This window comes from Proteiniphilum propionicum (genome assembly GCF_022267555.1).
GTDB classification, from domain to species: Bacteria; Bacteroidota; Bacteroidia; order Bacteroidales; family Dysgonomonadaceae; genus Proteiniphilum; species Proteiniphilum propionicum.
The window spans coordinates 1,727,501-1,842,843 of sequence record NZ_CP073586.1; the positions used below are offsets into that span (position 1 = coordinate 1,727,501).

The window sequence follows — 115,343 nt, forward strand, 5'->3', positions numbered from 1 at the left end:
GTACCCAGAATCAATGCTTTTCTGTGAACATCTGCCTTCAATATAGGGTTAAGAGAGTTTTTAAATCCGGTATAGTCGGTATTGTAACCTGTAAGCTTGTAGTAATACATGTCTCCGGGCTTTCTCTCAATCCTGATCACGTTGACGGCACCAATTCTTTCTGCTTCGGGGGAGATATCGTGCAAAAATGGAATCACTTTTTCTTTGTAGGGAATTGTAACATTCAGACCCTTCAGATGCTGATTAAAAAGTATAACTCGACGAATATCCAAGATATCCTCCAGTTCGAAATTCAGGTATTCAGCATCAATATTCTCCCGCATGAACTTCTCAGTGAAGAATTTTGCCGAGAAAGAGTGTTTAAGCGGAAAACCAATCAGTCCGTAAGTATCCATTATTTCAAATTATAAAACCGGTTTCTCTGCAATGTATAATGTTGTAATACCAAGCGTATATCGTCTTAAGCGTATGTTTGTAAACCCGTTTTTCTTCAGGATAAGCATCATTTCTCTTCCCTGTGGAAAAGCTGCAATAGACTCGGGAAGATATTCATATGCCCTCTGTTCGGTTGCGAGGATACCTGACAAAACAGGCATTACATATTTGGTATAAGCAGAATAGAGCTGTTTCATCGGTGTTTTGCCGGGTGTTGTAAGTTCAATAAATAGAAATACCCCTCCCGGCTTCAAAACACGAAGCACCTCTTTGAAACTTTTGTCTATATCTTCGAAGTTACGTACCCCAAATGCTATGGTGGAAGCATCGAAGCTGTTATCAGGAAAGTTCATCTCTGCGCAATCCTGTTTTTCGAAAGTTATGATATCGTCAAGTCCTCCTGCTTTCACTTTGCGGCGGCCAATCGACATCATCCCTTCTGAGATATCAACAGCCATGATCTTTTCAGGTTTCAGGATCTTCTGTGCCAGAATAGCGAAATCACCGGTGCCAGTAGCAATGTCCAGTATCTGATGGTGAGGGTATTTTTTCAACACCTTAAGGGCATCACTGCGCCAGTAATTATCAATACCCAGTGATAGTGCACCATTAAGCTTATCATATCCCGGAGCAATTTCATTGAACATGTGAATAATCTGCTCTTTCTTTGGCTTATCGGGATGGTAAGGATTTACCCTTTCTACTTTATAACTCATTTTTCAGGTTTAGTGACTTTTTTACTTTTAGTTGTCAGTGGGTTAAATATTCAGTAATATTATTCTCAATGCGTTTTTCCAGAGCTTTCGCATCTGCTTTCACAAATTTCTTTCCCACAATTTTTTCGTACAATTCAATATATCTTTCCGAAACGCTGTTGCAATATTCATCTGTCATTTCGGGAATTTTTTGTCCGGGTTGCCCCTGAAATCCGTTATCCATAAGCCATTTGCGTACAAACTCTTTCGATAGCTGCCTTTGCTCTTCTCCCTTATCGAAACGCTCTTTATACCCTTCGCTGTAGAAATAGCGTGACGAGTCGGGTGTGTGAATCTCATCTATCAAGTATATTTTACCATCTTTTTTGCCAAACTCGTATTTGGTGTCCACCAGAATAAGCCCCTTTTCAGCAGCCATTTCAGTCCCTCTTTTGAACAGTGCATACGTGTATTCTTCCAGCTGTTCGTAATCTTCCCTGCTTACCAGCCCCTGGGCTAGAATCTCCTCTTTCGAGATGTTTTCATCATGCCCTTCATCTGCTTTAGTGGTAGGAGTGATAACAGGTGATTCAAACTTCTGATTTTCCCGCAATCCATCAGGTAACGAAAGCCCGCAAATGGAACGTACCCCTTTCTTGTATTCGCGCCATGCACTTCCCGTGATGTAGCCGCGGATAACCATTTCTACCTTAAACGGTTCACAACGTATTCCTGCTGTAACCATCGGATCGGGAGAGGCAGTTTTCCAGTTGGGTACAATATCGGAAGTGGCATCGAGAAAGTCGGCTGCTATCTGGTTTAGTACCTGCCCCTTATATGGGATTCCCTTTGGTAATACCACATCGAATGCTGAAATGCGGTCGGTGGTAATCATTACCAGCGTGTCGCTTCCAATGCTGTATACGTCGCGTACTTTTCCATAATAAACACCTGATTGTCCCGGGAAATTATAATTTGTTTTTGTTAACGTATTCATCTTCTCTTTATGATTTTATTTGTTTGTAGTTTATCTTGTATCCTCCGCATTTATGTTGCTGGTATTATGACTTTTGTCTGCTCTTGAGCGTACTAACGCATCTTCTTTCTCATACGCCTCAACTATTCTCTGTACAATCTTATGACGCACAATATCTTTTTTATTGAATTCAACCGTGGCGATGCCTTTGATACCATACAGCACCTTCATTGCGTGAATTAGTCCCGACTGTTGCGAACTTGGCAGGTCTATTTGTGTGATGTCACCTGTTACAATCATTTTCGCGTTTAACCCAAGGCGGGTAAGGAACATTTTTATCTGTGGCTTCGTGGTGTTCTGTGCTTCATCAAGTATAATAACCGCATCGTTGAGGGTACGCCCGCGCATAAAAGCCAGAGGTGCTATCTGAATTATTTTATTTTCGAGATACTCTTTCAGTTTTAAGGGGGGGATCATATCCTCAAGGGCATCATACAGTGGTTGAAGGTAAGGATCAATTTTCTCCTTCATGTCTCCCGGAAGAAACCCCAGTTTTTCGCCTGCTTCTACTGCCGGGCGGCTGAGTATGATCTTGCGTACCTGCTTTGTTTTCAATGCGCGTACAGCCAGGGCAATAGCCGTATAGGTCTTCCCCGATCCGGCAGGGCCAATTGCGAACACCATGTCGTTAAAGTCGAATACTTCAACCAGTTTTTTCTGGTTGAAGGTACGAGCTAATATAGGCTTTCCGTTAAGCCCGTGAATAATGAGGTTGTCCACATTCACCACCGAGGGCGCTTTACCCTTCACTATGTCAAGAATGTCTTCCTCTTTCAGCACATTCATTTCGTTGCTGAATTTCTCCAGCTCATGAATTTTTGCTCCGAACGCCATTAATTCCTCCTCTTCTCCAATTACCTTGATAACATTTCCTCTTGCTACTATTCTAAGTTTTGGGAACAGTGTTTTCAACAGCTGGATATTACTGTTGTTGATGCCGAAAAATACTACCGGGTCTACATTTTCAATGAGTATAATGCGTTCAATCATTCTTGAATTTATGTAAAATTAAGTATATATTGTCTATGTTTATTTTCGTGTCCTTCTATATAATTGATAAAAGCGTTGTTCACAAGACGATTGCCCCCTGGCGTGGGATAGTTGCCCGAGAAATACCAGTCGCCCCGATGGTTGGGGCACGCCTTGTGCAAATCTTCTATACGTTGAAAAACTATCTGGACCTTAGCCTTAATATCATTGGAAGTAAGCATACATGCAATCTTTTCAGAGATCTCCTCTTCAGTAAAAGGTGCGTAAATATCCTTCACGTAATTCACAATCTCTTCCTTACTCTTGTGGCTTTGAGCTACCGATTTTTCGTATGTTTCATCAATCACGTGGTGCATACCGCGTTCCTTAAGAAGCTCAATGGCCGACTTGAAAGCAATAAACTCGCTCATACGCGTCATGTCTATACCATAACAATCAGGATAGCGTATCTGAGGGGAAGATGATACAATAATAATCTTTTTGGGGTCAAGCCTGTCCAGTATTTTGATAATACTCTGTTTTAAAGTTGTTCCACGTACAATACTGTCATCGATAATAACCAGGTTGTCCAAACCTCTTTTCAAAGAGCCATAGGTAACATCGTATACATGAGCTGCAAGGTCGTTCCTGGTATTCCCCTGCGATATAAAAGTACGGAGCTTGATATCTTTGATGGCAACTTTTTCAGAACGGACTCGTTTGGAAAGAATCCGGTCAACTTCCTCTTTGGTAAGTGTACTGCCTTTTTCGAGAATGATGGCCGCTTTCTTGTGGTTGAAATGATCTTCCAGCCCTTGAAGCATCCCGAAGTATGCCACTTCAGCGGTATTGGGTATGAAAGAGAAAACTGTGTTGTCGAAATCGTCATCAATTGCTTTAATTATTTCCGGAACAAGCAGTTCACCCAGTTTTTTGCGTTCACGATAAATATCATAATCCGATCCGCGTGAAAAATATATACGTTCGAAAGAGCAAGGGGTTATTTTTTCTTTTTTCGGGAGGATCTGGTGAAGGCTGACGGTACCGTTTCGCTTCACAATAAATGCTTCTCCAGGCTGCAGTTCGTGCACATCGTCTTTCTTAAGATTAAAAGCAGTTTGAATAACCGGACGCTCCGAAGCTACCACAGCTACCTCACTATCGTGGTAATAAAATGCGGTGCGTATACCCCACGGGTCGCGAAGTGTAAACGCGTCTCCACTCCCAATTAATCCTGAAAGGGCGTAGCCGCCGTCCCAGTTTTTGGAGGCTCGCTTTAAAAGGAATGGGATGTCAAGTCTTTCTTCAATCAAATAACTTACCTCTTGTCCGTCGATATTGTTTTTTTCCAGATGATCGTATTGATATTGTACTTCTCGGTCTAGATAATGGCCTATCGATTCCAGTATGACGAAAGTATCGGCATAATCGCGAGGGTGTTGTCCCTCCGACAGGAGTTGTTGAAACATTTCGTCAACATTTGTCATGTTGAAATTTCCTGCAAGGGCAAGGCTTCTCGATGCCCAGTTGTTACGGCGTAACAGAGGGTGTACATAGGTGAGCCCTATTTTTCCTGATGTGCTATACCGAAGATGGCCTATAAACAGCTCCGAGGCAAACGGTACTACCTTTTTTACAAATTCAATATCGTTAAGCTGATCTGGTGTAAACTGCCTGAACGCGTCATGAACCTTTGAGAATATTTCAGAAATTGCGCCTGAGCCCAGTGCACGCTCTCTGAAAATATATTCACTTCCCGGGGTTGCCTCCAGCTTAACGGCGCCTAGCCCGGCACCTTCCTGGCCGCGGTTATGTTGCTTCTCCATAAGAAGGTAGAGTTTGTCCAGGCCATATTGCCATGTACCATACTTTTTGTAATAATATTCAAGCGGTTTGAGAAGCCGGATTACCGCGATACCGCATTCATGCTTAATGCTGTCAGTCATTTAGAGAGTTTATGTGCAATAATTACATTTTTGCCCTACAAAAGATTAAATGGAGACTATAAAGGCAGAAACCAGTTGATGCCGCCATTAGGGAGGCAATTGCTGCAGGCCATCAATCTCATTTCAATCAGATTTGAAAGGGAATACAAATTTAGCTTTATTTGTGGAGATTCAGGATATTTTGCACCCTTAATCTTATTAAAAATGTCAAAAGTTGGCTCCCCATTACCTGCAATTGAGCATGGATGCGGCTCAGGATCAAGAAAATGCAAGTGTGCATGCAACCGAAGGTGTTAGCAGGTTGCCGAAATTTAATCTGTTGGCGATGGGGAGAAATCGTTCGAGAGAGGTTATCTTTGCATATATTAGGAGGATAATCATGAATTGGAAACAGTTATTATCTGCAAAGAGATTTGGAATGGAGCATTATAAGGGTGCAAAAAAACATGAGCGCACAGAATTTCAACGAGATTATGACAGGCTGATCTTCTCTTCTCCCTTTCGGCGCTTGCAGAACAAAACGCAGGTTTTTCCGCTACCCGGTAGTGTGTTTGTGCATAACAGGTTGACACATAGTCTGGAAGTGTCCAGCGTGGGGCGTTCGCTGGGAGAAAATGTGGCGCGCGCACTGCGAGAAAAGTATCCACGATCGGCAGCACATTTCGAAGAAATTGGTTCGATTGTTTCTGCCGCTTGTTTGGCGCACGATTTAGGCAATCCGCCATTCGGGCACTCAGGGGAGAAGGCTATCTCCACATTTTTTTCTGAGGGGAGCGGGACTTATTTAAAAACACCGGTTGAGGAGGAGGGTGGGAGGTGGGCCGATTTTACCTTTTTCGAAGGTAATGCTAATGCTCTACGGTTGCTTATGCATCAGTTCAGGGGAAGAAGAAGAGGCGGTTTCGCGATGACATACGCCACACTGGGCTCAATAGTTAAATATCCATACTCATCTGAATTGAGCGGAGGAAAAAACAAGTTCGGTTTTTTCGCATCGGAAGAGGATGATTACAGGAATATTGCCGTTGACCTGGGTATAGACGTGCTGAACGGCAACCCGTTGAAGCTGGCACGTTATCCTCTGGTATATCTTGTGGAGGCTGCCGACGATATCTGTTACCAGGTAATGGATATAGAGGATGCCCACAAGCTGCATCTGGTATCTACTGAGAAAGCGATGGAGCTGATGCTCGGTTTTTTTGATGAAGAGGGCCGTCGCAAGCGCACCGCCACATTATCGTATGTAAGCGATGTAAATGAGCAGATTTCTTATCTGCGTGCAGGGGTGATCGGATTACTTGTGGAAGAATGTTCTGAAGTATTTACCGATAATGAAGAGATGATTCTCAACGGGGAGTTTACCGGTTCTCTTATCAAACATATTTCCCCTGTGGCTGTGAGTGCCTACAATAACTGTTCTGATTTTGCCTTTCATAAAATTTATCGTTCTAAAGATGTGCTTGATATTGAACTTGCAGGATATCGTATAATAGGTTTTTTACTTGATGTTTTCACCAATGCTATCCAAAATAAAGATCATGCCTATTCAAAGCTACTTTTGGACAGAATTCCCGATCAGTATGAAACCAATTCACCAAGCATGTACGGGAAAATTCAATCAGTTATTGATTACATATCGGGTATGACAGATGTTTATGCATTGGATCTGTATCGCAAAATCACAGGCATGGGTTTGCCCGATATCTGATTATATACTTCCAATTTGATAATAAAAAATATTTTTTGATTTTTTATTGAAATTATTTGGTAGGTTTTAATTTCTTTTTTATATTTGTAACGTGGTTTTTTCATAATAGTATTAGATTTAAGGTTAACATGTTTGGCAGAATGTCGAGAGACATTCTGTCAATTCGTTTTAAACGTTTTTTGTTGCGGTATTTTTATAAGTAATACTTTATGAAACAAATGAATATAGGGATTATTCAAGAAGTATTCATGCTGAATTACAATTCATGACAGAAGAAACAAAATAAAGTCTAATTTATTTTAAATCCAGTCTAATCTTTTTTACTTTTGTGGTATAATTGTTTGCTTATGCAAAAAAGATACATTATTCTAACTGTCGCTTTTTTTTCTATACTGCTTACCCGGTGTAATTCAGGGGACAAGGAGCTAAACAGGAAATTATCGGAAATGGCAGCCTCTATCAATGAATCAGCCCCTGTCATGCTTGATGGCTACACGCGATTCGAAGAAGCATCGGTATCGTCAGATAACGTCTTCAGATATCGATATACGGTGTTAAATACAACCAACCCGGACTCTCTTGTAGAGAGTGGAGCGGTGGCACTTGTTGAAAATATTAAAAAAGAGTTTTCCGGGAATCCCGATCTGCTCATTTTTAAGGAGAACAAAGTAGTGATAGAATATATGTATAACGATGAAAACAACAGAAACATCAACTTGATACGAATAACACCCGATGATTACCAATAAAATAAGAAGCTATGAACCACTATTTCTACATTGACGCTGCGGGAAAGCAAAAAGGGACTTTCTCTCCTGAGGAGCTTGGACAAGAGAGTATAAAAAGAGACACCCTTGTATGGACACAAGGAATGGAGCAATGGAAACGTGCTGAAGAGGTTGACGAGCTGCAGTATCTTTTTTACGGTACATACAGTACACCTCAACCAACTAATGCGCCTCACCCTTCATCTTATGGGCAGGCTAGTGCTGTACCTGGGTACCGTGAGCAGCCCGTCATGCCCAAATCGTGGCTTGTGGAGTCTATTCTTGTGACTATCTTGCCATTTATGCTGTGCAGCAGCTTCCTGAGCCTTCTCGGAATCATCGGTATAGTATATGCGTCTCAGGTTGAATCCTTCTACAACAGAGGAGACTATGCCGCAGCAGCTGAGGCTTCGCGGTCTGCTGGCAAATGGACCAAAATTGCCATGTGGATAGCAATAGGATGGATACTGTTGATAATAATCTCAATAACTCTTTTTATGGTGTTTATTGGATCTTTTGCTGCTATACCAGGACTAAGCGATTTGATAAATACTTAAAAATGGAAAAAGCCTCATATTCATCTAAGGCAGCATCTCAACGCAATTTGATAAATACTTAATCTATGGAAAAAAATTATAATATGGAAGATCAAAATTTCACACAGCCACCTATTCCGCCACAGCAAGAGAATCATGCAGATAACATTCCTCCTTTAAAACCGGGTAACTGGCTATGGCAGTCTATTTTAGCTACAATATTCTGCTGCATACCATTTGGAATTGTTGGAATTGTTTATGCAGCCAAGGTCGATTCGTTATATTTCAACGGAATGTATGCCGAATCGGAAAGGGCTGCTCAAAAAGCTAAGATGTGGACACTTATAGCTTTTGGTACAGGATTATTGTATCTGATTATTTGGATAATTCTTTTATCTACAGGTAATTTACCTTCATACATGGAAAATATTATTGAGAACAATGCAAGCGGCTACAATTTTTAAGCACGTCTTGCTGAAGCAGTGAAAAAAAACAAGGGATTAGCAATTGGTTCTGCCATAGGTTTTCTTCTTATGGTAGCTCTTTTTGTGTTTTATCGCTTCGATCCATCGGTGAAGCCGTTTTTCCCGAAATGCCCTTTCCTTCTCGCAACCGGTTACGAATGCCCGGGGTGTGGCTCACAAAGGGCTATTCACAGCTTGCTGCATCTTGATATCAGAACTGCATTCAGACAGAATGCTTTTATGGTGCTTGCACTGCCTTATATCATTCTGGGTATTTATCTGGAGTATTTAGGAGGGAAAGAGCAATACCCGAAGATCGAAAAATTCTTTTTTGGCAGATGGGCGGCTGTGGTACTGTTGGTTGTAATTTTTGCCTATTGGATATTGAGAAATCTGTTTTAAATCAGTGTTTTCTCAAAATATTAATCTCTTGCCGTTCAAGTAAAGATATTGGAGTTCAGCTACATTATCAGCAACAATATCTGCTTAAGATTTTCTAGCTTTAGATACGGTTCGGAATGCAATGTCTATGGTTTCAACTCCGCTATATTTAATGTCGTAACTTCTCCTTCAGGAAACGTCCGGTGTACGATTGATCACATTTTGCTATCTGCTCAGGTGTACCCTCGCACACAATGTATCCTCCGGCTTTGCCACCTTCGGGACCCATGTCAATTATGTAATCGGCGCACTTTACAACCTCCATGTTGTGCTCAATAATGATTACCGTATGTCCGCGTTCGATAAGCGCATTGAAAGCTTTAAGCAGTGTCTTTATATCGTGGAAGTGCAGGCCGGTAGTAGGTTCGTCGAAAATAAAAATAGTGGGCTGCGTTTTTTCTTCCCCCAGATAATATGCCAGTTTTACACGCTGATTTTCACCGCCCGAGAGAGTTGATGATGATTGTCCCAGTTTCAGGTATCCTAATCCCACATCTTGTAAAGGCTGAATTTTTTTAACAATTTTCTTCTCTGCAGCACCTTTCTGCATTCCAAAAAATTCAATGGCACTGTCTATTGTCATTTCTAGCACATCATAGATTGTAACCCCTTTGTATTCAACCTCCAATACCTCGGGAGAGTATCGTTTGCCATGACACGATTCGCACTCCAGCCTGATATCAGCCATGAATTGCATCTCAACAGTAATGGAGCCTTCTCCCTTGCACTCTTCGCAACGGCCTCCTTCCACATTAAAGGAGAAGTAAGCAGGAGAGAAATCCATCTGCCTGGCAAGGGGTTGTGCCGAGAACAGCTTTCTTATTTCGTCAAATGCCTTAAGGTAAGTTACGGGATTGGAACGTGATGATTTTCCAATTGGGTTCTGATCAACATATTCCACTCCTTTCATTAACTTTATATCCCCTGTAATATCGCTGAAATCTGCACGTTCCAGTGCAGTGCCTTTGTAATGAAATTGTAATGCTTTGAAAAAGATTTCGTTTACAAGCGACGATTTCCCGGAGCCGCTTACGCCAGTTACCACGGTCATTACATTAAGCGGAAACTTCACATCGATATTCTTCAGGTTGTTCTGGCGTGCCCCTTTAACTTCAATGTAGTTGTTCCATTTGCGACGTATTTCAGGGATCTCTATCTGCTCTTCACCTGTAAGGTATTTTACGGTATAGCTGTCACTGTTGTTGTCCAGCTCGGACATATAACCCTGGTACATGACTTCACCTCCCAGACGGCCTGCCATGGGACCGATATCAATAATATAGTCTGCTTCACGTATTATCTCTTCATCGTGTTCAACAACAACTACGGTATTGCCTATTTGCTGTAATTCACGAAGTACCTTTATTAACAGGTGAGTGTCTCTTGAATGCAGCCCGATGCTGGGTTCATCCAGTATATATAGCGAACCCACCAGGCTGCTTCCCAGGGAAGATGCCAGGTTGATGCGCTGACTTTCACCTCCTGACAGGGTGTTCGAGAGCCGGTTTAGAGTTAGATAACCAAGCCCCACATCAATAAGAAACCGTAAACGGTTGTTTATCTCTGTCAACAGCCTTTCAGAAATAGCAGCATCAGTTTCATCCAACTGCAGATGTTCGAAAAACAGTTTTAATTCAGTTACCGGCATCATCACCAGCTCGGCAATAGATTTACCGCCTATTTTCACATAAAGTGCTTCCTGTTTAAGCCGTGTGCCTTTGCAAAGGGTACAATCGGTCTTGCCGCGATATCTGGCCAGCATAACCCGGTATTGGATCTTATACAGGTTTTTTTCGAGCATACCAAAGAAGTCGTTGATTCCGTAAATATCTTGTTCATGCCGGCCATTCCATAGTATATCTTTTTCTTCTTCCGACAGATCATAATAGGCGCGGTGGATAGGAAAATCAACTTTATAAGCATTGTAGGTAAATTCTTTTCTCCATTCGCTCATTTTTTCACCTCTCCAACACTGTACACACTCTTCCTGAACTGAGAGGCTTTTATCCGGTATCACCAAGCTTTCATCAATTCCAACTATTTTGCCGAATCCTTCGCATCTGGGACAGGCGCCGGCGGGGCTGTTGAAATTGAACATCAGATCTGAAGGCTCTTCAAAAGTAATGCCGTCGGCCTCGAAACGGTTGGAGAAAGTGAACGATTCAATTCCTTTTTCACCCCAGAAGCGGACAATACATTCGCCGTTACCCTCAAGGAAAGCGGTTTCAACAGAATCGGACAGACGATTGACAGCAGCTTTATCGGGAGAACAGGATAGGCGGTCGATTACCAGCATAACCTCATTTTCGGGAGGAAGTTTTTTCTGTTCCAGTAACTCGTCAATCCGGTAAAACTGTTCTCCCACATCAACACGGGTAAAACCTTCTTTCATAAGTATTTCCAACTGCTCACGCAGGCTTCGGCCGTTTCTCAACTGTATATACGACAATACCGCCATTCGTGTCCCGGCACGGTATTCTTGCATTTTCTGCACCACATCATGTACATAATGTCTTTTTACCTCTCTGCCCGAAACTGGAGAGATAGTTTTTCCTGCCCGGGCATACAATAGACGCAAATATTCATAAATTTCGGTGGAAGTGCCAACCGTGGAGCGCGGATTGCGTGAAGTCGTTTTCTGTTCGATGGCAATAGCGGGAGGAATACCATGTATATAGTCACATTCGGGTTTGTTCATGCGACCCAGAAATTGACGTGCGTAGGCTGAGAGGCTTTCTACATAGCGCCTTTGACCTTCTGCATAAAGCGTATCGAATGCCAATGAAGATTTACCGGAGCCGGAAAGACCGGTAATTACAGTGAAAGTGTTTCTGGGGATAACCACGTCGATGTTTTTGAGGTTATTGACGCGCGCACCTTTTATTTCGATTTGTTTCGGATTACTCATAATTTGTGACACATAACCTGCAAAGGTAATCACTTTAGAAACGCCAAAAAAGGAAGCAGGCACCAAAAAAATCAAAAAAAATAATTATTTTTGTTCCTGAATATGGAGATCTCCTTACCGGAATCAGTTTCCCAAACCTCAAAAATTTACCCAATGGATTCTTTACTTTCCAAATTACAACTTGAGTTTGCCTTACCGTTTTCAAATCCGGTATTGATATTCGCACTGCTTTTGTCGATTGTTCTTTTGTCTCCCATACTACTTAAACGAATTAATGTGCCAAGCATTATCGGTTTGATTGTTGCAGGTGTAATTATCGGCCCTCATGGGCTTAACTGGATTGATAATACTCATGCCGGAGTTGAGATGTTCTCTACCATAGGGTTGCTTTATATTATGTTCATTGTAGGCCTGGAGCTTGATCTCGGTGAGTTTTTGCTCAATAAAAACAAAAGTTTCGCTTTTGGCTTTTACACCTTTGTTATTCCATTACTTGTAGGTTATCCTGTTTGTCATTACCTGCTTGGTTACGATGCCGAAGCAAGTTTCCTTATAGCAAGCATGTTTTCTACACATACGTTGGTGGCCTATCCTATTGTAAGCCGTATGGGGATTTCACGCAATCAGGCGGTAGCAATCACGGTTGGAGGTACTATTTTCACAGATACGGGTGTGCTTATTATACTCGCAATAATTTTATCAAACAGCAACGGAGGGTTTAATTCCACTTTCTTAGTGAATTTGCTGTTCTCGCTGCTTCTCTTCTCCCTGATTATTTTTCTTATTCTGCCACGTATTGCCAAGTGGTTTTTTAAGAGAGCCACATCGGAAAAATATACTACATTTATCTTTGTGCTGTTCGCGGTATTTTCTGCCGGTTTCCTTGTTGAACTGGGAGGAATTGAGCCCATTATCGGGGCATTTGCCGCAGGGTTGGCCCTGAACAGATTAATTCCACATTCATCGGCGTTGATGAACAGGGTTGAGTTTTTCGGGAATGCACTTTTCATCCCTATTTTCCTGATCTCGGTAGGGATGATGGTAGATATAACTGTTGTGCTGGATGGACCACGTACACTTATCGTGGCTTTGACTCTCACAATGGTTGCTCTGCTTGGAAAGTGGCTGGCAGCATGGGCAACACAGAAGACGTTTCGCTATTCCAAAACCCAGAGAACCCTTATTTTCGGGCTTAGCAGCTCACATGCAGCTGCTACGCTGGCCATCATATTGGTGGGTTACAAAGCTGGACTGCTAGATGAATATATTTTAAACGGCACCATTATCCTTATCCTGCTCACTTGTATTGTGGCTTCGGTCTTTACACAAAATGCCGCCAGGGAGATAGCGATCAGCGAAGAGGATGAACCTCTGACTCCCTCTACTATGGGGGAGTTTGCACAGGAAAAGATTCTGGTACCCATTGCCAATCCCACCAATATCGGTCAACATGTTGAGCTGGCGTTACTGCTGAAAGATAAAAAATCGGTAAACCCGGTTTCATTGCTTGGGGTTGTTCCTAACAACCGGGAGGCGGAAAAGAATATTGTGAGTTTTAGGAACCAGTTGCAGGGTTTTGTCTCCACTGCCACGGCTGCAGAGGTAAAAGTAGATATAATTACTACTATTGATCATAATCCTGCCGATGGCATTTCTCGAATAGCTCGTGAAACAATGTCTGATATAGTAATTCTGGGATGGCCTGGAAAAGTGGGGTTATGGGACAGGTTGCTGGGAGAAAAGGTAGACCTTATAATTAAGGGAATGGATAAGAACTTGTTTGTCTGCCATGTGGAGCAGCATCTTATTTCGAATAAACGTATTGTTGTGATCTCACCGCCATTGGCTCAAAAAGAAGATGGCTTCGGGCTCTGGGTGAGCAAAGTAGCCAAGCTCTCCTCAGAGTTGTCAATCCCCGTGCTGCATCTGGGGCACCCTGAAACGCAGGAGATCATTAACGGGCAGAAAAAATCGGGAAATTTCACTTTCCAACCTTTTGTGGATTGGAACAATCCGTTGTCTTGTGGCGACCTGATAAAAAAAGATGATCTTATAATTCTTATTTCTGCCCATAAAGGCTATATTTCTCATATTCCTGTTTTGGAGAGCCTGCCTTCACGCCTTGAGAATCGCTTTCCACATCATAATCGTATCGTTGTCTATCCCAAGCAGCATTCGGCGGATCAGTTGCTGGAAAACGAAGATCATATTTTTATTCCGTAAAACATATTTTTTGAAAAAGCATATGAATCAGTTTAATCGATTAAGTTATTTGTTATTTATTATTGTTTTAATATCCGCTTGCGGTGTCTCAAAAAAAACTTTAACGCATCAATATTCAAACACCCCAAAAAGGGAGTTCCGCGGAGCCTGGATTCAGACCGTGGGGCAGTCGCGTTACACGCATATGAACAGCGCTGCCATGAAACACTATTTTTCGGAGATGGTACGCAAGCTGGATGAAGCAGGTATTAATGCTGTTATTTTTCAGATACGTCCCGAAGCCGATGCATTTTATAAGTCCGACCTGGAACCCTGGAGCCGGTTTTTGACAGGTGAGCAGGGTAAAGCACTCGACGACCCCGATTTTGATCCGCTGGCTTTTATCACTGCGGAGTGCCATAAACGGGGGATGGAGCTCCATGCCTGGCTGAATCCATACAGGGTAAAAACAAATATAAATAATCCGCTTTCTGCCAGCCATATTTACATGAAATATCCCGAACGCTTTATTCAATACGGTAATCAACTGTACTTCGATCCGGGACTACCCGAGAACAGGAGCTTTATTTGCGAGGTCGTTCGCGATATTGTTTCCCGGTATGATGTGGATGCCATCCACATGGACGACTATTTTTACCCCTATCCCATTGCTGGAACCCCTTTTCCTGACGAAAAAAGCTTCAATAACTATGCAGCATCACAGGGATTTTCTGCCGGACAGCTTGCCGATTGGAGAAGAAACAATGTGAATCTGCTTATCAGGCAGATAAAATATACAATTGCCGGTACAAAACCATGGGTGCGATTTGGTATAAGCCCTTTCGGTATTTACCGCAATAAGCGAAGTGATTCGAACGGAAGCGATACGAACGGACTGCAGAATTATGACGACCTTTACGCCGATATTAAACTGTGGGTGGAGAAAGGATGGATCGACTACAACCTGCCGCAACTCTATTGGGAGATAGGGCACAGTGCCGCCGATTATACTACGTTGCTGAACTGGTGGAATGCCAATAATTTTCAACAAACACTCTATATCGGACAGGACTTAAAGCGAAGCATCGATAAAAACGAGCTGGAAGTGAAGATCCGCCAATCGCGTGAAATGCCTTTCGTGAATGGCAATTGCTACTGGTACGGATACCAGATACTGGATAATACGGGTGGTGTGGCTGATATGCTGAAAACCGATATTCACCGTGCCAGGGCATTGGTCCCCGCCAGCACACATATGCACAACGGACGTCCGGGAGCTGTGAAAAAGCTTACGAATATATATACCGAAGATATGCATTTTCTTACATGGGAGCATAAAAAAACGCCTATGAATCCTGAGACAGCGCAGAAATTTGTAGTATATCGTTTCCACCACGGCGAACGGGTGGATATTGATAGTGCCGAAAATATTGTAACGGTAACGCCCGATAATTTTTTTCTGCTGCCTTATGAAGGTGGTGAAACCCGCTGGACATACGTAGTTACCGCATTGGATGCTTTTGGCAACGAATCAAAGGGACAGCGAATAAAAATCAAGCTGTAAAATCACTATCTTTGCATTATCAATTAAATATAAGAGAATGATTGAATCTGAAAGTTTTAGTGAACAGGAAGAGCAAAGTGCAGTTTCGGGCGGACCGGAACATAGCAAAGAAACGGCCAATTCCGGTAAAGAGTTTCCAATGATAGCCAAAACTATGGCGGAGCTGGAGGATGTGTTGGCCGGGGAGCTGATAGCATTGGGCGCAAACAACGTAGAAATTGGTACCCGGATGGTGTCGTTTACCGGCGACAATGCATTGATGTACAAGTCAAATGTGTGTTGCCGTACAGCATTGCGTATATTAAAACCAATTTATACTTTCAAGGCTGATAATGCCGATGAGGTGTATGAGGCACTTAAGCTACTCAACTGGGATGAATATCTGGCATTGGATAATTCATTTTTGATCGATTCAGTGGTCTTTTCGCATATTTTTACTCATTCGAAGTTTGTGGCGTACCGCGTGAAGGATGCTATCTCAGACTGGTTTACAGAAAAGTATGGGAAACGTCCTTCAGTGAGTGTTACAAATCCCGACCTGGTGTTTAATATTCATATTGCACATAACAAATGTACTTTGTCGCTTGACAGTTCAGGCGAATCTCTTCATAAGCGCGGCTACAGGATCGCCCAAACTGAAGCGCCACTGAGCGAGGTGCTGGCGGCTGGGATGATCCTGAAAACTGGATGGCACGGTGAAAGTACGTTTATTGATCCCATGTGCGGGTCGGGGACATTGCTGATTGAAGCGGCAATGATTGCCCTGGGAATCCCACCCGGTATTCACCGGCAGCATTTTGCCTTTGAAAAATGGAAAGATTTTGATGAAAAACTTTTCAGTGAGATATATAATGATGACTCCGGAGCGCGTGAGTTAAGGTATCGCATAATAGGGTGTGATATCTCCCCCAAAGCTATTGCCATAGCAGAAAAAAACATTAAAAATGCGGGATTGAAAAAATATATCGACTTGGAGGTAAAACCTTTTCAACAATTTACTGAAGCACCGGAACCTGCAGGAATTCTGATGACTAACCCTCCTTATGGTGAGCGCATTAAAGTGGAGGATATGGATGAACTTTATTCGATGATAGGTGAACGCCTTAAACACGTCTTTACAGGATACAACGCTTACATATTGAGCTATAGAAAAGAGGCTTTTGATGCAATAGGATTAAGACATTCCAAACGGTTTTTTCTTTATAACGGAGCCCTGGAATGTGAGATGCGTGAGTACGAAATCTTTTCCGGAAAGCGTGATGAGCGTCCCGCAAGAGAATTTTCGGGGAAGAAGACGTCAAGGAAAGATGAGTACCATTACGAAAGAAATTCAAGGGAGGGTTACCGCCGCTCGAAAAGAACCGAACGGGGCGAGGATGACAGGGCGCAAAGTGGCTTCGGCCTTAAGGGTAAGGATAACAGGACACAAAGCAGCTCAGGTTTTCACAGAGAGGGTGAAAGGACGCAAAGCGGTTTTGGCCGTAAGGGTGAGGATGAAAGGAAACAAAGCGGTTTCGGCCGTAAGGGCGAGGATGGCAGGACTAAAAGACGAGAAGGAAAGCCTTTTAAACCCGTGAACCGTTCATTCGGTAAAGAACGTGACTCACGTTTACGAGAACACTCCTCCGATGTAGACCGCAAATCCTACGGACGTTCTTTTGATAAAGAGCATGATGAATTTCCCCGCAAAAAAAAGGATTATAAATCCGGAAAAGTTTTCAAGACTGATAAACGCTCTTCAGATATGCCGCATCCAGGGAAGAAAGGCGAGTATTCAAAAAGAAAAGATAAGCCCGGGGCATGATACTTCATTAAATCTTTATTTATAATACAGATGACCAATTAGTTATGCTGGAATATCAAAAGCGCCATACTCTATTTTGATATTCAGTGAACTATAAGAATTATTTTAAAAAATTACCGAAGTGTTGTTATTCATAAATGGTACTTTATCTACTTTAAAAGCTTCAGCCCGTCTTTAGCCGATTGGTCGGCAGGAGAGATAATCAGCACGGTATTGAACAACCGTTTTGCATCTGACTTCTTTCCAAGGAAATATTTTGTCCAGGCAGTCATCAGCGTGGAGTAATAGTCGAACGGGTACATCGCCTGTACCAGCTCAAAATATATTTCTGCTTGCTGAAAATCTTTCCGGTAATAATAGATATTGCCTAATGCATAATTCACTTTCGAGTTCATTTTATCTAAAGTCAGAATCTGCTTGTAAACCTTTTCCAGCTCATCACCCTTTTTTTGAGCTTCCAGCGGGTAGCATAGGCCCAGTAGCGCTTCTACCGCTTTTGGTGCCAGTTGAATGGCAGAACGGTAATGTTTCTTGCTTGTTTCATAATCTTTTGACAGGTAATAGAGCCATCCCAGCCGAAGCGATTTGTGATAATCGTAACCGCTGACACTCTGCAGCACCCCGATAGCTTTCTGATAGTCTCCAGATGCTTCGTAACTGTAACTGTCAGAAAATACCTGTGATGGGTTAATCTGTGCCGTCGCCATCGGTACAATCGCTAAGAACAGCAGTATGATCAGGCTTTTAATGTTTAAAAATTCCATGAGAAAGAGATATTTATAAGGTGGTTGTTGTATTTATACGGGAGATAACGGGTGATTGAGGAGGCATAGCCTTCCCTTTGCTGCCATTGATATCCGGCGGTAGCCACCGCTTTTGTTATGTACCAGGAGAGGGTCAGCCCGGCAAGAGCTTTTACTGCATCGTAGGTGTCGTACACCATAAATGAATGATTGCTGATATAATTAAGGTGGTTGCCTATGCCGGCCGATCCTTCCAACCAAAGCTGTCTCGCCAGTTTGCATCCCAGATGCTGGGATACGATAAACTGGTTATTCACCCAGGAGTCACTGTTGAAGATAGCTGCCATTGAAGTGGTTCCGTAAAAGTTTAGGTTCCCCAACGGGTAATAGGTTAATGACCCTTTTGCCTGATACTGTTCCCAACCGCCAAAGTTGGACCAGGCAACGGCGATCTCCGGCATCAGGTAGGTCCATCTTTTATTGATAAATGCCAGGGCTGAAAATGCAGATGCCCTGTCCGTTTCAGAACTTGAGAGAGAAAAGAGGTTGTGACGTTTTATGAAGCCACGGCCGACTCCTGTTCCGTTGTTTTCAGCATAAGCGGAGGATTTGGTTGGCTTATCTTTCCCGTCGATACTGTAGTATCCTCCGGCTAATCCACACGAAAGGCTCTCCCCCGTAAAAAATTCGAATACTAAGTTTAGCTGGTGCTGAGACAGGATGTTACTATATAGCAAACCCGAGGCATTGTGGCGTTCAAAGGCGTTGTTGTAACGCTGGTATCCGAGTAGTAGCTTCGACCTGCCAGATAGGTTGATACCTATGCCCAGAGATGCAAATGCCATATTGCGGTACAGGTTAAGCGAATCTAGCCCCGTGAGTTTACTCCCCAGTTCGGGAGTGTTCCCGCTGTAGGAATAGCCACCCGAAATCGATATATAGTCAACCACTTGCGGAGAGTATCCGATGGTGGCCTGGACATGAGGCGGCAGCGACCGTGCAACAATATTGGCATTTGTTTTTTGTCCGCTCAGAAGATATGCATAATAAAGACTCTCCAGCAGAACAGGGTCTCCCGGATTTTGCTCCAGTGTCTTACGGTAATATCGTGCTGCATTTGCATAATTCTTCAGTTCAAAGTATGCAATAGCAGTACGGTAGTCCAGATAATAGAACCCGATCTGCCGGGCACGAGCCTTTTTGGAGGTCTCAATCAGCTTCTGATAATCCTTTTGCAGGTATTGCTGATATGTTATACTGTCGATACTGGCTGTTTCGGGTGGTTGTTGTGCAATGAGTGGTAGCATCGACAATATAAATGTCGAGATGAATGTTATACCCAGTCGATACATAATGTGTGATTTTTTGTGTTGATTTTGATTTGGTGATGATTCACTGTGATGACAGATATCCTTCTGTGAAGCTTAATGTTGAATGATTTTGTTTCCAGCAAACTTCTGTAAACCATCTTTTCCGGATAATGGATATTATCCGTTTCAATCAGTACCGACCGGTAACAAATTTGGGTGAAAATAACGAAAGGTGCCAGAAGATCCTGAAACCAGCGGGTTCCTTTAGGGTGCTCCTTAGTTAAAGGGATATTGTCCGAAACTGGTATCTCCCTTTCGTTAGACAGCAATAGTTTAAAGCAGCTTCGGTAGAAAAGATAAAGCGGTGACGATTTTTTCCCTTCAAAATCGGTGAAGTATAACATTGTGCCGTCATTTTCCATGTAGGCGGTTGCACGCGACTTTCGGCAGTGTATATAGGTTTTGTTGTATTCATCGGTAGCAATATACCATGAATATGGCTCATCATCATAAGTAACACTCATCGCTCTTCCCGGTTTGTTATCAAATGCCTTATGTGCCATCAGAGATGGTTGAATGTTGTAAATGGTACTCTTTTCTTCGGGTACCTTGCCAATATGCAGTAGGGGTTTCTCTTTTCCTTTCTCGAAAAAATATCCAATTGGATAGGCGTGGGTCTGTGCACCAATCTCGGGGGAGAGCTGCACCTGGAAGTGGAGATGCGGCTCGGATGAACGCCCCGAATTTCCGCAGGCGGCCAGGACAGTACCTCTGGTTACGTAATCACCGATGCGTACCTTGAAACTGTCTTTCTTTAGATGGCTTATCTGTGTATATAATCCGTTCAGGTGGTTGATGACAATACTGTTCCCCCAGTTTTTACGGGTGTTTACATCGCCTATCTCATTATCTTCGGTGATGTTGCCGATCATGTATACATAGCCATCGGCAGGGGCCATCACCGGTTTGTTGAAACAGTAAAAATCTTCTTTTTCCGCACAACGGCCTAAACAGGTAGATCCCTGCTCGTCTGTAATCACAAAATCGAGCGCTTTTCCCCATGCTCCCAGATGGGTGATGCCGCCATCATATCCCTGGCTAACCTGCCATTCCCCCAAAAAAGGAAGCTGCAGCTTGAACAATGACTCCTGTGAAAAGCGTTCCATGTAATTCACATATTTGTAAACAGTTTTCTCAGGATTGAAATATTGGATATAGGGAAATATGAAGAAGCGGCTCAGGCTTCGTTGTTTTAGAATGAACAATACAAGTATTGATAACAGGCTGAATGGCAGAGTATAAGATGATAGACCTAACCCGGCAATCAGATTTTCTATGCTTGCATAAAAAAGAAAGAGGGCCGGGGTGAGCACAATCACCAGCAGATAGCTGAAGCTGTTCGGTATAATAAAAAAACTACCAATAGCCATTCCCCAGAAGATATAGTTCACACCTGCAAGATTCCGGGTTAGTTCCTGTATATCCACGCCTAGCAGTTTGCTGGTAAAAAATGCGAAGAAAAATCCCAGGAAAGCAACCGTCGATTTGATGCGTGAATGAAAGATCAATGCAATCGTTATGATGATGCCGACCAACAGGCTGTCGGTGAAGAAAACCGATGCCAGCGTCTTGAAATAGTAGTAGAATATTGATGGAAGGGGAACCCTATCCATCGCATGCGCTACCGGATACCATGGTACCTCCATTTGATTGGCCAGCACAACCGTGAAGCGGTCGAACAGGCCGATTGTCTCTATTTTGGTAAAGGTTTTTACCGAAAGGTCAACGACGAAAAGTGTGAAAACAAAAGGAAGCGTAAGTATTGGAAGGCTGTGTTTTGAGAAAAGCGATTCTAGCCAGATGGTGAACATGAAGGCCATGATTACCGAGAAAACAAAGAGTATCAGAAATGAATTGTTCGTATAAAACTTGTACATTAGCCCTATTCCTACGAAAATAGCATTGAAACCATAAATTCCAGAACGGATTTTCTGCTTCGAGAAACCTAGTATATGAGCAATAATGTTGGTCAACAGCACGGCGGCTAACCCGCCTGCTCCCAGCCTGCAATCGAGCATGCTAATCAGTAGGAGTATCAGCGAGAACCAGCGCTCCTTCGAAAAGAAAATCATACCGTAACTATTCAATGTCCCGTCAAGGTACATGAGTGTGTATGTTCTAAGCCTGTTACCCATTCAATTTCCTGTTTAACTTATTAGCATTGACTATACGCCTTTATTACAAGGTGAAACTTTTGAGGTGTTCAGGCACCTTCTCCTGTTGCACAATGGTATCAACTGATTCGCTTTTGCGAATAAGATGCACTTTCCCGCTGGTATCTATTATGACAACGTTGGGACGAAGCGTGATGAACTGCATCCATTGTGTCATATTGTAAGCTCCAACCTCATGTATCACTACACGGTCGCCCTTTTTTAAGAGTGGCAGGCTCACGCTTTCACGCAGACAGTCTATGTTCATACAAAGAGGCCCATAAAGTACCATTTCTTCGGCATGTTGTGTGAAGTCCTGTGCCGGTGATACTTTATGGTTATACCAAAAGGAGGTGAACAGGATGTTTACGCCTATATCAAGCACGGTAGCCCTGCGTCCGTCAGCAAGCCGTTTTGTAGCCAGCACCGATCCCAGCAGGTAGCCCGCTTCATCAATTAAGGCACGACCATTTTCCAGAATCAGCAGGGGCATTTCATCCGGCTTAAAGCCTGCTTGCAGGATTGTGCCGGTGATTGCTTCAGCATAGTCGTCGAACGTGGGAATCACATCCACTCCCTGCAGATAGGAGCCTTTCAGGGTGTTAGACGAACAGAAGCCGCCCCCCATATCTATATATTTAATCTTTATCCCGGCAGTTCCGGCAGTTTGTCGCGCCAGATCGCACATTTTTCTGGCAGCCACAGCATAGGCGTTTACCGTAAGCATGTAGGTGCCGATGTGGGTGTGTAAACCCTCCAACTGCAGGTTGGGCTGTGTGGCAATCTTCATGATCGCATTCCATGCCTGTCCCGATTCGTAATTAAAGCCAAAGCGATCCCACTGGGGATAGACACCGGTGTCCATGTTCACACGGATAGCCACCCTTGCCTTGTTGGCTGAACCTTCCAGCAGTTCAATCAACGTGTATAGCTCGTCGAAATGATCAATATGGATAAGAGAGTGGTTCTCAACCGCTCTTTTCAGGTCCTCTTCCGACTTATCGGGCCCGTTGAAGAGAATCAGGTTTCCGGGAACACCGTTGCGTATAGCTTTACGGTACTCAAAACCTGATACCACCTCCGCCCAGCTGCCCTCCTGATGGAAAATGTTGCAGACGGCATCAAGGTAGTTCGTTTTATAGCTCCAGGCAAACTGCACTTTTGGATAGCGCATTCTGAATGCTTTCAGCGCTTTCTGATAGGTCTGACGGATTGTTTTTTCACTGATTACGAAAAGAGGTGAGCCGTATTGTTCCATCAGGCTGGCGACAGCTACGCCATCGATCTGTTTTAACGGGGTATATCCGGTACGGCTGCCAAATTTATTTAACAGGCCTGTATTCAGCTTCTGAATGATTGGCCTTTCATAAGTCGGTTTCATAATTACATCTCTCCTGTTGTTGAAATTTTTTCAAATTCCGATATATCCACGATCATATCGTAGGAATAGCGGATAAACATTTTGCCGCTCTTATATTCCGTGAACGGCTTAACTTTTTTGCCCAGAGCCATTTTTAAAAGTGCTTCGGCATGATTCTGCCCGCATCCGTTGGCCAGGTACACCCAGGCCGGAAAGCGGGGATTCATCTCTAGCAGGTAATACTCATTTTTTTTTGTCTTTATGAATTCCAGCTCACAACCACCTCTCCAGCAGCTTTTCTCTATCACGTGGCGCGAAATTGCCAACAGCTCTTCATCTTCTAACGATATACCCGACCAGGCTTTACCCTTGTCGGTTATGTAGAGTTTACGCATCGGTATGGCACCGATACAGTTTCCCTGACCGTCTCCTATAGCGGTAACGTTCACTTCCGTGCCTGGAATAAACTCCTGCACAATCACCGGATAGCCCCATTTGGCAACAATCTTGTAGAAATACGAGCTTGCCTGCTCGTAGGATGAGGCAATATAAGCATCGTAATAACGCCCTTTGATCACCATAGGGTAATCTAGTTCGTCTTCCAATTTTTTGATCTCCGATACCCGGCTGATCATATGGTTTTGAGGTACTCTGACACCATATTTGTCACCAAATCTGGAGAGCTCTGGTTTTTGCCGTTCTTCGAACTGTTCGTGTGAAGGCAGGAAGGTTGCAATGCCCAACTCCGATTTCAGCTCCTTTTGAAGCTTGATGAAATTGTGTAACTCCGCATCGAAATTGGGAATTAGCACATCGATCGGTTCCCTGCCGGCAATGTATCGCAACCGTTCTTTTAGCACAGCCGATCCCGCTGTGGGTAACGGAAGCTGATATACACTGTCCACGAGATGGTGCATATATATTCCTGGCTCCAGTGTTTCATACGAAAGGCCAATAATGCGCACTTCAAACTCTTTGCTTTCTTTCAGTGCTCTTATTACCGGAATTCCAGGTCCCGGACTGTCGATATTGTTCAGTCCTGTTACGGCAACGGTGATTTTTGTTTTACTCATGTTCGGTTAGTTGATAGCTCTTCAGCATGGTCAGAAAATCATTCAGGTCCTTTTCTGCTGTATAGGTGTCCAATTCATACTCCTCCCGAAGGGCCTCTAGTATGTTTTTGTCACTCTCCCCCTCTTTCAGCTTTAGAAGGACAAAAATACCGGTCTGATTTACACTGAAGCTGTCGCCGGTGAGTGGATTAAAAATAAACCCGTTCTCACTGATAGCAATGTTTTTTCTAATTTTCATATCAGGTTGGCATTTGGTTTTGGATATGTGATTGTTCAATTCTGACAGTCATCATATCAAAAGTCAGTAACAAAAATAATCGTTTATTTGTGTTGTTCACAAAAAAACCTGCTGAAATTTTGTTTTCAGCAGGTTAAAGTTAGAAATCGGATTAGTAAAATCACCTATTTTGTCTCTCTCCAGTCACAGATGCCGTTTTTGTTGGCATCTACGAAGTTTACACCGCGACCCCTCCCATTGCGAATCCCGGCTCGGTATCCGGCGCCACGTCCGCGACGCGGTGTCCCTTTCTCGAAGTTGTCACAAACGCCGTTGCCATCGGCATCTATGAAATATCGTCCCCGCCCTTGTCCGTTACCAAATCCCATGCCTCTGCCACGTCCGCTGCCGTTGCGTAGTGCCTGTCTGCCATTGGCATTGGGATTCCCGGGGGTGCCTTTTTCGTAATTATCGCAAATGCCATTGTTGTTGCTATCTACGAATGCGGGGCCTCTCTGTATTGTTTGTCCGGCCTGGATCGTTTTATCCTGAACTTTTTCTGTTTGATCCTGATTTTGGGCAGCTGCCCATCCAATGGTGACAACCATCATTAATGTGATTGTAAAAAGTTTTGTTTTCATTTTTCTTTATTTATTTAATGATTTTGATTTATTGTTTACGGTTTATTCCACCCTCTCCCGTATCTATGTCTGTAGCCCCCTCCCGTGCTGTCCGGACGGTAATATCCGAATCCGCGCCGGGCGTTGCTTGTCTCATCCCTGTAGAGAGGAAGGAATGTTTCTTGCAGCCTGTAGCATTGAGCTGAATCACATACCGATTTAATTGAGAGGTAAAAATCGTTAGTGATTTTCTTCAGCTCAGCGTGATGCCTACCTATATGGTCTGATATGCTGTTCAACCTGATCGTGTCGGGCTGTTCCCTGTTCAACTCTATGAACATCTCTGTCTTCAGCGAATCCATCTCGTAGATCAGTAAGTTTGCCTGTGGCTGGAATTGCCGATTTGCTTTCCGGAAGGCGTTCATCTGCTCATCATCGAACCTAAGTGTCTGACGGAAATACCTTCCGGTGAGCGGAGCCCGGCTTTCATCTATAACAACTGCAGCCTCATTGTCTTTTACCTGCCGGTTATGATAAAATATGGTTCCTATGGTGGTCAGGTTCAGCACCACTAACAGCGCAATTACCCATATCTGTATGCTGTTCTTCTTAGTCATAATCTTCCAAATTATAATATTCCAGGTTTTCTATCTGACTATCGTTGATATTCATACCCAGCTTCGGATAATAATCACCTTTATAACTATTTCCGAGAGTGATTCCCAACACTGTAACAGCAGCAAAACTGGCAGCCAGGGCAATGGCTTTCCACACAGATGGCCGGTAGTTTGCCTGCAGCTGCTTTCTTTCTATCTCCGCCAATACGCGTGTGCTCAGGTAGGGACTGGGGACCATCTGCTTTTCGCGTTCAATCAGGTCATTGATATATTTTTCTGTTCCCATTCTGTTGGTTTGTTTATATGTTTGACAAGTCTCCCATTATTTTCCTACGGTTTTGTCCAGTTTCTTTTGCAGATTACCCTTTGCTCGTTGCAGTAGTTGTTCTACAGCCCCTTCTGATTTATTCATGATACGGGCGACCTCTTTCTGGGGCAGTTCTTCATATCTGCTCAACACAAAAGCTGTTCGTTGAGAGGTGGGAAGGCGGTCGATTGCCGCTTTTATCAGTCTGTCTCTCTCCGCTGCTTCCAATTGTTCAAGTGGCGTTTTCTCGTTGCTATAATAGTTGAAGATGTTTTCGAGCGACAGCAATAACCTGTTTTTACTGTTCCGTTTAATAAAATTAATGCTGCAGTTCGCTGTTATCCGGTAGAGCCATGTGGAAAACTCAGCCTTTCCTTTGAAGGAGTGCAACGATTCAAAAACCCTTATAAAAACCTCTTGGGTGAGGTCATCCGCATCAGCTTTGGAATGCACGAATCCCATGGCTGTGCGAAATACCACTCCCTGATATTTTTCTATTAATTCCTTAAAGGCTTGAGTGTTGCCGGAGTTAATTTTTTCTATGAGTTCTGAGTCCGTCAAAGTGCATGATGTTTGATTTAGTATTTAGACAACAGTTCCCTGATTTTCCTACGGTAGGATTACTTTTTACGGTTTTATTTCATTCTTTTACGTAAACGTTTTTTAATCTGCTTGATCGTTAACCGGAACCTGTTTCTTTTTTAACTCCTGGAGGGCTGTATGTGGCGGATGAAAAATAAATTGGTTGCCTGGTCGCTACTTCTCAAAATAGGTTTTCGTTGCTTTATTGTTAAGTCGCACCCGTACCCATTCAGTAATTTTCTTCTGCTCGTTGCGGTTCAGTTCCTTTTTTGATGTGAAGACTACGATAGGTATTCGTTCTGATCGGGTTGTATCGGTAAAAATAACCGACTCGGCATAGGAGCAGCTCTTCATCTGTGGGTATATTTGCCTGATCTCCTTTAAAAGGTTTTCTCCCATCCCAGGTATGTTTTGTATACTGTCCAGTCTCCATTGGGCTTTTTTCAAAGAGGAGGTGGTGATGTTGAGCTTGTTTTCCAGCTCCTGTGCTTCTGTTAAATAGCGACTGGCACTTTGTTTCAGAATTTCAGCATCTGCTCCTTCAATAATACTGATTTTTGAGGTGTCCAGCTGAAAGATAAGTGCTTTTTCTTTTATTTGAACCAGTTCTTCTTCGTTAGGCCCATATCCTGAATAGAGGAGTGATATTGAGCTCTGGTTCGGGTCCACCTTTGCTTCAATCAAGTAGCTGCCGCTTAAAATCGATATCTCCTGCAGATAACGGTTTGAACTTTCAGAAAAACGCTCCTTCTTTACCAGATCGTATCCGAATATGATGCTTGGGATGATGGTGATAAGCAAAATGGTGGTGATGGCGCTGTTAACCCTTTTACGCTGGGCTGGATCTATGATGCTGCGAATAGGAAGTTTAAGGATCTGACAGACGGTGAGTGATGATACCGCAATAAAAACTGTATTAATGGTGAAGAGGTAAAGGGCACCAAAGAAAAAATTCAACTGGAGGGTAGCAAGCCCGTAACCTGCAGTGCACAGAGGTGGCATTAGTGCAGTGGCAATTGCAACGCCGGGGATTACGTTCCCTTTCAATTTGCTGCTAATGGCTAATATCCCTGCCAGGCCTCCGAAAAGCGCAATAAATACATCGTAAATAGTGGGGCTTGTGCGTGCCAGTAATTCGGAATGAGCTGTATTTACCGGGGTGATGACAAAATAGAGTGTTGAAGTGATCAGACTTATACCGATGGCAAATGTGAGGTTTTTTATCGACCGCCTGAACAAATGCCAGTCATAGGTCGCGATGCTATACCCCATACCGTTGATGGGTCCCATCAGTGGAGATATAAGCATGGCACCTATGATTACCGCTGTTGAATTCATGTTCAGGCCCACCGATGCCACCAGGATGGCACACATTAGAATCCACAAGTTGGTTCCCTTGAAGACAATCCCTTTTTCAATTTCAGAGTGGATAACGTCAAAATCTTCCAGTTCTTTTCTGATGTCAAAATAGCTGATTATGCTCATTCTTTTTTGAGTATATGTTAATTATAGCAACGTAGTTTAAGTATGTTATAATTACTTTACTCTTCAAAGATGCAAAAAATAACTGGACATAACTTTTATTTTTTTATTTTTTTCATTGTGTAACAGAAAAACTTGCTTCATTGGAGTTATCAGCAGAACTTTGAGCAATCCACAGTTTAAAGTCGCCCGGTTCGGTTTTTTTCTTCATGTCAATTCCGTAGAAGGCCAGATCTTCGGAAGCAAGATTAAACGTTACCTGTTTGGATTCACCCGCCTTTAATGCAATCTTTTTAAACCCTTTTAGCTCTTTCACCGGGCGGGTTACGCTTGCAACAAGCTGTCGGGTATAAAGCTGTACTACAATCTCTCCGTCTGCCGGCCCTGTATTTCTGACATCAGCGTTATTTAGTTGTTTGCGTGTCAATAGCCTTTGAAAATCTTCACCGTTGAAACTGCAAAAATCATTATCTATCATTTGCGCAAACATCTTGTCTCCCGATGGGAAAAAATACAATACGGCAGGATAGGGCTTGAATGTCCTCACCTCTTTGCCATCGAAGACAAAGAATGCAGAAAACGACTGGAAGTAAATCTTTCCATCGAAAGGATATATCGTCCATATTTCATCGTTATGAAACTGATAATCATCAACAATACTTTTTATTGAGTAATAAATAAGCTGATTGGACCGGTTTCGTTCGAAATATCCGAATTCCTCGAATGAACCTACATATATTCGCTCAGTCGAGTGATTGTTGTCTATATAAATAGACTTTACTGAGAGATTATTGGGGAGTGGACACAGAGACCAGTTGACTCCGTCAAAACTCAAAAGCCCGTTTTCGTTACCAAAATAGATTACTCCGTTACTGCCCTGTTCTGCTGCCCAGTTTTGGTTGCCTGCCCTATATATATTTGTAGTATAGTTATAGACCGGGGGAATGAACGGGATTTCCTGTGCACTGCTCCCGATAGAGAGAACGATTAAAATTACGGTTAAGAGTGTCTTGCAAATATTTTTTTTACGTACAAGATAAATCATTTTCAGATCTTCTTTAGTGAGGGACTGATGGCTATTTCTTATCTAACAGCTCATCTATCTCTTTTTCATTCAGTACTTTTACATTGGTAAAAAGAAATTTTGTATCGAGAAAATTTCCGTATTGATTACACTCAGTGATAGCGTCGTGGAGGCTCGACTTAACATCCTTATCAAATGGGAAAAGCATGAGGATGGTAAAGTAGTTTTCTTTGATTACAAATTTTTCAATAACTATTTCTGCTTTTTGCAACTGAAAAATAAATTCGCGCTCTACCATCTCCTTTTGCAAATCGGTAAGTTCTTGCCTGTTATTGGTTGTGAAAAGGGCGAAAAACCGCAGTTTCTTATCGTGGCCACCCAGGCCCGAAGAGATATATACTTGCTGATGCCCCGAAAGGTCTGAGCTAAGAATGATACGGCTGCTGACAAGTGCCATGGACGACCAGTTAAGCAGTTCAGGCTCTAGTGGACTACTGTGATATGTTTCAATAGATCTGTATGCTCCTACATCGGGTATGGAAGCAAGAAGGGTCAGGCTTTTTTTCTTACGTTCGATGGACTCGTCGGGAGAAAATAAAACAGCTACCTCTTCATCTCGCACAAAGGGGGTGTTTTCTCGCCGCATCCTGTCGAAATATCTGAAATACTCCATCTGCTCCTCAATTGGCACCAGTTCCTCGAGGATATGAAATGAGTCAATTCCCTGTTCATTCAGCGTTTGACGTAATTTTGCCAAAAGATCATCTTGTCCGCTCATATATGCAAAGATATGGTTTTTTCTTACTTCACGAGTGACAATCTCTCAAAATGTTATATTCCTTTGGAATTAAATTCCTTAAATTTCATCAAATTGATAATAATTTCCTCAGAATTGTATAAATTCGCATAATTAATTCGAATGACTCTCACCAATGAAGATTAAAATAGTAAACATGTCACGTCATCCGCTTCCTGAATATGCAACGATGTCGGCTGCCGGACTAGACCTACGTGCGAATATTGAAGAACCTGTTGTTTTAAAGCCTCTGGAGCGAGCCCTTGTGCCGACCGGCATTTTTATTCAGCTCCCTGAAGGATATGAAGCTCAGATACGCCCCCGAAGCGGATTAGCAATAAAACATGGTATTGGAATTGTGAACTCACCCGGTACAATTGATGCCGATTACCGTGGTGAAATTCGGGTGATCATGGTGAACCTGTCGAATGAAAATTTTACCATAAACGACGGAGAACGCATCTGCCAGATGGTGGTTGCTCAACATGCCAGCGTAGAGTGGGAACCGGTTGACACACTGGATGAAACAAAAAGAGGAGATGGAGGGTTTGGACATACCGGCAAACAATAGAAACTGTAGGCAAAGAATGAATTATCTGACAGAAATAAAAAAGCTGAATGCCGGCCTGGTTTTATTATACCTGGTATTGGCAGTTATGCCACTAAAGGCAGTAGCTCGCCAGGATGTACGTCAAATACATCATAATGAAGCAACTGATAGGAAATTTGATTACTATTTTTACGCTGCTTTGAATGCAAAAGCTCTTGGGAAATATGATGAAGCTATCGACTTTTTTCAGCATTGTTATGCACTGGATTCAACCAATGCAAATGTAATGGTTGAACTGGGGACTTTCTACAGTGTGCTTCAGGAAAAAGACAGGGCGCTGGATTTTTTCCGGAAAGCTGTTCATTACGATAATTCCAACTACTACTATAATATGATGCTTGCGGGATTATGCAAAGAACTCGAGCTTAAACAAGACGTTCTTGGCATTTACAGTTCTTTGCTGAAGTTATACCCCGACAGATCAGAACTTTATTTCGAACTGGCAAACGCATATGCAGATAATGGAGAACAACAAAAAGCTATAGATGCGCTTAACGAACTTGAAAAAAGTACTGGAATGTCAGAGATGCTTTCACTTAACAAGTTCCGTCTATATTCCCTGATGGACAAAAAGGAGAAAGCATTTGAAGAAATTCAGCAGTTCATTGACAAAAATCCCGGTGATCCCAGGTATCTTATCCTTATGGGTGATCTATATATGGAAGACAATCAGGATCAGAAAGCACTGCAATATTACGAACAGGTGAAAGGTATAGATCCTGATTATCCAGAACTTATTCTATCCATGGTGAACTATTATGAGAAAACAAACAATAAGCCCGCCGCACAGGCTGAGTTACAGAAAGCCATCACAGGATCGTTTATGGATGTTGAGACAAAACTGCAGCTTCTTACACGTTATCTCGGCATTCTGCAGCAGAACCGACAGGAACTGAAACAGGCAAATACACTGTTCGAATCACTCTTTGAACAGCATCCCAACAACAGGCAACTGAACATGATTTATGGCAATGTCCTCATGCTACAGAATGACAAAGAGGGCGCCATGGAACAGTTCGAGATATATACCAAGGATAATCCTGGTGATCCGGCAGGGTATGAGCAAATGATCCGTATTGCCTTGCCTGATGAAGATCTGGAGAAAATTAAGGAGGTAACAACTGAAGCACTAAAACATCTTCCAAAGGAGCCTCAGTTCTATTTCTACTTAGGTGCTGCCCATTATCAACAGAAGAATTATAAGGAAGCATTAAGGGTATTTGAGGAGGGGTTGAAAAATGCAGTAATGCTGAGTCCAGCTATGGAATCAGATTTTCATGGTCAGATAGGCGACCTGAACTATTTTCTTGGGAATAAAGATATTGCTTTCGGATGTTATGAAAAAGCTTTAAAGCTGAATCCGCAAAATCTTCCTGTTTTAAACAATTACAGTTATTATCTGTCTCTTGAAAAGAGGGATCTGAACAAAGCAGAGCAGATGAGCGGGATTACAATAAAGGCAGATCCGATGAACCCTACTTACTTAGATACTTACGGGTGGGTATTGTTTGAACAGGGATCTTACCTTATGGCAAAAATATATATTGAAAAGGCCATGGAATATAGCAAGGAGAATCCATCAGCTGAGGTTTATGAACATTACGGAGACGTTTTGTTCAAAACCGGAGAAAGAGAGAAGGCAATAGAACAGTGGAAAAAGGCAAAAGAACTGGGACGTGACTCAAAAAAATTAAATGAGTCCACTTTAAAAAGTCCCTGACTTTAATTTTGTTGTTTTATTTCCGTTTTTTGTTGATAAAACGCTCTGAAAATCCCTTGTTATCAGATAAAAAAATCGTATTTTGCATCACCTAAAAGAGAAGAAATCATGTTCAAGAAGACATCTGTAAATCCACAATATGACATGTTTTCCACACCTTCCACCCAAATGGGTAAGCGTGAGGCAAAAAAATATGATGATCCTGCGGCGTGGCACAACCGGTTTTATGCAAACGTCACCTCCCAAATAGACGAAACCATATTTGCTCCCCTTTTCAAACAGGGTAACATGGGCGCTCCCAATGCTTCCATACGGGTGATTATCGGAATGTCCATCATCAAGGAGGGTTTTGGCTGTAGCGATGAAGATCTGTTCGATAAATGCCAGTTCGATCTCCTGGTGCGTAAAGCCCTGGGTCTAGTCTCCCTGAGTGATGTTGCACCCTCTATCGATACTTATTATTTACTGAGAAGGCGTATTTGTGAATACGAAAACCGGTATGGTGTAAACCTGATGGAAAAGAGCTTCGAGCAGCTCACTGGCGACCAACTCTCCACCTTCAAGATATCCGGCAAATCTGTCCGTATGGACAGTAAGCTCATTGGCAGCAACATCGCCTGGTACTCCCGTTTCGAGATCATTCACAACACTTTCCGCGGGTTTATCAAGGACCTGGGCGATAGGGGGATGCTTCTTTTGAACCCCAGGCTCAGGAAACAGGTACTTCTATTTTTTAGAAGAAGATGCTCAGAATATGGTTTACCGCTTAAACAGTGAAACTCTCGGCGAGAAAATCTCTTCCCTGGGTGGGCTCATTTATCAGGTTCTTAAACGCCTTGCAGAGACCACTACCGGCTACGACCTTCTTCACCGTGTCTTCCACGAGCAATACGAGGTGGTCAAGGGACAGGCTATCCTTCGTCCCAAAGAGGACATCACGGCCAGGAGCGTTCAAAACCACAATGACCCCGATGCCGATTATCGAAAAAAAAGGAGACCAGAAGGTAAAGGGCTACAGTGTGAACATCACCGAGACCTGTGATGACACGGATGAACAGAAGGACAAACCCAACCTGATCGTAAACGTTCAGGTGAAACCGGCAAGTGCTGCAGACAATGGCTACCTGAAGGATGCCGTTACCAACATCCAGGAGAAGGTAAGCACCGATATAATAGAGAAAGTCTATGCCGATGGTGCTTATCAATCCCCCTGGTAACAGGGAGTTTGCCGATATGAACTCAATTGAACTTATAACAAGCGGATTACAAGGGAGACAATCTAAATATGACCTGGAGATGAAGGAGGGTGAGCTGGTTGTCACCCATATCGAAACCGGAGAGATTATCCCTGCATACAAAACCGGGGGATAAATGGAGGATTGCCACCACAGGCAAGAGCAAGTACCGGTATTTTACGAACGAACAGATAGCAACTGCAGAACTAAGACACGAACTCGCGGCTATCCCCGGGCAGGAACAGATGAAAAGAAACAACGTGGAGGCAACCATCTTTCAGTATTGCTTCCATACGAGGAACAACAAAACACGATACAGAGGTTTGCTCAGGCACAAATTATTTACTTTCGCCAGATGTTTATGGATAAACCATGTCCGCCTTGGAAATTATCTGATAACAATAAGTCAAAGAGCGCATGAAAATGGTTTAATAACCGATTTTCGCTATATAAAGACCTCCATAAGGGAGAAACTTTTTATCGTGTTTGATTTTTTACTTCCTTGCTTCTCAAAAATAGGAAATGAAAAATCAACGAATTACTTTTTTAAACTTAAAATTGCCACTATTTAAAGTGGACTCTTAAATAAAAAAATAAAAACCCGAAAGTTGTAAATGTCCTAGTTGGTAAATAAATGCCGGATGTGGAATTTTTTATGACCGTTATTTGAAATTAAAAAAACAACTGAAATAATTATCGAGCTATGAATATTTCTCACTGCAAACATATCTTTTTATTCTTTTTTTTGTTGGGCATTGCTCTAAATTCCTGTAAGCCCAAACAACAGATTGTTTACTCCACCTCTCCTGTGGAAGATAAATCATATAATCAGCTTTTCAATGACATTATTACCAGTGAGTTCCCTTACTATACCTTTTCAGCCAAGCTTAATATGAACTTGACTAACGGTTCCAGGTCCTTAAGTTCAAGAGGAAATATACGCATTGTGAAGGATAATGCCCTTCAGATTTCTATACAACCTCTTTTCGGTGTGGAAATGTTTCGATTTTATATCGATCCCGATTCTGTACTGGTGCTCGACAGGATGAACAAACGTTATGTTCAGGAATCTATCAGTTCTTTGAAAGAGCAATATCCGGTAGGATTCGACTTCTATACCATGCAATCGGTTTTTACCAATGCTCTTTTTGTTTCAGGAAAAAAGAAGGTGGAAAACTCAGATTACCTTAACTTCAAATACATTCGCACATCAGATCAATATTACTATTTAACCGGTAAGGACAGAGAATCGGGGATAGACTACTCATTCACGGTAAATTGTGACGATCGTATCACATTTACACATCTTATGCAACCAGAGAAGAAACATTATCTGCAATGGGGATACAATAATTTTGCAATATTGAACAATATTACTTTCCCGCATAAGATGAATGTAACCCTTTCATCTTCATCACGAAAGGTTGATGCCGAACTGCTTTTTTCCGATATTATCACAAATCAGCCATTTCAGTTGGGTAAGAGTGTTCCAGTCGGCTATAATAGAACCTCTATAGATGCAATATTGAAAATTATCTCTCCGAATAAAGACTAAATGAAAAGGTTTACTCTTATATATCTTTTTTCATTGTTTGCTTTTGTCTTATTTTCTCAAACCAGTCAGATCGAAAGTTTACAGAAACAGCAACAGGCCTTACAGGAGGAGATAAGAAGCACAAACAGGCTTTACCTTGATGTGCAAAAACATACTACAACTATACTGGATCGTATTAACCTTATTAATAAACAGATTTCTTCACGAAAAGAGTTGATCAATTTGCGGAATCAGGAAATAGCAGCATTGAAAAATGAAGAATCGAGGCTGGAAAGTGAGATTTCACGGCTCAATAAAGAGCTGAAGCGGAAGCAGGATAGCTATGCCAACGCCATGAAAGGCATGTTGAACAATAAGTTCAGCCAGAATAAGTTACTGTTTATTTTGACAGGAAGGTCCCTTGGCGAGTCGTTGAGAAGAATGCAATACCTGAGGGAGTATTCAAGATGGCAGAAGATGCAGGCTCAAGAAATAAAGGTGCAAAATGCCGAAATCACAGCCAAAAAGGAATCTCTAACCCTGGCCAGAGCCGGCAAAGAAGAGGCGCTGGCATTGTTGAGGAATGAACAGATAAGGTTGCAGGAGGAGGAGAAAGCGCGTCAATCGGAGGTAGCAGAGGCTCGTGGGCAGCAACAGAAGTTAAAGAAATCTATTCAGGACAAACAGCGCAGGGCATCACAGCTGAACGCACAGATTGAAAGATTGATTGCTGAAGAGGTGGCACGCCAGGAGAGGGAGGCTGAGGCTGCCAGGCGGGCAGAAGAGGCTGAACGACGGAAGAGAGCCGAACGGGAAGCCGCAAAAATCAAGCGCGAAGGAGAAAAGAGCAAGGAGGCAGTAGAGAAGGAGGAGGCAGCCGGGCGAAAAGAGGAAGCTGCGCCAAGTGGTTCGCCCGCTCCCAGAATTGAGGTAGGAGCGAGTACAGCATCGGCGGAGACATTCAATCTGTCTAAGAATTTTGCTGCAAATAAGGGAAGACTGCCTATGCCTGTTTCCGGAACTGTATCAATAGTTGGCAATTTCGGCACCAAAAAACATTCGGAATGGAATGTGACAACCAATAGTAATGGTATTGATATACAAGCTCAGAGGGATGCCAATATACGTACCGTTTTCGATGGAGAGGTTTCGAAAGTGTTCTCTTTCCCCGGTTCTAACACTTGTGTTATTGTTCGTCACGGAGAGTACTACACATTTTATGCCAACATATATGATCTTTTTGTTAAACAAGGGGATAAAGTGAAGACAGGACAATCGCTGGGACGTATTTTCACCGATCCCGATACCGGAGTCTCTACCATGCACTTCCAGCTGTGGCAGAAAACAACAAAACTTAATCCTGCGCCATGGTTGCAGCGATAATTTAGTTTTGTATTGTAAAGGTGAAAAGAATCTGTTGTTTCATAAAGTTCAAGATTGTATATATTCTCAATATAAGTGGCCTTTGGCCCGCAAAATAATTTTGTTTATTGATCTAATTCTAACAATATGTCGTTAAAGGCACGTCTAATAATTATGAACTTCCTCCAGTTCGCAGTCTGGGGGGCTTATCTCACATCTATGTCGCGTTATCTGGGCCCGGCGGGTATGGGATCACATATCGGGGTTTTCTATTCTGTGCAGGGGATAGTATCCATATTTATGCCTGCACTTATAGGTATTATCGCCGACAGGTGGATACCTGCTCAAAAGCTGTTGGGGATCTGCCACCTGCTGGCAGCCTCTTTTATGCTTTCCGCAGGTTTGTATGGGATGAACGCCGGAACGGATATCTCATTTTCTCTGTTTTTTTCTCTCTATACATTGAGCGTTTCTTTTTACATGCCTACACTGGCACTATCAAACTCTGTAGCATACACAATTCTGGAAAGAGGAGGAATGGATACCGTTAAAGCCTTCCCCCCGATTCGTGTTTTTGGTACCATAGGATTTATTTGCACCATGTGGCTGGTAGATATTATCGGGTTCCAGACCTCAGCCATGCAGTTTGTAGTAAGTGCGATGATTGGATTTGTACTGGGAGCTTACGCTTTTTCACTTCCCAAATGCCCTGTCACTACAAGTAATAAAGATAAAACCCTGTTCCAGGCACTTGGCCTGGATGCATTTAAGCTGTTTAAACAGCGGAAGATGGCGCTTTTTTTTATATTTTCCATGTTTTTGGGTGTATCACTACAGATAACCAACGGTTTTGCCAATCCGTTTATTGCCAGCTTTGAAGCTTTGCCGCAATATGTTAATGCATTCGGGGTGAAACACTCCAACATTCTAATTTCACTTTCTCAAATATCTGAAGCTCTATGTATCTTGCTTATACCTTTCTTTTTGAGGAGATATGGAATAAAGAGCGTAATGCTTATAGCGATGTTTGCCTGGGTTCTGAGGTTCGCTTTCTTCGGGCTGGGTAATCCGGGAAACGGGCTATCGTTGCTTATATTTTCCATGTTGGTTTATGGTGTAGCATTCGATTTTTTCAATGTGTCGGGTTCCCTGTTCGTAGATAAGGAGACACCCCACAATATCCGTGCCAGCGCACAGGGGATGTTTATGTTGATGACCAACGGTATTGGTGCTACCATTGGGACTTTAAGTGCACAGTGGGTGGTGAATCAATATTGCAAGTGGACTGATGTGAGCGTGGGGACAACCACTAAATCGTTGCTGGTGGGAGACTGGCCTAGCGTGTGGTTTATATTTGCCGCATACTCCCTGGTGGTGGCGGTAATGTTTGCATTCCTCTTCAAATATAAACATGTGCGGCAGGTAGAATAGAAATATAAAGTTATCTATTCTGTTTTCATCGTAACTAAAGTTTAATCTGTTGACTCCCTGAATTCTTTTGGAGTTTTGTTGTATTTTTTAAGGAATTCCCTGTAAAAGTAGGCCTTGTTGTTGAAACCTGATGCATACATAACTTCTTGAACAGTTCTGTTAGTTGTTTTCAGAAGTTTCCCCGCATACTTAAGCCTTATTGAACGAATAAATTCAGTGGGCGTTTTTTTAGTGATCTCCTTTATTTTACGATAAAGTTGCATCTTGCTGATTGCCGTTTCATTTGCAATGAATTCAATCGTGAGTTCTTCGTTATCAATATTGTCATAAATAACTCTCGTAATATTCAGAATCGTTTCTTTATCTTCTTTGTGGATTAGAGAGCCCTCATATTGTTCAAGAGCGGAGTAGGGGGAATTACTGTACTCTTCCAATATATTTTTTTTGTGAAGCAAGCTTTTAACAATTACTTCTAAATGACGAAAATTGAAAGGTTTGTTGATATAAGCATCGGCACCCACTTCGTAACCTTCAATCTGACTTTCGATGGAACTTTTCGATGATAAAAGTATGATTGGTATATGGCTGGTCATTTCCTGCGTTTTCATTATTTTTACAAATTCAACCCCATTCATTTTCGGCATAATTATGTCGCTGATAACCAGTATTGGATGTTGCCTGTTTACAGCCTGTAATGCTTCCATCCCGTTAGAAGCTTCTATTATACTGTAATTCGGGCTTAAAAGATCTTTTATCATTGAACGGATTTCCCGGTCATCTTCAACTATCAAAACAGATCCATCATTTGAAATATAATCTTGTTCCGGTAATTTATTTTTTTCTTCTAATAGATTGATTTCACTTGATGTAATTGATTTTAATCGTGTTAAGTCAGGCTTATGATATACCTGCTCTAATTCTGCCGATGTTAACTCTAAATTTGGGATACGGACTTCAAACAATGTGTATGTCTCCCCGTCGCTTTCAATACTGATATCTCCTTTTAGGATATTTACTATACTTTTACATAATGCCAGCCCTATACCGTGCCGGGGATAGTCGCCGATAGACATTTGTCTTTCAAGCCGGTTAAGGACTTCAAATTTGTCGAATAAAATGTCATAGTATTCTGATTTTATTCCGATACCGGTATTTTTGATTGAGATTGATAATATCTCATTTTCGACTCTGACTCTAATTTCAATATGTTCTTCATCAGATGTGTATTTTACAGCATTTGACAGCAAATTGAAGATGATTTTTTCGAGATTGTTTCTGTCAGTTCTCCAAACTATGTTTTCATCGGGCATGAAAGTGGTTGTATAATCAATCTTCTTTTGCTCCAATATTTCGATAAAGTTGTCAATCACATATTTAATCAACTCGGAAATATCCACCATTTCAATTTTCAGCTTGAGATGTCCGGTTTCGGCTTTTCTGAATTCCACGAGCTGTTCTATCAGATTCTGCATCCTTTCTGAATTTGATTTTATTACTTGCAGATATTTTTTTGTATAGCTGTCGATCTCTTTTTCTTTCAATAATTTGTCGCAAGGTCCATAGATAAGTGTCAAAGAGTTGGAAAACTCGTGTGCTATATTGGTGAAAAACTGGAGCTTCCCCTGATGGATTTCTTCTGTTTTTTGCCTTTCCAGTTCTTTCATTCTTATACTGTTGTTAAGACTTATGCGATACAATATCATTTTCCTTATAATTACCAGGAGAGTTAAGAAAGAAACAAAGTAGAGGAAATAAGCTAAATTGCTTTTCCACCATGGAGGAGTCATTTCTATTGGCAAACTGTAGAGAGTCTTGCCCCATATTTTATTAGCATTGCTTGTTTTGACTTTAAGTAGATACTTCCCTCTTGGTAAATTAGTGAATACTATTACATTTGATGTTCCTAAGTTAACCCAGGCATCGTGGAACCCTTCCAGCATATATGCTATTTCACATTTCGATGGAGCAATGTAGTCAATGGGTATGAATCGGAAGCTGAAAGATTTGTGTTCGTGTGATAAAGTAAGAACTTCAAGGCCGCCATTTTGTACTAAATAATCGGCCAGATCAGTCTCTGTATTATCAACATGAAATGCGTCAAGCCAGAGTTCAGGCATATATTCATTTTGAATAATTTCAATAGGGTTGAATTCATTGAATCCGCTGATACCTCCAAAATAAAAGAGAGAAGAATATGGACTTGAATAATATGATCCGTCTGAGAACTCATTGTCCTGTAATCCGTCATTTGTAAAGTATGAAATGATACTGTAGGCGTCTTCATCAGTTCCATCCGGAATAAGTTTTGCCAGTCCATGATTGGTGCTTACCCACAAATTATTATTCTTGTCTTCTAGAATACCGTGAATGGTATTGTTTGGCATCCCGTTTTTTTCACTGAAATTAATTACTTCAGGCTGTCCTCTGTTTCTCCAAGTCAGCTTGTTCAGCCCCATACTTGTGCCGACCCATAAACTTCCTTTATTATCTTTATGAATACATAGTACATCGTCGTTGCCATAGCTGTTAACCGATAATTTGAATATTTGAAAAGTTTCGTCAATGATGTTAAATCTGTTTACGCCTCCTCCTCGTGTACCTATCCATAAGTGGGCACTGTCTTCTTTTATAATTGAATACACTATATTATTGCTCAAAGAGGATATCTCTTCATTAAATACAAATTGTTTGTAATCTGTAACTCGGTAAGGGGTTGTTGACAGATCAATTTTCAATTTGTACATGCCATAACCACTTGTCCCTACCCATAAAATATTATCACTGTCCGGTAAAATGGCATAGATAGATGAAAGGGTTAAGTTATGGGGAATATTTAAACTGCGAATTTTTTTCGTTTTCTTATCATAATAATTTATCCCATTACCATCTGTTCCAATCCAGTACTCATTCTCAAAGCCTTTTGCTATTTTGTAAACAGAGTTGCTCAATAACCCATTTTCCATGCTGAATATGTTGCTGAGTTTTAACTTTCCGGATGCCTGTTCTCTTGTAAAGTTATAAATGCCTGATCCCTTAGTGCCAACCCAAAGAGTCCGGCTTTCGTCTTCAAAAAAAGTCCTCACGGCAGAATTTCCAAAATTGAAGGTGTTTTCTGATGAGTAGGTTATGAATTTTTCATCGGAAGGAACAATCTTAAATACTCCTTTCATATCGGTGGCCACCCATATAATATTTTGCGTGCCTCTGTAAACATTCAATACAGGAGTGTTTTCTATTATCGGAATAATTTCATTTTTAAAATCGTACAGATACAGTCCTTTGTTTGTACCAAAAAAAATTGACCCTTCATAAAATCCGATATCATTGATATAGCCAATATCGCTATTGAAAGGAAGTACCTTTAGTTTATCCTGGCATTTATCATATCCATATATTTTATAGTCCGATGTCTGAATTAATATACCACCTGATTTTTGATTGAATAAATTCTCAACATCACTTAATAAAAACAGGCTTGTATCACACACAATTATACGACCATTATGGGTTTTCAATTTAACTGAAACCAGAGATTTTTCTTTAGTTAATATCCATAGATTGTCATCGCTGTCAAAAATGATTTTTTTTACATTCAGTTTTTTATTGAGATTCAGCGGCTCAAAATATTTTTTTTTAAAGTCGAAATAGTACAGGCCTTGTTGATAAACGTATGCAAAAATTTTACCCTGAGAATTTCGGGCAATTAAATATGAGTGTTCGTTTGTTATTTCACGGCGGCTTAGAGAGTCGACAAAAAAACGTTCAAAAACTTTTTCTCTGATATTAAATCTATTTATACCAATGTCTGTGGCAATCCACAAATAATCCCTTTTTTCCTCAATGATATCTCTTACGATGTTGTTGCTTATACTTCGAATATTTCCAGGAGAAGGTTTATAAACCTGAAAACCTTTTCCATCATACAAATTAAGGCCATCCCAGGTCCCAAACCACATAAGTTGATTCGAATCTTGAAAAACAACATTTATGGAACTGTTCGACAAACCATCTTTGTTCGTCAGAGTTTTAATGTCAAAATAAATTGCATAACCCGATACCGGTAAAATAATAAGTAATATGCAGATAATTTTTTTCATTACGATCTAACATTTATTACGCCTGTGTTTAATTCCGGGACTATGATTTTTCTTGTTGCATGCTTTAAGGATGCAGTTATTTAATTATCATGTTGAGACATCTGTTGCGATTGTTAAAATCTATAAACAAATATTTATTATATTATAGAGGCAAATTTACATCTTTTCTCTTTATGATTTTTAAGATTAGCGATACTATTTAAATTTCGCCTGTTTTTAATATCCTGAAAATAGATTGTACTATGTGAATTATCCAATATAAAAGAGTATATATTTTTAAATTGAAAGATAAGTGTACTATTTTGAAAGATTAGGATACCACTGTTTGTCCGTAATAAATTAATTTTGTTTATATATTATTTAAAACATTTATATCATGGATATTGCAAAACGCTTCAGTGAAAACCCATTGTTACGTCCATCTGACCTGCAACCGGGAATAGAAGGAATGGAAATAACCTGTTTACTCAATCCCGGAGTATTCAGGATGAATGGCAAGACCTGGCTTTTATTGCGTGTAGCAGAACGCCCAAAACAAGTAGAAGGAAAGATAAGCTTTCCAGTCTATAGTGAAAGTGGAAAAATAGAGGTACTTGTTTTCGACAAAGATGATCCTCAGTTAGATGCTTCAGACCCACGGGTGATAAAATACAGGGGACAAAATTATCTTACAACTTTATCCTATTTGCGCCTTGTAGTTAGTGACGATGGTGTGCATTTTCGAGAAGACCCCGCCTATCCGCCAATATTTGGCGAAGACTCTCTCGAATCATTTGGTATAGAAGATTGCCGCGTGGCGACGATGGAAGATGGCTTTTACCTTACCTATACAATGGTATCACCAGTTGCGGTAGGTGTTGGCCTGATTGTTACAAATGATTTTAAGACTTACGATCGTAAGGGTATGATATTTCCCCCACACAATAAAGATTGCGCTATTTTTGAAGAAAAGATAAACGGGAAATATTATGCTCTGCATCGTCCAAGTAGTCCCGAACTGGGAGGAAATTACATCTGGCTGGCCGAATCTCCCGACAGGATTCATTGGGGGAACCACAAGTGCATTGCCGTCACCCGACCTGACAGCTGGGATTCGGCGCGAGTAGGAGCCGGAGGTGCACCTGTTAAAACGCCGGAAGGGTGGCTCGAAATATACCATGGTGCAAATGCCGACCACCGGTATTGTTTGGGTGCGTTGCTGCTGGACCTGAACGACCCGTCGAAAGTGCTGGCAAGGAGTGTGGAGCCGATCATGGAACCGGTTGCCGGATACGAAAAAAACGGATTTTTCGGTAATGTTGTCTTCACAAACGGACATTATGTAGAAAATGATACTATTAAAATATTCTACGGTGCGAGTGACGAGGTTATCTGTGGTGCTGAATTTTCAATCAGGGAAATACTGAATTCATTAAAATAGAGATATGTCGAAAAGCATATTGGGAGAATACAAGTTTTTTCGCTCTCAACCACTGAACATAAGGACGCTTCTTGTCACAAACATGTTGTACGCGCTTATATTGCCCATCATAGAGATTTTTGTTGGGGCGTACATAATGCGAAACACTGGCAGTCCTGCTTATGTAGCAATTTACCAGCTTTGTATGTACTGCGGGGTACTGGCTACATCGGTGCTCAACGGGTTAATGTTGAAAAGGTTCAAAGCCTCGTCGCTTTACACTTTCGGCATTTTGTTGTCGGCCGCTGCATTAATGGCAATGATGTTTGTAAACTCAATAGGAATTGTAGAGCTGGGACTGTCAGGATTTGTACTGGGGGCTTCTACAGGTTTTTTCTGGACCAACCGTTACCTGCTAACGCTAAACTCAACAAATGATGAAAACCGGAACTATTTTTTTGGGCTTGAGTCGTTCTTTTTTTCGTTGTGGAGCATAACTGTTCCGTTAATTGTGGGCGCTTTCCTGGTATCGGTAGATGGGTTTGTATTTTTTGGGAGGGTGCTTGATGTGAATAACGGTTATCAATTTATTACCCTGTTCAGCCTGCTTATCGCGATAGCTGCCGGGCTTGTTTTGTCGAAAGGGCACTTCGACAATCCGGTGCAGAAAAGGTTTATCTATACCCGTTTTCATCTGCTTTGGCAAAAACTTTTGACTCTTGCCGGACTAAAAGGGATGGTGCAGGGCTTTTTGGTGACAGCACCGGCCATACTTGTTATGCGCCTTGTCGGTAATGAGGGGTCTTTGGGGTTGATACAAGGTGTGGGCGGATTGCTTACGGCAATCCTGATTTATATATTAGGGCGGATTGCCAAACCCAAACACCGCATGGCAATTTTTGGACTTGGACTGTTTGTCTTTTTTATAGGTACACTGTTTAACGCTATTCTTTTTTCTGCCATTGGTGTTATTTTTTTCGTGTTGTGCAAAGTGTTGTTTCAACCTCTGCACGACTTGGCTTATTTCCCAACTATGATGAAAACCATTGACGCCGTGAAAGCAATTGAAAATAGAAATGAATATGCCTATATCCTCAGTCATGAGGTAGGATTGTTTATTGGCCGCGCTTTCGGAATGAGTTTGTTTATATCACTAGCTTTTTGGGTGTCGGAAGAGTTTGCCTTGAAATATGCGCTGGTAATTGTAGGTGCTATTCAATTGTTATCGCTTCCGCTTGCTAAAAATATCATCAGTGATATAGATAATAAATATAACAAATGATATTAAATATTACTTATTATGAAACCAACATATAAACCTCTTAAACACGAGGATATGAGTAAAAGTGATTTCACTGGAGTTAGATATTTGTACACAATGGCACATTTCAAGCAAGATTGGGCCTGTTCGTCCTGTTTAACACAATTATTAAATACGATATGTTTGCAAGGAAAGAGACTATTAGGAGGGGCTTATTTATTAAAAATAATATTTAACCTCATAATTCTTGGCTGCATTGTTTCGCTATGGTCGTGCAATAAATCTGAAGCATATTATGGAGACCCTGTTGTTCAGGTAAATATTAACAGGGTAGAACTTATGCCCGACATGCCGCAGCCTTACGAACTTCTGGATTGGAAAGAAAAAGCCCGGCAGTTTGACGAGTATGTTTTTGATTTTGATTCCACGTTGCCTGCCGGGCCAATGATTTGGCTTGACAATAATAAGCGCAATTTACCACAGCAAACATTCGGGTTATTTACAGCGGTTCATGACGTGCGGCAGGGAGCAGATGTGAACAACGGCGAATTTCATGAAAGCCTCAACTCCTTAGCAGCAATATTAGGTGCCGGATTGATAGGTATTGACAAAACCAATCAGAACGGATACAACTTTGTGAAAATGATCCAAAACTATTTTAATACAGACAATGGTTGGAATATAATGATGAACAACACAACTCCTGAAGTAGCTCTTTTGGGCGGAGGCTATGGGAGGGACTGGTGGTATGATGTTTTTCCGAACGTGTTGTTTTATAATATCTGTGATGTTTTCCCGGATGTTGATAATGCACAAAACATACAGCGTATGATTGCAGAACAGTTCTGTAAAGCCGATTCGGTGTTAAACGGAAATTACGATTACTCTTACTTTGATTACGCTCAAATGAAGGGTATGATAAACCAGATTCCTCTGCAACAAGATGCTGCAGGAGGTCATGGCTATGTGCTTTATGCGGCATACAAGCAGTTTGGGGATAAGCGCTACCTTGAGCATGCGAAATCTGCCATTGAGGCGTTGGACAATCAAACCGAAAGTCGTTTCTACGAAGTGTTGCTGCCTATTGGCGTTTACACGGCTGCTCGCCTGAATGCCGAGGAGGGAACAGATTACGATGTTGCAAAGATGCTTGACTGGGTTTTCGAGGGGACAAAAAGTGAAAACGGGCGTACCGGATGGGGGATTATTGTGGACAGATGGGGGAAATATGATGTCAGCGGACTGCAAGGGAGCATTACCGATGGTGGTGGTTATGCATTCCTTATGAACAGTATAAAAATGGCTATGCCCCTTGTACCCATGGTAAAGTATGAACCTGAATTCGCTAGGGCTATAGCCAAATGGATGCTGAATAACGTGAATGCATCGCGTCTTTTCTTCCCCGATAAAATACCGGATGCCAATCAATGGCTTCCGGCGATGCAGGGATACACGAATTCCGTTGTTGCTTACGAAGGTTTACGTTACGCGGACGACTTGCAGAGCCCCCGGCTGGAGGGGGTGCACCCCGTTGCCATCGGCGACGGGCCGAAGTGGCACAAAGACAATCCAAAAGAATCCATGTTCAGCCTTTACAGTACGGCACCCGTTGGCATATTTGGGGCTATGATACAAAAAACCAATGTTGAAAAAGTCCTTAAACTTAACTGTAACGTTACAGACTTTTATTCAGATAGAACCTATCCTACTTTTTTGTTATACAATCCGTATAACGAATCTGTGAAAGTGGAGTATACACCCGTGAGAGAGGGAACCGCCCTTTTTGATATTATTTCAAAAACCTACTTGGCCAGATCGGTTGTGGGCAGGGCAGATATAGAGATGCCGGCCGGGCAAGCCTGTGTAATTGTTGAGTTGCCGTCAGGCGGAGAAATTGAAAAAGTGGACAATAAACTTTTGATTGGTGAAGAAATCATATCGTATAAATAACTTAACTTTTGTAAAACATGAAGAAAGCATTATTTTTTGTCATTGTGGTTTGTGCTGCTTTGGGATTGCATGCTCAAACGACTATCAATGTCAGGGGTACTGTTAAAGATGCCCTGACAAATGAAGAACTGATCGGGGTAACCGTACTTGTTGTGGAAACAGGAGCAGGTACTGTTACCGGCGTAAACGGAAACTTTGAATTGGATGTCCCGGTAAATAATACTCTTAGAATATCATACGTAGGATATTCTATCCAGGAAATTGTTATAACAAATCAAACATTTCTGGAGATAAACCTTCAGCCCGAGACTCAATTGATTGATGAGTTAGTTGTTGTTGGATACTCCGTGCAAAAAAAGTCGACTCTTACAGGGGCGGTAGCACCTGTCAACGTTGACGATATGGAGCGACGCCGGGTTGCAGATGTAAGGCAGGCGCTTCAAGGGCAGGTGGCGGGTGTTCAGGTTACTCAAAGTACAGGCGCCCCTGGTGATGAGATAAATATCAGAATCAGGGGAGAGGGTACCATCGGAAACAACAATCCGCTTTATATTGTGGATGGGGTGCCCACCCGGGAATTGGCGTTTATCAATCCTTCCGATATTGAATCGATGACTGTGCTGAAAGACGCTTCTGCTGCTGCTATTTACGGCTCGAGGGCCTCGGCCGGGGTAATTGTTATTACTACAAAAAGCGGGGTAGCGGGAAAAACTAATTTCGACATTAACTTTTTCAGCGGTATACAACAGGCTTCAAATCTTCCCAAGATGCTGAATTCCGTACAGTATATGAATGTTGTGGAAAAGGCGTGGAACAATGCCGGATATTCCGGAACAAATCCTTATACTGCAGATAAGGGGCGGAGTGATTTTGCAAACACCGACTGGTTAGATGAACTTTTTGAACCGGGCTATACTAATAATATTCAGATGACGGCAAGCGGAGGCAGTGATAAACTGCAGTACTTACTCTCCGTGGGATATGTTACACAAGATGGTATTGTTGTATATGATAACGATAAATACAATCGATTCAATTTTCGTACAAATATCAATGCCAATCTGACGGAAAGAATAAAAGTAGGTACCAATATGCAACTTTCTTATGCCATCCAGGATAAACTTTCGTCTAAAGGCGACACTCCCGGAATAATAAGACACGCGCTTTTGCGTCCACCGGTAATTTCCGTATTCAAGTCGCCCAACGATCCCACATATTCAGAAAAAAACCCTTTTACCGATCTGCCTTTTTATATTCATAACAACAGGGATACTGGAGGATGGGAAAGTGATAAGTATGAATGGACACAAAACCCGATTGCTCTAGCTTATTTCACTGACGACACCCGCTCGCATTTTAAAACATTCGGAAACCTTTTCGGAGAGATCGCTTTCTTGCCCGAAAAAGAGCTTAGATTCAGGACCAATGCAGGTGTTGATTTGAACTTTCGTCATGAAAAGGCTTTTTTTGCCAATTTTGGCGATGATGATGGCGGCGGAAGCCAGATAGATCGTGGTTTAGGCCGCCAAAACAGGCCCAATGGATTAAATGAATACAGGGGCGAAGAGCTGACTTTTACCTGGAATAACACATTGAGTTATGATAAAATGTTTGACCTTCACTCACTCAATGCGTTGGTCGGGAGTGAATTTATCACCAATTACGGATCGGGAATAAATGCTTCAAGAAGAAGATATGAGTATGATACCGAGAAGTTCAGATATATTGATTTTGGGAGTACCGAACAGGATTTATGGAATGGGGGCAGTGGATCTGAATGGGCATTGATGTCATACTTTACCTCGTTGACTTATGTATATGATATGAGGTATATGCTCACGGCTAACTTCAGGGCAGATGCTTCTTCGCGGTTTGCAGAAAAAAACCGGTGGGGATACTTCCCTTCTTTGTCAGCCGGCTGGAAATTGTCTGAAGAGCAATTTATGAAAAAACATGACTGGCTTTCCGACTTGAAGCTAAGGGGAAGCATCGGACAGCTGGGAAATCAGGAAATTGCCAATTACGCTTATCTTACGTTGATAAGAAAAGATGGAGACAAATATCTTATCTCCAGGTATGGGAATCCCGATTTAAAGTGGGAAACCACCACTCAGTATAACATAGGTATTGATGCAGGTATCTTTAGAAACAGATTGTATTTTACCGCAGACTATTTTCAGAAATATACTACGGACATACTGTTGCCTATAAGCCTCCCAAGTATAGTTGGTGACGTGCAGCCTACCATAGTTAATGCAGGTGAAGTGAGCAATCGTGGCTGGGAATTTGGTATAATGCTTCGCAATTCCGAAAGTGCATTTAAATATAATATCAATGCCAACTTGTCTACCGTAAAAAACCGGGTGGAAAAGCTGCATCCGAACCTTCCCAGTCTGGTAGGATCAGTTACAAGAACGGAGCCAGGGCAGCCGCTTAATGCCTATTACGGATATGTTTTCGATGGAGTATATCAAAATGCAAACGAAATAAGTACTCACCTGCACGGCACAACCAACCCAACTCCTGTGCCAGGTGATATTCGTTTTAAAGACAGGAATAACGATGGAAGAATTGACGACCACGACAGGGATTTCATCGGCGATCCTAACCCGGGATTGTTGTACGGATTGAACTTTTCAGGTTCGTATAAAAATTTCGACATTGCTATACTCTTTCAAGGTGTCGGAAGTGTGGACAGGTACAACGACTCTAAAAAAATAATTGATTATGATACGCGACCGTTTAATTACACCACAAATATTTTGAAAGCATGGGATGGAGAGGGGTCAACCAACAAAATTCCACGTGTGAGTTTTACCGACAATGGAAGTAGCAGAGTATCGAGTATATTTGTTGAGGATGCTTCCTACTTAAGATTGAAAAATATTGAACTCGGATACTCTTTTACAAACATCAAAAAACTTGGCATGCAAAATATAAGGATCTATATGTCGGGTCAAAATCTATTTACACTGACCGGATATTCAGGACTCGACCCGGAATCTACGGATTTGATTGATATGGGGACCTATCCACAGTCGAGGTCCTTTATTTGCGGAATAAATCTATCTTTTTAAACAACTTAAATCTTTTGGATAATGAAATATTATAGGAATCTGTTTTTATTTATAATAGGGGTGTTTCTGTTGTCAGGATGCGAAGGCTATCTGTCGAAAGACCCTATAGGCCTGCTTACGCCCGATCAGGTTGATATGCAGCCAACGGTTACCACTGTACAATATGCTGTAAGTTCATCGTATCAACTGCTTTCAAGCACGCTGAATATTATAGGTGAATGGGGATGGAGTGACGGAACAGTTACCAGAGGCGATTTTATTCTTCAGGATATAGCTTCCGATGATGTACAGAAAAAATGGAACCCCGATGGAGACCAGGCATGGATGGATGAGTTCAATAACTTTAGTTTTATTGCCTCAAATGGGGGATTTAATGGGCAGTGGACATATAATTATGAAGGAGTTTCGAGAGTAAATACAGCTATCGACTATTTAACCGATGAAGAGATGATGGCTAAGCTTAATTTTAACAAAGCTGAACAAAACAGGCTTTTAGGAGAGGTGTACTTTTTAAGGGCATTTTACTATTTTGATTTGGTGACGAATTTCGGAGGGGTCCCACTGTTGTTGAAGCCGCTAACATCTTTTAATGAGGCTTATGAAGTCGCTGTAAGGGCAACAGCCGATGAGGTGTGGACTCAGATTGATAAGGATTTAAACAATGCAAGGGGACTGTTGCCTGATGCCAAATATTCTCATCAACAAGAAAAATGGCGAGTGTCAAAAGGAGCGGTTATGGCCCTTCAGGCGAAAGTGGCTCTGTTTAATGAAAGATGGCAGGAAGTTATTACTCTTGTAGGTGAACTAGAAGGCAGCGGATATTATAGCTTAAACAGCAATTACTTCGATAGCTTTGATGTGAATAAAAAATTTCAGGAACAAGAAGTGATTTTTTGCTATGATCACGAATCAGCCCAGACCCCAAGAAAAGGTAACGGCCTGTGTGCTCTGCTGGGTTGGGGATTCGTGGCTCCTGAGGTATCGTTTATTGCGGCTTTTGAGGAAAACGACCCAAGACTACTCTACACTGTAGATATTGAATCAAGGAATGTGAATAAAATATTGGGGACTCTCGACGGGGAATTTAAAGGTGATGATGATGCTCCAAGCAGCAGAGTTTACATTCGCTTTGCCGATGTTCTGTTGTGGAAGGCAGAAGCGTTGTTGAAAACCGGTAAATTAAAAGAAGCTATCGGCATTATAAACCTGATTCGTCGTAGAGCCGGAAGCTCGGTTACAGCCGACGGAACTCAGCCACCAGCCGGAACATTGCCCGACAGAAATGTAAATGAGTCAAATATTACTGTTGTCACAAACTGGTTGATTCACGAAAGAAGAGTTGAGCTGGGATTTGAGTCCCATCGTTTTCGGGATCTTAAACGCTGGGGTATTGCAGAAGAAGTGTTAGGAGAGAGAGGGTTTCAGAGTGTGCATTACCTGTATCCCATTCCACAAAGGGAGATAGATAAATCAGGTGGGACTATTGTTCAAAATGAAGGTTATTGACAACTGATTAAGTTCACATAGTGTTTTGTCCCTGAATATATGTGCAAAAAGAGAGGGTAAGATCATATTATGATACATACCCTCTCTTTTTCAAACTTATTAAACTGGTAAATACCAGTTGTCATTTTATTCTGCCACTTTAGGCATCATTACAACTGTTTTTCTGTTGCCCTGGTTCAGCAATTTTGCTGCAAATTCCTGAATATCCTTACTTGTAACAGCATTTACAGTCTCAATATAGTTTGTGTGATTGTCTTCACCATAAAAATATTTTGTATCGAGAATATTTGTCCAATAACTGTTCTCTTTTAGGTTTTCCTTATAGCTTTTATTCATGTACTCTTTTACTTTTGTGAAATCGGTTTTACGTGGACCGTTTAAAGCTATATCATCCAGTATATCCAGGATAATTTGATTCAGGTACTCCATCTTTTCAGGGTCGGTGTCGAACATAATCTGCAGCATGGTTTGTCCTTCGGGATAACGGGAGATTGAGCCTCCTGCATATACACCGTATGTACCACCCTCCTCTTCTCGTACTTTCTCGGTATATACGATATCCAGCACCTGGTCGAACATACTCATCAGAATCTGATTTTTCATATTTCGTTCAGTTACTCCTGAAATAGCGTTAAAGACTGAAGCTTTAGGGTTCTGCATCTCTCTGCGGAAAATGTTTGTTAATTCACCCTTCACGAAGTCCATTGGCACTTTGCTAAATTCATCTTTTGCCGCTTTACCGGGCAGCGATGCCAGATATAATTCAACCACCGGACGAACCTTCTCTTCATCTATGTTACCAACGAAGGTAAATACAAAACTACCCGGATTGGCAAACTGTTCTTTGTACATCTCCATAACACGGTCGTAGCTGATCTCTTTTAAATCTTCAGGTTTTAACCTTTTTGTAAGCTGATTGTTTCCGTATATTGCAGCGGTTACTGAGTCGCTGAAAGCGACCATAGGCTCGGCTTCCTGATTTTTGAGCTGAGTCTCCATGCGCTGAATATACGACTGGAATGCATCTTCATCTTTGCGTGGCGCAGTGAAATAGAGATAGACCAACTGAAGCATGGTCTCAAAATCTTTGATTGAGGAAGAACCGTTGAAATCGCGTTTAATTAGGCTGACATTTGGACGGGCCGATGCAGTTTTGCCGGCTAGCACCTTGGGCAGATCGGTAGCACTGAAATTACCTACACCTCCAAGGGTCATAACATTACTCATCATCCTGCTGTTAATAGGGTCCTGAAGCGCATATCGCGAATATCCCCCCTCACTGGTGCCTGTCATAAGGATCTGATCATCTTTAAAGTCCGTGTTTTTAAGAATCACTTTTATCCCGTTCTGCAATGTCCATACGGTGGCATCCATTGTCTCATCTTTTTCAATTTTGACAATTTTTCCAGGCACCGGAGGCGTTGACACCAACGGTTCATTGATTACCTGTTCGGCATAGGGTTCAATGGTTTCGGCTTTTACAGAATTTAAGACTGCAAGTAGCTCATCGCCAGTAGGGTATATTAACTCGTCTTTTTGAGGACCAGTAACTGAGATCACAATATTTTCGTCCCCTATAAGTTGCTGAATGGTCTGATTAACAGCTTCAACCGGGATATTTGGAGCTACTGCCTGCATGAACTGATACTCATATTCAATACCGGGAATAGGTTCCCCGTCAGTGAATGCACGCACATATTCCTGTGAATATGCAGAGTTATTCTGTTTATCGCGGTTATTGTAGGCATTCTCGTAACTTTTAAGGATATTTGTGCGGACAATCTCATATTCCGATGCAGTAAACCCATGTTTTTTTACTCTTTCGGTTTCGCGGATTATTGCTGCCAGTGCATCCTCAATCTTATCTTCCGCGCTTCCGGCAATTACTGTCCATGCGTCTTTGGTTTTTGCTACAAAGTAATCGCTATCATAAGCATATGCAGTAGTGAAAGGAGCGTCCGGTTTCTGAATGATCTCGGAAAAGCGCTGATTAATCATCGATGATGCTGCATTCAATACATATTGTGTTAAATACCCTGCTTGTGTTCTCTTTAACTCATCGGGCATCGGTTCGTGTTTGTAATATAACATAACCCGGGTATTTCTTGCTTCTTTGTCGGTAGCGATAGCCACAATAGGTTCTTTATTGTCAGGTACGGGGAAATATTCACGTTCAGCTCTATCTGCATCAAGTGTTATGGGAGAAAACAACTCTTTTATCTTTTGTTCCATCTCATCCACATTTACATCACCCACTACAATAATACCTTGCAGGTCCGGGCGATACCATTTGTGGTAATATGCCCTTATCTCTTCAGGTTTAAAATTATTTATAACATCAATGCTGCCTATAGGCATCCGTTTGGCATATTTGCTGTCGGGGTACATCACGGGAAGCAGCTGATCCCACAGGCGCTGCTGTGCTCCTCCGCGGGTACGCCACTCTTCGCGGATAACACCCCGTTCGTTTTCCAGCTCAGCATCTTCCAGTGCAATAGCATTAGACCAGTCATGCAGCACCAGCAGTGCCGAATCAATTAAGTTCTGATTGGTAGTGGGGATGTTAGTCATGAAATAGACTGTTTCATCGAAAGAGGTGTAGGCATTAATATTTGTGCCGAATTTTATTCCGTTGTCCTGCAGATAGTTGAGCATATTTTTCCCGGGGAAGTTTTTTGTTCCGTTAAAAGCCATATGCTCCAGAAAGTGAGCCAGCCCCGCCTGATTGTCTTCTTCCTGCATTGACCCCACCTTTTGTGCTATATAAAAGTCGGCCCTGTTTTCGGGAAGCTTATTATGACGTATGTAATACGTCAGCCCGTTTTCAAGTTTCCCTGTCCTCACTTTGGGGTCAACAGGGAGCGGCTGGTTTTGTTGCGAGAAAGCAACAAGTCCAACCGCAAGAAAAAATAGAGTAAAAATTTTCTTCATAACAGTTTTTTTTAGAAGAGTAGATTTTTTAAAATTAATATTTAACAACTGAACTTTCGCTTCTGTTATATTACAGCTAAAAACATCACTATAATGGCAAAATGTTATTAGACTGTGGTGAGTGCCCTTAAAAAATGCTATATATTTAGCTATATACTCATTTAGTTGACACCAGCGAAAGTTGAAAGAATTACTTATGATCTGATGAAAGATACCTGTTTCCGAAATAGCTTAAAGGTAAACTATATTCTGTCCAAAACTATTTTAACCAGGTCTTCCGTCGATCCTTTGTAATCGGCGTTAGAATTCAGAGCTACGCGATTTGCTATAATGGCACAAACAGTCATTGCCTTATGTCCCATCAATTTACTTAATCCTGCGATAGCGGAACTCTCCATCTCATAGTTGGTTATAGAGTATCCGTTGAAACTGAACGATTCTATCCTGGCATTCAACTCAGGATAGGCAAGAGGGAGGCGTACATGCCTTCCCTGAGGCCCGTAGAATCCTATAGCCGAAATGGTAACACCCCTTATCATATCATAACCTATGCGATCGACCAACTCTTCGTCAGCACTCACCACATAAGGGGAACAGTGATAGGGCGACCAGTTGACATGTCTCTGAAAAGCTTCTTCGAATTCTTCTTCACGAATTTTTGCCGAGTTGGCATAATAATGGATAAGCCCATCGAACCCGATAGATTTTTCAGATACAACATATGATCCCACAGGGCAATGAGGCTGCATGCCTCCCGATGTGCCAACCCGTATCATGGTGAGTTGCTTGAACTCATCTTTAACCTTTCGAGTATTAAAGTCGATATTTGCCAGTGCATCCAACTCTGTAAGCACAATGTCGATATTATCGGTACCGATACCGTGAGATAGTGCAGTAATTCGTTTTCCCTTGTACATTCCTGTGACAGTATGAAATTCACGGCTCTGCACATCACATTCAATAGTGTCGAAAAATGATGCTGTCATTGTCACACGATCAGGATCGCCCATCATCACAATCTTATCTGAAAGCTGTTCGGGTTTTATATGAAGATGAAAAGCACTTCCATCGGAGTTTATTATTAATTCCGATTCAGGTATTATTCTCATAATATTTATTGGTGTTGGTTATATCTATTCTGTTACTTTTTATTGTTTCCTCCGCCTTGGGGCTTCGCTATTGAATCTCTCATATCGGTGTCGGCTTTAATATTTTCCATACGGTAATAATCCATAATACCCAGATTACCGTTTCTGAATGCTTCAGCCATGGCTATTGGTACTTCGGCTTCGGCTTCTATCACCTTGGCACGGGCTTCCTGAGCTTTAGCTTTCATCTCCTGTTCAAGGGCTATTGCCATAGCGCGTCGCTCTTCGGCACGTGCCTGGGCAATATTTTTGTCTGCCTGCGCCTGATCCATCTGAAGAACAGCTCCAATATTTTTACCTATATCAATGTCTGCGATATCAATTGAGAGAATTTCGAACGCTGTTCCTGCATCCAGCCCTTTTTTAAGTACCAGTTTTGATATGGAATCGGGGTTTTCGAGCACCGACTTGTGCGAGACTGCGGATCCTATGGAGGACACAATGCCTTCACCTACACGGGCGAGAATGGTCTCCTCCCCGGCACCACCTACTAACCTTTTAATGTTTGCACGTACTGTTACTCGGGCTTTTGCTATCAACTGGATACCATCGATGGCAACGGCTGTAACCGGCGGAGTATCAATCACTTTTGGATTTACAGACATCTGTACTGCCTGAAGAACGTCACGGCCTGCCAGGTCGATAGCGGTTCCCATCTGAAAAGTAAGATCGATGTTTGCTTTTGAAGCAGATACCAGGGCATGAACCACTTTTTCAACGTGTCCACCGGCAAGGTAGTGTGCTTCAAGATTATCTCTTGTTACATTTTTTAATCCCGCCTTGTGCGCTTCAATCATTGCGTATACGATTGTATGTGGCGGGACCCGTCGCAAACGCATTAAAAACAACTGAACGAGTGAAATGTGTACCCCTGCCGACAATGCATTAATCCACAGGAAAAAAGGGACGTAATGGAAAAAAATCAATAAAAAAATGATTATTACGGCAATTGCAACAATTAAGGGAAACGAAAAATCCATAATTTTTTGTTTTTGGTGTTATTATTTATTGAATTATTTTATAACAAAGTTTCTATAAGCCACATAATCCATTAATTTTCAACAAAATAAACTTAGCTATAACTGTATGGCCTTTTTGCTGATTGTCAGGTGTTTAAATAAACATTTACAAATTATTTTTATTATTCAGATCTGAAATTATCAGACATTCAGCTTGTGACATAATTAATATACTTTCGTATCTGTCTCGATTTCAGCTAAATCATCCGTTATGCTGTATTTTTATATAGCTGTATTATCTCCTTTTTACAATGACATTGTATGTATTCACTTTTACAACCTCAATCTCTGTCTCTTCATCAATTAATTCGCCATTGAAAGATTTTCCTTCTACTTCTACATCGTTAACCATTACCTTTCCAATTGGATTAAGGCGGGAGAGAGATATTCCTGTATCACCAGCATTAATTTTCTGAAGATTTCCGGTATCAACTTTCCCCTCGATATTTGCCTCAAGTGAGATCTTTCGCAACGATTTAGATTTTATAAGCCAGAAAAACGTACCCCCCAGCGCCAGCGAAGCTGCTGCTATGGTTATATTTCCCGCACTGGTCCCCAGGAAAATGTAAGCATAAACAATTCCGCCTATCAGGAAGATAGCTCCTGCTATACCTGCTATGCTGATTCCCGGGAGTAAGAATATCTCAATAAGCATGAAAAGTACACCCAGTGCTATCACGGCAATTACAATGATGAGGTCGAGAGTCATATAAGGGATTACTTTTATTTAAAATTATTTAGTATTTCTTCGTTCCTTGCCTCAATTTTTAGTCTGTTTACCTCTCTGAAGAGTGATTCAGTCTCTTTTTCCAGGTGCAGTATTGTGCTATTCAAATTGTTATTTGATAAACCTCCTTCTGCATACTGATCCCGTTTTTCGGAAAGCTCCTTATTCAAATCGTTAAGTTGTTTCTCCAGGCCCATTGCCTGTGAGTACACAGATCTGGCTTTGCTGTTTTTAAAATCGGAAAGCGAATGATAGGTAGTTCTGTCGTTGATCACGAACTCAAAATCACCTCTCTTTGGTTGATTAGGAACTGTTTCCTGCCGTGCTTTCACACGTAGTGAAGCGTACTCGGCCCCTTTTTTCCAAGTTTCGGCAATAGAGGATATCTTTGCACGGTTTGCAAGTTGTTTTTCGTCTTCACTTTCGAGCAGAATAATCTGTTGATTCGGAATGAACGTGTATACACAAACTGAGTCGGCCGGTTGGAAACGGTCTGACGCAAACCACCCGATCTCCTTCTCTTCGTCAATCACCATCATGTAGTCGTTGAACGGTGAGTTGAACGGCATATTCAGTTGATTTGGGTTGAGATATGAATCGGCAGTCAGGTTATAACGGGTAATATACAGGTCATAGCCGCCGAACGACTGATGTCCTGTTGATGCAAAATAGATGGTCATCCCGTCGTTCATCACAAAAGGATAGGCCTGGTCTCCTTCCATATTAATATTTTCCGGCAGTTTTTTCTCATTCCCGAATGTGTCGAGTAGTTTGTCCATTGTAAACAGATCGAGTCCTTTTACCTGATCGCCCTGCGAATAATAGACTTTGTCTTTCCGCTCATTCATATACAGTGTTTTATCTGTTTTTGACAAATTGGGAAAAAAATCGTTCAGCGGTACCAGTGAGCCTGAAGATGCGCTCAGGTTATAGGCAGATAGGAGATCTGCTTTTGGAAGCACCAGGCTGTCAATAATCTGTATGTCTTCTGTTCTTTTGACAGCTTTTTTCAGTTTTTCGGCATAAATGCGTTTTTGAGCCAGTTTTTCCAGAGCGTCATTGTTCCTGCGGTTTGCCCGTTGATATTTTTCGAACTCCTTTTCCGCATCTTCAAAACGGTACGTTTTGGAATAGAGTTCGCCAAGGTATATGTATGCTTCGGTGATTTTCTTTTGTGATGCAAAAGTGAGATACTTTTCGGCTTCAATTAATTTGCCTGTTTCATACAGGCAAACTCCCAGCCATTGATTTACTGAAGCGTTATTGGGATTATTGAAGTATTCTGCCCTGAAAACAGGAAGTGCATGGGCAAACCTTCCCTCCAGATACATTTTTTTCGCTTCATCAAGTGTTTGAGCCTGTAAAGCGAAAGCTAATGTGCTAAACAGAAGAGTAAGAAAGATATGTTGTTTCTTCATCATCATTTTTACTGATTTTCAAAGATAGTGAAAAAAATATTCAATCGATTCAAATATTTATGATTTTCTCTTTTTTCACTATCTTTGAGGCCTGAAAAAAATTCCTCTTATGCAAGAAAAAATTATAATACTCGATTTCGGTTCACAAACCACACAGCTTATTGGAAGGCGTGTGAGAGAATTAAAAACTTATTGCGAGATAGTACCATACAATAAATTCCCATTCGGAGATACCTCAGTTAAAGGGGTAATCCTTTCCGGTAGTCCTTTTTCGGTTAATGATGCGAATGCGTTCAAAACCGATTTAAATGAAATACGCGGTAAATATCCGGTGTTGGGTATATGCTATGGAGCTCAGCTTATGGTGGTGTCGTCAGGCGGCGAGGTAGGCAGGATTAATGCCCGCGAGTATGGCCGCGCACACTTGAACGTGAGCGCAGTTGATGATTTGCTTTTAGGCAACATATCACAAAATAGTCAGGTGTGGATGTCTCACGGTGACACAATAGCTCGTATCCCTGATAATTTCAAAGTTATTGCATCTACAGGAGATGTTAAGCCGGCTGCATATAAGATCGATGGAGAACTTACTTGGGGGGTTCAGTTCCACCCCGAAGTATTTCATACAGACGAAGGGACACAAATATTGGATAATTTCCTTTCCATTTGTAAAGTAAATAAAGAGTGGACTCCGGCATCGTTTATCGAAGCTACTGTCAGGGAGCTGAAAGAGGAGCTGGGTGACGACAAGGTAATTCTGGCTCTTTCAGGAGGTGTGGACTCTTCGGTTACCGGGGTATTGTTAAACAGAGCTATCGGAAAAAACCTTACCTGCATTTTCGTAGACCATGGGTTGTTACGCAAAAACGAATTTAAAACTGTTCTGGCAAACTATGAGCATTTAGGACTTAATGTGATTGGTGTGGATGCGAAAAATCGCTTCTACAAAGAGCTGGCCGGTGTTACTGACCCTGAAAGGAAACGTAAGATAATTGGTAAAGGATTTATAGATGTTTTCGAAGAAGAAGCACATAAACTAAAAGATATAAAATGGCTTGCCCAGGGAACCATCTATCCCGATATTATTGAGTCGCTTTCCATTACAGGTGTCACAATTAAAAGCCACCATAACGTAGGCGGGCTTCCTGAAAAGATGCATCTTAAACTGTGTGAGCCTCTGAGGTTGCTGTTCAAGGATGAAGTACGTAAGATAGGGCTGGAATTAGGAATAGATCCTTCCCTTATTAACCGCCATCCTTTTCCGGGACCGGGGTTGGGTATTCGCATACTGGGAGCTATAACGCCCGAAAAGGTGCGGATTGTACAGGATGCTGACGAAATATTTATTTCAAATCTTCGTACTGCAGGACTTTACAACAAAGTATGGCAGGCCGGTGCTATTCTCTTGCCGGTACAATCGGTGGGAGTGATGGGTGATGAACGTACATATGAAAACACCATCGCTTTGCGTGCGGTTACTTCTACCGATGCAATGACTGCTGACTGGTCGCGCTTGCCTTACGATTTCCTGGCAAAGGTATCAAATGAGATCATCAACAAGGTGAAGGGAGTCAACCGGGTAGTTTACGATATCTCATCAAAACCTCCAGCAACAATTGAGTGGGAGTAGATAGCATGTACTCAAAGCTTCCTGGCAGTTGAACTTGCAAAGATAGCAACAATAGCAATAATAGAGAGAGGGTAGTTAACGTGTGGGCTGTTTCAGTTCGGGATAAGCTATACGGGTGTGATATACCGTTTTCAGTTTATCAACAAAAACATCCTTCACTGTCTGAATATCTCTGAATGTGATGGGAGCTATTCTGAAATATCCTTCATTCATCTGTGAATCAATTATTTTGTCAACCAGGTTGCGAATAGATTGTTCTGTATATTCCGGGAGGCTTCGCGACGATGCCTCCACCGCATCGGCCATCATCATAATTGCTGTCTCTTTGGAAAAAGGATTCGGCCCGGGATATAGAAAATCGGCTTCATTGGCCTCTTTCCCGGGGTTGGCATTTTTCCATGAGATATAAAAATATTTCGGCATGCTTGTTCCGTGATGTGTTTCAATAAAATCGATAATCTGTTGCGGCACGTTGTATTTCTGTGCAATCTTCACCCCATCTTTTACATGATTGATTATGATGCGTGCACTCTCCTCAAAAGGGAGCCCTGCATGAGGGTTCATTCCAGGTGCTTGATTTTCCGTGAAAAAAGCAGGATTCTTTATTTTCCCTATATCGTGATACAAAGCTCCAGTCCTTATAAGAGAGGCATTCGCTCCCAGTTTTGCGGCGGCCGCCATTCCCAGATTTGACACCTGTAATGAGTGCTGGAATGTACCTGGCGCTTTTTCGGAGAGTTCTTTCAACAGAGGTTTATTTATATTTGAAAGTTCTACCAGCGTCACACCTGATATGAATCCGAAAGATTGCTCAACAAGATAGATCAGTGAATAGGAGAACATTATGAAAATAAAGTTTATTGAGAAATATACCAGCATAACCCAGTCGGCCTCCTTTACATTTCCTTCCTGATATAATATCAGCCCAAGATACACCGTAACATAGGTAAGAAGGATAAAAAATGAACTTCTTATAAGCTGAGAACGCTCAGTAAGCTCTTTCAGCATAAAAATAGAGACCATGGCAACTGAAATTTGGATTGCAGTGAACTCGAAAGGAAAAGGCACCATCAGTGAGCTCATGATTACGGTGGTGATACTGGCGAACAAAGCGGTACGTGAATCGATAAAGGTACGTATGAGAATGGTAACTATGGCATATGGAATTATATATACGCTGAATAGTTCAAACCGGACAGTGATACATGTTAGCGCCACAAAGAGCGTTATTAGCAACACCATGAAACTCACATGTTTCCTATTGCGATATTCATGAGGGCGGAAGAATAAAAGGTACATATAAAATGAACCGAACATAAAAAGAATAAGAATAAACTGTCCCAGTATTATCCAGCCATTTTTCGTGGCCCCCCCGCTGCGTTCTTCAGTCACACGTTTCAGTGAAGAGAGTATGTTATATGTGCGTGAGTCAACAATCTCTCCCTGGTCAATAATTCTTTGTCCCTGCTGCACCATGCCGCGGCTGATATCAACCTGCTGAATAAATTCATTTTGCGCTTTCTCTGATGTTGCCGCATCGTAAATTATATTCTCTCTGATATACTCATTTATATCAGCCGTTTTCAGAATGTTTGCATCTATATTTGCAGGGGCATCGCTCAATATCTTTTCATATGCGGTACGTATTGTATAAAGTGATTCTATCGACCTGGCTTGTGCAACATTCTCTTCTTTTATTCGCAGAGTCTTTGTCTTTGACTCATGTATGAGGTCGTAGTCGATTGAGCGCATTATGCCGTTGTTGTATATCTCGTTAAGCTTGTCGCGGATATACAGTTTATATCCGGGAGAGAGAGTGGCAAGTTTGGCATTCAGGTTTACATCAGCATCAAAGTCGGCAATGGCATTTTTCTGTACATCATAATTTATAATGAAGTAGGGTTCGTAAAATTGCAAAATACTGTCCTGCTCTGTCTTTAACTGCTCTGCAGGCTTGTAGATGGGGAAATCAAATGGAGCCGTCAACAGGCCATACTGCCAGGGTCTCCCTTCATTGAACGAATATTTGAAACTACCCTGACGGGGAAAAATATAGGTTATGAAGAGTACAGCGACAATAAATACCAAAGGAACAAAAATTCTTGTTCTGACTCTTATTTTCTTTTTTTTTGATGATGAACTGTTCATGCCTCTTTGTGTTAACGTTGTGAGGTTATTATACAACAACTGAACTACTGAATTGTTTGTATATTATGGACCTTTCTCTGTGGTACTACAAGTTTTTCAGAGTGAAATCAGCTTCATTATTTCACGTGTCGCCCCAGCGTTTCCGAATATATATTCTTTTGCTTTCACACCGGCATTTATCCTCGATGATGAATCAAGAGCCATCTCATCCATCTTTTTGTTGAATTCTGTCTTGTTGCTGATGGAAAATCCACCTCCGTTAGTTATAAGGCCATGAGCTTCAATGAACTTTGAGTATCTTGGCCCGAAGATGACAGGTATGCCATACACCGCCGCTTCGGGCAAATTGTGAATTCCCTCTCCAAATCCGCCTCCTATATAGGCTATCTGGCCGTATCGATAAATGGAAGAGAGTAATCCGAAGCAATCGATTATAAGACATTCACACTGTGTAATATTTTCCTCGGTAGCATTTGAATAACGCAAGTGTGCGCGTTTCAGCTTCTTTTCTATCTCCCTTAGACGTGGCTCGTCAATCTCATGAGGTGCTATAATCAGTTTCAATCCACTGTGAGTGTTAAAGTAATCGATCAGTAGATCTTCGTCCGGGGCCCAGGAACTGCCTGCTACGATGACGATTGACTTTTTATCAGCAAATTTTTCAACTACCGGCAGTTCCTTTGCATTATTCCGCACCTCTATTACTCTGTCGATACGTGTATCACCGGCAAGTGTGACATTTTCAATGCCTTTACCTTTCAGGAGTTTAGCCGATAGTTCGTCCTGAACAAAAAAGTGTGAGTAAAAGCGAAGCATTTTCCCGTAACGTGTCAGTCTGTTCTTAAAAAAGGGCTGACCAGGCCTGAATACTGCAGAGGCCAGATAGACAGGGATCTTCCGAAGAAAGCTTTCGTGAATATAGTTATACCAAAACTCATATTTGATGAAAATGGCGATGAAAGGATTCGCCAGATCCAGAAATCGGCGTACGTTCTTTTTTGTGTCGAACGGCAGATAACACACTATATCGGCCAAAGGATAATCTTTTCTAACTTCATATCCCGACGGAGAAAAAAAGGTAAGCAGAATTTTATACTCAGGATGCTCTTTTGTTATCGCCTCAATAAGGGGGCGGGCTTGTTCAAACTCACCCAATGAGGCTGCATGTAGCCATATGTAACGGGACTCCCGGTCTATCTTCTCTTTCAGTTTGCTGAATGTAGCTTTCTGCCCGCTGACCATCAGACGCGCTTTTTTTTTAAAAAGTGCAGCCAGGCGTATAAAAAACGCCATAAAAAAAATTCCTATATTATACATTCTCCTGAACTGGTATGGTATCAATAGCTTGTTGCAGCCTGGAAAGAGTCTCCTCTTTTCCGATAACTTCGGTTATGTTGAACATGTGAGGGCCTTTCCCTACGCCAACAATTGCCAAGCGGAACGCGTTCATTATGTTCCCGGTATGAAAGCAGTTATTCTTAATCCAATCCATTACTGCCTTTTCCTGATTTTCTGCTGAAAAGTCTGTCATATTTTCAATCAGTCCAATTAGTTGTTTCATCTGGCCGGGAGTCTCTTTTTTCCAACGTTTGCGAATGGTCTTTTCATCGTATGCGGCTGGGGCGACAAAGAAGTATGAGGATTGATCCCAAAGCTCTTTCACAAAATGTACGCGGTCTTTTACAAGTGCCACTACTTTGACCACTTTTTCGGCAGGTGCATTTACCCCTTTTTCCAGTAGGATGGGGGCAAACATACCGGCTAACTCATTGTTGGAGGTGTGGAGTATATACTGATGGTTGTACCACTTGGCTTTTTCAACATCGAATTTTGCTCCGCTTTTACTGCACCGCTCAAATGAAAACGCCTGTACAAGTTCTTCCAGAGAGAATATTTCCTTCTCTGTTCCGGGGTTCCATCCCAAAAAAGCAAGGAAATTAATTACCGCTTCAGGTAGATAACCGCTTTCACGGTAACCCGAAGAGACCTCTCCCGATACAGGATCCCTCCACTCTAACGGGAAAACTGGAAAACCGAGACGGTCTCCATCGCGTTTACTCAGCTTGCCGCTTCCTTCAGGTTTTAACAGGAGGGGGAGATGTGCGAACCGGGGCATGGCCTCTTCCCAGCCAAAGCTCTTGTATAGCCATACGTGCAGCGGTGCAGAGGGCAACCACTCTTCTCCGCGGATTACGTGCGTGATCTCCATCAGGTGATCGTCAACCACGTTCGCAAGATGATATGTTGGCAGTTCGTCCGATGATTTGTATATTACCTTATCATCCACGACTGAAGAGTTGATAGCCACCTTGCCGCGAATCATATCGTCCACAATGATTTCGTTATCAGGCTCAATTTTAATCCGGACAACATATTGCATCCCCGATTTTATAAGTAAATCAGTCTCTTTCTCAGTCAAGGTGAGAGAGTTGCGCATGTTGTTCCTTGTCGATGCATCGTATTGAAAATTGGGAATTTCCGATCTTTTGGCATCCAGCTCTTCAGGTGTATCAAAGGCAATATAGGCTGCTCCTTTCTCAAGTAATAATTTAACATGCTCTTTGTATATTTCCCTGCGTTGCGACTGTTTATAGGGACCGTAACTTCCACCCTTCCGGGGGCTTTCATCAAATTGGAGGCCAAGCCAGTCGAATGTCTCCTGTATATACTCTTCCGCTCCAGGAACAAACCGCGCAGAATCGGTATCTTCAATACGAAGGATGAAATCACCCCCCTGCTGTTTGGCATATAGGTAGTTATACAATGCTGTCCGTACTCCCCCAATATGTAGGGGGCCTGTGGGACTGGGTGCGAAACGGACTCTTCTCTTATGACACATAATTTTACGGTACTTTTTTTTTAAACGGTGCAAAGATAGCAAAAATCGTTAAAATGAACACGATAAACAGAGCGGGAATTCATCTTCCAGAGTCAACCCGCAAGTGCAATATTACTTAAATTGTATGTATAACTCATTTTTTGGTAAACCGAAGCCCTGTTTCCTTTTGGTCCCCTGTTATGTTTATGATCTGTTTTATGTTTAATTTAATTCAAGTTTCGCATGTATAAATTAAAACTGAGTCTCCTCCGATAAGTCTTTTTTCTTGAAAATTTCAAAAGATAATCATTGATTTTCAATAAGTTGAAAACCAATAAAATTGGGTTTTGAGGTTTTCGGAGAAGACTCAAAACTTATTTAGCTAAATATGGAACCTATAAAATGTTTAGAGGAAAACCATTCGATGAAACAGGCATCATCTGATATGCTGTTCGAGCGAGGCGAGTTATTTATCAGATAGCATGTAAATCGATAAATGAGCCACAAAGCATTGTCAGACTAATATTTAGTTGAATACTTGACATGCGAAACTTGAACTTTTAAAATTAAGTGGATGTACAGTTATGAGCATTAAAAAAAATATTACCGGCTTAAGTTAATTTTTTTCGTTAATGAAGAATTTTTTCTACTTTTGGAAAAATTTAAGATCGCTTCATTTTTCATTATTTGGTAACACGTTGCAACCATATTTCTTTTACTGCATCTCAGACAATTTCTCAATCTCTGTTTGAAGAGTTGTTCTGCTGTTTTTATCCGAAAATTGCGGCATATGCCACTACCATTCTTGATGATAAAACTGTGGGAGAAGATATTGCTCAGGAGGTATTCGTATATGTTTGGGAAAAACGGAATGAACTCCATATGGGAGAAGGATTTTACAGTTATCTGTTTCAATCGGCATATTCTAGGTGTATAGATTACATTAAGAAAAACAGTCGATTGGAAAAATATGTTCAGGAGGCGCTTTTGAAATCGGCCATTGAGTATCACTCTTATATTGAGAACGATTGCCAGCCTTTAAAAGAACTTTTCAGTAAAGACTTTGAGGAACAATTGAACGCCCTGCTCAGCCAGCTTCCTGAAGCGCGCAGACGTGCGTTTGAACTGGTATATCGCGATGGATTGAAGATGAATGAAGTAGCAGAGAAATTACAAATGCCCCAACGTACTGTTGAAAGTCATATTTACCTGACAATTAAATACCTTCGAAAACATTTATCCCCATACGATTTTCTTCTTTTGATGCTTATATGTGAAATATTTTGAAGAAAAGTGTAATTATACTCCGTAGTTTTTACCGGTTGTTCGTTTAGCTTGTATATAAGATTATTTCGATGGATTCAGGTTTTTCCTTATTGGTCAAATATTTTTCTCAACAACTGTCGGTTAACGAACGACAAAAACTTGAAGAATGGCGTATCGCTTCAGCTGAAAACAGTCAACTTTTCGCTGAGGTAAGCAAATTAAAGATACTTAAAGAATATACGAAATACAACACAGTAGCTGAGAATTCGTTGGCTCTTTTTCGTGTTCAGAAGAAAATCCGCAGCCGCACATCGCTTTATCGTTTCCGGAATATACTGAAATATGCCGCAGTTGCTGTAATTATTATCTCTCTCTCTCTATTTGCCTGGACACGATTTACTGCAGGGAAGTATACTACTATTGTTGTCGCAGGGAACGAGTCTGTAAAGAAATTAGATCTGGAGGATGGTTCAACTGTTTGGTTGGCTCAGTTTTCAGAACTTCGGATACCCGAGTCGTTTTCATCTGAACATCGTCAGGTTTCATTAAAAGGTAAAGCCTATTTCGATGTTAAAAAGAATCCCGAATCGCCTTTTATGGTAACATCTCCCCATATAAATGTGAAAGTTACCGGAACGTCTTTCGACCTTTTTGTGGACGATGAAGGACGTTGTGTGGAAACCATTCTTGCATCGGGAAAAGTGGTGTTGCAAGATAATCGCAAAAAAGATGTTTTTGAAATGTCACCCGGAGAAAAGGTGGTGTACAATGCCGAAAACAACAGGTACAGCGTTTCGACGGTTGATGTTAATACACTCACCTCATGGCACCTTGATCAAATTAAGTTTGAGAATGCCACATTGCGTGAAATTGTTAACAAGTTGAGCCTTATTTATGATGTAAACATCAATCTGGAATCCAAGAAACTGGCCGATCGGCGTTACCGGTATGTTATTAACCGGGAAGAATCGTTGAAGGAAGTACTTGACATACTTAGCTTTCTTGCTCCAATCGATTATAGTATAGAAGGGAATGAAGTTTTTATTACTGAAAAACGTATCATGAATTAAGTCAATTTGAGAGAATGCTGCTTAGGCATAGATTCAGGTTAACTGATTAGTCTTATTAAAAAACAAACTATGCAGAAAGTAAATTCACTTTCATTATATAATAAAACAGATAAGTTTACTAAACTTTTTTTAATTAGAAAAACTAAAATGTATGAATGAACATGTAACCCTTGGGATGATGGTACAAACGGCTGTTGTCCAATCTAAATTGTTAAGGACGATAAAATCGTTCTTACTGCTTTTTTTACTGAGTTCGCAAGTGTTTGCGTCTGCATTGGCTTCGCAATCAGTGAATGTAAAGATCACATTAAACAACCCGACTGTGGGAAATGTAGTTGAGGAGCTACATCAACAAACGGGGTATGAATTTTCTTACGATGCTGACATCCTTTCAGAAAAACTGTCCGATGTGTCGGTCAATGTGAAGAATGAACGAATAGAAAATGTTCTGTCACATATTTTCGGTAGATCTGACGTAAGTTTTAAAGTGATTAACAACCGTGTTCTCCTGAAAAATAACAAAAAGGGGAATAATAACATTTCATCGCCTGAAGATAATAAGCAACAACTGGTTACAAGAGTAATCTCGGGAGTTATTAATGATGACAAGGGTGAACCTGTTATCGGCGCAACCATTGTTGAGAAAGGAAATGCTTCCAACGGTACTGTCACTGACATTGATGGAACTTTCGTATTAAATGTTGCTCCTGACGCCATACTTGAGATTTCCTATGTGGGATATGAATCACAAGATATTATTACCGCCGGTAGAAACACATTCAGTATTGTGTTGCATGAAAATACCAAAATATTAAATGAGATAGTGGTCGTGGGATACGGCACACAGAAGAAAGTGAATCTGACGGGTGCGGTACAGATGGTAGATAGTGAGATACTTAACGACCGTCCCCTTGTAAATGCAGCCAAAGGTTTGCAGGGCGCTATTCCTAATTTGAACATAAGCTTTAAGACTGGCGACCCTACTTCTGAAACAAAGTTCAATATCCGTGGAGCTACATCGCTTAATGGCGGATCGGCCCTGGTGCTTGTGGATGGGGTTGAAACAGACCTTAACCTAATTAATCCACAAGACATCGAAAGCGTTTCGGTATTGAAAGATGCCGCATCTGCAGCCGTTTACGGTCCGCGTGGCTCATTCGGTGTGATTTTGGTTACAACCAAACGCGGTAAACTTAATCAAAAATTGCAGATCAATTATAACAACAGTTTTGCTTGGTCATCACCCAGCCGCTTGCCTAAAGGCATGGCTTCAGACAAATGGTTGGAATCCATTAACCAGGCAAACATTAATAACGGTGGGGGAGCCTATTTCTCTGCTGAGCAAATTGAAGCGACTAAAAAGTTCATTGCTGACCCGGTTAACAACCCTTCTGCATTCTTGGATACGACTGGAAAGTTCACTAGCAGAGGACAATGGGGTTATGCCGGTAATACCGATTGGTATAAAGAGTTTTACAATGATGCTGCATTTATGCAGCAGCATAACGCCAGTCTTTCCGGTGGCTCGGAGAAGAGTACCTATTATGGTTCGGTTGGCTATAAAGGACAGGACGGCTTATTCCGTTTTGGACAGGATAAATATAAACGCTTTAATATAGCTTTCAATTTTACCACGCAAGTGAATGATTGGCTACAATTGAACTTCAATACCAAACTGAATAACTCTGATAAAAATGTGCCTACCAATAACTTCGGTATGGGTTCCCCGTATTATGAAGTTTATCGCATGTTTCCGCATATTCCTATTTACTTACCTAACGGAACTGATTTTGCTGCTTTGCAAGGCGATAATTTTAACTACAATATTGCCGGGCGTATGGCTCTTGCCGGGCGTACCACAACTGCTGATAAAGATTTTTGGTACACCGGAGGTTTTAATATTACGCCTATAAAAGGATTGTCAATTAAGGGTGATTATACGCAAAACTATTGGTTCAGTACATATCGCGAGCATAAAAAAACAATCTATCAGGTACAACCCGATGTAAATACTCCACCGGTAGCCGTAAATACACCCAATGGAGTCTGGCAGTACAGAAGCGGTGATGTTTATCGTGCTATGAACTTGTGGGCAGAATATGACTTTAACCTTGCTAAAAGTCATAATTTTAAGTTAATGACCGGATATAACGATGAGCGAAAAGATTACAATAAGTTAGAAATTGAATCACAGGATTTATTTGTAAACGAACTGACCAACGGAGGACTTGCCGATAAGTTTATTAACATTAAAGAGCCGGGAGATTCTTGGGCTGTAAAAGGTATTTTCTATCGTTTAAATTATGATTACATGGGTAAATACCTGCTTGAAGCAAATGGTCGTTACGACGGTTCCTCCAAATATCCCGTAGGTAAACAATGGGGTTTCTTCCCATCGGTTTCGGCAGGTTGGAGAGTGTCGGAAGAAGGTTTCTATGAACCGTTAAGAGCTACATTGGAATACCTGAAATTGAGAGCATCCTATGGTGATTTGGGAAATCAGGTCGTTGACAATAACTTCCAATATCTTGGAACATTAAGCCCCGGAACTTATAACTATGTGATAAACAATGCTATTTTGAAAGGGATCAATCCATCCACATTGGCAAGCACCAATATCACGTGGGAAAGAGTAAATACCATAAACGCGGGACTGGACTTTGCGACACTGAATAATCGTTTGTCGGGTTCATTTGATTATTACGTGCGTCGTACAAGAGACATGGTAGTAAGCAAAGCCTATCCGGCAGTTTTAGGGACGAGTGGTGGTAAAGAGAACTTGGCCGATATGCGTACTAACGGATGGGAGCTTATGTTGACATGGAATGATAAAATATCAGATGTAGGGGGCAGTACACTTACTTATAGTGTTGGTATGGGTATCTCCGATGCATTCTCCGAGATTACCAAATACAACAATCCTACACGTTCGCTCGCTGACCATTACGAAGGGAAGAGACTGGGAGAGATATGGGGATATGTAACTGATGGATTTATCGCCGATGAAGCAGAAGCTACAAAAATGGTAGATACGCAAAGCCATTTCAGCCGAACTTGGTTACCTGGAGATATCCGTTACAAGAATTTGGATAATGATCCAAAAATTAATCCCGGGAAAAATACGGTAGATGAGCCGGGAGATCGTAAAATTATAGGTAACAGTACACCTCGTTATCGTTATAGTATCAATGCCAACGTTGGCTGGAAAGGGCTTGACCTGCGTGCTATGTTTGAAGGTGTTGGTAAGCGCGACGTATGGTTTGGCGAAAGTCAGTTTTGGGGATATAGCGGAATCTGGTGGGCCGCCATTACCGATTACCACGTGGATAATGCCTGGTCCAAGACAAATACCGATGCATATTTCCCTGTTCCTACATTTAGCGGGAGAAGCCGCCAAGTACAAACAAAATACTTGCAAAACGGAGCATATATTCGTCTGCGCGATGTGACATTAAGCTATACGTTGCCAACAAGTATACCCGAAAAACTGAATATATCACAAGTTAGAGTGTTTGCCAGCGGACAAAATTTGTGGGAAGCCACCAAAATGTTTAAATACCTTGAGCCAGATGTATCAGGATTTGACAAAAATGACGGAAGTCCGCAGTTTGAAGATCAAGGTAAGGGATATCCGTTTAGCCGCACATTCTCTTTTGGATTTAATGTAACATTTTAAACTATAGATAACAATGAAAAAAAACAAATACATATTATACGTTATGGCAACGTTGGTGATGGGATTCATAAGTTGTGACTTTGATGAACTTCCACCCGATAAAATTGAAAAGGGAAAGTTTTTCAGTACCGCTAATGCCAGTTCGTTGGAGCAATATTGTAACTGGTTTTATGAGAAAATGATTACCGGACACGGTAATCCGCAAGACTATACTATGGGCGGAATGCTCAATTTAGACGCCGATGCCGATCAAATGCTCACTTGGGAGAAAAATGATGTGGCTTTCGGCCATCACGTTGCACCTACCGACAAAAATAATACACCGTGGGATTGGGAAGTGGTACGCGCCTGTAACGATTTTATCCAAAATTATGATAAGTCACCTGAAACAGATGCCATCAAGAAAAAGTATCTGGGTGAAGTGCTTTTCTTCAAGTCGTGGGAGTATTTCAATAAGGTGAGAACGTATGGAGACGTGCCATGGTATGAAACTGTACTTTTACCGGGTAGCGAAGAGTTATACAAAGCCCGTGATTCACGTACGCTTGTTATGGATAATGTTTTACGTGATATTGATTTGGCAATAAGTTACCTGCCTGGAAAAACCAAAGTGAGCCGTGTAAGCAAAGATGCCGCTATTGCTTTAAAAGCCCGCATTTGTTTATTCGAAGGCTCTTATCGTCGTTATCACGGTATTGAAGGCGATGTTAAATTTTTGGAAGCAGCTTATGCTGCCGCCGGTGAATTAATGAAGCCTGAGTACGGTTATAAATTATTTGAGGGTAGTAAACCTTCAAAATCCTATTACGAATTGTTTATTCAATCTAACTACAACAATAATAAAGAAGTTATTTTGTCAAAAGAATACGATCCGGCAATTGGAAAAGGAAACAATGTTTCAAGGCAAATGTCGCGTGGAGAAACCCCTATTGGTATGAGCCGCGAATGCATGGAAAACTATTTGTCAATTGACGGGAAACCCTATGCTTCTTCACCCTTACACTCTGTAGGTGAGGGAATGATTAAAGAGTTGAATAACCGTGACCCTCGATTATTGCAAACGGTAGCTACTCCAGAGCCGGGAGAATTTACGTATTTATTGAAAGGGAATCGACCGGCAATTCAAAAGATTGTTGCTACAAAGGGTAATAGTGGCGCTTGTTCTACAGGATATTCTATAATAAAATATTACAACGAAGCTGAAGACGTTTCCGAGCACCATAAAGGAACAGTAGATGCTCCTGTCTTCCGTTTTGCCGAGATTTTGTTGATAAGAGCTGAAGCCGGAGCAGAGCTGGGTAAAGATCCAGAGTTGGATAAAACCGTAAACGCTTTGCGAGCACGCGTTGGCTTTAATGTGAAACTGACATCATCGCCCGATGCCGACCCCCGTTTGGTGGAGCAATACCCGATGATTAAAGGCAGTAATGCAAATTTGATTCGTGAAATCCGTCGTGAAAGAGGTGTTGAATTGTTTGGAGAAGGCGTTCGTCGTTACGATTTGATGCGCTGGGCAGCCGGACATCTCTTAGCCAATAAGCGTCACGGAATGATTATTGATCCGACTCTATACACGGCAGAAGAAGTAGAGGAATTGAAAAAAGGCTTTGATGTTACGGATGTTACAAAACCGATAGACATTTACAGTGCTCGTGTAACCACTGCCCCTATGTTTGTTGCTCCTAAAAACTATCTGTTTGCAATTCCTATCAATGAAATTGCTTTGAACCCGGCATTAGCTCCAAATAATCCCGGTTGGGAATAATTGGTTCCGGATGTAACTAAATGAAGGAGGGTGAAACGCATTATGCATTTCACCCTCTCGATTTTTGGACCAACTCGATGTTGTTTATGTTGTGTTTGTTTTACTGTTCAGCTCCGGACCATATGGCCTTCTGCTACCATATGCTTTCTCTTAAATATAACCGGGACTCATTGCCCATGTTAAAGAGAAGATCTATGATGCTGAGATTGGGGATAAAACCATTTTTTTTAGCAAATACCTGGTAATAACGGGGAGCTATGAAGTCCGAAGGTTTTTTTGGATGTATTGCCTCGCGGAAATCGAAGATGTCCTGTGATTGGGTCTTTGCATATTCTGTGGTATAGTTCACTGTTGTATCAATGCCGGTGAGGCGGCAGACAAGCTCTCGCAACTGCTCGTTGAAATCGTGCAGGAATCTATGTTTCCCCCCCTCGTAAAAAGGGCGGAAATCATCTTCGTAATATTGAAAAAAAGGTGTTGAGTTATAAGCCGAAATAATGGCATTCCAGTGCAGATGCCGCCAATTGCCATGCTCGGCAATGCGGATATCTTTCATTTTGCATTTTGCCGTTTCCGGCTTTTCAATTGGTATACTAAGTGATAGTGCCCCATTGGCTCCGGCTATGGTGCATCGGTTTCGGTACGACTGTTTTTGATAATTGTCCTGAATCTCTATTAAAGCACCACTGCTCTGAAACAGTGCGGCATAATACTGTACAGGTGCAAGATAAAGAGATGGCAGAAGAATTATTCCCGCGTGATGCCTATCTGTCATGCCGGTATTTTCGCACTTCGAAACAGCCTCTTCCATCTTATCTTACCTTCAAACCACCCCTTGTCTTTTTCCAGCGACAGCCATATAAGGAAGGGTTGTCCCACTATATGGTCTTCGGGTACAAATCCCCACACGCGTGAATCGGCGGAGTTATGGCGGTTGTCACCCATCATAAAGTAGTAGTCGAACCTGAATGTGTACGAATCTGCCTCGTTACCGTTGATATAAACTTTTCCGTTGCGAAAGGCAAAATCATTGCCTTCATAGTTTTTAATACATCTTTCATAGACTGCAACTTTTAATTGTACGTTGGTATCGAAGCTGATGGTAGCTCCTTTTTTGGGAATCCATAGCGGCCCGAATGTGTCGCGGGTCCACCCGGTATCGTAATTGAGAGGATAGTAGTAGTTCAATCCCGGTTGTTCACTCTCTTTGATAACGTCCCAGACGAATGGTTTTGCCTTCATCTTATCAACCATTTCACCGGTCATAGGGATGCTGAAATAGACTCTTCCGTTATTACCATTGCGTGGATACAAACCAAACCATGCCATGCTCAGGCTGTCTGCACCATCCAGATCTTGTGTGCGGGTAACTACCTGTCCGTAGTTGTCCTGTGTGAAATAATCGGCCTTGTTAATACCCAGGTCACTGAAAACATCGTCAGCAATAACTGTTCCGTCTGTGTGTATTATATAGTTGTGTTGAGCGAGTCGTGGGTTGGGTAGGAATGAACTATCAATAAAAACGGAGTCGTTTCTCAGTTCTATGGTTTCTCCGGGGAGACCTATACAGCGCTTCACGTAATTCTCACGCCTGTCCACAGGGCGATAGACTATCTCTCCGTAGGTGCGCCTGTCTGACCGTACTCCGGCACTGCCGTTGGAATTGTGTTTGGCGAGCGTGTAGAAATCAACTCCCTGCTGGTTAAGAGCGACAGTGTCGCCGGTAGGAAAGTTGAATACTACGATATCGTTTCTTTTAACCTTTCCGAAACCCTTTAGCCGGTTGTATTTCCACTGAGGCTTTTCGATGTACGATTTGCCGCCTACTATCGGCATGGTGTGCTGTGCCAGCGGGAACGACAAAGGCGTTATGGGCGCCCGCGCTCCGTAACTGAGCTTGCTCACTGCCAGGAAGTCGCCAACCAGCAACGATTTTTCAAGTGATGATGTGGGTATCTGATAGTTTTGAAAGAAAAATGTGTTGATGAAATATACTGCAATCAGTGCAAACAGAATAGCATCGACCCATTCCATGGTTTTGCGGAATGTTTTATTCTTAGATTTCTTCCAGAAAGACCAAGGTATGAATTTGGTGATATATATATCAAATACAAGAAAAATAAAAAGCAATATCGCCGGGGTATGTGCCCATATCGAGAATAGTATTGTTATCACAACCCATACGACAAGCCAGAACCATTGCCGGCGTGTAGCATTAGAAAATCTCTCTTTTAATGTCATATTTGTAAATTGATAATTATGTTTAAAAAGTTCCCAGCAAATTTTTCATACCAAGGAATCCTTTTTTATCTTTTGTGAACTCTGCAGCAAGTACAGCACCAAGGGCAAATCCCTTGCGGCTTTTGGCATCATGAGTGATGCGTATGGAGTCGGCGTCAGATTCATAAATAACTGTGTGGATGCCCGGTATCTCTCCTTCACGAAATGCCTTTATCTGCAACTCTTCGTGAGAAACGGGTTCATCCAGTACCCATCTCTCTTTTCTGCCGATATACGCCATGATGCCGTCGGCAAGGGTGATAGCTGTTCCACTTGGCGCATCAAGCTTGTGTATGTGATGAGTCTCCTCAATGCGCACATCGTAATCGGGATATCGGTTCATCAGCTTAGCCAGATAGTTGTTGAGAGCAAAGAATAGATTAACCCCCAGGCTGAAGTTGGATGCATAAAAAAATGTTTTTCCGTTTTTGTCACACTCCTCTTTTATCTCGCTTAGGTGTTCAAGCCAACCGGTGGTTCCCGATACTACCGGTACGTTGGCTGCAAAAGCCTGCTTGTAGTTTTGCAGGGCGCTTTCGGGTGAAGAGAATTCGATTGCAACATCGGCACTTTTAAACTCCGGAGTGCTGAACTTATGCTCTTCATTAATGTCTATTATGCAGACAATATCATGACCTCTGTCCCGGGCAATTTTCTCTATTTCATGCCCCATCTTTCCGTAACCGATAAGTGCTATCTTCATATAATCTTCTTTTTAGATGAGCAAAAATACAAAATTAATGTATATATCTTACCCTTGGCAACGATAGATTTATTTTATCTTCTCTAAGTTGCATGTAATTAGCGTATTGACATTGGTTACGGCCGGTCCCCCATGACTCCGGAATGAATTGCCAGCTGTCTTGTTGCTGTGCGGCTGATCTTTCCATTTCCCGTTTGCGGAATGGCAGTTACGGCGTAGATGTGTAAAGGCTGCAAATAGCGCGGAAGAAGCTGCTCTATTGCTTTCCTGACAGAAACAGGAGAGACGGGCTGTTCCACAAGCAATACAATTGCTTCACCCAGCCTTGGGTCCGGTATCGATGTGATCGCAAAGTTGCCTGTTATATGAGAGCTTAATACCTGCTCAATTTCCTCTATCTGTACTTTGATGCCTCCCGTATTGATTATATTGTCTTTCCTTCCTGTAATGCGGAAGCTTCCATCTTGACGAAGTTCAGCCACATCGTTTGTTTTTAATGGGCCATCGGTAACCAATGGGGCATCTACTATTAGCGTATTGTCATCTGATAATGTAAGTGAAACTGTTGGGAAGGGGGTATAATAAGAGCTGGCTTCGGTCCCGTTTATTCTGCGCAGAGCTATATGGGAAAGAGTTTCGGTCATTCCGTAGGTCGAGTAGATAGCATTCGGAAAATCTTTCAGCGCTTTTTCAATTTTCTCATTAATTGCCCCTCCTCCTATTATCAGATGTTTTATTTTAGATAACCGTTCTCTCTCTTTATCCCGCTTAAGGGAGTTATATACCTGTAACGGCACCATTGCAGCAAAGTCGAACGTGATATCTGTACCGAGAAGCGGATGGCCTGATGGCTTCACAAGATAGAGGTCCAGCCCTGCATATAGGGCACGTACTACCATCATCTTTCCTGCAATATAATCTAACGGAAGGCAAAGCAGCACCTTGTCATTTCTTTTCAGTTCGAAGAAGTCGCATGTGATCTTTGCGCTTTGCAGCATCTGTTCTTTGCGCACGATAATCTCTTTAGGCACACCTGTAGATCCGGAAGTGTTCAGCCGCATTGTTGGAGTCCCGGAGAACCAATCCTTCAAAAACATATACAGTTGGTGATGAAAAGTAGATTCACCGGTGAAACCGGTTTTCCGGCCTTCTTTAAAATCTTCTTTAGTATAAGCTATTCCGCCGATAATAATTTTGTCCATATCATGAAAAGTATTCGAACACATCCGGCATCCCTCCTTTCGGGTTGAACCACAACATGTCTCCCCTAATTTCCAAGGGCATCGGTATATTGTTTATATACAGCATTCCTGTTCCTAATCCCTGCGGCAGTGAGTTGTTGAATGTTGAACACCACTGGGCAATACTGTTCAGTCCCACGTTCGATTCAAGCGCAGATGTTATCCACCACGCAATGTCCATTTCGCCGGCAAGCTCCATCCATTCGGCACATCCGGCAATTCCTCCATGTAATGATGGCTTAAGTATAATATATTGGGGACGGATTGTCTCAAGCAGCTTTCTCTTTTCAGCAGGATCGTTAACTCCTATCAGCTCTTCATCCAAAGCTATGGGTAGCGGTGAGGATTCACATAACCCGGCCATCTCATGCCACTGTCCTGCTCTAACAGGCTGTTCTATGGAGTGTATACCAAGCCCGGCAAGCTGATGAAGCTTCTCCTTAACATCCCCTGGTGAGAAGTTCCCGTTAGCATCTACGCGCAATGTCACTTCACGTTCACTATAACGGCTGCGTATAAAACGAAGCAGGGCTAGCTCGCGGTCAAAACCAATAGCGCCGATCTTGAGTTTTACACAGTTAAATCCCCTTGCCAGTACCGATTCTATCTGTTTTAACATATCGGCATACTCACCCATCCAGATAAGCCCGTTTATAGTTATGCCCTCTTCACCACGGCTGAACGGGCTATCCCATAGCTGCCATCTACGTTCCCTATAGTGCCGCATAGCTGTTTCCAGCCCGAAAAGGATTGACGGGTAATTACGGAGCAATTCCGTATCAACCCTCTGTCTCTCTTCCGTTATCTTACAAAAAGTGGCCAGCCTTTCGGCGTAATGGGCATCATAATCACAGCTAAGATCGTGGAGCGGCGCACATTCTCCTACTCCGTAATGATGTTTCTCCTCCTCGTTTCGGAAAACCACATACCATACACTGTGTTCGGTATAAACACCTCTTGATGTGCCTGCCGGCTGTTTGAACAGGAGTGTATGTGGTATGATCTCTATCCGGAACATATTCTATCAGATTAAGGAAATTTGGGGAATTGTGTAAAATCCGGTTTACGTTTTTCAAGAAATGCCTGCTTGCCTTCCTGTGCCTCATCAGTGAGATAATAAAGCATGGTTGCATCACCTGCCAGCTCCTGTATACCGGCCTGACCGTCCAGTTCGGCATTAAGACCCGCCTTTATCATGCGGAGCGCTAGCGGGCTGTGCTGCATCATGGCTTCTGCCCATTCAACCACCTCATCCTCTAATCTTTCGTATGGAACCACCTTGTTTACAAGTCCCATTTCAAGCGCCTCTTGTGCACTGTACTGGCGGCAGAGGAACCATATCTCGCGGGCTTTTTTCTGCCCTACGATACGGGCAAGGTATGACGACCCGAAGCCGGCATCGAAGCTGCCCACACGGGGACCTGTCTGTCCGAAGACAGCATTATCAGATGCTACAGACAGGTCGCAGACCACATGCAACACATGTCCTCCTCCGATGGCATATCCGTTCACCATTGCAATAACAGGTTTCGGGAGCGATCTGATCTGTTTTTGAACATCCAGCACGTTAAGGCGTGGAACGCCATCCTTGCCTATGTATCCACCCTTACCCTTTACATTCTGATCACCTCCCGAGCAAAAAGCCTTGTCTCCAGCCCCGGTAATAACTATTACGCATATATCGGCTTCTTCACGGCATATACGCAAGGCATCGCTCATCTCTCCGGTGGTATTGGGAGTAAAGGCGTTACGATACCGCGGCCGGTTTATCGTAATCCGTGCTATCCCGTTATAAAAATCAAAAAGAATATCTTCATACTCTTTAATAGTCTTCCATTCTCTGTTTGTCATTGATCTGTTTTTATTAAAATTAGTTTTTCCTGCTCTTGATAATTCAAGTAAAAAAAACAGTTGTTATCTTGTAAAGGCATAATACAAATAAATTATCTTTCTGCACATCTTTTATCGAAAACATTTAAGACAAGTTCATTCTCAGTGTCCACTTATCGGGAACGTTGTTTTTTTGTTTTTTGTTGATGATAATAAGATTTTATCTGTTCTGCGTTTTTTTCAATGGATGTAAAGACTTCAAGCAGAACAGGTTTCTCGCTCTCCATGCCGATGAATTGCGGCAGATGCCGTTGCAGCTCCTCTGCATTACGGGCGGAAAGATAGATAAATCCCTGCTGTTGTGCCCAGCTTCCGGCCTCGGTTGCATGTGCTGCCGTAATGTATTCATTCAACACTTCCGATCTGTTCAATCCCGGAAGAATGTGAAATATCTCACCTCCGCCGTTATTATTCAGCATTATACGCAGGTTGCTATCCTTATAATTATTCCAAAGGCCATTTATGTCGTAGAAGAAACTCAGGTCGCCAATCAGCAGAAAGGTGAGCCTGCCCGAAGAAGCAGCATACCCAACCGCTGTTGAGAGCGACCCGTCTATTCCATTAGTCCCCCTGTTACAATAAAGGCGTGTGGAAGGCGGAACATCGAACAATTGCGCCAGTCGCACGCTATTGCTGTTCCCTAATTGGAGGGAGGCATCTTCCGGCAGCTTCTGCATAAAAGCTCCTACCGCGTAAAGATCGGAAAATGCGGCCTCCGGCCTGGTGACTGATGCACAATGTCTTTCCCATATGTCACGGAAACCCTTCGCCTCCGTATTGGGCGGAATCTCTGCCAAATAGTTAAGAAATGTTTCATCATCGCTCCTGACAATGTCAGTAACTCGTTGAAAAGTGTCTGTAACCTCTCCTGAAGGTGAAATATGCCAGTGTTCGCTGATATCTGCCGAACGGATGAAATGCTTCAGACGTTTGGAAACAATATGTCCTCCCAGTGTTATCACCAAATCGGGTGTTAGCTCTTCCAGTTCTTTTCCAGAAGCCGTATAAAGTACTATGTCGAAAGGAGAAGTCTCCTTTACGGGGATGTTTGAGAGCTGTTCCGACAGCACTACTACTCCCGATATCTCGCGGAGTTTATACAGGATGTTGGCCAAGCCGTTCTCAGGAGGCAGCTGCCCGGCTATAATCATACGTTTCCGATAGCCGGCAAATCGCCGGTCATAACCGTCTTCCCTGTTTATTATGTATCCCGGTACAGACTGGCGTATTACACGTACAGAGGGAAGGGTTTCCCTGTTGAAGCCAAACAAGGGTTCGTCCAAAGGAATATTTATATGTGTAGGGCCTTGAACAACTGAGCTCAAGGCAAGTATTGCTTCATTGATAAGCCGGTTACAATACCATTCTTCTTCATCATCTGCTATCTGAGGCAGTTGAACCGAACAGCGTGTTATCTCCTTGAATATATTGGCTTGCGGGACAGTTTGCCCATCCATCTGTCCGATCCATGCAGCGGGACGGTCTGCGGTGATTACCAAAAGCGGCAGTTGCTGATAAAAGGCTTCTGCTACGGCCGGACCCAGATTCAGGGCAGCAGTACCTGAAGTACAGCATACTGCCACAGGTTTGCCCGAAGCTTGTATTACACCCAATGCAAAAAAACCGGCACTCCGTTCATCTACTACACTGTAGCAAGTGAAAAACTTATCTGTAGCGAAAGAATGGATGAGAGGAGAGTTTCGCGATCCAGGAGACAATACAATATCGGTAATGCCATGCGCTTTGAGCAGCGCCACTAATTGTAAAACATTCTTTTTTTCTGAGTACATACCCGCGACTTATTCAAGTATATCTAACATAGTCTTTAGCTTATGCTCTGTCTCTTCCCATTCGTCATCCAAAGAAGAAGTGGCGAGCAAGCCTCCGCCGGCAAACAAAGTAAGCGATTTTTTTTCAATTTGCATACATCTGAGGTTTACATAGATTCCGGTTTCTCCATTCGTATCCAGCATACCAAGGAATCCAGAATAGTAACGGCGGTCGTAACCCTCATTATCTTGAATAAACTGGCAGGCTTCATTTTTAGGAAGCCCCGATACTGCAGGAGTCGGATGGAACGCATTTAACAAAGTTCCGGCCTTCGATTTGTCAGGAATACAGAAGCTTAAATCTGTGCGCAGATGAGCCAGGTTGCCCGCTTTAACTGTGTATGGGCCGTTTATCCCCGGTGTTATGTTAAAACAAGAGAGCTGCTTTATAAGGTAGGAAGTTACAAGGTGCTGCTCCCTGAGATTTTTGTCGTCCCACAACACATCGCTGTTGCCGGAATAGTGGGTTCCCGCCAGGGCGACGGTTTGCCACCTTTCTTTTGCTCCAGACAGGAGTACTTCTGGTGAACTCCCCAGCCATGTGCCGCTTTCAGGTGTATGGAAAAGATACACATACGATTGGGGATATTTTTCTACTGCTTTGAAGAATGTGCGCCCTGGCGAAAATGCTTCTTCACTGTCAATTGTCTTTCTCCTCGACAGTACCAGCTTTTTCATTTTGCCGTTTAACAGTGGTTTTTTGAATAGTTCGAACAAGATACTATACTTTACCTTGTCAGTACTCTCATACACCTGCGGTTTGGTTTTCCGTTGCTGATTCTCCGGAATAACAATATTCATTTCCGGGAGGCTGGTGCAATCAGGCCGTATCACTATAACGGGTAATTCTGCAGTTACCCGGAAAGGAGCGATTACAAATCCATGCTGCCCGTTCAGGTCATCAACATTCCCAAAAAGAGAAGGCGCCCCGTTTGTTTGCATAATAAACCGGGGGGCGGTTTCTTCTGGCAGCCTGAATATTGCAAAACATCTGTCTTGCTCTATAAGTGCATCCAGGGTGTGATATGCATTCTGATCTCTCATCTTTTTCTCAATACGCTGTTAACTACTCTGATGGAAGAGATTAATTTGTTGGTAGATGTGAAAACATCCACATTCCATATATGCGAGGAGCGGCCTTTATGAATGATTGTTCCAATGGCTCGTACCGTATCTCCTTCGTGTGCGGAAGATATGTGATTGCCACTGAGCTGCATGCCTGCAACAATTTCGTCAGGTTCGCAAATAATCATCGAGCCGAGTCCGGCTACCGTTTCAGCAAGCGCCAACGTAGCGCCGCCATGTAATATTCCAAAAGGCTGGCGTGTTCGTTTGTCTACCGGCATCACAGCTTCAACACGTCCTTCCGAAGCGTAGGTATATTGAATTCCAAGATTGCCCATAAGCGTATCGCGGTTACCTGCGTTCAGCTCGTCAAGCGAAATATCTGCCGGACGGGTACTGGCAATGAGAAGTTTCTGTACCGCGGTAGCTACTCCGTTATTATCATTGTCCCCGGTTATATAGTCGGCACAGGCTTTGATCGAATCCCGCGCATTACCCATGGCAACCCCAAAGCCTGCAAGCTGAAGCATTGAAAAATCTCTCCTGCCATCACCTATTGCCATTACTTCTTTTGCATCTATTCCAAGCTTTTCTATCAATACACCCAAGGTATTTCCCTTGTCAATAAACTCCGGTACTACTTCAAGGAAGAACGATTCGGACCGGTATACATCAAGGACGCCTGCCAGACGCTTTCTCCAGTAATCTTTCAGAGCAACTAGGGCTGTTTCGTCATCACTTGACAAAACACACTTGCAGGGTGAAAAATCCACTACTGAAGAAAGGTTTTTTACCGGAACAATTTCCAGGCCATTAAGTGCTGCTTCGTCCTGAATATGCTTGTCGCCCGGTTTAGTCGTTATAAGCTGGTTGTTATGATAGGTAAAGATACCAAAACCGTTCTTCTGAGCTTTCTTTTCCAGATAAGGAATCATTGACGGGTCTATTCTTTTTTCGAATATAACCTTGTCGTTACCAACATCAATAATCTGGCCACCATTATAAGAAAGTATGTATCCGCCCCATTTCTTAAGTTCAAGTTTTTCAATCAGATGGCGCAGGCCATAGGCAGGGCGCCCCGAAGCCAATACAATGCGCAGCCCCATGTGTTGAACTTTTAAAAGAGCTGTCAAAGTCTGTTCCGACAGCTCTTTCTTACTGTTCACCAATGTGCCGTCTACATCAAGAACCAATAGTTTGTATTTCATATGACTAATCTGTTGATGTTTTTACAGCCATCCCTCTTTTTTATACCATTCAATTGTCTTCTCTATCCCTTCTCTCAGCTTCCACTTGGGTACAAAGCCGATATCATCTTCCAGTGGCGAAATATCGCAAGCCCAGTTGCGTTGCTTCATAATGAGGTATTTGTCTGTGTTGAACGTTGTCGCTTTACCTGACAACCCGGATACTTTTTCATTTATCCATGCTGCAGGCTTCACAAGCCAAAGCGGGACCTTTAACCGCAACACATGCTTTTTTTGAAGCGCTTCCTGCACTATGCTATTGAATTCAGTGTCTGTGTACAGATCTCCGTCTGCAACAAAATACTCTTTTCTGCGGATACCTTTTTCAATAAGAGTGAAAATAACGCTCACCAGATCATCGCTGTAGATAAATGACAGAAGCTGCTTTTTAAATCCTGCACCCACATTCAACCCACTCTTCACTGCCTTCATAAGGATAAGGTAATCCTTGTCTCGTGGCCCGTAAACACCGGTCGGGCGAAGTATCAGGTAAGGGAAACCGTCAAGGCTTTTGATATAGTTCTCAGCTTTCAGCTTACTCTTACCATAAGCTGTGTTCGGTTTGGGAAGGTGGGCGGAGTTTAATGGCGTGTAGTTGATTTCGTCGCCTACGCCAATGGCACTGAGCGAACTCATCAACACAAACGAGTCGGGTAGGGCATCGATCTCAAAAAGTGCATCCGCTAAATGTCGTGTCTGTTCATAATTCACCTTGTCGAAATCCGACTTATGGAGGGCTTTCGTCAGGCCTGCAACATGTATAATATGATCAAACCTGCCATGTTCATTCACAAAAGTGCTGAGTTGCCCTTTCAGTATCTCTTTATCGGTATAATCCAAGACGATAAAGTGAATTCGCTCATCCTGCAAATATTGCCGGTTGCTGCTGCGGCGGATCCCGGCCCAGGTGTCGTAACCCAGACTGAGGGCTTTGTTAACGGCCGTGCTCCCAATAAATCCGCTAGCTCCGGTTATAAGAATTTTCTTGTTATTCATCATTTAATCTGTATATGCCTGTTTTTATATACTGAACTTTTATTATGTATTAATGCGGGCTGTAATTGTAATACATGCGAAAGTTGAATTATATAATTTCAGACAGAACCTCTGATGATTATTTAAATCATGCCGGTTTTACTAACTGTTACGCAAAAATAGTTATTATGTCAGGATTAGAAAATTAAGATTCACTAAAAACGAAACATTATTGAAAATGCAGGAAAGAAACCAAAATTTTTATTACTTTGCACTCATAAATTGTGAATGCAATTTTTTTGAATGAAAACAACCGATTATGAGAAAAAAAACTACGACTATTCACCCGGTTACAAAACCCAGAAAAAAAGACCTCATCGCTTCCGTTACAGATTTTCTAGCGAAGAATAAAGATAAACAGTTTAATTACAAGCAGATAGCAGCCGCGCTTAACATCCGTGGCGAAGAGGGGCGGCGTGTACTGATAAATGTACTCGACAAACTGCGCGATGATGATGTACTTCTGGAGTCATCACGTGGGAGATACCGCATAAATAACCGTGGATTGTTACTTGAAGGAAGGTTCGAACGAAGGAGCAACGGCAAGAATTTTTTTGTGCCCGACGACGATGGCAATATCATATATATTCCAGAACGCAACAGCAAGCATGCCATGAATGGTGATAGAGTGAAGATACAGTTGCTGGCAAAGCGCAAACGTGCCGAGACTGAGGGAGCTGTTGTCGATATCCTGGAACGTGCACAAAACCGCTTTGTCGGTGTACTGGAAGTTCAGAAGCATTTTGCTTTTCTTGTGATGGACAGTAAATTCCTTTCGAACGATATTTTCATTCCGAAGGAAGAGTTAAATGACGCAAAGAACGGAGACAAGGTAGTTGTTGAAATTGTTGAGTGGCCTGAGAAAGCCAACAACCCAGTGGGGAAAGTGATAGATATTCTTGGGGTACCCGGTCAAAACGATACCGAGATGCACGCCATCCTGGCTCAGTACGATCTGCCATACAAATATCCTGAAAAAGTTGAAAAGTTTGCTGATCTTATTCCCGATACATTTGACAAAGGAGAATTTGACAAACGGGAAGATTTTCGGGATGTGTTCACCATTACCATCGACCCGAAGGATGCAAAAGATTTTGACGATGCGCTTTCAATCCGCAGGATATCTCCCACACAATGGGAGGTAGGAGTACATATTGCCGATGTTACTCACTATGTGAAACCTGGTGACCTGATCGACAGGGAAGCTGAGAACAGGGCTACCTCGATATACCTGGTGGACCGTACCATCCCCATGCTTCCTGAACGGTTAAGCAATGAATTGTGTTCATTAAGGCCCAATGAAGAGAAGCTCTGTTTTTCGGTTATATTCAATATGAATGAGAAAGCGGAGATACAAAAATCGCGTATCGTACGTACGGTCATCCGTTCAGATAGCCGTTTGACCTATGAGGATGCCCAAACAGTTATTGATACGGGAAAAGGTGACTTCAGCGATGAGATACTGAGCCTCAATTCTCTTGCGCAGCAACTTCGTGAGAAGCGTTTTGCGAACGGAGCAATTAACTTTGAGCGCTACGAAGTGAAGTTCAACCTCGATGAGAATGGCAAACCCCTGGGTGTGTTCTTTGTTGAATCGAAGGAAGCTAATCACCTTATAGAGGAGTTCATGCTTCTTGCAAACCGCACGGTCGCAGAAGCTGTTGGCAAAGTGCCCAAAGGCAAAAAAGCAAAAACTTTTGTATATCGCATACACGATGTCCCAGATCCTGAAAAGCTGGATACGCTGAATACCTTTATTCTTCGTTTCGGCCATAAAATTAAAACAGAAGGTACAAAAATAGATGTGGCTAAAAGCATCAACTCTCTTCTGGATAAGGTGCAGGGACGGCCCGAAGAGAATTTGGTTGAGACGATAGCTATCAGAACAATGTCTAAAGCAGTCTATTCTACAAAGAATGTGGGGCATTATGGTTTGGCTTTCAACTACTATACACACTTCACCTCACCCATACGACGATATCCCGATATGCTTGTACATCGTCTGCTGGAGCGTTATCTTAACAGTGAAAAGAGTGTGGATCAGGGGCCTCTGGAGGAAGAGTGTGAGCACTGCTCACAGATGGAACAGGTTGCAGCCAACGCTGAGCGGGACTCAATAAAGTACAAACAGGTTGAGTTTATGTCTGACAAGCTGGGAAAAGTGTATGATGGCGTTATCTCCGGTGTGACTGAATGGGGCATCTATGTTGAAATAAATGAGAACAAGTGCGAGGGGATGATACCGATTAGGGAGATGGATGATGATTTCTATGAACTGGATGAGAAAAATTATCGTCTGATAGGTCGTCGTACAAAAAGGGAGTACCGCCTTGGTCAGCCGGTCACCATCCAGGTTGCCAGGGCAAACCTGGAGAGGAGGCAACTTGATTTCATATTTGCATGATTGAAACGGGGTGATACGATAACCTGCACTTTTTTGTAAAACAGCATTAATGAGCCTATTTTAATAAGTCATGAATAAGAGTTCTTGGATATTCAACAGGCTGATATACATGGCAGTTTTATAGTAATATTGAAGTAAATGTTTTTTATCATTTTTCAATCAGCAAAAAACAATTGGACTATGGCTGGTCGTAATGTATTGACGAATAATGCATTATGTCCGGTGGACGTTGGTTTTGCCGGACTGTCTTATGGAAAAGCTACTTACTGAAGCGGATTCCCTATTCCATGATTTCAGTCCCCTTTTGGCACAGCGCTGATTCGACGCCCGAAAGGATATCCTGATGCGGGTTACCTATTTCATAATTTCAGTCCCCTTATTATTTCGCGTACGGCATATGGCTGAGCTTTTTCCTATAAGCCGGAATATAATGGATATGTACTCTTTAAAATCCGCATACTTGCCCGAGAAAAGTGCAAGCACGGCTTTCTTCAGAGCGGCAAGAAGGCTGTATGCAAAAGCTTTGAAATATGAATATGTCGGGTTTACCGCTTCAGTCAAAAAATAGACATATTCCGAATAAAAATATTGTGTGCGGCTTAAGGTACGGGCTTCTCTGTCGTGATATCCAAAGGCAGACCTGACTATTCCAATCTTATATCCCAGCTTTTGAACACGTAGCACAAAATTACGGTCTTCCCCATAATGGGTAAATATTGGTGCAAACCCCCCCGCATCTTTCAAAATTGAAACTGGAATCAACCACATGGCCGCATTTATAAAAGAATATTCTACTATCTCAGAAGGGAGATGCAGTGCCTCTTCACGGTTTTTTATCCCTGTATAATCTGAGAACCCGTAATCGGCGGAACTGCCTCTCCCATTCAGATGAACGGGAGATATAATTGCGTAGCAACGGTTACTCTTCGCTGCTATCACAAGCCTCTCAAGCGTATCTTTCTCAATCCATGCGTCCTGGTTAAGCAGGAATACATATTCGAAACCTTTCTCAATGGCATATTTAATGCCTATATTGTTGGCTTTGCCAAATCCAAGATTCTGCTTATTCTCAATGAGTACAACATCAGGATATTCACTTTTAATGGTTTCGCATGTGGAGTCGGCCGAATTGTTGTCTATAACCAGAACAGTTGCACTCAATGTGGATGATTGAACCGAGGGTATGCATTTGTGAATCCAGGGCTCAAAATTGTATGAAACAATTATCACACATACCAAGGTGTTGTTGTCAGGATTTTTCATGTTTTTTTCTTTTGGAAGAGAGCCACTCCTCAATCTCTTTGGCCATCTCCAGCTTAAACAGGCGGCACAACAACAGATAGAGTATGCTTACAAGCACAATGTTGATGACAAGAAAGAGGTAATTCCCTGTTATATTCAGGGTGATTAAATATCCCACTGCACAGCTTACAAACGCTACCAGGGCGTAAGGTAAGGCATCGGTAAGGAATTCGAGCAACGAATAGTCAACTAACCTTCCTGATAAAACCAGAGAGATTATAAGGGTAATATATGTGTATATCACCCAGCTTGCTGCCAGGCCAATTATACCGTAACTGAAAAGCAGGGCAATAAGCAGCACAAGAATTATGCGACGTACTATCTCAACCCCGAGAAAATAGTTAGCTTTCTCTCGAGAGATAAATAGTTCGTTCAGTACAAATGCAAATGGTGATATCACTCCGGCAAGGCATAATATCCTGAAGTAAGGCACAGCTGGCAGCCACTTCTCTTTGAACAGAATAGCGAAGGCAGGTTCTGCTATCAAAATCATCAGAAATCCCGCAGGAAAAGAGAGGAAAGCGAGAGATTTGATCATTTTGCTCAATACCCGTTTAAGCCTCTCTGTCTGATTGTTGATCTCTGGTAGGATAAGCATCGATACGGAACGAAAAGAGTTGGATAGGATACCAAAAGGGATATCCTGATATTTACTCGCCTGACTGTAATATCCTACCTGTTTCATGGAGTTGGGATAGAAGAAAGCGATGATGCTGGGGTAGATATTGTTGAAAACTGCGTTTATTACCGATGTAAGCAAAAGCTTATTGCTAATGCCCATGAAAGAGCGTAAAAGCTTTAAGCTGAATATCATCACCGGCTTCCATTTCGAATAAAACCAAAGGAAAATGGTGCGGAAAAAGGCTAAAAGAACTGTTTGAACTACCAGTGACCATACGCCGTAACCATTCAGTGCCATCACAATTGCCACTGAAGCTGCAATAAGTAGTGCGGCAATATTTATCCTTGTAATTCCCCTGAAATCGGCTTTCTTTGTCAGCAGTGTCTGCTGTATTATACCTCCTGAATTGAATATCAGTGACAAGAAGAGTATTCGCGAAACAGGTTCAATGCGAGGTTCGTGAAATATCTTAGCCAGAAAGGGTGCCGCCAAAAATAGAATCACATACAGCAGTAGAGCGAGTGAAATATTGAAATAAAAAACAGTGCTGTATTCTGCCGTCGAGATGGTTTTTCTGTTCAGCAATGAACGTGTAAAGCCACTGTCAATAAGTAATCCGGAAAAAGCGATAAACAGAGCCAGTGCACCTATCAATCCATATTCCGATGGATCCAAAATTCTCATAAGAACAATGCTCGTCCCCAGATTGATCAGTTGCTGGCCGAACTTATCGGCAAAACTCCAGAAAAGAGAAACGGTTGTTTTTTGTTTTAACGTTGATTCCGCCATTAGAGGTTATATTCCCTGTTATAACTGCAAAAGTACGTAACTTTTTGTATTTTTGAAGCCTATTCTATTCACAGTTCGGTAAATATTTATTGAACACCCATCTGTACATAGAAATAGGACATGTTTTTTAAAATTCTGTTCGCTATTAATAATTAAACAGATGTTGTTTTTTTTTGAATAATACAAGACTATTATTTGTGTTTTTGTCGAATGACCTTTTCTGAAGAAATAAAGCAATATGCCTTTTCACTTGGTTTTGATGCCTGTGGCATCAGCAAAGCAGAAGAGAGTGGGGAAGAGGCCCGTTATATGAAGTGGGTCTCGGAGAATAACCATGCCGGGATGAAATACCTGGAACGCAATATTAGCAAGAGGCTTGATCCGCGCCTCCTTGTTGAAGGAGCAAAATCCATTATTTCGGTCGCCCTGAACTATTACCCCCACCGGAAGCTGCCTGATAGCGTGCCGCAGTTTGCTTACTATGCCTATGGGAATGATTATCACATTGTGGTCCGTCAAAAACTGTTACAGTTGTTTGAATTTATAAAACTTCGTTTTCACGGCGTTTCAGGAAGATATTTCACAGACTCAGCTCCTGTGCTGGAACGCTTCTGGGCTGCTCAGGCCGGACTGGGATTCATCGGGAAGAACACTCTGTTGATTATTCCAGGCAAGGGCTCTTTTTTTTTCCTTGGGGAGCTGATTGTCGATCTTGAGCTGGATTACGATGCTCCTGTCTCGCACTCTTGCGGGAAGTGCCGCCGGTGCCTCGATGCCTGTCCCACGGGAGCCATCGAAAAACCTCACTGGCTCAATTCAGGGAAATGTATCTCATATCAAACCATTGAGAATAAATGCGAGATATCACCGGAAATTTTGCCACTGTTAAGCAATAACGTTTACGGATGCGATATTTGTCAGAAGGTGTGTCCATGGAACAGGTATGCCCGGCCACACAATACGCCGGAACTTAATCCCTCGGATGAATTCCTTTCGCTCGATTACGAGAGGCTTCAGGAGATGAATGAAGATACCTACCGGCAGATTTTTCGCAATTCATCTGTAAAAAGGGCAAAATATTCCGGGTTAAAAAGGAATATAGAAGCAATTTCCAAAACTCGCTATAAATAGCTATTTTTGTACAAGATTAAATGATGGAAGAGACATTCGACATACATAGCAACCGGGATTTTCAGGAAAGTGAGCGTGAGTTTGAGAATACTCTGCGCCCGCTAACCTTTGGAGGGTTCAACGGCCAGGACAAGATAGTGGAGAACCTGAAGATTTTTGTGAGTGCGGCACGCATGCGTGGCGAATCGCTCGATCATGTGTTGCTGCACGGGCCTCCCGGCCTTGGAAAAACCACATTGTCAAACATTATTGCTAACGAACTGGGTGTTGGGTTTAAGGTGACATCGGGGCCTGTGCTCGATAAGCCCGGCGATCTGGCAGGCGTACTTACATCACTTGAAAGGAACGATGTACTTTTTATTGATGAGATACACCGTCTTTCACCGGTGGTTGAAGAGTACCTCTATAGCGCCATGGAAGATTACCGCATAGACATACTTATTGATAAGGGCCCCAGTGCACGCTCAATACAGATCGACCTGAATCCTTTTACCCTTGTGGGGGCAACCACCAGGAGTGGATTGCTTACAAGCCCTCTGAGGGCACGGTTTGGAATTAACATGCACCTGGAATATTACGATATGGATACCCTTACCGGTATTATCCTGCGTTCGGCTGATATACTTCATATTGGCTGCGAAAAGATTGCAGCAGAGGAGATAGCTTCACGAAGCAGGGGGACTCCCCGTGTTGCCAACGCGCTTTTGCGCCGTGTACGTGATTTCGCTCAGGTAAAAGGGAACGGCCAGATAGACAGAGAAATAGCTACCTACGCCTTGGAGGCTCTTAATATCGATAGGTACGGGCTCGACGAGGTTGACAACAAGATACTTCTCACGATCATCGATAAATTCAAGGGAGGCCCGGTTGGAATAACCACTATTGCTACAGCCGTTGGCGATGATGCAGGCACTATTGAAGAGGTGTATGAACCTTTTCTTATCAAGGAGGGATTCATAAAACGTACCCCCCGTGGCAGAGAGGTAACAGAGCTTGCCTATCGGCATTTGGGCAGGAAAAGTCCCGACGAACAGCGTTTCCTCTTCTAAGATAAAATGAATATAAGTAGATAAACCGATATAATAAAAAACCGGAAAAGCTATCGTCAGAGAAAGACGCTTTTCCGGTTTAATATTTCTTTGCAGGATTCTAGAATCTGCTGAATATCAGTTGCAGCTTCAGATTACCCTGCCGTTTATCCAATATTGCAGCGGAAGGCCACATCTGGTTGTGTAAAGATGTTAGCACTTTAGAGCCCGAAGAGTAATAGCTCTGCTGCACGGTGGTAAATGTTGCATCCACCGGAATCAGATAATATATCAGATCAAAGGGTTCACCCTTATACTTTTCGTTGTAGTAATTTACCAGCGTTGAGATGTTGTTGAACTTATATGAATATGTGGCCGCATCAAACTTATCGGACAAAAAGCACGTTACATTGTCTGTAATTTTGCGCTTTTCAAAAAAACCACTCAAGGAATCTTTGTTCACAAGCAGCAAATAATCGGGAGGGCTTATCTTCACCATCGGGTCCTCCGTTGCATCCGGTAGAGCGTAAACGGTAAAGTTTGCCAGGTTAAGAGCCTGGGACTTCAGCTTATCATTAATTTTTGAAAACGGGAAAGTTATTTCAGTATTTACTCCAGCCGGGCTTTTTACATAAGTGAGAGTGGAGTTTTCTTCCAGCAACCTGCTGTCGTCGTTATTAATGTAGTTGATCTGCATCACCTCGGGGGTAATGTACAGGTACATTGCATCGGTGCGAATAGTATCCTGGCCTTTTGATGATCCTTTTTTATCAAGGTAATGATAGTGTACTTTCAGCGAAGTGAGGTTTACGTTTATGATAGTGCTTTTCCCGAAGCTTGTTGTAAAGTATAGACCGGGAAAAAACTCTCTGAAGGTATCTGCATTAACCATTTTCCCATGATCTGATTTATTATATTCCGCAAGAAATTTTTCGCCGAGTGAGTTAGGCAGTTTCACGTGAATATCATAGATTGTATAGCTGCTCGACGTGTACCCCGATGTATAATTCTCTATTCTGTAAGTGGAATTTTTTCCTGTGAAGGTTTGTTTTCCAAGTGGAGCAGACATGTCGGAGTATGCTTTGGGATCGATATTGGAATAGTCTCCAAGCCCTTTCAGCGATTTACTAACTTCATAAACCGATAGCTCCATGGGAACAAGAGAGTCTCCGGCCATCGTGGTGTATGAAACTGTTACTTTAACTGAATCAATGGCGGCACCCGGTTTGAATCCCGAACCCTCGGGAAAATAGAATTCGCCTATATATTCAGACTTAATGGAGCCGAATGCGGGATCTTCATATTCTCCCAATACCGGATATTTGGTTTTTGTAAACACTGAATCCACCTTAACGGTGCGTGCCTCCAGATTCAACGTATCGATATTCACAGAAAGCCGATCCTTTTCGGGCTGAATGGTGAAACCTACCTGGTCAAGTGTGTCGTTGCACGAAATTGCGAGAAGAGCGACAAAGGTTACTATAAGAGCTTTGTATAAGGATTTGAACTTCATTCGATTCTTTAATTTGTTTACAACCCCGCAAATATCCGAAAAAAATATGTCAAATAAAAGATGAAGAAAGTCTTTCTTCTGTTTTTTAAAGATATTTGTGTATAGGTGGTGATAAAAACAACCTCATAAAGTAATTTAACAGAATCAGGCGTCTATCTTCTCATAAAAAGCATCAATCTCGCTCACGTTTTTTTCGAAGTCGGCACTGAAAGGCAAAAAACCGGCCTTTGACTCCCGGATATATTCCGATACTGCAGGATCAATATTTTCACTACCCTGTATAATTCCGTCAGAATAGTCGATAGCAAGCTTCATGAGATTATTATAATCCATGATGCCCCTGCTTTTAATTTTTTCAATTTCCGGATCTCCAATACCATCAAATCGAAGCTTTTCTGCAGTGTTCTGGTTAAAAGGCTTCTCAAACAATTCATCATAAACCGAATAAACTACCTTGGCATTTTTAAAGCACGGGTCATCGGCATATCCCTTTTTTATGAAAAGTGGTGCAAGAGCGCTGAACCATCCGTGACAGTGGATCACATCGGGTACCCAGCGCAGTTTTTTTATTGTCTCCATCACTCCTCGAATAAAGAATATGCTGCGTTCGTCGTTGTCATCATATTCTACTCCCTCTTTATCGACAAGAGTTTCTCTGTTTTGAAAAAAATCTTCATTATCGATAAAATAAACCTGCATTCGTGCAGACTGGATGGAAGCTACCTTGATAATGAGTGAATGGTCGGTATCATCAATAATGAGATTCATCCCCGAAAGGCGAATTACTTCGTGTAGCTGGTTACGGCGTTCATTAATATTGCCGTATTTAGGCATGAAGGCACGGATCTCCTTACCCTTTTCCTGTATGGCCTGGGGTAAGTAACGTGAAGTATTTGCAATAGTGGACTCTTCGAGATAAGGATAAATCTCCTGCGAAATGTATAAAATTTTTTTCTGGGACATGTAGCTAATTATCTTAAGTTGTGTACAAAGATAATAAAAAAAATCCACATAATTACAAAATAAAATGGAGGATATTTTTTAAAATAATGATACGCAATTGCTTGATGCTATTTTGTGCCTTTTCTTGCCAAGAAATAATGCCAATATTTTTCTTATGTGGCAAATATTTTGTTGCTTTGCACTTTAAAAAAGAGATTGATGGAAATCATTAAAACCGTAGTGGATTTAGAGGGGCTGTTGCAAGGTTATCGTCACAGTAATAAAACCATCGGGCTTGTTCCTACAATGGGGGCACTTCACGATGGGCACGCCTCTTTAGTAAGGCGCTGTGTTGCTGAAAACGATATTTGTGTTGTAAGCCTCTTTGTGAACCCCACGCAGTTCAACAACAAAGAAGATTTGCAGTTATATCCCCGAACACCCGAAAAAGACTTTCAGCTGTTGGAAACCATTGGAGCGGATGTTGTTTTTTCTCCATCCGAAGAGGAGATCTATCCGGAGGCTGATACACGTATTTTCGACTTTGGAAATCTTGACAAGGTTATGGAAGGACGGTTCCGCCCGGGGCATTTTAATGGCGTTGCCCAGGTGGTGAGTAAACTGTTTGCCTTTGTAATGCCATGCAGAGCCTATTTCGGGGAGAAAGACTTTCAGCAGCTGGTTATTGTGAGGGAGATGGTGAAACAGTTGAAAATTGATGTAGAGATAGTTGGAGTGCCAATAGTGAGGGAAGCAAGCGGTTTAGCTATGAGCAGCCGGAATCAGCGCCTTTCGGCCGATCAGCAGGGAATAGCCTCTGAGATATACCGTATCTTGAATGATAGTACTCTGATGACTGAACAGCAGTCGCCCTTGCAACTCATTTCTCATGTCACAAGGGAGATAAACAATGTACCCGGTTTGAGTGTTGAATACTTTGAAATTGTTGATGGAAATTCACTGCAGCCTGTTTCATCCTGGCAAGAGTCCGCATATATTGTAGGTTGTACTGCTGTTTTCTGCGGCAATGTGAGATTAATTGACAATATCAGATACAGATAACTTTTATGTTGGTAGAAATATTAAAATCGAAAATACACAGAGCCACGGTTACCGATGCCAATCTGAATTATGAAGGCAGCATAACCATTGACGAGGATCTGATTGATGCTGCAAATATGTTTGTACATGAGAAAGTGGCAGTGGTAAACAACAATAACGGGGAGCGCTTTGAAACATATATCATTCGCGGTGAACGCGGATCCGGTATAATTTGCCTTAACGGGGCAGCGGCGCGTAAGGTGCATAAAGGTGATATTATTATCATCATGAGTTATGCAACGATCCCACTTGAGCAAGCAAAAACATTCCTTCCTACAATAGTCAACCTTGAGGACGGAACCAATAAAATAAAAAGATAGTATTCTTAAACCGTCAGTTGCAGTACCAACTGACGGTTTTTTGCAAATTAAGGTGTATTCCAATAAGCACATCATAAAGATCAGTACGCCTATCCTGTTGAGCCTTCTGGCGCAGAACATCATACAGGTGATAGATACAGCTTTTCTCGGCCGTGTGGGTGAGGTGGAGCTGGGGGCATCGGCTTTGGGTGGAGTCATCTATATAGCTTTGTTCACATTGGGCTTTGGTTTCAGCATGGGAAGCCAGATCCTTATAGGACGACGCAATGGAGAAGGTAATTTTGGCAAGATAGGCGATATTGTTATTCAGGGTGCTCTCTTTCTTCTTATACCTGCAATATTACTTGTACCTTTGCTAAGATACGGTGCTGTTAAGTGGCTTCCTGATATGTTGCAGTCAGAAAATGTGGCAAACGCCGCAGCGGAATATCTTAAGTGGCGTATTTTCGGGATTGTGTTCGCGTTTGTCAATGCCATGTTCAGGGCCTTCTATATTGGCATTGCTCGAACTAAAGTGCTTACCGCCAATGCTGTAGTCATGGCTTTGGTGAACGTGGTGTTCGATTACGGGCTTATATTCGGAAATCTGGGGATGCCCCGGATGGGCATTGGCGGTGCTGCTCTTGCATCAGTAATTGCAGAAGTGTCATCTACTCTTTTTTTCCTTATCTATACAACTAAAACGGTGGATTTGGAAAAATATGGCTTCAAAAAGATCAGGTTTCAATGGCGTGTAGTTAAAAAAGTACTCGATATCTCGATTTTCATGATGGCACAATATCTCTTCTCAATTGTCACCTGGATGCTTTTCTTTGTCTTCATTGAAAACTATATGGGTGAGCGCCCTCTGGCAGTCACAAATATTGTGCGTAGCTTCTACACCATATTCACCATCCCTTCACATGCACTTGGATCGGCAACCAGCACTATGGTGAGCAATACCATGGGGGCAGGAAAGAGAGACGAGGTGTTTAACCTGATAAAAAGAGTCGCGCTCATCAGCCTAATGGTTATGCTGTGTGTTATTGTCGCCGTTTCTGTTTTTCCCCGTGCAATGATTCATATATATACCGATGATCCGTTGCTTATCAGTAATACTGTCAAGCCTCTTTATGTGCTAATATCATCTCTCCCAATCTATAGTGTAGGTTCGGTGTTATTCAGTGCTGTCTCCGGGACCGGAAATACCCGTACTGCTCTTAAGTTTGAGATTTTCACGCTCATTCTTTACCTGAGCTACATGTGGTTTGTTATAGTTTATATGCGCTTTTCAGTAGCTGTAGCCTGGACCACGGAGCATGTTTATTGGGCTCTTCTGACAACACTGTCCTTTATATACCTTCGTAGCGGCAAATGGCGGGACAGACAGATCTGATTCCTGAAATTTATACTATCTTTACCGCCGTGAATGTTACAATGCTGTCATTGCGTTATTGCTTCTGCAAGTTTGTTGGTTATATTGATTCTCGTATGTGGAAAAGTTTTGCTTTTGCATTATTCATATTGTTTGTAGTACCTGAGTTGCAGGCACAAGAGTACCTGTGGAGGCTGGGATTTGATTATTTTTTCGATAACCGTGAATTTAAAAAATCGGCATTCATCGATTCCCAAACCCAGAATGGTATATGGCTGAAACCACAGAGAGGTATCTCATGGGACTCCACCCACACTATTTACGCGGGAGTGAATCTGCTTAAGATACCAGGTGGGGGAGAGGCTGTTGATAAAGTGGATATGACTCTTTATTATCAGTACGAAACAGATAGAGTGCTGTTCCGGGCAGGCTCTTTCCCCAGGAAGGAAGTGCTACGGAACTACTCCAGTTTCTTCTTCAAGGATTCTGTGAATAATTTTGTGCCGCTCATGCAGGGAGTATTCTGGCAGATAGGCAAGGAGAGGAATTTTTTCAATGCATGGATGGACTGGACCGGTTATGCTTCGCCCACTGCAAGGGAGAGCTTTTTTCTGGGCTTTTCAGGTAGACTGTCCTCAGCCCATTTGTTCGGCGATTTTCAGTCGTACATGTTTCATTACGCCGGCACATTTCCCGGAAATTCCGCCTATGGTGTAAGTGAGCAGTTACAGGGATTAGCTTCGCTGGGAATAGAGTATGACGGCGATAACAGCTTCAAAGGGTTGTTGACAGCAGGCGTTTTTGCGGGGATGGAACGAGACAGGAAAGCCGTTATAAGTTACTTCCCGGTGGGCTTTACCGCTAGAGCCGATGCCGAGTTTTGGGGTATTGGAACTCGAAATACACTTTATGCCGGAGATCGTAGAATGCGATTTTATTCCCAACACGGAGACAACCTCTATTGGGGTACTCAGTTCCTGCGTGGTTCAACATATATTGAGAGCATGTGGTACGTACGCCTGCTCAATTCAGATCGTGTTACGGCACAGTTTAATCTCAACCTGCACTTTTCCGGGGGCGAGATGCTGTTTCAGCAGGCTTTTTCAGTTTCAGCATCGATAGATAATATTATTAACCCTGTGAAAAAAAAGGTTAGTTATCCCTGGATGAGGATTTTTCAATAGTATGTCAATCATCTAAAGTGGCAGTATGAAAAGTTATCGTCAAATGAAGAGTTTTCAATAGAGGAAGTCACTCTCCCCCGGGTTAACGCTTACACCACCAATGTATTAGAATTATAGTCCAGAAAAATGGAAACAGTAAAAGAACAGATAGAAACACTTCGAAGAGAGCTTCATGAACATAATTACAGCTATTATGTCTTGTCGCACCCAACGATCTCTGATTTCGAGTTCGACAGGTTAATGAGGCAGCTTACTGAACTTGAGGCTAAATACCCCGAGTTCTACGATCCTAATTCACCGTCGGTGCGCGTAGGGAGCGATATCAACAAGAATTTCACCCAGGTGGTGCATAGCTATCCCATGCTATCGTTGCAAAACACCTACTCTGAGGGAGAGGCAGCCGACTTTTACAATCGTGTTAAGAGGGCCTTGAATGAAGATTTTGATATAGTATGCGAGCTGAAATATGATGGAACTTCAATATCGCTTATTTACGAAAATGGGAGGCTGATGCGTGCTGTAACACGAGGCGACGGAAAGATGGGCGATGATGTTACCGATAATGTGCGTACAATCCGCAACGTACCTCTGGTACTGAGAGGTGAAAATATACCGCCTTATTTGGAGGTCAGAGGTGAGATATTGATGCCATGGAGCTCTTTTGATGCTCTTAACAGAGAGCGGGCCGAGCAGGAAGAGCCTCTGTTTGCCAATCCCCGCAATGCTGCATCTGGCACGTTGAAAATGCAGGATTCACGAGTGGTGGCTTCCCGCAAACTGGAGTCATTCATCTATTATATGATTGGCGAGGATTTGCCTACGGGCAGCCATTTTAATAATATGGCCCTTGCCCGTACATGGGGATTGAATGTCTCCGATGCAATGAAGAGGTGCAGTACGCTCGATGAAATATTCGATTATCTGAAATATTGGGACAGTGAGCGCAAAAACCTGCCTGTAACAACCGATGGCGTTGTTCTCAAGGTAGATTCAATTTCGCAACAACGAAATCTGGGTTCTACCTCCAAGTTCCCCCGATGGTCTATAGCCTATAAGTTCAATGCTGAGCGGGCAGTCACCCGGTTAGAATCGGTCTCATACCAGGTAGGGCGTACCGGGGCGGTCACTCCTGTTGCCAATCTTGAGCCGGTACTGCTTTCAGGTACAACCGTTAAAAGGGCGTCACTCTATAACGAAGATGCCATCCTTGCGCTCGATCTGCATATTGGCGACATGGTGTATGTAGAGAAGGGAGGGGAGATTATTCCAAAGATCACCGGTGTGGACAAGGAGTCACGTTTCCTATTAGGCGATAAAGTAACATTTGCCCGTAAATGTCCCGATTGCGCGACACCGCTTGTTCGTAATGAGGACGAGGCAATACACTATTGCCCCAATAGCGAAGGGTGCCCCACGCAGATAAAGGGGCGCATAGAGCATTTTGTCACACGTAAGGCAATGAACATAACCATTGGGCCGGAAAACATCTCACTGCTTTATGAAAAGGGGCTTATTAATGATGCTGCCGACCTGTATTCATTGAGGTTCCACGATCTGGTGAACCTTGAGCGATGGGGAGAAACCAGCGCCAATAATCTTCTTGAGAGCATAGAAAAGTCAAAGTCGGTACCCTATGAAAGGGTCCTTTTTGCTTTGGGAATACGCTTCGTCGGCGAAACAGTAGCACAGAAACTTGCGCATGCATTCCCTGATATAGATGCATTGGCAGAGGCATCATCAGAACAGCTGACTTTGGTAGAAGAGATTGGCGAACGTATTGCACAGAGTGTTATAGATTTTTTCAGGAATCCCGGCTTTGCCTGTTTCGTTAAACGTCTTCGCGGACACGGATTGCAATTTGCTTTAAGTGAAGATTTAATGGCTTCAAAAACCGATAAGTTGAAAGGGAAGACAATCGTCATAAGCGGAACTTTTGAACTTCATTCGCGTGATGATTATAAAGCAATGATCCTCCGGAATGGAGGAAAGAACAGCGGATCAGTATCAAAAAACACCGATTATATTCTCGCTGGAGAGAATATGGGGCCGGCCAAGCTGGAGACAGCACGGAAACTGGGCATAAAGATTATCAACGAGAAAACATTTCTGGAGATGTTGCAGACAACAGTAGCCCAGTAAGTTTTTAAAATAATCATTATAAAGCGCTGAATATAAATAAAATATATCGCCCTTGGGACCCAAATGCAATCTGCTGGCTGCCAGCATTTTAAATAAATGTTTAACAAATTATCAAGATGAAATAGTAATATTTATTCTGGTTTCGACTGATATTATGAAATTCAGGGTGAGTAAATGCTCCTGCGTGTCTACTGTTTCAGGTTCATGACACCCGGAAAAAAGGCAGTACGCTAAAAAAATTGTATATTCGCACAAAAAAGTTATTTCATCTTATACTTTATGACAACTACATTAATTATTCTGGTTGCTACAGCAGCTTTGATGGTTTGGGGAAAAATCCGTTCCGATATTGTTGCGCTCTGTTCATTACTGGCACTTATTATTACAGGTATATTAACTCCTGAAGAAGCATTAGCCGGATTCTCAAGTCCGGTGGTAATTATGATTGCTGCCCTGTTTATAGTAGGCGGAGCTATATCGCAAACCGGCCTGGCTGGCAAGGTTAGCAACAACATTCTTAAATTTGCCGGGAACAATAATTTTAAACTTTTTATTTTGGTAATTCTTGTCACTGTCATTATCGGCTTGTTTGTGAGCAATACCGGAACAGTTGCTATTTTAATGCCTATTGTGGTGAGCCTGGCTGTAAAATCTAACATGAGTGCAAGCAGGCTGTTGATGCCAATGGCTTTTGCCAGCAGTATAGGTGGAATGATGACACTTATTGGTACACCTCCTACTCTAATTGTACATAACGCTCTGATAGAATCAGGATACGAGGGGCTACAGTTTTTCACCACTCTACCGGTCGGCCTTATCTTATTGTTTTTCGGTATTCTGTTGTTGTGGCCATTGACCAGGGTGCTGGAGAAAAAAGGTAAAAAAGAGTCAATTGAAAGGAAGAACAGTGTAAAATCACCCGATCAGCTGGTGTCCGAATATCAATTGATTGAAAATATATACCGGCTGGAAATTGGGAAAAGCTCCCCGATTCTAACACAAAAATTATCAGATCTGGATATAACCAAGCGCTATTCACTGCTTATCGCCGAGATACATACCCGCACATTCACTCCGCTTGGAAGAAATGTTCATACCTCTTTGCCCGAAGCAGGAACGGTTTTAACTGCCAATGACGTTCTCTATGTAGTAGGTGAATATGAGAACGTGGTGCGTTTTGCGGAAGATAACCAACTCTCATTTGTGGACAATCAGATGGGGGAGCAGATCGAAAAACCACGTTTTGCCGGTAAATTCACGTTCGATGAGATAGGGATGGCTGAAGTGGTGCTACTCCCTAACTCAAGGCTAAACAACAAAATAGTGAGGAATTCTGAATTCAGACAAAACTATAATGTAAACATATTAGGTATTCAAAGAAAAGACCAGTACATTATTCAAGATGTGAAGGATGTGAAAATGCAGTCCGGAGACATGCTGCTTATACAGGGTACATGGGAGGATATTGATAGGCTGAGCCGGCTTGAACCCGAAGTTGTTGTTATAGGACAGCCTGCTGTAGAAGCGTCGAAAGTTCCGCTCGAGCATAAGGCACCTTTAGCTGCTTCAGTTATAGTGTTAATGATTTTGTCGATGGCCTTTAACTGGTTCCCTCCCGTAGTCTCTGTACTGATGGCAGCAATAGTACTCATACTCGGGGGTTGCTTCCGTACCGTGCGTGATGCTTATCGTTCTATTAACTGGGAGAGTGTTATTCTTTTCGCTGGGATGATGCCGTTGGCAACAGCGATGGAAAAAACCGGCACCTCAGCTCTGGTCACCAATAGTATTGTGGGAAGTGTGGGTTCTTTCGGTCCTCAAGCAGTGCTTGCCGGACTGTTGTTAGCCACTTCGTTTGTTACAATGTTTATCAGTAATACTGCAACTGCTGTTTTGTTTGCACCCATTGCCCTGCATGCGGCAACCTCAATGGGTGTAAGCCCTTATCCTTACCTTATAGGTGTGGCAGTAGCAGCGAGCATGTGCCTTGCCAGCCCTTTCTCCACTCCTCCCAACGCTATGGTTATGTCTGCAGGAAGATATAACTTTATGGACTATATTAAAGTGGGGTTGCCTTTACAGTTGATATATCTGATTATTATGATTTTTGCACTGCCGCTTTTATTTCCATTTTAATCATAAAAGGCTATATCAAATTGTCACTAAATGCTCATGTACCTCATGGATGAGTCCCGTCCGAAAAGTCTCAATCATTGATAGCCAATAGAAATGTATATATTGATATTCAGGTTTTTTGGGGGTAGAAACATGCATTAATCATCTTCTGGTGAACGAAATCGAATAGCAGCGACACCTGAATGTAAGAATAAAAAATTTATCGTGAAGATCAATCTTTCATTGTGAAGCTGTATGAGCCTATGTGGTGGCCGTCGGCAAAGATGTCTGTCTTGTATTTCCCCGGCATCAGGTACTCTTCAATATTCCAATACATGGTTACTGGAATCTCTTCTCCGCCATATTCCACTGTGCGCTTCATGGAATAAAGAATGTTGCCGTTCTCATATTGAAATGTGTTGGACGGGCTTTTCGAAAGAACCGAACCATCCGGGCTCATAATCCTGATGTATATTGTGCGTTCTCCCGGATCGGTGGTAATATTCCGGGCAATGGTGAAAGAGACAACAAACTGTGTGCTCCGGCTTAAACGGGACTGTTCCCGGCCCCTGTCGTTCACTGCTTTTGCGTTTATATTTGTTGCAACCAGCTGTGCTGCCAGCGACACCTTCTCAGAGAGTTGTTCCTTCTCTTGCGACACCTGTGTAAGTGTGCGGCTTGTCCTGTTATATTGTTCTGTTATCTGTTTGTTCTCTGCACGCAGCTCCTCGTTCAACCTGTTCAGGGAGTCTATTTGATGAATATAGGAACGTAATATTTTGCGGAGTGTTGCCAGTTCATCTTTCAGCCGTTTTATCTCTGCCTGGTCACTCGCCTTGGTCATCCGCAGCTCCTCCTGCAGGCGCAGAACTTTTGCCTGTTCATTTTCAAGTTTATACAGCAGTGAGTCATTCTGGACACTGAATTTAAATCCTTCATATTGCAGTGAAATTGCCTCATACTCATCTTCCAGCTCCTGCTTATCAATTGTGAACTGTTGCTGCATCTCATTTATTTTTGTATTGTTTGAGATGAGAAATCCAATAAGTATAGCCAATACTACGGCGAGTACACCAATCACCGCAATCAGCTGAGGTGTTCGTTCTTTAAAGTTTATCTTCATCTGAGCGCTTATTTTCCGATCTAATGCAAATTATCCGATCGAACGCAAAAATAAACTTTTTCAGTCTAAACCCCAATGATTCATTAGCCTTTTTCGTTAATTTAAGAATTGGAAGTATATCCTTGCAGCTTGCCCGATCTATTTTTTAAATAACTTCATTAAGATTGCATTATGCTCTGAAAGCTGTAACTGCTGATTGTACAAGTTGGATCATAAAAGCCTTGCTGGTATTACCTTGCGAGCAAATGGCAGTAACCTCTTATTGTACAAGTTGATTTTTTAAAAAATAGATAATCGTGTTTTCGTGGTAAACTCCTCCAGAAAGAGCATTCCCTTATATGAGTTGCCTTTCTTGTTAAGACGGGGACTCCATACAGCGATGGTATATTTTTCGGGGTGGACAGCCACTATACCGCCCCCCACGCCGCTTTTTCCGGGTAACCCTACTTTAAAGGAAAATTCTCCCGCCTCATCATAAAATCCGCATGTTTGCATAAGGGCATTTGTCCTTTTAGTACGGCTTGCAGAAAGGATCCGTTCACCTGAATAGGGTACAACACCGTTGTTGGCAAGGAATAGGAAGGCTTTGGAAAGCTCCCTGCAGCTCATTTCAATGGAGCAGATGTGGAAATAGATATCCATCACCATGTCGATATCGTTCCTTATGTTCCCAAATGATTTCATGAGATTGACCAGTGCATGGTTTCTGAAACCGGTTTTTTTCTCCGACAATGCAACCATAGGGTTATAGTTGACGGTGTTGACCCCGGTCAAACTCCTGATAAACGACAGAATGTTTTCTTTTGGCGAAGCAAGCTCGCTTGCAAGAATATCGCATATCACAATTGCCCCTGCATTAATAAATGGGTTTCTAGGCGTACCTTGATCGTATTCAAGTTGTACGAGAGAGTTGAACGGCGTTCCGGCCGGCTCCAGCCCGGTTCTGTCCCATATGCTGCTCTTTACCCTGGAATAGGCAAGAACAAATGTAAATACTTTGGCAATACTTTGAATCGAAAAGCGCTTTTCGGCATCGGCGAAAGAAAATTCATCACCCTCTACAGTTGTAAGATGGACACCGAATTGATCAGGATTAACATCTGCCAGTTCAGGTATGTAGTCAGCTACCCGGCCTATATCTTCAATCGACTGCAGCTCATGGTATATTTCCTGAAAGATTGTTTCGTAATGCATTTTCATTTTTTATAGCTAAAGACAAAGATAAATATTCCGTTTGTATGTCCGATTCAATCACCTAACGTCACTATTCCCGAATATGACCTATGAGTCCTCTCCGAAAACCTCAAAACCCAATTTTATTGGTTTGCAACTTATTAAAAATAAATGTTCATCTTGTGAAATTTTCAAGAAAAAAGACTTATCGGAGGAGACTCACCCATTAAATACCAAAGATATATGAAAAACCAGTATTAATTGTCTCTTGAACAACTTTTTTTCTTAACTTTATCAGTTTAAACCGGGGAATTAAAAAACTGATATGAAAAGGAGTTTTTTACAGTAAAATGAATTGCATGTTTTGCCTTAAAAGTTGTTTTTATTAATACAGAGGGTGGTTGTAAATCTTTTACCTGGAATGAATCATTAAAGTAATATATATGAAGAAATTGTTTTTCTACCTTTCATTTTGGTGTTTATTTTTCTTTACCGCATCTGCCGATGAGGGGATGTGGATGTTGCATTCACTTAAGCAACAAAAACTGAATGACATGAAGGAGCTAGGGCTAAAGCTTGAAGATTATGATATATACAACCCCGATGGTTCTTCAATAAAAGATGCTGTTGTGCAGTTTGGCGGAGGGTGTACCGGGGAGGTTATCTCCTCACAGGGGCTTGTGCTGACCAATCACCATTGCGGATATGGCCGTATACAGCAGCATAGCACACTTGAAAACAACTATCTTGAGGAAGGCTTCTGGGCAATGACAAAAGCTGAAGAACTCCCAAATCCGGGTCTTACGGTAACCTTTATTGAAGAAATTGAAGAGGTAACCGGCTATGTTTTGCAGTGCTTAGAGAGAGACAGGGAAGAAGATACCGATGGGGCCCTTTTCCTCTCACCTTCTTATCTTAACAGGGTAGCAAGAGAGAAAGCAGGTGAAAAGTTCCTTTCTGAAAATTCAGGGACAGAGGTCGAAATAAAACCTTTCTTCAACGGGAATCAATATTATATGTTCACGAAAAAGATCTATTCCGATATACGTCTTGTAGGTGCTCCTCCCAGTTCTATAGGTAAGTTTGGCGCTGACACTGATAACTGGACCTGGCCGCGTCATACAGGCGACTTTGCTATTTTCCGTATCTATGCCGACAAAGATGGTAATCCTGCCGGATACTCTCCCGGGAACATTCCTCTCAGGCCAAAGCGATGGTTGACTATCTCGACAAAAGGAGTTAAAGAAAACGATTTTGCAATGCTGCTTGGCTTTCCCGGGACTACTAACAAATTCTACACTTCGTGGGAGGTGGCCGAACGAAGAGATATCGATAACACAGTTAGAATCAGGATGAGGGAGGTGCGTCAGAAAGCCATGCTTGAGGAGATGCTGAAAGATCCGGCGGTCAAGATTCAATATGCTTCCAAATATTCCGGATCAACAAACTCTTATAAAAATGCAATAGGTACAAACTGGGCTATCAACATGCGTAATTTCGAGAAGGTGAAGTTAGAGCAACAGAACAGATTGTTGAAGTGGGCTGAAGAAAACAATCAACCCCGTTTTAAAAAAGCCTTGGATGAGATTGAGCGGATTGTGAAAGAGCGTGCAGATCTTCGTTACAGGAGATGGATGCTTAATGAAGGTATTGTGCGTGGATTGGAATTTTCTACATTGGCTACAGTCACAGCTGACAAGCTGGCAAAAGCATTGGAAGAAGGCAACCAATCTGAAGCAGATACGCTCAGGGCACAATTGATGAAAGAATACAGTATGTTTGCTGATAAAGACTACAACCGGGAAGTTGATAAAAAGGTAGCAAAAGAGATGATGCGTGAATATATCAGTTTGGTTCCTGAAGAGAATCTCCCTGGTTTTTTCAGTCTTATTTATAGTGATTTTGGCGGGAATAGCGATAGATTTGTCGATTTTCTGTTCAACCGTTCTCTTTTTGGGAATGAAATAAATATTCAAAACTTTAATGAAGGAGAGGTTGACGCAGAGACTATCATGAACGATCCAATGTTTCTATTCTCAAAATCGGTAGCTGAGGAATCTGCTTCGCTTGAGAAACAGCTGGCGGTCTTTGATGCTCCTTTTGCAATTGCCCGGAAGGCATATCTTGAAGGCATCCTGTCTATGGACGGGCCTTATGCCTATTTTCCCGATGCCAACCTTACACTTCGCTTGTCGTACGGACAGGTTAAAGGATACAAGCCTGGCGATGCTATCTATTATGCGCACCAGACTACCCTCGACGGGGTAATTGAAAAAGAGGACCCCGGTAACTGGGAGTTTGTTGTTCCTGCAATGCTGAAAAAACTCTATCAGGAAGAAGATTTCGGACATTACGCAATGCACAACGGCAACATGCCTGTTGCTTTCGCTGCCACAACTCACACAACGGGAGGTAACTCGGGAAGCCCGGTCATGAACGGGAGTGGAGAGTTGATAGGAATCAATTTCGACCGTAACTGGGAAGGTGTTGGGGGTGATATACAGTTTCTGCCCGATTATCAGCGAAGCATTATTGTTGACATTCGCTACGTCCTATTCATAATTGATAAGTTTGCAGGAGCAGGCCATTTGCTGAAGGAGCTTGACATGAACTGATAAAGATTGTATGGCCCTTTTCACTGATATTCTGCGGCATTTAATTATGTCATTTCATAAGTCGTTGGCTACCTGTAATATTCAATTCTTTCCACTGATATTCTTCAATTATTAATTATATAAATAGTTCAGTCAGGCCTATTCTTAAACATCACTCAATGACAGCAATTCCTGTCAACGGAAAAGACTTATCAGAGAAGACTCGCTTATTAAAGCGGACTAAGGTGATTATTTTTTTAATACCTGACAATCAGCAAAAAAGCATGAGGCTCTGTGGCGTCTATTTATGCTGATTGCTAATGGATTATGTGGCCATTCCAAGCTTTTTTACCGAAGCGGCCCCCATATAATAACAAGTTAATAAAAAAAGTAGTTCAATAGCAACTCTATTACCTAATTAAGTGTTATAATTGTAAGAATATTCACACGAAATAAAACACAATGTTATGAAAGCATCGGTCGGTTACTTTTTGTTCGTCTGTGTAATTATTTCCATTGCCGGTTGCAGTAGCTCAAAACTTGGCATATTTGATAGCAAGGCAGATAAAATAATTGGGTTGTGGGAGGTGAAGGCGATCCATAACAGCGATGAATCGGGTTATAAGGTAATCCCGTCAGGGATGTTCAAGATGATTTTCCCCGATGGCAGATTTATGAATTTCATGTCGACTGAAAAAGGGGCAATAATAACTGTTGACGGTACATATAGGCTTGAAGGCGATATTTATACAGAAGAGATAGTGAATTCTTTCAATAAAAGCCAGGAGGGAAAGGATAACCCTCTTAATATAAAGCTTACGCATGAAAATTTTATGTATCTCCGCTGGTTTCAGCCAATTGATGAGTTTGGAGTGAAGCAGAACAGGTGGATAGAAGAGATATGGCAGAGAGTATGTATCGAGGATCTTGATGTGAGTAATGTGGACTTGCGGCAAGAACTGAAGCAGCTGCTTATTAATGAAGAGGTAATAGAAAAGGTAGTGGAATAGTAAATATGAATAAAATTGATGGCGACATTTTCAGAGCCGCCATCTAAAGAAAAAAATCATAAACGCTGTAACGCTTCATCCAGATCTGCTTTAATATCGTCTATATGCTCAAGGCCAAGCGATACCCGAAGTAGGTTAGGATATACACCGGCGGCAACTTGTGCTTCATCGGAGAGTTGCTGATGCGTGGTACTTGCAGGATGTATGATCAGCGTTTTGGCGTCCCCCACATTTGCAAGGTGACTTATTAAAGATAGATTGTCAATAATCTTTGCTGATTGCTGAACATCCCCTTTCACGAAAAATGAGAGTACTCCACCATACCCGTTGTTTTTAAGATACTTTTTAGCCAGTTCATGGTATTTGCTGCTTTCTAAACCAGGATAGTTCACCCCCTCCACCTTAGGATGTTTTTCCAGCCATCGGGCAAGTTCCAGTGCGTTCGAGTTTGTACGTTCTGCACGCAACGAAAGTGTTTCCAGTCCCAGCAGCAACAGGAATGAGTTGAAAGGACTGTTAACAGGTCCAATGTCGCGAAGCCCTTCTACGCGGCAACGTATTGCATAAGCAATATTCCCAAAGGGAGATTTATCCCCGAAGTTTTCCCAGAAATTAAGGCCATGATACCCCTCCGATGGTTCACTGAACATAGGATACTTACCGTTTCCCCAGTTGAAATTGCCACCATCGATAATCACCCCTCCCATTGAGGTTCCATGTCCGCCAATCCATTTAGTTGCTGAATGCAGCACTACGTTAGCACCCCACTCAATTGGGTTGAAAAGGTATCCTCCCTGACCAAACGTATTGTCCACAACCACTGGAATATCATGTTTGTGTGCTACTGAAATAATAGCTTCAAAATCAGGGATATTGTATTCTGGATTACCGATATTCTCAAGATAAATGGCCTTGGTCCTGTCATCGATAAGTGATTCAATACTTACTACATTATCACCATCAGCAAAACGGACCTCAATACCAAGGCGGGCAAAGGCCACCTTAAACAAATTGTATGTACCTCCATATATGAACGATGTGGAAACTATATTATCTCCAGCAACGGCAAGATTGTTTATGGCAATAAACTGTGCCGCCTGTCCCGAAGAAGTTGCCACTGCGGCTACGCCTCCTTCAAGGGCTGCCATTCGTTTTTCGAACACATCGGTAGTGGGGTTCTGCAGCCGGGTATAGATATTACCGAACTCTTTTAATCCAAACAGGTTGGCGCCATGTTCGGCGCTTTTAAATGTGTAAGCTGTGGTTTGATAAATAGGAACCGCTCTTGCACCAGTTACCGGGTCGGGTTCCTGTCCCGCATGTATTTGCAGGGTTTCAAAATGTTTCTTTCCCATATTTTTAAAAATTAATATTCCGCAAAAATACGAGAAAAAATGCAAAACGTCTAAGTTTGTCGTAAATAAGTGATATTTTAACACTTAATCATTAAACAACCTGCTCCTGGCAATCATGCATGCTCCTATAATGCCAGCCTTGTTTTTTAGTTTCGAAGTTAAGATTCGCGTATCTTTATTAACCAGGTTAAGCGAGTATTTTTTGATTGAGTTCCTTATTGGGAGCATGATAAATCCATCTGTTTCAGCTACCTGTCCTCCAATCACTACCAGCTCCGGATTAAAAATGTTGATTAATCCAGCAATATATTTCCCTAATTTGTTTCCCACCTCTTCCACAATCTCAATACAGAGGGGATCTTCCATGTTTGTGGCTTTAATGATGTCGGTGAGTGTCAGTTTGCTCAGATCTTTAACATGCTCTGTAAGAATGGAGCTCTCGCCCTTTGCAATTCGTTCAAGAATAGTTCTGTGAATAGCCAAACCTGATGCTTCGGTCTCCAGGCATCCCTTTTTACCGCAATGGCAAATAATTTCATTATCAAAAATCGGAAAATGTCCGAATTCACCCGAGAATCCCGATTTTCCGTAATAGGGCTTGCCATCTATTATAATACCTATACCAAGTCCCCATGAGATATTCACAAAAATCACATTCTGTTCACCCTCCACAATTCCTTTCATATATTCGCCATAGGCCATAGCACGAGTGTCGTTATCAATACCCACATTATGATTGAGCTTTTTAGAAAGCGTTTCACTGATAGGGCTCTCGCTAAAGTAGAAGCTGCTGTAACTATATCCTGATTCAGGGTTTACCCGTCCCGATATATTCAGGTTGATATTAAAAATTTTTTTCTTCAGATCGCCCGTCTTATCAATAAAGTTTTGTATGTAATCACAAAGCATGTCGAATGACTCAGGTGTGTTCTCATACGTGTATGATATCCCTATCTGATGATCAACAATGTTTCCTGTAAAATCCATAAGGGCAATATTCAGATGATGCCGGCTCATATCCACTCCCACGAAATAGGCCGATGAGGGGTTCAATCCATAAACACTTGGATGCCTTCCCCCTGGAGTGTGTATTTTCCCGAACTCGTCTATCAGCCCCTGAGCCATAAGCTCCGTGATAAATTTTGTGACTGTGGGTACACTTAAATCCAGCTCTCTTGATAACTCAGATATAGTATCGTTGCCCGATGTAATAAAATGGGTAATAATGTCTTTCTTTATCTGGATGTTTTTTGGGCTTTTGTCGTCTTTAAAAAAAAATTTTTTCTCCATTACATTCTTGATGAATAATTATTGATTTAGCAAGAGGGTGTGTTTTTCATTTTTAGATATTCTAAAAATGAAAAAATTATCACTTTTATCTTTGACCGTAAACATATCAAATGCGGTTGATTACAATCATACATAGTGATTTATCATGCTCGGGATACAAAATTACAACTATTTTTGGTTAATCAAAACTAAAAATGAAATCTATTCAAAATGTATAAGAATCTTTCTCTGATATTTCATTTTTTTTAATTAATTATGCATCTTTGTAATTAATTAGTGTCTTTCTCGCCTGATATGGATACTATTGAACAAGTCGGCATACTATAAATTAATAAACTATGAAATACTTTTTTCTTGTACCCGCTGCTTCAGTTACAGCGCTGGTATTTGCTTATTATTTCTTTAAAAAAATGATGAGGGAGAGTGAAGGGACAGAGAAAATGAAAACCATTGCTCAATACGTCCGCGAAGGTGCCATGTCTTATCTTAAACAGCAGTATAAAGTGGTCACTGTTGTGTTTATTATTCTGGCAGTAATCTTTGCAGCAATGGCATTCTTCGGTTTACAGAACAACTGGGTCCCTTTCGCTTTTCTCACTGGTGGTTTTTTTTCGGGGTTGGCAGGTTTCTTCGGCATGAAAACGGCAACTTACGCTTCAGCCAGGACAGCCAACGCGGTGCGACGGTCACTGAACAGCGGATTACAGATAGCTTTCAGGTCGGGGGCTGTGATGGGCCTGGTTGTAGTAGGACTGGCACTGTTAGATATCTCGGCATGGTTTCTTATTCTTAACTTTTTTGTGGAGAATGCCGATGCCGGACATAAGCTAATTATGATAACCACTACCATGCTTACTTTTGGAATGGGAGCCTCCACTCAGGCCCTGTTTGCCCGTGTGGGAGGTGGAATCTATACTAAGGCTGCCGATGTAGGTGCTGATCTTGTGGGCAAGGTTGAAGCTGGCATTCCTGAGGATGATCCACGTAATCCCGCTACCATAGCCGATAATGTAGGAGATAACGTGGGCGATGTAGCCGGCATGGGCGCCGACCTGTATGAGTCGTATTGCGGATCTATTCTTTCTACTGCAGCTCTTGGCGCCTCGGCCTTTATATTAGATCCAGCTATGCAGCAGAGAGCAGTTTTTGCACCCATGATCATAGCTGGTATTGGTGTATTCCTCTCAATTATTGGAATTTTCCTGGTAAAGACGAAAGAGAATGCTACTGTAAAAGATCTTATGAGATCACTCAACAGGGGTGTAAACGTAAGTGCATTTTTGATTGCAGCCTGTACTTTTCTCATTTTATATTTGCTCGAGTTCAACAACTGGCTTGGATTGTCGTTTTCAGTTATAACAGGGCTTCTTGCCGGGATTATCATAGGACAGGGTACCGAATATTTTACCTCTCACTCCTACAAGCCTACAAGAAATATTGCCAACAGTGCAAAAACGGGACCGGCTACAGTAATAATATCAGGTATGGGTACAGGACTTGTTTCCACTGTTATCCCGGTAATAACCATAGCACTTGCAATTCTTATATCATATCTTTCCGCAACACGTTTCGATATTAATAATATGCTTACTGCCGAGAACCTTAGTATGGGATTGTACGGCATAGCCATCGCGGCAGTCGGAATGCTCTCTACGCTGGGGATTACCCTGGCTACCGATGCTTATGGTCCCATTGCCGATAATGCTGGCGGAAATGCAGAGATGAGCGGTCTTGAGCCGGAGGTGAGAAAACGTACCGATGCGCTGGATTCATTGGGTAACACTACTGCCGCAACAGGTAAAGGTTTTGCCATCGGGTCGGCAGCACTTACAGGACTGGCTTTGCTGGCATCATATATGGAGGAGATAAGGATTGGCATGCTTCGCATAGGCGACAATATTCTTGAATTTGCCAATGGCGAAACGGTAGAGGTTGCAAAGGCCAGCTTCGTAGATTTTATGGATTATTTCCAGGTTACACTGATGAATCCGAAAGTGCTTTCCGGCATCTTTATAGGCTCTATGATGGCTTTTCTTTTCTGTGGCCTGACCATTAATGCTGTTAGCAGGGCAGCTCAGAAAATGGTTGAAGAGGTGCGCCGCCAGTTCAGGGAAATTAAAGGAATATTAACCGGAGAGGCTACTCCCGACTATGCTCGTTGCGTGGCTATCTCAACCAGAGGAGCACAACACGAGATGCTGTTACCCTCTCTGCTGGCAATTATTGTTCCAGTACTTACCGGGCTTATGCTGGGTGTGGCAGGTGTAATGGGCTTACTGGCCGGAGGGCTGGGTGCTGGATTTGTACTTGCGGTTTTTATGGCCAACTCAGGCGGAGCCTGGGATAATGCCAAAAAGTACATTGAGGAGGGACATCTTGGAGGAAAGGGAGGTGAAGCTCACAAGGCTACTGTTGTGGGTGATACAGTGGGCGATCCGTTTAAAGACACTTCCGGCCCGTCATTGAATATACTTATAAAACTAATGAGTATGGTTTCCATTGTGATGGCCGGCCTTACGGTATCGTGGAGCCTTTTGTGAACTATTGCGATAAGTGAGAGCAGATAAAAAGCTTGCTTTTGATATGCCGAGCGCAGCAATAGTCTAACTTTAGTGAACTATTTGCGTTAAGCCGTATGAGCAGAGCCAAGCTTGCTTGAGCTATGCCACGGCGAGCAAATATCTAACTTTAGTGAACTATTTGCGTTAAGCCATATGAGCAGAGCCAAGCTTGCTTGAGCTATGCCACGGCGAGCAAATATCTAACTTTAGTGAACTATTTGCGTTAAGCCATATGAGCAGAGCCAAGCTTGCTTGAGCTATGCCACGGCGAGCAAATATCTAACTTTAGTGAACTATTTCGTTAAGCTAAATGAGCAGAGGACAAATTTATTTGGACTATGCCATAGCGAGAAATAGTCTAACTTTAGTGAATATTATCATTTTGTGTATATTGTGATCGAATAACTTTTTGTAAATTTGTCGGCTTAAAATCAAGACTCATTTTGAAATAATCATTAACATCAAAATAGCAATTAAATTATGAGCTTTCTGACGAACGACAAATTAACAATTGTGGGAGCTGCTGGTATGATCGGCTCAAATATGGTGCAGACTGCCGCTATGATGCGCTTAACGCCTAATATATGCCTTTACGACCCGTTTACAAGGGGCTTGGAGGGTGTGGTTGAGGAGATGCGTCATTGCGGATTTGAAGGTGTAAACTTCACTTTTTCCACCGATGTAAAAGAGGCATTCACCGGTACAAAATATATGATCTCATCGGGTGGTGCACCTCGAAAAGATGGGATGACACGCGAAGATTTGTTGAAAGGAAATGCCGAAATAGCTGCCCAGCTTGGGAAAAATATCAAATTGTACTGCCCCGGCCTTAAGCACCTCACCGTTATTTTCAATCCTGCTGATATTACTGGCCTGGTAGCATTGATCTACTCAGGTCTGAAACCTTCACAAGTAACCACATTGGCGGCGTTAGACAGCACACGCCTGCAAAGCGAACTGGCAAAACACTTTGGTGTTGACCAGAGCAGCGTAACCGGTGCCAGGACTTATGGAGGGCACGGTGAACAGATGGCTGTTTTCGCTTCAACAGCGAAAGTAGGCGACAAGCTATTAACAGACCTCATAGGAACACCTTCACTGACAAATGAAGAGTGGAGTGAACTTAAAAAACGTGTTACCAAAGGTGGCGCAAACATTATAAAGCTGCGTGGGCGTTCTTCATTCCAGAGTCCTGCATACACATCGGTAGAGATGATTCGTGCAGCCATGGGTGGTGAAGAATTCCGCTGGCCTTCCGGATGCTACGTGAATGATCACGAATTTGGCCATATTATGATGGCAATGGAAACAACACTTGACACTAACGGTGTGTCGTATGGTGAGGTAAAAGGTTCAGAAAGCGAAATTGAGGAATTGAAACAGAGCTACGGACACCTTGTCAAGCTTCGTGATGAGGTGATATCAATGGGTATCATCCCTTCAATAGATCAGTGGAGCAGTGTGAATTCTAATCTTTAAGTAGAGGTAGTTGTTATAATACATAATAAAAGGAGGCTGAAATTCAGTCTCCTTTTTTGTTATATTTTATTAGATATCAAGTTTGAAAAACATTTTCTACAAAGCGTTTTTGAATATCATTCAGAAGATTAAGTAGGCCGGCGTTATGTCGAACTTATTTATGTTAATATGATAAAAGTCGCCTATCACCCTCCAGCTCCCGTAACCGGGTGATATCCTGTGTTACTTCCTCACTCTCAGATATTCACCGTTTTCGCCACGTACAGCTGAATATTCAATATAAATAAATCGCCCCTTGAAGTCTGAGATCCAGAAAACAGCTTTATTCTCTTTGCCGCTCTTGAAATCCGTTAGAATACGTTCTACCACATGCACGCTTCCCAACGGTGTTACCCTTCTCCCCTTATCATTGTCAGCAGCATTTTAAAAGGTTCGGTTGCCCTTACTGCATGAGAAACATTTGCCGGCATTATTATACAGTCTCCTTTTTCCAAAAAGTGAATTATGCCTCCCAGCTCTATCTCCGCCTTCCCTTCGAGTATTTGGACAAAAGCATCGTAGTTTGCGGTATGCTCGGTCAAACCCTGTTCTTTATCGAAAGAAAAGAGGGTAATATTTCCAGCCCTGTTTTTTGTTACCTGTTTGCTTACAACACCGCCCGAAGCATATTCTATCGATTCAGCCAGGGCAATGACTTTTGATTTTTCGTATGTTGCCATATTGTTATTCCTATAAAAAAAGTTAACTAAAATGATGTAGCTTATTTTTTTGTTATCCGTATTTTCCTATTTAAACATAGGAACTTATAAGTTGCAAGTTACAATTTGTGTAATATAGTTTTCCTTTAGAGGGCCATCTCTAAGCATTCAGCATCACCTTCATATCTTCATCAACGTTTGTGATCCCC

90 protein-coding genes (2 of these 90 running past the window's edge) are annotated in these 115,343 nt (G+C 42.2%); 41 read left to right on the top strand and 49 right to left on the bottom strand.

The genetic code is table 11. The annotated features are described in order from the left end of the window. The 5 genes in view from KDN43_RS07050 to KDN43_RS07070 are tightly spaced (at most 34 nt apart) and all read right to left on the bottom strand, a layout consistent with a single transcriptional unit that may run on beyond the window. Window positions 1–395, bottom strand: partial view of a shikimate dehydrogenase family protein gene (locus KDN43_RS07050; protein ID WP_238869095.1) — the 5' portion only. Its footprint begins 358 nt before the window's first position; 395 of the gene's 753 nt are visible here — the first part of the coding sequence; its start codon is at window positions 393–395; its stop codon lies off the left edge, out of view. Between the two features lie 9 nt (window positions 396–404). After that, window positions 405–1,151: a bifunctional demethylmenaquinone methyltransferase/2-methoxy-6-polyprenyl-1,4-benzoquinol methylase UbiE gene (gene ubiE, locus KDN43_RS07055; RefSeq protein WP_238869096.1), complete on the bottom strand. Its 747-nt coding sequence runs from the start codon at window positions 1,149–1,151 to the stop codon at window positions 405–407. A gap of 34 nt (window positions 1,152–1,185) precedes the next feature. Beyond that, window positions 1,186–2,127: a phosphoribosylaminoimidazolesuccinocarboxamide synthase gene (locus KDN43_RS07060; protein ID WP_238869098.1), complete on the bottom strand. Its 942-nt coding sequence runs from the start codon at window positions 2,125–2,127 to the stop codon at window positions 1,186–1,188. 30 nt (window positions 2,128–2,157) lie between these two features. Beyond that, the gene (locus KDN43_RS07065) at window positions 2,158–3,156 is read right to left on the bottom strand and encodes a PhoH family protein (RefSeq protein WP_238869099.1); all 999 of its coding nucleotides are present in this window, start codon (window positions 3,154–3,156) and stop codon (window positions 2,158–2,160) included. Window positions 3,157–3,164: 8 nt separating this feature from the next. Continuing rightward, on the bottom strand, window positions 3,165–5,081 hold the full coding sequence (locus tag KDN43_RS07070) for an amidophosphoribosyltransferase (RefSeq protein WP_238869101.1): 1,917 nt from the start codon (window positions 5,079–5,081) through the stop codon (window positions 3,165–3,167). Between the two features lie 379 nt (window positions 5,082–5,460). Here KDN43_RS07070 and dgt point away from each other — a divergent pair, with 379 nt between their 5' ends. From dgt to KDN43_RS07095, 5 genes are all read left to right on the top strand, one after another. Next, complete coding sequence (dgt, locus tag KDN43_RS07075) at window positions 5,461–6,789, top strand: dGTP triphosphohydrolase (protein ID WP_238869430.1); 1,329 nt, start codon at window positions 5,461–5,463, stop codon at window positions 6,787–6,789. Between the two features lie 347 nt (window positions 6,790–7,136). After that, the gene (locus tag KDN43_RS07080; protein ID WP_238869102.1) at window positions 7,137–7,538 is read left to right on the top strand and encodes a hypothetical protein; all 402 of its coding nucleotides are present in this window, start codon (window positions 7,137–7,139) and stop codon (window positions 7,536–7,538) included. 11 nt (window positions 7,539–7,549) lie between these two features. Further along, window positions 7,550–8,113, top strand: coding sequence for a GYF domain-containing protein (locus KDN43_RS07085; protein ID WP_238869104.1), 564 nt, complete (start codon window positions 7,550–7,552; stop codon window positions 8,111–8,113). 65 nt (window positions 8,114–8,178) lie between these two features. Then, the gene (locus KDN43_RS07090; RefSeq protein WP_238869106.1) at window positions 8,179–8,556 is read left to right on the top strand and encodes a CD225/dispanin family protein; all 378 of its coding nucleotides are present in this window, start codon (window positions 8,179–8,181) and stop codon (window positions 8,554–8,556) included. A gap of 18 nt (window positions 8,557–8,574) precedes the next feature. Beyond that, window positions 8,575–8,958, top strand: coding sequence for a DUF2752 domain-containing protein (locus KDN43_RS07095; protein ID WP_238869108.1), 384 nt, complete (start codon window positions 8,575–8,577; stop codon window positions 8,956–8,958). A 148-nt stretch (window positions 8,959–9,106) separates the two neighbouring features. Here the strand turns inward: KDN43_RS07095 and uvrA are convergent, their stop codons facing one another. Continuing rightward, window positions 9,107–11,905, bottom strand: coding sequence for an excinuclease ABC subunit UvrA (uvrA, locus tag KDN43_RS07100; RefSeq protein ID WP_238869110.1), 2,799 nt, complete (start codon window positions 11,903–11,905; stop codon window positions 9,107–9,109). Window positions 11,906–12,058: 153 nt separating this feature from the next. Between uvrA and KDN43_RS07105 the strand changes: the two genes are divergently transcribed. The 3 genes from KDN43_RS07105 (at window position 12,059) to KDN43_RS07115 (ending at window position 17,475) form a co-directional block, all read left to right on the top strand. Continuing rightward, window positions 12,059–14,128: a cation:proton antiporter gene (locus KDN43_RS07105; protein WP_238869113.1), complete on the top strand. Its 2,070-nt coding sequence runs from the start codon at window positions 12,059–12,061 to the stop codon at window positions 14,126–14,128. A 22-nt stretch (window positions 14,129–14,150) separates the two neighbouring features. After that, the gene (locus tag KDN43_RS07110) at window positions 14,151–15,671 is read left to right on the top strand and encodes a glycoside hydrolase family 10 protein (RefSeq protein WP_238869116.1); all 1,521 of its coding nucleotides are present in this window, start codon (window positions 14,151–14,153) and stop codon (window positions 15,669–15,671) included. Window positions 15,672–15,810: 139 nt separating this feature from the next. Continuing rightward, the gene (locus tag KDN43_RS07115) at window positions 15,811–17,475 is read left to right on the top strand and encodes a THUMP domain-containing class I SAM-dependent RNA methyltransferase (RefSeq protein ID WP_238869431.1); all 1,665 of its coding nucleotides are present in this window, start codon (window positions 15,811–15,813) and stop codon (window positions 17,473–17,475) included. A 149-nt stretch (window positions 17,476–17,624) separates the two neighbouring features. On the opposite strand, the gene KDN43_RS07120 is transcribed toward KDN43_RS07115, so the two are convergent. From KDN43_RS07120 to KDN43_RS07180, 13 genes are all read right to left on the bottom strand, one after another. After that, entirely contained in the window at window positions 17,625–18,239 is a 615-nt protein-coding gene (locus tag KDN43_RS07120; protein WP_238869117.1) for a tetratricopeptide repeat protein, read from the bottom strand. Next, the gene (locus KDN43_RS07125) at window positions 18,227–19,570 is read right to left on the bottom strand and encodes a tetratricopeptide repeat protein (RefSeq protein WP_238869119.1); all 1,344 of its coding nucleotides are present in this window, start codon (window positions 19,568–19,570) and stop codon (window positions 18,227–18,229) included. The genes KDN43_RS07120 and KDN43_RS07125 overlap by 13 nt, the downstream gene beginning before the upstream one ends. After that, complete coding sequence (locus KDN43_RS07130; protein WP_238869120.1) at window positions 19,552–21,723, bottom strand: urea transporter; 2,172 nt, start codon at window positions 21,721–21,723, stop codon at window positions 19,552–19,554. Before KDN43_RS07130 ends, KDN43_RS07125 begins: the two co-directional genes overlap by 19 nt. A gap of 43 nt (window positions 21,724–21,766) precedes the next feature. Beyond that, window positions 21,767–23,122: an alanine racemase gene (locus KDN43_RS07135; protein WP_238869122.1), complete on the bottom strand. Its 1,356-nt coding sequence runs from the start codon at window positions 23,120–23,122 to the stop codon at window positions 21,767–21,769. A gap of 2 nt (window positions 23,123–23,124) precedes the next feature. Beyond that, on the bottom strand, window positions 23,125–24,174 hold the full coding sequence (locus tag KDN43_RS07140; RefSeq protein WP_238869123.1) for an ATP-grasp domain-containing protein: 1,050 nt from the start codon (window positions 24,172–24,174) through the stop codon (window positions 23,125–23,127). Further along, on the bottom strand, window positions 24,167–24,412 hold the full coding sequence (locus KDN43_RS07145; protein WP_238869124.1) for a PqqD family protein: 246 nt from the start codon (window positions 24,410–24,412) through the stop codon (window positions 24,167–24,169). Before KDN43_RS07145 ends, KDN43_RS07140 begins: the two co-directional genes overlap by 8 nt. A 164-nt stretch (window positions 24,413–24,576) precedes the next feature. Next, window positions 24,577–25,032: a hypothetical protein gene (locus KDN43_RS07150; protein ID WP_238869126.1), complete on the bottom strand. Its 456-nt coding sequence runs from the start codon at window positions 25,030–25,032 to the stop codon at window positions 24,577–24,579. 35 nt (window positions 25,033–25,067) lie between these two features. Then, complete coding sequence (locus KDN43_RS07155; protein ID WP_238869128.1) at window positions 25,068–25,628, bottom strand: hypothetical protein; 561 nt, start codon at window positions 25,626–25,628, stop codon at window positions 25,068–25,070. Continuing rightward, the gene (locus tag KDN43_RS07160) at window positions 25,621–25,914 is read right to left on the bottom strand and encodes a hypothetical protein (protein ID WP_238869129.1); all 294 of its coding nucleotides are present in this window, start codon (window positions 25,912–25,914) and stop codon (window positions 25,621–25,623) included. Before KDN43_RS07160 ends, KDN43_RS07155 begins: the two co-directional genes overlap by 8 nt. A 36-nt stretch (window positions 25,915–25,950) precedes the next feature. After that, window positions 25,951–26,496, bottom strand: a complete 546-nt coding sequence (locus tag KDN43_RS07165) for an RNA polymerase sigma factor (RefSeq protein WP_238869130.1) — start codon at window positions 26,494–26,496, stop codon at window positions 25,951–25,953. 195 nt (window positions 26,497–26,691) lie between these two features. Then, complete coding sequence (locus KDN43_RS07170; RefSeq protein ID WP_238869132.1) at window positions 26,692–28,002, bottom strand: TIGR00341 family protein; 1,311 nt, start codon at window positions 28,000–28,002, stop codon at window positions 26,692–26,694. A 112-nt stretch (window positions 28,003–28,114) separates the two neighbouring features. Next, entirely contained in the window at window positions 28,115–29,044 is a 930-nt protein-coding gene (locus KDN43_RS07175; RefSeq protein ID WP_238869133.1) for a fibronectin type III-like domain-contianing protein, read from the bottom strand. Between the two features lie 31 nt (window positions 29,045–29,075). Next, window positions 29,076–29,801 carry a hypothetical protein gene (locus KDN43_RS07180; protein ID WP_238869134.1) on the bottom strand — a complete coding sequence of 242 codons (726 nt, stop codon included), beginning with the start codon at window positions 29,799–29,801 and terminating at the stop codon, window positions 29,076–29,078. Between the two features lie 154 nt (window positions 29,802–29,955). Here KDN43_RS07180 and dut point away from each other — a divergent pair, with 154 nt between their 5' ends. From dut to KDN43_RS07230, 10 genes are all read left to right on the top strand, one after another. Beyond that, window positions 29,956–30,390: a dUTP diphosphatase gene (gene dut / locus KDN43_RS07185; RefSeq protein WP_238869135.1), complete on the top strand. Its 435-nt coding sequence runs from the start codon at window positions 29,956–29,958 to the stop codon at window positions 30,388–30,390. Between the two features lie 16 nt (window positions 30,391–30,406). Beyond that, window positions 30,407–32,149 carry a tetratricopeptide repeat protein gene (locus KDN43_RS07190; protein ID WP_238869136.1) on the top strand — a complete coding sequence of 581 codons (1,743 nt, stop codon included), beginning with the start codon at window positions 30,407–30,409 and terminating at the stop codon, window positions 32,147–32,149. Window positions 32,150–32,257: 108 nt separating this feature from the next. Further along, complete coding sequence (locus KDN43_RS07195) at window positions 32,258–32,926, top strand: transposase (RefSeq protein WP_238865744.1); 669 nt, start codon at window positions 32,258–32,260, stop codon at window positions 32,924–32,926. Beyond that, a complete protein-coding gene (locus KDN43_RS07200) occupies window positions 32,904–33,191 on the top strand; it encodes a hypothetical protein (protein ID WP_238866127.1) in 288 nt (95 codons plus the stop codon). The genes KDN43_RS07195 and KDN43_RS07200 overlap by 23 nt, the downstream gene beginning before the upstream one ends. Beyond that, complete coding sequence (locus tag KDN43_RS07205) at window positions 33,169–33,366, top strand: hypothetical protein (RefSeq protein WP_238866128.1); 198 nt, start codon at window positions 33,169–33,171, stop codon at window positions 33,364–33,366. The genes KDN43_RS07200 and KDN43_RS07205 overlap by 23 nt, the downstream gene beginning before the upstream one ends. After that, window positions 33,341–33,520 (top strand): hypothetical protein, encoded by a 180-nt coding sequence (locus KDN43_RS07210; RefSeq protein WP_238869138.1) that lies wholly within the window; start codon window positions 33,341–33,343, stop codon window positions 33,518–33,520. The genes KDN43_RS07205 and KDN43_RS07210 overlap by 26 nt, the downstream gene beginning before the upstream one ends. After that, on the top strand, window positions 33,456–33,956 hold the full coding sequence (locus KDN43_RS07215; RefSeq protein ID WP_238869139.1) for a hypothetical protein: 501 nt from the start codon (window positions 33,456–33,458) through the stop codon (window positions 33,954–33,956). Before KDN43_RS07210 ends, KDN43_RS07215 begins: the two co-directional genes overlap by 65 nt. A gap of 131 nt (window positions 33,957–34,087) precedes the next feature. Continuing rightward, entirely contained in the window at window positions 34,088–34,939 is an 852-nt protein-coding gene (locus KDN43_RS07220; RefSeq protein ID WP_238869141.1) for a DUF4292 domain-containing protein, read from the top strand. After that, entirely contained in the window at window positions 34,940–36,301 is a 1,362-nt protein-coding gene (locus tag KDN43_RS07225; protein ID WP_238869142.1) for a murein hydrolase activator EnvC family protein, read from the top strand. It abuts the gene before it with no gap. 126 nt (window positions 36,302–36,427) lie between these two features. After that, window positions 36,428–37,711: an MFS transporter gene (locus tag KDN43_RS07230; RefSeq protein ID WP_238869143.1), complete on the top strand. Its 1,284-nt coding sequence runs from the start codon at window positions 36,428–36,430 to the stop codon at window positions 37,709–37,711. A gap of 41 nt (window positions 37,712–37,752) precedes the next feature. Here the strand turns inward: KDN43_RS07230 and KDN43_RS07235 are convergent, their stop codons facing one another. Continuing rightward, window positions 37,753–41,808 carry a hybrid sensor histidine kinase/response regulator transcription factor gene (locus tag KDN43_RS07235; protein ID WP_238869145.1) on the bottom strand — a complete coding sequence of 1,352 codons (4,056 nt, stop codon included), beginning with the start codon at window positions 41,806–41,808 and terminating at the stop codon, window positions 37,753–37,755. 376 nt (window positions 41,809–42,184) lie between these two features. On the opposite strand from KDN43_RS07235, the gene KDN43_RS07240 reads away from it, so the two are divergent. From KDN43_RS07240 to KDN43_RS07260, 5 genes are all read left to right on the top strand, one after another. Then, complete coding sequence (locus KDN43_RS07240; protein WP_238869147.1) at window positions 42,185–43,228, top strand: glycoside hydrolase family 130 protein; 1,044 nt, start codon at window positions 42,185–42,187, stop codon at window positions 43,226–43,228. Between the two features lie 4 nt (window positions 43,229–43,232). Then, window positions 43,233–44,489, top strand: coding sequence for an MFS transporter (locus tag KDN43_RS07245; protein ID WP_238869148.1), 1,257 nt, complete (start codon window positions 43,233–43,235; stop codon window positions 44,487–44,489). A 318-nt stretch (window positions 44,490–44,807) separates the two neighbouring features. Further along, complete coding sequence (locus KDN43_RS07250; RefSeq protein ID WP_407681788.1) at window positions 44,808–46,418, top strand: hypothetical protein; 1,611 nt, start codon at window positions 44,808–44,810, stop codon at window positions 46,416–46,418. 17 nt (window positions 46,419–46,435) lie between these two features. Next, window positions 46,436–49,495 (top strand): SusC/RagA family TonB-linked outer membrane protein, encoded by a 3,060-nt coding sequence (locus KDN43_RS07255; protein ID WP_238869150.1) that lies wholly within the window; start codon window positions 46,436–46,438, stop codon window positions 49,493–49,495. A 21-nt stretch (window positions 49,496–49,516) separates the two neighbouring features. Then, the gene (locus KDN43_RS07260) at window positions 49,517–51,001 is read left to right on the top strand and encodes a RagB/SusD family nutrient uptake outer membrane protein (protein WP_238869152.1); all 1,485 of its coding nucleotides are present in this window, start codon (window positions 49,517–49,519) and stop codon (window positions 50,999–51,001) included. Window positions 51,002–51,127: 126 nt separating this feature from the next. Here KDN43_RS07260 and KDN43_RS07265 read toward each other — a convergent pair whose 3' ends face one another. The 5 genes from KDN43_RS07265 to KDN43_RS07285 all read right to left on the bottom strand — a co-directional run bounded on the left by KDN43_RS07265 (window position 51,128) and on the right by KDN43_RS07285 (window position 58,250). Next, a complete protein-coding gene (locus KDN43_RS07265) occupies window positions 51,128–53,932 on the bottom strand; it encodes a M16 family metallopeptidase (protein ID WP_238869154.1) in 2,805 nt (934 codons plus the stop codon). Window positions 53,933–54,174: 242 nt separating this feature from the next. Next, a complete protein-coding gene (locus KDN43_RS07270) occupies window positions 54,175–55,041 on the bottom strand; it encodes a nucleoside phosphorylase (RefSeq protein ID WP_238869156.1) in 867 nt (288 codons plus the stop codon). Between the two features lie 32 nt (window positions 55,042–55,073). Then, on the bottom strand, window positions 55,074–56,060 hold the full coding sequence (gene floA / locus KDN43_RS07275; RefSeq protein WP_238869157.1) for a flotillin-like protein FloA: 987 nt from the start codon (window positions 56,058–56,060) through the stop codon (window positions 55,074–55,076). Between the two features lie 274 nt (window positions 56,061–56,334). Continuing rightward, window positions 56,335–56,808: an NfeD family protein gene (locus KDN43_RS07280; RefSeq protein ID WP_238869160.1), complete on the bottom strand. Its 474-nt coding sequence runs from the start codon at window positions 56,806–56,808 to the stop codon at window positions 56,335–56,337. Window positions 56,809–56,822: 14 nt separating this feature from the next. Further along, window positions 56,823–58,250 (bottom strand): tetratricopeptide repeat protein, encoded by a 1,428-nt coding sequence (locus tag KDN43_RS07285; RefSeq protein ID WP_238869162.1) that lies wholly within the window; start codon window positions 58,248–58,250, stop codon window positions 56,823–56,825. Window positions 58,251–58,353: 103 nt separating this feature from the next. On the opposite strand from KDN43_RS07285, the gene guaA reads away from it, so the two are divergent. Then, window positions 58,354–59,874, top strand: a complete 1,521-nt coding sequence (gene guaA, locus KDN43_RS07290) for a glutamine-hydrolyzing GMP synthase (RefSeq protein WP_238869164.1) — start codon at window positions 58,354–58,356, stop codon at window positions 59,872–59,874. 75 nt (window positions 59,875–59,949) lie between these two features. Here the strand turns inward: guaA and KDN43_RS07295 are convergent, their stop codons facing one another. The 3 genes from KDN43_RS07295 to gltX form a co-directional block, all read right to left on the bottom strand. Further along, on the bottom strand, window positions 59,950–62,022 hold the full coding sequence (locus tag KDN43_RS07295; RefSeq protein WP_238869165.1) for an HD family phosphohydrolase: 2,073 nt from the start codon (window positions 62,020–62,022) through the stop codon (window positions 59,950–59,952). A gap of 96 nt (window positions 62,023–62,118) precedes the next feature. Next, entirely contained in the window at window positions 62,119–63,339 is a 1,221-nt protein-coding gene (locus KDN43_RS07300; RefSeq protein WP_238869166.1) for a 3-deoxy-D-manno-octulosonic acid transferase, read from the bottom strand. Further along, complete coding sequence (gene gltX / locus KDN43_RS07305; protein WP_238869168.1) at window positions 63,332–64,861, bottom strand: glutamate--tRNA ligase; 1,530 nt, start codon at window positions 64,859–64,861, stop codon at window positions 63,332–63,334. The genes KDN43_RS07300 and gltX overlap by 8 nt, the downstream gene beginning before the upstream one ends. A gap of 666 nt (window positions 64,862–65,527) precedes the next feature. Here gltX and KDN43_RS07310 point away from each other — a divergent pair. The 4 genes from KDN43_RS07310 (at window position 65,528) to KDN43_RS07325 (ending at window position 72,617) form a co-directional block, all read left to right on the top strand. Beyond that, window positions 65,528–66,127, top strand: coding sequence for an RNA polymerase sigma-70 factor (locus KDN43_RS07310; RefSeq protein ID WP_238869170.1), 600 nt, complete (start codon window positions 65,528–65,530; stop codon window positions 66,125–66,127). 68 nt (window positions 66,128–66,195) lie between these two features. Continuing rightward, window positions 66,196–67,176, top strand: a complete 981-nt coding sequence (locus tag KDN43_RS07315; RefSeq protein ID WP_238869172.1) for a FecR family protein — start codon at window positions 66,196–66,198, stop codon at window positions 67,174–67,176. A gap of 151 nt (window positions 67,177–67,327) precedes the next feature. Further along, window positions 67,328–70,852 carry a TonB-dependent receptor gene (locus KDN43_RS07320; RefSeq protein ID WP_238869173.1) on the top strand — a complete coding sequence of 1,175 codons (3,525 nt, stop codon included), beginning with the start codon at window positions 67,328–67,330 and terminating at the stop codon, window positions 70,850–70,852. Between the two features lie 13 nt (window positions 70,853–70,865). Beyond that, window positions 70,866–72,617 carry a RagB/SusD family nutrient uptake outer membrane protein gene (locus KDN43_RS07325; RefSeq protein WP_238869175.1) on the top strand — a complete coding sequence of 584 codons (1,752 nt, stop codon included), beginning with the start codon at window positions 70,866–70,868 and terminating at the stop codon, window positions 72,615–72,617. A 133-nt stretch (window positions 72,618–72,750) separates the two neighbouring features. Here KDN43_RS07325 and KDN43_RS07330 read toward each other — a convergent pair whose 3' ends face one another. From KDN43_RS07330 to KDN43_RS07375, 10 genes are all read right to left on the bottom strand, one after another. Continuing rightward, window positions 72,751–73,392 carry a WbqC family protein gene (locus tag KDN43_RS07330; protein WP_238869434.1) on the bottom strand — a complete coding sequence of 214 codons (642 nt, stop codon included), beginning with the start codon at window positions 73,390–73,392 and terminating at the stop codon, window positions 72,751–72,753. Further along, complete coding sequence (gene lepB / locus KDN43_RS07335; RefSeq protein ID WP_238869177.1) at window positions 73,389–74,858, bottom strand: signal peptidase I; 1,470 nt, start codon at window positions 74,856–74,858, stop codon at window positions 73,389–73,391. Before lepB ends, KDN43_RS07330 begins: the two co-directional genes overlap by 4 nt. Window positions 74,859–74,880: 22 nt before the next feature. Next, a complete protein-coding gene (dapB, locus tag KDN43_RS07340; RefSeq protein ID WP_238869178.1) occupies window positions 74,881–75,600 on the bottom strand; it encodes a 4-hydroxy-tetrahydrodipicolinate reductase in 720 nt (239 codons plus the stop codon). 116 nt (window positions 75,601–75,716) lie between these two features. Next, a complete protein-coding gene (locus KDN43_RS07345) occupies window positions 75,717–76,802 on the bottom strand; it encodes an AMP-binding protein (RefSeq protein WP_238869181.1) in 1,086 nt (361 codons plus the stop codon). Between the two features lies 1 nt (window position 76,803). Beyond that, window positions 76,804–77,859, bottom strand: a complete 1,056-nt coding sequence (locus KDN43_RS07350) for an o-succinylbenzoate synthase (protein ID WP_238869182.1) — start codon at window positions 77,857–77,859, stop codon at window positions 76,804–76,806. 11 nt (window positions 77,860–77,870) lie between these two features. Next, window positions 77,871–78,692 (bottom strand): 1,4-dihydroxy-2-naphthoyl-CoA synthase, encoded by an 822-nt coding sequence (gene menB, locus KDN43_RS07355; protein WP_238869184.1) that lies wholly within the window; start codon window positions 78,690–78,692, stop codon window positions 77,871–77,873. 152 nt (window positions 78,693–78,844) lie between these two features. After that, window positions 78,845–80,521, bottom strand: a complete 1,677-nt coding sequence (gene menD / locus KDN43_RS07360) for a 2-succinyl-5-enolpyruvyl-6-hydroxy-3-cyclohexene-1-carboxylic-acid synthase (RefSeq protein ID WP_238869185.1) — start codon at window positions 80,519–80,521, stop codon at window positions 78,845–78,847. Window positions 80,522–80,530: 9 nt separating this feature from the next. Beyond that, window positions 80,531–81,604: an isochorismate synthase gene (locus KDN43_RS07365; protein WP_238869187.1), complete on the bottom strand. Its 1,074-nt coding sequence runs from the start codon at window positions 81,602–81,604 to the stop codon at window positions 80,531–80,533. Further along, entirely contained in the window at window positions 81,601–82,833 is a 1,233-nt protein-coding gene (locus tag KDN43_RS07370; RefSeq protein ID WP_238869188.1) for a Cof-type HAD-IIB family hydrolase, read from the bottom strand. The genes KDN43_RS07365 and KDN43_RS07370 overlap by 4 nt, the downstream gene beginning before the upstream one ends. Window positions 82,834–82,854: 21 nt before the next feature. Then, window positions 82,855–83,868, bottom strand: coding sequence for an NAD-dependent epimerase/dehydratase family protein (locus KDN43_RS07375; protein ID WP_238869435.1), 1,014 nt, complete (start codon window positions 83,866–83,868; stop codon window positions 82,855–82,857). A 298-nt stretch (window positions 83,869–84,166) separates the two neighbouring features. Here KDN43_RS07375 and rnr point away from each other — a divergent pair, with 298 nt between their 5' ends. Continuing rightward, a complete protein-coding gene (gene rnr / locus KDN43_RS07380; RefSeq protein ID WP_238869190.1) occupies window positions 84,167–86,311 on the top strand; it encodes a ribonuclease R in 2,145 nt (714 codons plus the stop codon). A gap of 354 nt (window positions 86,312–86,665) precedes the next feature. Here the strand turns inward: rnr and KDN43_RS07385 are convergent, their stop codons facing one another. Then, window positions 86,666–87,574, bottom strand: coding sequence for a glycosyltransferase family 2 protein (locus KDN43_RS07385; RefSeq protein WP_238869192.1), 909 nt, complete (start codon window positions 87,572–87,574; stop codon window positions 86,666–86,668). Further along, window positions 87,561–89,024, bottom strand: a complete 1,464-nt coding sequence (locus KDN43_RS07390; protein WP_238869193.1) for a lipopolysaccharide biosynthesis protein — start codon at window positions 89,022–89,024, stop codon at window positions 87,561–87,563. Before KDN43_RS07390 ends, KDN43_RS07385 begins: the two co-directional genes overlap by 14 nt. A 210-nt stretch (window positions 89,025–89,234) precedes the next feature. On the opposite strand from KDN43_RS07390, the gene queG reads away from it, so the two are divergent. Continuing rightward, window positions 89,235–90,155 carry a tRNA epoxyqueuosine(34) reductase QueG gene (gene queG / locus KDN43_RS07395; RefSeq protein WP_238869196.1) on the top strand — a complete coding sequence of 307 codons (921 nt, stop codon included), beginning with the start codon at window positions 89,235–89,237 and terminating at the stop codon, window positions 90,153–90,155. Between the two features lie 23 nt (window positions 90,156–90,178). Next, window positions 90,179–91,204 carry a Holliday junction branch migration DNA helicase RuvB gene (gene ruvB, locus KDN43_RS07400; RefSeq protein ID WP_238869436.1) on the top strand — a complete coding sequence of 342 codons (1,026 nt, stop codon included), beginning with the start codon at window positions 90,179–90,181 and terminating at the stop codon, window positions 91,202–91,204. A 100-nt stretch (window positions 91,205–91,304) separates the two neighbouring features. Here ruvB and KDN43_RS07405 read toward each other — a convergent pair whose 3' ends face one another. Together KDN43_RS07405 and KDN43_RS07410 are read right to left on the bottom strand one after the other, a co-directional pair. Continuing rightward, window positions 91,305–92,696: a DUF4270 domain-containing protein gene (locus tag KDN43_RS07405; RefSeq protein ID WP_238869198.1), complete on the bottom strand. Its 1,392-nt coding sequence runs from the start codon at window positions 92,694–92,696 to the stop codon at window positions 91,305–91,307. A 144-nt stretch (window positions 92,697–92,840) separates the two neighbouring features. Continuing rightward, on the bottom strand, window positions 92,841–93,659 hold the full coding sequence (locus tag KDN43_RS07410) for a glycogen/starch synthase (protein ID WP_238869201.1): 819 nt from the start codon (window positions 93,657–93,659) through the stop codon (window positions 92,841–92,843). Window positions 93,660–93,857: 198 nt separating this feature from the next. Here KDN43_RS07410 and panC point away from each other — a divergent pair, with 198 nt between their 5' ends. The 6 genes from panC (at window position 93,858) to KDN43_RS07440 (ending at window position 101,872) form a co-directional block, all read left to right on the top strand. Next, window positions 93,858–94,700, top strand: a complete 843-nt coding sequence (gene panC, locus KDN43_RS07415) for a pantoate--beta-alanine ligase (protein WP_238869202.1) — start codon at window positions 93,858–93,860, stop codon at window positions 94,698–94,700. Between the two features lie 5 nt (window positions 94,701–94,705). Then, window positions 94,706–95,059 carry an aspartate 1-decarboxylase gene (panD, locus tag KDN43_RS07420; protein ID WP_238869204.1) on the top strand — a complete coding sequence of 118 codons (354 nt, stop codon included), beginning with the start codon at window positions 94,706–94,708 and terminating at the stop codon, window positions 95,057–95,059. A gap of 52 nt (window positions 95,060–95,111) precedes the next feature. After that, window positions 95,112–96,434, top strand: coding sequence for an MATE family efflux transporter (locus KDN43_RS07425; protein WP_238869206.1), 1,323 nt, complete (start codon window positions 95,112–95,114; stop codon window positions 96,432–96,434). After that, a complete protein-coding gene (locus KDN43_RS07430; RefSeq protein WP_238869208.1) occupies window positions 96,413–97,597 on the top strand; it encodes a hypothetical protein in 1,185 nt (394 codons plus the stop codon). Before KDN43_RS07425 ends, KDN43_RS07430 begins: the two co-directional genes overlap by 22 nt. A 126-nt stretch (window positions 97,598–97,723) precedes the next feature. Further along, window positions 97,724–99,736 carry an NAD-dependent DNA ligase LigA gene (gene ligA, locus KDN43_RS07435; RefSeq protein ID WP_238869210.1) on the top strand — a complete coding sequence of 671 codons (2,013 nt, stop codon included), beginning with the start codon at window positions 97,724–97,726 and terminating at the stop codon, window positions 99,734–99,736. A gap of 279 nt (window positions 99,737–100,015) precedes the next feature. Beyond that, window positions 100,016–101,872 (top strand): SLC13 family permease, encoded by a 1,857-nt coding sequence (locus KDN43_RS07440; protein ID WP_238869211.1) that lies wholly within the window; start codon window positions 100,016–100,018, stop codon window positions 101,870–101,872. A gap of 211 nt (window positions 101,873–102,083) precedes the next feature. Here KDN43_RS07440 and KDN43_RS07445 read toward each other — a convergent pair whose 3' ends face one another. Continuing rightward, window positions 102,084–102,974 (bottom strand): coiled-coil domain-containing protein, encoded by an 891-nt coding sequence (locus tag KDN43_RS07445; protein WP_238869213.1) that lies wholly within the window; start codon window positions 102,972–102,974, stop codon window positions 102,084–102,086. Window positions 102,975–103,253: 279 nt separating this feature from the next. Next, window positions 103,254–104,168: a glutaminase gene (locus tag KDN43_RS07450; RefSeq protein WP_238869215.1), complete on the bottom strand. Its 915-nt coding sequence runs from the start codon at window positions 104,166–104,168 to the stop codon at window positions 103,254–103,256. Window positions 104,169–104,590: 422 nt separating this feature from the next. Here KDN43_RS07450 and KDN43_RS07455 point away from each other — a divergent pair, with 422 nt between their 5' ends. Together KDN43_RS07455 and KDN43_RS07460 are read left to right on the top strand one after the other, a co-directional pair. Further along, window positions 104,591–106,762 carry a S46 family peptidase gene (locus tag KDN43_RS07455; RefSeq protein ID WP_238869217.1) on the top strand — a complete coding sequence of 724 codons (2,172 nt, stop codon included), beginning with the start codon at window positions 104,591–104,593 and terminating at the stop codon, window positions 106,760–106,762. A gap of 446 nt (window positions 106,763–107,208) precedes the next feature. After that, on the top strand, window positions 107,209–107,751 hold the full coding sequence (locus KDN43_RS07460) for a DUF4488 domain-containing protein (protein ID WP_238869220.1): 543 nt from the start codon (window positions 107,209–107,211) through the stop codon (window positions 107,749–107,751). Between the two features lie 56 nt (window positions 107,752–107,807). Here the strand turns inward: KDN43_RS07460 and KDN43_RS07465 are convergent, their stop codons facing one another. Both KDN43_RS07465 and KDN43_RS07470 read right to left on the bottom strand, forming a co-directional pair. Further along, entirely contained in the window at window positions 107,808–109,106 is a 1,299-nt protein-coding gene (locus KDN43_RS07465; protein ID WP_238869224.1) for an O-acetylhomoserine aminocarboxypropyltransferase/cysteine synthase family protein, read from the bottom strand. Window positions 109,107–109,190: 84 nt separating this feature from the next. Next, complete coding sequence (locus KDN43_RS07470; RefSeq protein WP_238869227.1) at window positions 109,191–110,396, bottom strand: ROK family transcriptional regulator; 1,206 nt, start codon at window positions 110,394–110,396, stop codon at window positions 109,191–109,193. Window positions 110,397–110,734: 338 nt separating this feature from the next. On the opposite strand from KDN43_RS07470, the gene KDN43_RS07475 reads away from it, so the two are divergent. Together KDN43_RS07475 and KDN43_RS07480 are read left to right on the top strand one after the other, a co-directional pair. Further along, complete coding sequence (locus KDN43_RS07475; protein ID WP_238869229.1) at window positions 110,735–112,936, top strand: sodium-translocating pyrophosphatase; 2,202 nt, start codon at window positions 110,735–110,737, stop codon at window positions 112,934–112,936. A gap of 501 nt (window positions 112,937–113,437) precedes the next feature. After that, entirely contained in the window at window positions 113,438–114,436 is a 999-nt protein-coding gene (locus KDN43_RS07480; protein ID WP_238869231.1) for a malate dehydrogenase, read from the top strand. A gap of 222 nt (window positions 114,437–114,658) precedes the next feature. Here KDN43_RS07480 and KDN43_RS07485 read toward each other — a convergent pair whose 3' ends face one another. From KDN43_RS07485 to hcp, 3 genes are all read right to left on the bottom strand, one after another. Continuing rightward, window positions 114,659–114,811, bottom strand: a complete 153-nt coding sequence (locus tag KDN43_RS07485) for a hypothetical protein (RefSeq protein WP_286846966.1) — start codon at window positions 114,809–114,811, stop codon at window positions 114,659–114,661. Between the two features lie 14 nt (window positions 114,812–114,825). After that, window positions 114,826–115,155: a cupin domain-containing protein gene (locus tag KDN43_RS07490; protein ID WP_238869234.1), complete on the bottom strand. Its 330-nt coding sequence runs from the start codon at window positions 115,153–115,155 to the stop codon at window positions 114,826–114,828. A 139-nt stretch (window positions 115,156–115,294) separates the two neighbouring features. Further along, window positions 115,295–115,343, bottom strand: partial view of a hydroxylamine reductase gene (gene hcp / locus KDN43_RS07495; RefSeq protein ID WP_238869437.1) — the end only. 1,601 nt of this gene lie beyond the right edge of the window; only the last 49 of its 1,650 coding nucleotides appear in the window; its start codon lies off the right edge, out of view; the stop codon is at window positions 115,295–115,297.

Coding starts and splice junctions, on each gene's coding strand:
- KDN43_RS07455 (WP_238869217.1), top strand. CDS start 104,591: ATGAAGAAATTGTTTTTCTACCTTTCATTTTGGTGTTTATTTTTCTTT.
- KDN43_RS07300 (WP_238869166.1), bottom strand. CDS start 63,339: ATGTATAATATAGGAATTTTTTTTATGGCGTTTTTTATACGCCTGGCT.
- KDN43_RS07410 (WP_238869201.1), bottom strand. CDS start 93,659: ATGTCCCAGAAAAAAATTTTATACATTTCGCAGGAGATTTATCCTTAT.
- KDN43_RS07230 (WP_238869143.1), top strand. CDS start 36,428: ATGTCGTTAAAGGCACGTCTAATAATTATGAACTTCCTCCAGTTCGCA.
- KDN43_RS07180 (WP_238869134.1), bottom strand. CDS start 29,801: ATGAGCGGACAAGATGATCTTTTGGCAAAATTACGTCAAACGCTGAAT.
- KDN43_RS07070 (WP_238869101.1), bottom strand. CDS start 5,081: ATGACTGACAGCATTAAGCATGAATGCGGTATCGCGGTAATCCGGCTT.
- KDN43_RS07390 (WP_238869193.1), bottom strand. CDS start 89,024: ATGGCGGAATCAACGTTAAAACAAAAAACAACCGTTTCTCTTTTCTGG.
- floA (WP_238869157.1), bottom strand. CDS start 56,060: ATGGATTTTTCGTTTCCCTTAATTGTTGCAATTGCCGTAATAATCATT.
- menB (WP_238869184.1), bottom strand. CDS start 78,692: ATGACAAACAGAGAATGGAAGACTATTAAAGAGTATGAAGATATTCTT.
- gltX (WP_238869168.1), bottom strand. CDS start 64,861: ATGTGTCATAAGAGAAGAGTCCGTTTCGCACCCAGTCCCACAGGCCCC.
- KDN43_RS07345 (WP_238869181.1), bottom strand. CDS start 76,802: ATGGACAAAATTATTATCGGCGGAATAGCTTATACTAAAGAAGATTTT.
- KDN43_RS07175 (WP_238869133.1), bottom strand. CDS start 29,044: ATGATTTATCTTGTACGTAAAAAAAATATTTGCAAGACACTCTTAACC.
- KDN43_RS07370 (WP_238869188.1), bottom strand. CDS start 82,833: ATGAAATACAAACTATTGGTTCTTGATGTAGACGGCACATTGGTGAAC.
- queG (WP_238869196.1), top strand. CDS start 89,235: ATGACCTTTTCTGAAGAAATAAAGCAATATGCCTTTTCACTTGGTTTT.
- KDN43_RS07430 (WP_238869208.1), top strand. CDS start 96,413: ATGGCGGGACAGACAGATCTGATTCCTGAAATTTATACTATCTTTACC.
- KDN43_RS07245 (WP_238869148.1), top strand. CDS start 43,233: ATGTCGAAAAGCATATTGGGAGAATACAAGTTTTTTCGCTCTCAACCA.
- KDN43_RS07105 (WP_238869113.1), top strand. CDS start 12,059: ATGGATTCTTTACTTTCCAAATTACAACTTGAGTTTGCCTTACCGTTT.
- KDN43_RS07375 (WP_238869435.1), bottom strand. CDS start 83,868: ATGAATAACAAGAAAATTCTTATAACCGGAGCTAGCGGATTTATTGGG.
- KDN43_RS07085 (WP_238869104.1), top strand. CDS start 7,550: ATGAACCACTATTTCTACATTGACGCTGCGGGAAAGCAAAAAGGGACT.
- panD (WP_238869204.1), top strand. CDS start 94,706: ATGTTGGTAGAAATATTAAAATCGAAAATACACAGAGCCACGGTTACC.
- KDN43_RS07295 (WP_238869165.1), bottom strand. CDS start 62,022: ATGAACAGTTCATCATCAAAAAAAAAGAAAATAAGAGTCAGAACAAGA.
- KDN43_RS07210 (WP_238869138.1), top strand. CDS start 33,341: ATGGTGCTTATCAATCCCCCTGGTAACAGGGAGTTTGCCGATATGAAC.
- KDN43_RS07200 (WP_238866127.1), top strand. CDS start 32,904: ATGGTTTACCGCTTAAACAGTGAAACTCTCGGCGAGAAAATCTCTTCC.
- rnr (WP_238869190.1), top strand. CDS start 84,167: ATGAGAAAAAAAACTACGACTATTCACCCGGTTACAAAACCCAGAAAA.
- dut (WP_238869135.1), top strand. CDS start 29,956: ATGAAGATTAAAATAGTAAACATGTCACGTCATCCGCTTCCTGAATAT.
- KDN43_RS07160 (WP_238869129.1), bottom strand. CDS start 25,914: ATGGGAACAGAAAAATATATCAATGACCTGATTGAACGCGAAAAGCAG.
- KDN43_RS07480 (WP_238869231.1), top strand. CDS start 113,438: ATGAGCTTTCTGACGAACGACAAATTAACAATTGTGGGAGCTGCTGGT.
- KDN43_RS07270 (WP_238869156.1), bottom strand. CDS start 55,041: ATGAGAATAATACCTGAATCGGAATTAATAATAAACTCCGATGGAAGT.
- lepB (WP_238869177.1), bottom strand. CDS start 74,858: ATGACATTAAAAGAGAGATTTTCTAATGCTACACGCCGGCAATGGTTC.
- KDN43_RS07405 (WP_238869198.1), bottom strand. CDS start 92,696: ATGAAGTTCAAATCCTTATACAAAGCTCTTATAGTAACCTTTGTCGCT.
- KDN43_RS07155 (WP_238869128.1), bottom strand. CDS start 25,628: ATGACTAAGAAGAACAGCATACAGATATGGGTAATTGCGCTGTTAGTG.
- KDN43_RS07365 (WP_238869187.1), bottom strand. CDS start 81,604: ATGAGAGATCAGAATGCATATCACACCCTGGATGCACTTATAGAGCAA.
- KDN43_RS07465 (WP_238869224.1), bottom strand. CDS start 109,106: ATGGGAAAGAAACATTTTGAAACCCTGCAAATACATGCGGGACAGGAA.
- KDN43_RS07090 (WP_238869106.1), top strand. CDS start 8,179: ATGGAAAAAAATTATAATATGGAAGATCAAAATTTCACACAGCCACCT.
- KDN43_RS07285 (WP_238869162.1), bottom strand. CDS start 58,250: ATGATGATGAAGAAACAACATATCTTTCTTACTCTTCTGTTTAGCACA.
- KDN43_RS07450 (WP_238869215.1), bottom strand. CDS start 104,168: ATGCATTACGAAACAATCTTTCAGGAAATATACCATGAGCTGCAGTCG.
- panC (WP_238869202.1), top strand. CDS start 93,858: ATGGAAATCATTAAAACCGTAGTGGATTTAGAGGGGCTGTTGCAAGGT.
- KDN43_RS07265 (WP_238869154.1), bottom strand. CDS start 53,932: ATGAAGAAAATTTTTACTCTATTTTTTCTTGCGGTTGGACTTGTTGCT.
- KDN43_RS07280 (WP_238869160.1), bottom strand. CDS start 56,808: ATGACTCTCGACCTCATCATTGTAATTGCCGTGATAGCACTGGGTGTA.
- KDN43_RS07260 (WP_238869152.1), top strand. CDS start 49,517: ATGAAATATTATAGGAATCTGTTTTTATTTATAATAGGGGTGTTTCTG.
- KDN43_RS07115 (WP_238869431.1), top strand. CDS start 15,811: ATGATAGCCAAAACTATGGCGGAGCTGGAGGATGTGTTGGCCGGGGAG.
- KDN43_RS07325 (WP_238869175.1), top strand. CDS start 70,866: ATGAAAAAAAACAAATACATATTATACGTTATGGCAACGTTGGTGATG.
- KDN43_RS07250 (WP_407681788.1), top strand. CDS start 44,808: ATGCCCGACATGCCGCAGCCTTACGAACTTCTGGATTGGAAAGAAAAA.
- ubiE (WP_238869096.1), bottom strand. CDS start 1,151: ATGAGTTATAAAGTAGAAAGGGTAAATCCTTACCATCCCGATAAGCCA.
- KDN43_RS07255 (WP_238869150.1), top strand. CDS start 46,436: ATGAAGAAAGCATTATTTTTTGTCATTGTGGTTTGTGCTGCTTTGGGA.
- KDN43_RS07445 (WP_238869213.1), bottom strand. CDS start 102,974: ATGAAGATAAACTTTAAAGAACGAACACCTCAGCTGATTGCGGTGATT.
- KDN43_RS07150 (WP_238869126.1), bottom strand. CDS start 25,032: ATGAAAACAAAACTTTTTACAATCACATTAATGATGGTTGTCACCATT.
- KDN43_RS07080 (WP_238869102.1), top strand. CDS start 7,137: ATGCAAAAAAGATACATTATTCTAACTGTCGCTTTTTTTTCTATACTG.
- KDN43_RS07385 (WP_238869192.1), bottom strand. CDS start 87,574: ATGAAAAATCCTGACAACAACACCTTGGTATGTGTGATAATTGTTTCA.
- uvrA (WP_238869110.1), bottom strand. CDS start 11,905: ATGAGTAATCCGAAACAAATCGAAATAAAAGGTGCGCGCGTCAATAAC.
- ligA (WP_238869210.1), top strand. CDS start 97,724: ATGGAAACAGTAAAAGAACAGATAGAAACACTTCGAAGAGAGCTTCAT.
- KDN43_RS07330 (WP_238869434.1), bottom strand. CDS start 73,392: ATGACAGATAGGCATCACGCGGGAATAATTCTTCTGCCATCTCTTTAT.
- menD (WP_238869185.1), bottom strand. CDS start 80,521: ATGTACTCAGAAAAAAAGAATGTTTTACAATTAGTGGCGCTGCTCAAA.
- dgt (WP_238869430.1), top strand. CDS start 5,461: ATGAATTGGAAACAGTTATTATCTGCAAAGAGATTTGGAATGGAGCAT.
- guaA (WP_238869164.1), top strand. CDS start 58,354: ATGCAAGAAAAAATTATAATACTCGATTTCGGTTCACAAACCACACAG.
- KDN43_RS07145 (WP_238869124.1), bottom strand. CDS start 24,412: ATGAAAATTAGAAAAAACATTGCTATCAGTGAGAACGGGTTTATTTTT.
- KDN43_RS07350 (WP_238869182.1), bottom strand. CDS start 77,859: ATGTTCCGGATAGAGATCATACCACATACACTCCTGTTCAAACAGCCG.
- KDN43_RS07060 (WP_238869098.1), bottom strand. CDS start 2,127: ATGAATACGTTAACAAAAACAAATTATAATTTCCCGGGACAATCAGGT.
- ruvB (WP_238869436.1), top strand. CDS start 90,179: ATGGAAGAGACATTCGACATACATAGCAACCGGGATTTTCAGGAAAGT.
- KDN43_RS07240 (WP_238869147.1), top strand. CDS start 42,185: ATGGATATTGCAAAACGCTTCAGTGAAAACCCATTGTTACGTCCATCT.
- KDN43_RS07110 (WP_238869116.1), top strand. CDS start 14,151: ATGAATCAGTTTAATCGATTAAGTTATTTGTTATTTATTATTGTTTTA.
- KDN43_RS07440 (WP_238869211.1), top strand. CDS start 100,016: ATGACAACTACATTAATTATTCTGGTTGCTACAGCAGCTTTGATGGTT.
- KDN43_RS07470 (WP_238869227.1), bottom strand. CDS start 110,396: ATGGAGAAAAAATTTTTTTTTAAAGACGACAAAAGCCCAAAAAACATC.
- KDN43_RS07225 (WP_238869142.1), top strand. CDS start 34,940: ATGAAAAGGTTTACTCTTATATATCTTTTTTCATTGTTTGCTTTTGTC.
- KDN43_RS07320 (WP_238869173.1), top strand. CDS start 67,328: ATGAATGAACATGTAACCCTTGGGATGATGGTACAAACGGCTGTTGTC.
- KDN43_RS07065 (WP_238869099.1), bottom strand. CDS start 3,156: ATGATTGAACGCATTATACTCATTGAAAATGTAGACCCGGTAGTATTT.
- dapB (WP_238869178.1), bottom strand. CDS start 75,600: ATGAAGATAGCACTTATCGGTTACGGAAAGATGGGGCATGAAATAGAG.
- KDN43_RS07220 (WP_238869141.1), top strand. CDS start 34,088: ATGAATATTTCTCACTGCAAACATATCTTTTTATTCTTTTTTTTGTTG.
- KDN43_RS07190 (WP_238869136.1), top strand. CDS start 30,407: ATGAATTATCTGACAGAAATAAAAAAGCTGAATGCCGGCCTGGTTTTA.
- KDN43_RS07130 (WP_238869120.1), bottom strand. CDS start 21,723: ATGGGTAACAGGCTTAGAACATACACACTCATGTACCTTGACGGGACA.
- KDN43_RS07125 (WP_238869119.1), bottom strand. CDS start 19,570: ATGTATCGACTGGGTATAACATTCATCTCGACATTTATATTGTCGATG.
- KDN43_RS07460 (WP_238869220.1), top strand. CDS start 107,209: ATGAAAGCATCGGTCGGTTACTTTTTGTTCGTCTGTGTAATTATTTCC.
- KDN43_RS07195 (WP_238865744.1), top strand. CDS start 32,258: ATGTTCAAGAAGACATCTGTAAATCCACAATATGACATGTTTTCCACA.
- KDN43_RS07120 (WP_238869117.1), bottom strand. CDS start 18,239: ATGGAATTTTTAAACATTAAAAGCCTGATCATACTGCTGTTCTTAGCG.
- KDN43_RS07475 (WP_238869229.1), top strand. CDS start 110,735: ATGAAATACTTTTTTCTTGTACCCGCTGCTTCAGTTACAGCGCTGGTA.
- KDN43_RS07235 (WP_238869145.1), bottom strand. CDS start 41,808: ATGAAAAAAATTATCTGCATATTACTTATTATTTTACCGGTATCGGGT.
- KDN43_RS07140 (WP_238869123.1), bottom strand. CDS start 24,174: ATGAGTAAAACAAAAATCACCGTTGCCGTAACAGGACTGAACAATATC.
- KDN43_RS07170 (WP_238869132.1), bottom strand. CDS start 28,002: ATGAGCATAATCAGCTATTTTGACATCAGAAAAGAACTGGAAGATTTT.
- KDN43_RS07135 (WP_238869122.1), bottom strand. CDS start 23,122: ATGAAACCGACTTATGAAAGGCCAATCATTCAGAAGCTGAATACAGGC.
- KDN43_RS07490 (WP_238869234.1), bottom strand. CDS start 115,155: ATGGCAACATACGAAAAATCAAAAGTCATTGCCCTGGCTGAATCGATA.
- KDN43_RS07315 (WP_238869172.1), top strand. CDS start 66,196: ATGGATTCAGGTTTTTCCTTATTGGTCAAATATTTTTCTCAACAACTG.